Source organism: Pseudomonas neustonica (assembly GCF_003797945.1).
GTDB lineage: Bacteria > Pseudomonadota > Gammaproteobacteria > Pseudomonadales > Pseudomonadaceae > Halopseudomonas > Halopseudomonas neustonica.
In genome coordinates this window covers 1-115,343 of the sequence record NZ_RKKU01000008.1, presented here as the reverse complement: position 1 = coordinate 115,343, position 115,343 = coordinate 1, and the positions used below count along the sequence as shown (strand labels likewise).

Genomic DNA, 115,343 nt, shown 5'->3' with positions numbered 1-115,343 from the left:
GTGGTAGCCTCGGTTACTTCGTTACTGATGACGTATTGCTTAACATTGGCCTGGGTAAGTACAAAGGCCTGGAAGACGATAGCACCAACACCAACCTCGACGGCAAACTGGCTCAGGTTGAAGCGGTTTATCACTTTGGCAACAGCAATATCCGTCCTTACGTATCCGCTGGCCTGGCTCACCAAGAGCTTGAGCAAGTCGGTACCAGCCAAGACGATCGCACCACTATGGCTATGGCCGGCGTTGGTATCAAAAACTACCTGAACGAAAACTTCTTCGTGAAGGCTGGTCTTGATGCGCTGTATGGCTTTGACCATGGCAACACCGAATGGCAGGCTGGCGTAGGCTTGGGCATCAACTTCGGCTCCAAGAAAGAAGAGCCCGTCGTTGCCGCTGCTCCTGCACCAATGCCACAGCCAGAGCCAGCACCTGAAATGCAGTCAGTTCGCGTAGAACTGGACGTGCTGTTTGACTTTGACAAGGACACTATCCGTCCAGAATACCGTCAAGACATCCAGAGCCTGGCTGAGTTCATGAAGACTTATCCTTCCGTGACTACTACCGTTGAAGGTCACACTGACTCCGTCGGTAGCGATAGCTACAACCAGAACCTGTCTGAGCGTCGCGCCAATGCTGTCCGCGAAGCACTGATCGGTGAAGGCGTTGATGGTTCGCGCGTAAGCTCAGCCGGTTACGGTGAAGCTCGTCCGATTGCTGACAACTCAACTGCTGAAGGCCGTTCAATGAACCGCCGCGTTGAAGCAGAAGTTGAAGCAGAAGTTGAAGTACGTTAATAACGTACCAGACCAAAAAAACCCGGCTTAGGCCGGGTTTTTTTATGCTTATATCTTTAGGTAACCAGTTACTCTTCCAGTGAGTTTACACCGGGGAAGCGAACGCGGAAATCTTCCGGCATTGGGCGTACCTTTGAGCTCTCGAAGTGATAAAACACGAAGCCTGACTTTGCCAGCGCAACCTGCTCACCATTACCGGACTTGCTGATACGGAAGATGATGTCGCCACCGTATTTGTTGAGATCCATCAAGCCTACCTCAAAAACCAGTGCGTCTCTTGCAAAGGCCTCACGCAGATAGGTCGTAGCCAGGTCGGTGACGATAATGCCTACGCCTCTCTCGCTGACTTCCTCAATACCAAATTGGTAAAGAAAGCGGGCACGCGCCTCGGAGATCATAGAGATCATCGAATCGTTGGCCAAGTGGTTGGCCGAGTTTATGTCGGTGATACGTACCGTTAGTTGGGTCGTGAAATAAAACTGGTTTTCCGGGAATTCGAGCTGCAGACGTGCCATAACAAAAGCCTAGTTGAGTAGAGCAGAGGAGGTAGATTGGCGCGCATTCTACCTGAGCCAATCAATACGAGATAGAAAAAAGGGGCTACCCGAAGGTAGCCCCTTTTCTACACCAAGGCCTCTCGGCCGGGATACCGGTCCGCTATCAGCCGAACTGGTTCATGGTGTTGTCTTTACCACCCGCTTTCAGAGCAGCTTCACCAGCGAAGTACTCTTTATGGTTGTCGCCGATATCGGAGCCAGCCATATTCTGGTGCTTAACGCAGGCGATGCCCTGGCGAATTTCTTCGCGCTGAACGCCTTTCACGTAAGCCAGCATACCTTCCTTGTCGAAGTAACCTTTTGCCAGGTTGTCGGTAGACAGCGCAGCAGTGTGGTAAGTCGGCAGAGTGATCAGGTGGTGGAAAATACCTGCTTCACGGGCTGCATCAGCCTGGAAGGTACGGATATTCTCGTCAGCCACTTGAGCCAGTTCAGTTTCGTCATACTCAACGCTCATCAGCTTGGCGCGGTCGTAGGCAGAAACGTCCTTGCCAGCCTCAGCCATCGCATCGTATGCCTGCTGACGGAAGCTCAGGGTCCAGTTGAAGGACGGGCTGTTGTTGTAAACCAGTTTCGCGTTAGGAACCACTTCGCGGATACGGTTAACCATCTCAGCGATCTGGCCAACGTGCGGCTTCTCGGTTTCGATCCACAGCAGGTCAGCACCGTTCTGCAGGCTGGTGATGCAGTCCAGAACAACGCGGTCAATACCGGTGTCCTTGCGGAACTGGAACAGACCGGAAGCAAGACGCTTGGGCTTGAGCAGCTTGCCGTTGGACTTGATTACAACGTCGCCGTTGTTGATGTCGTCAGCGCTGGTGATGTAGTCGCCGTCAAGGAAAGCGTTGTACTGGTCGCCCAGGTCGCCCGGCTCGTTGGTAACAGCGATCTGCTTGGTCAGGCCAGCACCCAGTGAGTCGGTACGTGCAACGATAACACCGTCGTCAACGCCCAGCTCGAGGAACGCGTAACGAACAGCGTTGATCTTGGCGAGGAAGTCGGAGTGAGGAACGGTTACTTTGCCGTCCTGGTGGCCGCACTGCTTCTCATCGGAAACCTGGTTTTCGATCTGGATGCAGCAAGCACCGGCCTCGATCATCTGCTTGGCCAGCAGGTAGGTCGCTTCGGCGTTACCGAAACCAGCGTCGATATCAGCGATGATCGGCACAACGTGAGTTTCGTAGTTATCGATCTGAGCCTGGATTTCAGCAGCCTTGGCGTTGTCACCGGCTTTGCGAGCGTCGTCAAGGGCGGTGAACAGCAGATCCAGTTCACGAGCGTCAGCCTGGCGCAGGAAGGTGTAAAGCTCTTCGATCAGCGCAGACACAGAGGTTTTCTCGTGCATGGACTGGTCTGGCAGCGGGCCGAATTCGGAGCGCAGTGCAGCAACCATCCAACCAGACAGGTACAGGTAGCGCTTGTTAGTGGTTTTCAGGTGCTTCTTGATGGAGATCAGCTTCTGCTGACCGATGAAGCCGTGCCAGCAACCCAAAGACTGGGTGTAGACAGAGGAGTCGGCGTCGTATTCAGCCATATCCTTGCGCATGATAGCCGCGGTGTACTTGGCAACATCCAGACCGGTCTTGAAGCGGTTCTGCGCACGCATGCGAGCGACGGATTCTGGGTTGATAGCGCTCCAGCCACTACCTGCTTGTTCTTTCAGCTCGGCAGCTGCTTTGATGTCGTTTTGATAAGCTGACATGGTCCATCCTTCAAAGTTTGCGTTAGGTTCAGCACGATTTGTCGACCCATGCTCCGCTGGCCGCAAAACCACTTAAACAACGTTTGACTAAAAAAGGAGGAGACTGGCGAAATGCTAGAGGAGGGGGGGTGTGGCAAGGTACTTCAGGCAATAAGTCACCAAAAAGACAACGTCTCCGTTATCGCGGACTTAAGCTGCTGAACACCATTACCTACGTTAAATCGCTTCCCCGTCCCTCAGGACAACTTTCGTTCCAGTCGCCACCTCGTCAAACAGCTTTGTGAGCGGTAAAGACACGTGTCGGGCCGTTGGTTTTGGCTTCGACTCGGAGACCTATCTGAGGCCTCTGGCTAGCGGGAGCGAGGCAATAATGAGACCTCAAGGCATATAAGTCAATCAGGTGTAGTGTTTTTTTTAGCGCACTACATAGATGAGGGCACTGACAGACAGCTTAGTTAAGCCGCTCTACCATAAGGCGAATGCTGCCACTGGATTGGCGCTGCGTAGAGATACTGCGGCCTATATCGGCACCATTGCGGCTATCGGAATCATCCAGCCCGCCGACGGTGACCCACTCGCCAAGCCGCGCAGTAACCACCGTGTCGGCGCGCTGGACATCAATCACGCCCTGGTGGTTGCGGTTCAGCCGATCGTTATTGGCGCTCAAGGTAATGGTCGCCATCTCGCCGTTAAGCCGCACTGTTGCGTAAAATCCCTGGGTGACGTTCTGGTACTGGGTTTGCTCAACAATCCGTCCGTAAGCGTCGGTAGTGCGCGTGGTCAAGGGCACGCTCTGTCCGCTCTGAATCAGTACGGGATAGCCTTCGCTAGCGACTACCTGTCTCACGCCATCATCCGCAGAGCGTGTCTGGCGGTTGATTATTCTGGCTTGATTACCCTTGCTGCCATTACCGATGATGATATCCGCCGGACCAGTGCTTATACGTCCATCGACACGATATCCGCGCTCAACTCCGCTACTGCTGCCACTATTGGACACGCTGATACGCAGACGTGAAGGCTGTTGGTCAATCTGCTCAAGCAAGACTTTCAGTTCAACGATCCGCGCAGGTTCTGCACGAATCAGCAGTTGATTGCCATACGCAGAAACGCGCTCATCTGAGCGCAGCATGGGCTGCAGAGCAGGAATGACATCCTCTGCCATGTTGTATGATAGCGGGACGATTTCTGTGGTGGGTGTGGCGTTGGCATAGAGCACGACAATAGACAGGCACATCCAGCTGATCAGCTTGATAAACGCACGTGGCTTCATAGTAGAAATCTCCGGATGGCGGGATCACTTTGGCTACTGGCCCAAAGCTCATCGAACTGGCTGGACCAACGCTTGACCTGATCAGGCGTGTACTGACGCACAAAGCCTTCTCGCACACGGCAGTCAGGCAACATGAAAAAACCCTGTGAGTCCGTTGTCATCTGCACATACTTGTTCTTTGTCAGGTCGGGATGTTGGCAGCGAATTTCGCACAGACTTGGAAAGCGATGAACCAGGCTCAGCAGCGTGCGCCCCTGCAGAAACTCCTTGTCCACATACTGCAGAAGTATCTGTATCCTTGTTTTTGGATCGCGCGCTATAAGGCGCTCGCAGGCCTGGATAAAGCCTCGCTGGTTGAACAGCCAGCGGGCCTGTTCAGGGGAGTAGATTCGCAGTCTGCGCCGACACTGATCTACCAGCGTAGTAACCTGTTCGCAAGCAATAGCGCCACTCACCGAGTGCAACTCGGCGTCGCCTTCGGCTAATGGCTGGACAGTCTCGCGATTGAACTCGGGGTTGCTGATATCGAAGCGCCCCGGCGATTGAAACTCGATATCGGCCAGCTCGACCGTGGCCACAGCGCTCAGCTGATCGCTTGCCTGCCAGCACATGTCCTGATGAGCAATCCCCGCGTCTTCATACTCCTCTGAGCAACAAACAAAGCCAAGCTTGCGATAAAACGCAGCGGCGTGAACCTGGGCCGAGAGAATCAATTCGCGCATTCCGCTAGTCTGAGCGTACTCCATCACATGCCGCATGATAGCGGCGCCCAGGCCCAGACCGCGATAGTGCGCCAATACAGCAACGCGACCAATATGGCCGTCGCTTAGCAGTCGAGCCGTCGCAGCAGGTTGAGCCTGGTAGTAGAGCAGGAAATGGGTAGCACTCTCATCCTGTGTATCCCACTCCAGGTCGGCCGGCACTTGTTGCTCGTCGATAAATACCTGCTGGCGAATATCGCGGAGCGCTTTACCATTTACCCAATCTACCGTAGTGATGTGTATCTCATTCATCATCCCCCTCCAATAGGAGATACCCCTTCGCTAGCAGTTGCTCCAATAGCTCGATGGCCTCAGCATTTTCATGCCATTGCTCAAGCGCTTGCGGCGTCAAATAACTCTGATTGCAGATCTGCTGTACTAACGGCAGCAAGGCACCCGGTACGGTGCAATGTTCGCCGCTGGCAAACAGCTGAACCGAACCATCGGCTGCAACGCGATACGCCAGTTTAATACTGGGGTTATGCAGCAAGGCGATGCCAGCATTCAGCCCTTCCAGCAGATCTGCTTCATCATCAATATAGCTTTGTGCCAGTTCAGGATAGCGTGTTTCTGTCATGTGACGCCCGAACCAGGTCGCCAACGCTTCCCTGTTTTGGACCAGCTCAAGAATACTTCGTTGCAGACGATCAACGGATTCTTCATCAATGGCAGCTGGGTCTTGTGGCTGTTTGAGACCCGCGTCACTGTAGCGAGCATCTTCGCTGAGCTCGCTAGCGAGGTAGTCGGTAAAGTGCACCAGAATTTCCTGATGGCTCGGTGCGCGAAAACCGATGGAATAGGTCATGCAGTCGGTCTCGGCAATACCATCATGGGCAAAACCTGGCGGGATATAGAGCATATCGCCGGGCTCAAGCACCCATTCGTCCTGGCACTCAAAATCACGCAAAATACGCAGGTCCGGGTTGTCCTGAAGCGCGCTGGTACTGTTGCAGTGTTGGCCAATACGCCAACGCCGCTTGCCCTCAGCCTGCAGCAGAAACACATCATAATTGTCGAAATGTGGTCCAACGCCACCGCCCGGTGTGGCATAACTGATCATTACATCATCAATGCGCCAACTTGGTAGAAAATGGAAGCGTTTTAACAGCTCGGCAACATCCGGTACAAATTGATCCACTGCCTGTACCAATAGCGTCCAGTCCTGCTCGGGCAACGCCTTGTAGTCATCGTCAGCAAAGGGGCCGCGCCGCAGCTCCCAAGGGTGGCCGCCGTTTTTGATAACGATACGTGACTCTACTTCTTCCTCCAGCGACAGGCCGGCTAGCTCGTCTGGCTCAATGGGGCTGCTGTAGCCTGGAATGGCTTGGCGAATAAGCAGTGGCTTGCGCTGCCAGTACTCACGAAGAAAGCGTTCCACACCAACATCACCGAGTAACGCATCAAATTCTGAACTCATAAGTATCCAATCCTGAAATAGCAAACGCCCGGCAGACCCGGGCGTTGTGGTGCGATGCTGAAGAACGGATCGATACTTAGAGCCTAGCAGTTGATTTCTGCGTTGGCCTGCTTGCTGATCCGAGCTCAGTTGTCCGCGTTAAAAGTTAAATACGTTTGGCTTGTGCTACTGCACTGCCAATATAGTTGGCTGGCGTCAGGCTCTTCAGCTCCTGCTTGGCTGCATCGGGAATATCCAGACCCTCAACAAAGGCGAGCAGTGCCTCAGGGGTGATTCCCTTACCCCGAGTCAGGTCCTTGAGCTTCTCGTAAGCGTGCTCAACACCAAAGCGACGCATGACAGTCTGAATTGGCTCTGCCAATACCTCCCAGCAGTTATCCAGATCTTCAGCAATACGCTTGGCGTTTAGCTCCAGTTTACTGATGCCCTTGAGTGATGATTCGTAAGCAATAACGCTGTGGGCAAAGCCAACGCCCAAATTACGCAGTACGGTCGAATCTGTCAGGTCACGCTGCCAGCGCGAGATGGGAAGCTTGCTGGCCAGGTGCTGCATGATGGCGTTGGCAATGCCGAGATTGCCCTCAGAGTTTTCGAAGTCAATCGGGTTGACCTTGTGCGGCATGGTAGATGAGCCAATTTCGCCAGCGATGGTCTTCTGCTTGAAGTAGCCGAGGGAAATATAGCCCCAGATGTCACGATCAAAGTCGATCAATATAGTGTTGAAACGCGCTACCGCGTCGAACAGCTCAGCAATGTAATCGTGCGGCTCGATCTGCGTGGTGTAGGGGTTGAAATCAAGCCCTAGCGTCTCTTCGATGAAATGCTTGGCATTAGCCTCCCAGTCGACATCGGGATAGGCAGAAAAGTGAGCATTATAGTTGCCCACCGCGCCATTGATTTTACCCAGCAAAGGAATACTTTCTATCTGCTTAATCTGCCGCTCCAGGCGGTAAACCACATTCGCCAGTTCTTTGCCCAGTGTAGTGGGGGAGGCCGGCTGACCATGTGTACGTGAAAGCATAGGCACTGCTGCGTGCTCAACAGCCAGAGCACGAATGCTCTCGGCGATCTGACGCATCAGCGGCAGTAGTACGTCGTCGCGGCCGGCGCGCAGCATCAACGCATGGGACAGGTTGTTTATGTCTTCTGAAGTGCAGGCAAAGTGAATAAACTCACTGACCTTTTCCAGCTCAGGTAGCTGTTTGGCCTGCTCCTTGAGCAGATATTCCACGGCCTTAACATCGTGATTGGTGGTGCGCTCGAATTCTTTCACACGCTCGGCATGAACCTGCTCAAAGCGTTCCGCCAGCGTATCAAGAAGCTGATTGGCCTCGGCTGAAAAAGGGCCGATCTCGGTCAGGCCAGGGTGAGCTGCCAGGCACTGAAGCCAGCGAACCTCTACCTGGACGCGAAAACGGATCAAGCCGTATTCACTGAAAATTGGGCGCAAATTGGCGGTCTTGCTGCCGTAGCGGCCATCGACGGGAGATACGGCGGTCAGCGAGGAGAGTTGCATAAAAGGGTTCTCGTCAAAAAAAGCTGGCGGAAAAGGCGCAAATCATACACCAATTCACGCACTTTTGGCCTGCTTCGGCGAGCTGGAGATACTCAGCAGGCTAGCCACGAAGATAAGCCCTGCGCCAGCCCATGACGACACCCCGGGCATTTCGCCCCAGAGGAACCAGGCAAAGCCACCGGAGAAAACGATAGCCAGATAGCTCAACGGCCCTATTTTGCCGGGCGGCGCCAATGCATAGGCCTTGGACATCACCAGTTGGCTGGTAGTCGCAACCAGTCCGACTGCCAGCAACAACAGCAGTTGGTGCAGGGTCAGCACCTGCCAGGCCCACAGCATAGGTATGCCAGAAAGCAGCGTTGAGAAGGTTGCAAAGTAGAATACGATGCGGCTGGCTGGCTCACTACTGCTCATCGCTCGAATCGACACGAAGGCTGCCGCCGCCAGCAGACTTGCCGCCACTCCGGCTAACGCCTTGGGTTCAAATAGTGACCCGGTGGGCTTGGCCACCAGTAGCACGCCGACAAAACCGACCAGCACTACGCCGATAATTCGCGGCGTAAGGCTCTCGCGTAGCCACCACCAGGCGAGCAAGGGGGTGAATACCGGTGCCGCATAGGTGAACACCATGGCGTCTGCCAGCGGCAGGTGGGCAATTGCGTAAAAGAAGCAATACATTGCTCCTAGACCATAAAAAGTCCGCAGAAAGTGATTGCGAAGGCGCTGGGTACGGAAGGGCGCAAACCCCTTCAGCAACATCATTGGCAGGAAGAACAGCACGCCTACCAGGTTGCGGAAGAAGACCACCGTTTCATTATTGACCCCGACCGACACCTCTCTAATCAGCACGCCCATGATCGCAAACAGGAGCGCTGATAGTGCCAGTAGCATTGCGCCCTGGCGCGGATTGTCCTGACGGACGAGTTCAACCACGCAGTAGGGCTCGGGTAGCGTCCAGAAGCTTCTTTCGCTGAAATAGCAACTGCCAGCGATGACCGCAGACCTGACGCCACAAGGTTGCGCCGCGAATACCGGCAAGCAGTAACGCGCGTATGCGATTGGCCGTATCGGGTTGTTGCAGGTAGCGCATATCGCCCTGTACCTGAATACGCAGTCGTAACGTACTGAGGGTGTCCTGGTAAGTGGCGCCAAGCGAGGCCATCACGTTGTCATGCAAAATACCGAAATGCTCGACTTGATGTTCAGTCTGGCTGATACGTTGGCCAAGGACCTGCAGCATGTCGCTGCGTTTTGCGAGCTGCCGCTCTAGCGTCAGCAGATTCATAACATAGCGCAAGGCATCACGCTGCAAGGCAGCTGTATCGCGTTCCAACATGGCCTCCAGCGCCTGCAAGCCACTGCGAATCTGGTGTGTGCTGCCGCCATAGACACTGAGCACGTCATCGGGCGAGGTAATCAGAATACTGCTCGCCAGACACGCCGTCGGACCTTCTGCTGATTTACCGCTGCGCGCCAGCTTATCTACCTGCAGGGCAGCCTCGAAAATGGCGCCCAAGGCAATGGCCTGATCACGGATATTACTCATGCTGCACGCTCGTCAAAGGCCGGCTCAGCCGTTTCAATAACGCCGCCGCCAAGGCAAACGTCACCCTGATAGAGCACCACTGACTGACCTGGGGTAACCGCCCGTTGCGGTTCATCAAACACAATACGGTACCCGTCTGCTGTTGGCTCCAACAGGCAGTTCTGGTCAGGCTGCCGATAGCGTACTTTAGCCGTGACCCGAATCGAGCCGCGCGCAGCCGGCTCTGGGTTAACCCAGTAAATTGTCGAGCAAGTGAGGGCGCTTGCAAACAGCCAGGGATGATTGTTGCCCTGACCGACCACCAGCACGTTATTGCTCAGGTCTTTTTTCAAGACATACCATGGCTCATCACTGGCCCCTTGCAAGCCGCCGATTCCCAAACCCTGGCGCTGGCCAATGGTGTGGTACATCAAACCATGATGGCGACCAATAACCTCGCCCTCGGTGGTCTGAATGTCGCCCGGCTGAGCGGGCAGATACTGCTTGAGGAAATCACTGAAGCGGCGCTCGCCAATAAAGCAGATGCCGGTTGAGTCCTTCTTGCGCGCGGTGGCCAACTCATACTTCTCGGCAATACGCCGGACCTCAGGCTTCTGCAGCTCACCGACAGGGAAGAGTGTTCGCGCAATCTGCTCGGCGCCTACTGCGTGCAAGAAATAGCTCTGGTCTTTATTGCCATCAAGACCACGCAGCAACAGCGTTTGATTGTTTCGTTCGGCGCGTCTGACGTAGTGGCCGGTCGCGATCAGGTCGGCGCCGAGGGCGAGGGCGTAATCGAGAAAAGCCTTAAATTTGATTTCGCGATTACACAGGATGTCCGGATTGGGGGTCCGTCCCGCCTTGTACTCTTCAAGAAAATGTTCGAACACATTATCCCAGTATTCAGCAGCAAAGTTCGCCGTGTGCAGCTTGATGCCCAACTTGTCACTGACCGCCTGGGCGTCAGCCAGATCATCCATGGCGGTGCAATATTCTGTGCCGTCGTCTTCGTCCCAGTTCTTCATGAACAGGCCTTCAATCTGATAGCCCTGCTCCAGCAGCAGCGCCGCAGATACAGAGGAGTCGACCCCGCCGGACATACCGACGATGACGCGAGTTTGATCAGGTGCTTTGGCGGTATAGGTGTTCATGTCAACGAATCAAATCCAGTGAGTAGTGCGGTTTGTTCAGGTAGTCGAGGATGCAATCGAGCACCAGATGGCTACGCAGTTTATGGCGTTCCTGATTGATTTCTTCAAGGGTCATCCAGCGCGCTCTTACAATACCGTCGTCCAATGGCTGATCGGCGTCATACTTTAGTGGCCTGGCAAAGAAGCAGGTACGTTGGTAACTTGTACCATTGGCTGCGGTAAACAGGTACAGCCCTGTCACGCTAACGAGCTCGATGCTCCAGGCGGTTTCTTCCCGGGTTTCCCTCACTGCTGCCTGAAGCAGGGTTTCTCCTGACTCCAAATGACCTGCTGGCTGATTAAGCACCAACCGACCATCGCGGTGCTCTTCTACGATCAGAAAGCGGCCGTTGTCTTCAACGATACAGGCAACGGTAAGATGGGGAGTGAAACGCATGATGGGCCCTCCAACGGTGGCATAGGGTAGCGCAAAGCCGCTGTTGGGTGAACCATCACGCGAATGGATAAAGCAAGACTAGCATTGACAGCAAAAGCGACTAGGATTCTGATAGTCGAAGGCGTGTAGTGTCTTTGTAGTGTTACTACACACCTACCGTTTTTTGCTGTGAATAGGCACTTGAGAGCGTAAGCATCCGGGCCACAGCAATAGGTTTGAACAAAAATGCGTGACTTTTTGTAGGAAAACTACAACAATACGGCAGCTCAAAATCCGTATTCTTATTCAGTGCCTATGGGTTACCCGCCCGCAGGCTACTAGTTGCAACGACAACATACACGGAGTCAAAAATGGGATACCAAAAGATCCAAGTGCCGGCAAGCGGCGACAAAATTACTGTTAATGCCGACCTTTCCCTGAATGTACCCAACAACCCTGTCATTCCTTATATCGAGGGAGATGGCATCGGTGTTGATATTTCCCCGGTAATGATAAAGGTCGTCGACGCTGCAGTCGAAAAGGCCTATGGCGGCGAGCGCAAGATTTCCTGGATGGAAGTGTTTGCTGGCGAGAAAGCCACCCAGGTTTACGATCAGGATACCTGGCTGCCAAAAGAGACCCTGGAAGCGGTTAAGGATTACGTTGTCTCGATCAAAGGCCCCCTCACTACACCAGTAGGTGGTGGCATCCGTTCGCTGAACGTTGCACTGCGTCAAGAGCTGGATCTGTACGTTTGTCAGCGTCCGGTTCGCTGGTTCACCGGTGTACCTAGCCCGGTCAAGAAGCCCCAGGACGTTGACATGATTATCTTCCGTGAGAACTCCGAAGATATCTACGCGGGCGTTGAATTCAAGGCTGGTACTCCAGAAGCCGAGAAAGTCATCAAGTTCCTGACCGAAGAAATGGGCGCAACCAAGATCCGTTTTACCGACATGTGCGGTATCGGTATCAAGCCGGTTTCCGAGGAAGGCACCAAGCGTCTGTCACGCAAGGCTCTGCAGTACGCTGTAGATAACGATCGTGACTCTGTCACTATCGTGCACAAAGGCAACATCATGAAGTTCACCGAAGGTGCCTTCAAAGAGTGGAGCTATGAAATTGCCCGTGACGAGTTCGGCGCCGAGCTGCTTGATGGCGGTCCCTGGATGCAGTTCAAGAACCCCAAGACCGGCAAGAATATCGTCGTCAAGGACGTGATTGCTGACGCCATGCTGCAACAGATTCTGTTGCGTCCGTCCGAGTACGACGTGATCGCCACCCTGAACCTCAACGGTGACTACCTGTCCGACGCCCTGGCGGCTGAAGTAGGCGGCATTGGCATCGCACCTGGCGCCAACCTGTCCGACTCTATCGCCATGTTTGAAGCGACTCACGGTACGGCACCCAAGTACGCAGGTCAGGACAAGGTAAACCCCGGTTCACTGATCCTGTCTGCAGAGATGATGCTGCGTCACATGGGCTGGGTAGAAGCGGCTGACCTGATCATCAAGGGCACTGAAGGCGCTATCGCCAACAAGACAGTGACCTACGACTTTGAGCGACTGATGGAAGGCGCACAACTGCGCAAGTGCTCCGAGTTCGGCGACGATTTGATCGCGTCCATGTAAAAGCAGTAACGCAGCGAGGAAAGGGGCGAGCCTGCTCGTCCTTTTACCGTGCTGAAAGCAAAACAAAGCCGGCTAACGCCGGCTTTGTTTTGTGCACTGGAATCAGGTCAGGACGCTAGTAGTTCGTCACTGTTTCGGCTGAAACATCTTCATTTTCCAGTTGTTTCTTGCTAGCTTGTTGCTCTGGACATTGAATGTTGACCGCGTGTAGTCCTTTGGGGCCCTGGATGATGTCAAATTGTACCGGTTGCCCGGCCTTCAACGTTTTGTAACCATCCATCTGGATAGCTGAATAGTGTGCAAAAAGGTCTTCTTCCCGTCCATCGGCTACAATGAAACCGTACCCTTTGGCGTTGTTGAACCATTTGACCTTACCGTTCTCCATACTGCATCCCTCTGATAACCGTCACTTCATGTGAATGTGCGTCCTACGGTGCCTAGACTGAGAACAGGTAGGAACTTTAATTCGTGACTGATCAGTCAAGCACTATTACACTTTTTATCACCTAATCGAGGTAAGTCAAGCCAGCCTCAGACAAGCTGTGTGCCAGTACGCACTTTTGCGATGAGCGGCCTATTTACCAATGCGAACAGCCAAGCGACCTATGTTTTCAATGACGAAATTTCAACTAACCTTAATCGAAGGTTCAGGCGCGCCTGAGCACGAGGACGATCACGGCCTTGCGGTCGAGACCAGCAAGCCCGAGCTAAAGCCGCCTTCGCGCTATAAAGTGGTCATGCTGAACGATGACTACACCCCAATGGACTTTGTGGTTGAGGTGCTGGAAGGTTTTTTCTCGCACAACCGCGAAAGTGCTACGCAGATCATGCTGAAGGTGCATACTGAGGGCAGAGCGGTTTGCGGTATCTACACCCGGGATATCGCCGAGACCAAGGCGGCTGAAGTGAATGAGTACGCAAAGGAGTGCCAACACCCGCTGATGTGTCAGATTGAGCGGGAAGCGTAACAAAGCGATTATTATCGCGTGATATGAGGTGGCAACATGCTCAATAGAGATCTCGAGATCACCCTGAACCTGGCGTTCAAGGAAGCGCGCAACAAACGCCACGAATTTATGACAGTAGAGCATCTACTGTTGGCTTTATTGGATAACCAGGCCGCGATTGACGTGCTTAACGCCTGCGGCTCGGATATGGACCGGTTGCGCCGTGAGCTGACCGAATTCATTGATTCCACCACACCACTGATCCCCAAGCAGGATCATGAACGCGAAACCCAGCCTACTCTGGGTTTTCAGCGCGTACTGCAGCGTGCGGTTTTTCATGTGCAAAGCTCAGGCAAAGGCGAGGTTAGCGGCGCCAATGTGCTGGTCGCTATATTCAGCGAGCAGGAAAGCCAGGCTGTGTTCTTCCTTAAGCAGCAACAAATCGCTCGCATTGATATCGTCAATTTCATATCGCATGGCATTTCCAAGGTGCCGGGTGATGCTGAATCAATGGGTGAAGATCAGGAGCCTATGGATGATGAGGGTGGCGAAGGTGCAACCGCCAGCAACCCGCTTGAGTCCTATGCCAGCAACTTGAATGAACAGGCGCGCAAGGGGCGGATTGACCCTCTGGTTGGCCGCGCAACCGAAGTTGAGCGGGTAGCGCAGATTTTGATGCGTCGCCGCAAGAATAATCCCCTGTTGGTCGGTGAGGCGGGCGTGGGCAAAACCGCCATTGCAGAAGGGCTGGCCAAGCGTATCGTCGATGGCGAAGTACCTGACATTCTGTCTGAGGCGGTGGTTTATTCTCTAGATCTGGGTTCTTTGCTGGCCGGAACCAAATACCGTGGCGACTTCGAGAAGCGCTTTAAGGCTCTACTCAAAGCACTGCGCAAGCGTCCACATGCAATTCTCTTTATCGACGAAATTCATACTATTATCGGTGCCGGTGCCGCATCCGGCGGCGTAATGGATGCGTCGAATTTGCTCAAGCCGTTGCTGTCATCCGGCGAGATTCGCTGTATTGGCTCCACGACTTATCAAGAGTTTCGCGGCATCTTCGAGAAGGATCGTGCCTTGGCACGGCGCTTCCAGAAAGTGGATGTGATCGAGCCTTCGGTGAGCGATACCATTCAGATACTTAAAGGGCTTAAGAGCCGTTTTGAGGATCACCACAGTATTCGTTATACCGATGAAGCACTTAAGGCTGCCGCAGAACTGGCGGACCGGTATATCAATGATCGTCATATGCCCGACAAGGCCATTGACGTCATTGACGAGGCAGGCGCCTATCAGCGCCTGCAGTTGCCAGAAAACCGGCCAGAGTTTATTGATGTGGCTGAAGTTGAGTCCATCGTTGCCAAGATCGCGCGTATTCCGCCAAAGCATGTGTCGTCGAGCGACAAACAGCTGCTGCAGAATCTCGACCGCGATCTCAAGCTGGTGGTTTTTGGTCAGGATACCGCTATCGACGCGCTGTCGACGGCGATCAAGCTGTCCCGAGCGGGCCTGAAGTCGGCCGATAAGCCGGTTGGTTCTTTCCTGTTCGCCGGGCCCACTGGTGTGGGCAAGACCGAGGTAACCCGTCAACTGGCTAAAAGCCTGGGTGTCGAGCTCCTGCGTTTCGACATGTCGGAATACATGGAGCGCCACACCGTATCTCGCCTGATTGGCGCACCGCCCGGTTACGTTGGCTTTGATCAGGGCGGTCTGCTGACTGAGGCTGTGACCAAGAACCCGCACTGCGTGTTGCTGCTGGATGAGATCGAGAAGGCGCATCCCGAGGTCTTCAACCTGCTGCTGCAGGTGATGGATCACGGCACCCTGACCGATAATAACGGGCGCAAGGCGGACTTCCGCAATGTGATCATAGTGCTGACCACCAACGCCGGCGCCGAGAGCATGACGCGTGCGTCCATTGGTTTCACGCATCAGGATCACAGCGCAGACGGCACCGAAATCATCAAGAAGTCTTTCACGCCGGAGTTTCGCAATCGTCTGGATGCCATCATCCAGTTTGGCCGCCTGACCCACGACAGCATCAAGTTTGTGGTCGACAAGTTCCTAACCGAGCTTCAGGCACAACTGGAAGACAAGCATGTGTTGCTGGAGGTCGATGAGGAAGCCCGTAACTGGTTGGCTGAGCACGGCTATGATCCGTTGATGGGTGCGCGCCCGATGGCAAGGCTGATCCAGGACAAGATCAAGCGGCCACTGGCTGAGCAAATTCTGTTTGGTGACCTAGCTGAGCATGGCGGTACAGTTCACATTACCTTGCGTGATGGTGAGCTGGAGATAGAAGTGCCGGAAGCTGAGTTGGCCTGAACAGGCCGGTGATTAAAAAGCCCGGGCGGTTATATCGCCCGGGCTTTTTTTGTCTAGAGTGTGAAGTTACTCCAGATCGGCGCATGGTCAGAGGGCTTTTCCATTGCTCGGATAGCGTAATCGATATCGCTTTCTGTACAGAGGTCCAGTAGGGGACGGCTGGCCATGATCATATCGATTCTCAGCCCACGCTTGGGCGTGTCTTCAAAGCCGCGGCTGCGGTAGTCAAACCAACTGAACTTATCGTTCACCTCGGGGTGCAGATGCCGGAACGTATCGACCATGCCCCAGGCCTTCAGGCGTTGCATCCACTCGCGTTCCTCGGGCAAAAAGCTGCACTTGCCAGTACGTAACCAGCGTTTGGCATTATCGGCGCCGATACCGATATCAGCGTCAGTATCAGAAATATTCACATCCCCCATGATAATAATGCGCTGATCGGCAGTGAAATCCTGCTCAAGGTGTGCCTGCAGGTCAGCGTAGAACTTCTGCTTGGCAGGGAACTTGGTAGGGTGGTCACGGCTCTCACCTTGCGGGAAGTAGCCATTGAACACAAACAGGGGCTTACCGTCAGCGCAGGGTATAGCAGCGCTGATCATTCGTCGTTGCGCCTCGTCATTGTCTTTTGGTAGTCCCTTGCGCACCCACAGCGGCTCTTCTTTACACAGCAGCGCTACACCGTAGTGACCTTTCTGACCGTGAAAGTAAACGTGGTATCCCAGTTTCTCGACCATCTCCAGCGGAAACTGCGGATCGTCTACTTTGGTTTCCTGCAGGCCAATAACATCAGGCGCATGTTGGGTGACAATCTCGCTCAGTTGATGAGGACGCGCTCGCAGGCCGTTGATATTGAAAGAGACTATTTTCATGAGTATTTCCTGAAGGAGGCCGCACGGCGTTCTGCGATGAGACGAGTGCGAAGATGAATGTTTTCAATTAAAACAGCTATAAAGACCCTAATTGGCAATGCCGGGCATGTTAGCATTGCTCCGCTGCAAAGTTCAGGAAGGAGCGCATGGCCCGACCCAATCCACTACTGCTAGGTCTGATATTGCTTGCCCCAACCGCTTGGGCTGACTTGGTGGTTGAGGTCGAGCCCAAGAATCGAGCGGTTAAAGACAATATCGAAGCTTATATCGGCCCGGTCGAGGCGCAGAGTCCTGATGAGCTGCGACGCTTGTTTGAGCATGCTGACAAGCAGGCAACCCGTGCAGCACAGGCTCTAGGGTATTATCACAGCAGCAACTATCTGGCTGTGTCCGGCAGCGAACAAGATCCAACGCTGACCATCAAGGTTGATCTCGGCACGCCAGTACGGATCAACGCAATCGATATTGATATTCAAGGCGAAGGCAGGGGCACCGATGCATTTACGCTTACCCTGCCTGACGGTCTGGCGCCTGGAAAGCGGCTCAATCATGACAACTACGAAAGCATTAAGTCGCAGATCAGCAACCGAGCACTGCGATACGGTTATTTTTCCGGGCAGTACCTCAAGCACCAGCTGAGAGTCAATCCAGATGCCAACCAGGCAGATATCGACATCGCCTACCTGACGGGTGAACGTTATAAGCTTGGCGAGGTGAGCTATTCAGAAACACCTTTCAGCAAAGAGCTGCTGGATCGTTTTATCCCCTTCAAACCCGGCGTGCCATACGACGCCGATCTGGTAGGGCAGTTTAATCAGGACCTGCTCTCCAGTGGCTACTTTAGCGGCGTTCAAGTCATCGCTCCTCCGGATAAAGCCACCGGCGGGACTATTCCGGTAGAAGTTGAACTGACAGCAAGAGATCCCAACTCGCTGGGATTTGGTGGCGGATTTTCAACCGACGTTGGCGTGCGAACCAAAGCAACCTGGGATCAGCATTGGCTCAACGCGCAAGGACATAGCCGCGGTGCCAGTGCGGAGCTGTCCGCCCCGAGGCAGCAGATCAGTGCCTTTTATCAGGTACCACTGGATCCGCCATTGACCAGCAACCTGCGTTATTTCGTCGGTTGGCAGAACGAAGATATAGACAATGTCGAGACACGCAGCCTTGCGGTGGGGGCTGAACTGCGCAAGCGCCTTGATAATGGTTGGGAACGCACGCTTGGTTTGCGGCTGCAAAATGAGGTGTTCTCCCTGGGTGATGACTCAGGTACAAGTAACCTGCTGATCCCCAGTTTGGCGCTGCAACGCACAAGAACCTCAGGCGGTATCGATCCGGCACGCGGTTACAGCATGCTGCTTGATGTCCAGGGAGCGAAGGAAGGTGTTCTTTCTACCGTCGACTTTGCCCGGGTAATGGCTCAGGCCAAAGGGCTGTATACGGTATTTGATCGGCACCGGTTTCTGACTCGCCTGCAATTAGGCGCCGTCGCCACCAATGATTTCAGCAGCATCCCACCCTCTCTGCGTTTCTTCGCCGGTGGCGATCAGAGCGTCAGAGGTTACGCCTATCAAACGCTGTCACCGGTAGACAATACCGGCGATACCGTGGGCGGGCGCTACCTGATGGCCTCAACGCTGGAGTACCAGTATGAGTTCATTGATCGTTGGCGGGCAGCGACCTTTGTCGACTACGGTAATGCCGTGGATTCGCCGACCGATCCACTTAAAACCGCCGTAGGCTTGGGCATTCGCTGGGTGTCGCCTATTGGTCCGTTGCGGGTCGATTTGGCGCGCTCGCTATCTGATCCGCAAGAGGGCTTTCGTATTCACTTCTCCATGGGGCCAGAGCTGTAATGCGCCTTGTATTGAAAGCTTTACTGGGCACAGTACTGGCATTGGTCACTTTGCTGCTATTGGTGTTTTTGCTATTGGGCAGCGAAGGTTTCAACCGCTGGCTGTTCAACAAAGCGCAAGTGCTGGAGCCAAGGTTAGAACTCGCCTTTGTCGGCGGAGACCTCTGGCATGGCTGGCAGTTTGACAAGATCGCTTGGCACGACACCAGCCTGATGCTGGACGTTGAGCAGCTTGATTTTGCTTGGTCACCGTCATGCTTGCTGGGGATGCGACTGTGCATAGACCGCCTCCACAGTCACAGCATCACCGTTGTTAGCCAGTCCACTGAGGAGGCAAAAACCAACGAGCCGTTCAGCTTGCCTGAGTTTAGCCTGCCGCTAGCTATCGAGCTTGATGACGTTCGTATTGACCGTATTTCGCTTGATGGCGAAAAGACCTTGCTCAGTGACTTGATCCTGCAAGCCAATGCCAAAGGAGATCAACTCGCTATCAGTGAGTTCTCCGGCGTTGGACCTGATCTGAACTGGAAGCTCAGTGGCGCATTGCAAATGCAAGACGATTGGCCGCTGACCCTGGGTGGACGGATCAACTTGCCGCCGGTAGATTCACGCGAGTGGTCGCTTGATCTGCAGATCGGCGGGGCACTAAAAAAGCAGCTACAGCTGACGATAGATAGCAGTGGTTACCTATCGGGCCAACTACAAGCCGAGGCTGCAGTGCTGGATACCCAACTGCCGGCTAACCTGCATTGGCAAGGAGATGCATTTCTGGCAGCGCAGACGCTACCAGAGGGCTTGACGCTGAATGACTTGGTGCTGGACGCAGAGGGTGATCTCAAGGATGGATACGCGATAAAGGGCAGTGCCACCTTGCCAGGGCAGGGCGGCAAGGTGAAGCTGGCGCTCTCGGCGCTGGCCGAGACGACCGGCGTCCGTAATGCCGATCTGCTGTTGATTGTGGCTGATGAGCCAGCCCGCAAACTGCACCTGAAAGCCGATGCAAATTGGGAGAGCACACTGTCTGCGAGCGCGCAGCTCAGTCTGCAGCAAGCCTTTCCATGGCAGTGGTTCTATCCGCAAGACCTGGGCGATGTAACCTTGCAGCAGTTGGACATGCAAGCCAGTCTGCAGGACCAGCAGATAAACAGCGACCTCAAGGCTCGCCTGACCGGCGTCGCCGGTCAGAGTATCGATATTGACCTCAGCGCCAAAGGCGATCAGCAGGCGTTGACTATCGCCTCGCTGAAGCTCAGCACCGATGCCGGTAGTGCGTCCGGCACGGTGGATTTAACCTTGAGTCCGGCGATCGCCTGGAATGGCGAGTTTCAGCTGCAAGACCTGAACCCGGGTATCTTTGTGGCGCAACTTCCTGGCAAGCTCAATGGGCAATTAACCAGCGAAGGCAGTCTCGAGGCAGACATACTGCAGCTACAGGCCCGTTGGGATATCGATGGCAGCCTGCGTCAACAGCCATTGGCAACACAAGGCCAAGTCGACAAACGCCAATCCGTATGGCAAATCAGCGACCTGCTGCTGCGCCAGGGTGACAACCGCATTAGCGGGGAAGGGCAGTGGGGCAACCAGGTCAGCGGCTATCTGGATATCCAGCTGGACCGGCTCGCCACGCTCTGGCCAGAGCTGCGAGGCTCATTGCAAGGCCGTGCCACCTTCAGCGGAACGGAAAAAGCCCCGGGTATTGAGCTCAGCTTGGCTGGTGAAGACGCAGGTTATGCAGATACACGCGTAGACGCTCTGACCCTGGCTGGACGTGTTCGTGTTTCTGAAGATTTGCCCCTTAGCCTGCAATTGAAGGCGGCAGGGCTGCGCAGCGGTAACAGTGACTTCGGCACCCTTGAGCTTGAACTTGATGGCAACCGAGCCAACCACAGCCTGACCCTGGATTTGACTGAGGGGCTGGTCGACGCCACAGCGCGCCTGCGCGGCAGCCTTAATGCCAGACAGTGGCAAGGGCAACTGACGCAGAGCGCCATTGCTTACCAGCAATTCGATTGGACGCTACAAAATAGCGCGGACCTGCGCTATGTAATGGCTTCAGGACGCCTGCAACTGAGCGAGCACTGCTGGTCGCATGCCAAATCACAACTATGTTTCAACGGGCAGCAAACGCTGATGCCTGAGCGCAACCTCGCCATGACGCTACAGGACTTTGATCTTGCTTCGCTTAAGCCCTGGATGCCTGAGGATATAGACTGGCAGGCCTTGCTGAATGCCAGGATAGAGTTCAGCCAGGCAGTCGGCAAGGCTCCCATCGCCGATGTCAGCATCCGCAGCGCGGACGGTCTTATTCAGGTTACTGAAGAAGAGCAAAGCGTCGACTTTCCTTATCAGCTGCTCGAATTAACCACTCGTTTACAGGCGAGGACAGCCAATGCTGATTTGGTACTTAAAAGTGACAGCATTGGCCAACTCAACATCCAGGCCCAGGTGCAGGAGCCAGGCGGCAAACAAGCCCTCACTGGCGCTTATCAAATAACCGGGTTAAAGCTTGATGTTATGCGCCCCTTTATTGCTCAAGTACAACGGCTGGAAGGACAGTTGAACGGGCAGGGGGAGCTGGGTGGTGTACTGCGTGAGCCTATCGTCAACGGCCAATTACGCCTGACAAATGGACATGCGAGCGGTCCATCGCTACCCATTAGTCTGGAGCAGCTCACTGCTGATATACGCGTTCAGGGGCAGAGCGCAAGCATTGACGGTAACTGGAGCAGTGGCGAAAAAGGTACTGGAAAGCTGGTGGGTGAGGTTGGTTGGGCGCCCCTCGATGTTAACCTTGAGCTCATTGGCAGCTCGCTGCCCGTCACGGTAGAGCCCTATGCCCACTTATTGGTAAGTCCTGAGCTACAGCTGGGATTACGGCAAAATGCGTTACATGTGAGCGGCAAGGTCGCCATACCTGAAGGCGATATAACGGTGCGCGAGCTACCGGCACAGGCAGTGAGAGTTTCGGACGACACTGTGATCGTCGGCCAGCAAGTTGCAGAGAAAACCGAGTCGCCGCTGGAAGTTACCGCTCGGATTCAGTTGGTAATAGGTGACCAACTGCGGCTTTCTGCATTTGGGCTGACCGGACGCCTGAAGGGCCAGCTGGCCGTGCGCGAAAACATGACCGCCAATGGCGATCTACGCATACTCGATGGCCGTATCAAGCGGCTGGGGCAGGATCTGACCTTAAGACGGGCGATCCTGCTATTTTCTGGTCCAATCAGCCAGCCTTACATGAATATTGAAGCGATCCGCAAGGTAGATGAGGTGGTTGCCGGATTGCGCCTCACTGGCAACGCCAACAGCCCCAGCACAACCGTTTTTTCTGAGCCGCCCATGTCACAGCAGGAGGCGATGTCGTATCTGGTTCTGGGGCGTCCGCTAGGCCAGGAGGGCGACAGCAATATGGTAGGTCAGGCCGCTCTGGCGCTGGGGCTCGCAGGTACGGCGCCGATCACCCAGAAGATCGGTGACACCTTGGGATTGGAGGATTTCGCCGTTGAGTCCGAAGGTTCAGGTACCAGCACCCAAGTCGTTGCCAGTGGCAGCATCACCGACAAACTCAGTGTGCGTTATGGTGTTGGCGTGTTTGAGCCAGCAAACCAGTTGGCATTGCGTTACGACCTGACCAGACGACTCTATCTGGAAGCCATCAGCGGCTTTGCCAGCTCGCTGGATTTCTTCTATCGTATCGACTTCTGAGACAAGCTATTACCAGTCACCATGGCAGCCCTGACGGGTTGCTATTTCACCTGCGGGCTCAGCATTGTGCAAAGCCTGAGGCATCAATAAGGAGTCACCATGTCTAGCGTAACATTGCGCGGTAATCCCATTTCTGTTGGCGGTCAACTCCCGGCCAAGGGCGATAGCGCACCTGCTTTTAGTCTGGTAGCCAAGGATTTGAGCGACGTCAGCCTTTCCAGCCTCAACGGCAAGCGTAAGATTCTGAATATTTTCCCCAGTGTTGATACACCCACCTGTGCGACTTCAGTGCGTACCTTTAACAGCAAGGCCAGCGCTCTGGAAAACACGGTTGTACTCTGCATCTCCGCCGATTTGCCCTTCGCCCAGGCGCGTTTCTGCGGCGCAGAAGGTTTGGAAAATGTGGTCAACCTTTCGACTATGCGCGGCCGTGAGTTCATCCGCGACTATGGCGTTGATATTGAAAATGGCCCCATGGCAGGACTGACTGCTCGAGCAGTGGTTGTGCTGGATGAGAATGACAAAGTGCTGCACAGCGAACTGGTCAGCGAGATTGGCCACGAACCCAACTATGATGCGGCCCTGGCTGCTCTTTAAGTTTTGATTCATGGCGGAGCGCCACCGGCACTCCGCCATTTAGCTCCTGCTTGATGACATCTACATACGTTTGATCAGGCCCATCAGGAGCGGTACCACCTTGGACTCGTCGACCGGTTTATCCAGCCAGGCAATACCTTTTACGTTGCTATCCAACAGGCGCTGCCCCTCATCACAGTAGGCCGACACCACCAATACCGGTAGGTGATGCGTTTCCTTGCGTTGGCGAAGCTCTCTGATCAGGCTAAGACCATGCCCATCAGGCAAGCGTAAGTCGGTAACCAATGCACAGGGCGTTGACTCCTCCAGCAACTGTTTTGCCTGGCGCAGGTTATTGGCGATAACCGGCTCATAGCCACCGCGGCGCAAGAGCAGGTCCATGAACTGCGCGGCCGTTTCATCATCTTCCAAGACCAGAACGCTAACGTTCAAATCACTGGCAGCTATGCTGTCATCCGTGCTCGGATCAGCGGCCAATGGCAACTCAAACCAAAATGTAGCCCCTTGGCCAGGGGGCGAGTCAAAACCGACCGCACCGTCCATTTGCAACATGAGTTCACGGCAAATAGCCAACCCGAGTCCAGTACCCGGTTTCTGTCTGTTATCCGCACCGTCTGCCTGGGCAAATTTACCGAAAATACGTGCTTGAAATGCTTCTGGAATACCGCTGCCCTGGTCAGTAACGCTCACACGCAATTGATCCTTTCGGATCTGCATTTGCACCGTTACTTGCCCGGATGGAGGTGAGAACTTAATCGCATTGGATAAGAAGTTGCTTATGACCTGCTGCAATCGGTTGCCGTCGACGTTGCCCCAGTAAGGCTCCGCATCACTATGGTTCAGCTCGACTCCATGAACTTCTGCATAGGCCTGATTTGCGGTAATGGCCTCATCTACCAATGTGTCTATCCGCTGCACGCGCATATCCAGTGACATTTTTCCCGCTGCGAGCTTTTCCATATCGAGCAGGTCGTTAATCAGATGGTTAAGACGCAGGCTATTGGCGTGAGCGATCTCCAGCATTTTCTGTATTTTGTCCGGCACCGGACCAAGAGAACCACTATTGACTATGCCGAGCGCCCCGGAAATAGATGTCAGTGGTGTGCGCAGTTCGTGACTAACAGTAGAGACAAACTCGCTTTTCATTGCCTCGACGCGCTTCTGCTCAGTCAGATCCAACATGGTTCCGCTTGCTCTGACTGCCTTACCCTGAGCATCACGTTGGATAGCTCCGCGTAGTAACAGCGGCACTTCTTCACCATTTTTGTGAGTAAAACGGGTTTCCAGAGCAAAGGACACCGCATCAGACTCAATTATTTCCTTCAACTCGGTGAGCAAGGCATGGCGAGCTGTGGGAGCAATAACCGATTGCCATCGATGTAGTGCCTGGAAACCACGCTGCTGCGGATAACCCAGCATTTCCAGCGACCTGGCAGACGCGATGAAACGCCACTCTTCAACATTGACGTCCCACCAACCATCATTGCTGCCCTTAAGCACCAAGCGCTGACGTTCCTCACTTTGTTGCAAGGCTTCGTTACTGGCGCGCAGCTTTTGCGTCATGCGCGAAGCCAATGCTTCAGCCTGATCACGCCTCAGTGTCAGCAAGGACGCCAATAAGAAAACCATCAACGAGATGCAGGTACCCGCTGCCAGCATCAAGGCGTGCCCAGGCAAACTGGAATCAAACTCGGCCGTGCTGTTGAAGTCGATCTGCCATTTACGACCATAAAGATCCAACACGAGCTCACGAGTAAATAATGGCTCGCTGGCGTTTTCGTCGCCGTAGGATTGGAACAGTAACTGCGACTCATCAGCCGTGGTTATATCCGTTAGGCGGTAGTCGAGGGTCGGACGGGATTCTGGAAATATCCGCCAAAGTTGAGATAAGCTATTGATAACAAAAATATTTTCGCTATTCAGAAACCCTTGATCTTTCATTGATACCTTCCCCTACGCTCTTCACGAGGTGCGGCCGGTAATAGTGCTAAATTTAGCCGAATGTTCTGTATATCGTTGATTGCAAGTGGAAATACTGAAAACCTTGTAAGGCTCTGTAGCCCCGTTCCTTAAGTGGCTGGTTTGTCGTGTTGACGCCGCTTTTCAGCCATTAGACGCCCAATCATCTCGTTCTTAACCGATAGCTCCGCCTCCAGTTTGAGGCCGGTCGGTAAAACTGTAAAATTCAGCCACTAACTCTGCATCTCATTGATTTCAAAGGAAAATCTGGGACAGCCAATAAGTAATTCTGGATCACCTCCCGCTTACGTAGCCGGTGCGTCATATTGGCGCCGGTTTTCAGCCATTAGGCGCTCAATCATATCGTTCTTAACCGATAGCTCAGTCTCCAGTTTGGCCTGGCTGACGGTAAAATCTTGCACCTTGCTTTGCGCCGATTCAAGGCGTTGCGTCAGCTCATCAATTTGCGAGGCCTGGCGCTGAGCGCTGTCGGCGTACTGCTGCAGATCCGTCGTCTGGGTTTGCAATTGCTTATTGGCATCTTCAAGCTTCGCGTCAGTCCGATTAAGCTTCGATTCGAGGTCCTGTGTTGCTTTGCGCGCAGCGCCCAACTCGCTCACCAGGCGCGCGTTATCCTTGTTGAGCTGGGTCAGGTCGCCCTGCTTGACGGAGATTGTCTGGTTTAACGTGCGAATCTCGGCCTGAAGCTGCTGAATTTGTTGCTCATGCCGGCGCTGATCCTGATCCCTCTGCTCTTTCACCGATTCACGATAATGCTCCAGTGCCTCCCGGCTGTGACGGTGCTTTTCCTCAAGGGATTCGATATGAGCCTGCTTTTCCTTGAGCAGCGCCGTCGTGCTGGCCTCGCGCTGACCCGCCTCGTTGAGTTGTTTATCTAAGGCATCGCAGGCTGCGGATTTGGCAGCCAGTTGCGCACTCGTCTCATCAAGGCGCGATTCCAACACTTTCTGCTGATCGCCCAGCTGGCCAGCCTCTTGAGTGAGCGCGGTGCAGCGGTCAGAGAGCTCTTTGATCTGGTGTTCATAGCGGCTTTTACTCTCTTCGACGATGCCGTGGGCCTCTTCCTGAAGGCGCGATGCCAGGCGCGCAATGAGGTCCTTAATGGGCTGGCTCAATAGGGCCTCATCGTCGAGTCTGGTGGACGCCTCCTCCTCCAGCTCTTTGAGATAGCGATGAATCGTTGATTTGGAGCCGGTATTACCGAGCTCTATACGTATCGCGTCAATGGAGGGGTTTTCCCCCCTGGCTAGAACGGCCTGATGGGCCCTGGTCACCAGTGCTTTGTTGATACCGCCACGTGCCATGGAATTCCCTCCTGCTTATTTCGTACTGTATTACGCACTATGTATATACATACGATTTTAGCTCGTGCTTTAGACTTTGTATAGCTTAGATATGACACAGGATAATAATAGATTATCTTATGTTAGGGTGAATTTTCTTCAGCTCGACGCCAAAATGCGTACAGATGGAGTCTATTTAGACACGTTGCAAGAGGCCAAACTGGACGTAATTGTCGAATTGACGCTACAGCGGCTCTGTCAATTAGGACAGCTCTTTTCGATTGTACTCAAGGGAATAACTCAAAAGTGTCTTGCACCGCTCTGAATTGTGCCCACACTACGGGAACCGCGAACGAGGCCAGCGTTACACTCGCCCCGTTTTGCGGATGTTCGTTCGACAAAAACGCTGGTAACACTCCCTACGGCTTCAATTCAATGCCAAGCTGCCCAACCAGTAACGAAAATAGCCAAAAACAGGCTGCGGTCACCAAAGCACTGGCTAACAGCGTAGGCCAAAAGCCGATTCGGGGCAGCAACGTCGGAAATATTAAAAACATCGGAAGTGTCGGCACCACGTACCAGAACGTATACCAAGCGTGATTCGCCACTTTTTCTGTCGAGTGCGTTTCTACGTGCAACCAAATCAGCGCCAGAATCGTCACCAACGGTAATGCCGCAACCAAAGCGCCCAGCTTGTCGCTGCGTTTGGCGACCTCGGAAACCACTACCACGACGGCGGCGGTAATCAGATATTTGGTTATGATCCAATGCCATGTCATGTATGCTCTACTCCAAACCGTCGAATTCACCCGTAAAATTTACATCGTAAACTCCCCCGTCACTCGATAGGAGCACGTAAAGTGTTTGAGCTTCAGCCCGATTGGTGACCGATACGATGAAATAACCGCTGCCTTTCTTATGGATTTTTACGGCGTCTTCAGGAACTACCTCCCAGCTTTCGGGAAGCTTTCCGAAGCCTAAGCCTGCGTCTTTTTCGGTTAGTTGCATAGTTGCCGCTCTGCCACGCTCAAGCGCCGATTTTTCTGAAATCGACTTATGGGCATGGTCACTGTGTGCAAGCACCTGTTGAGATCCGACCAATAAAACAAGTGTGAAAATGGCAGTAAAGAGCTTCATAAGGGTTCCTCGAAGTTTAATATGATTAATGGGAGTGGGGTTCACCGTCCTCGTGGCGATGGACTTCAGGTTCACTGGCTTGTTCAGCCGGCTCTTCGCCCTCTGTGTCGGCGGATGGCCCTCGTAATTCGAGGCGTCTTGGGTAGCTCGATAGCGGTGCTTTTTTATCCGCCATGTCTTCGTGGGTATGTTGGTGATCATCCCGGTTGAGCGGAAAATCATCCGGGTACTGCGTGTGCTGAAACCCATGTAACTGCATCAGCAGCAACAGACCACCGGCAAGCATCAGCCCCACGTTGGAAGCTTTGCTGAAGCGCTCAAACGATGCGGTTTTTCGCCACACCATAAGCACGGCCAGCATGATGCTCAAAGCCACAATCTGTCCCACTTCGACGCCGACATTGAACGATAATATTTTGAACACCAGACCATCGTCGCCCAGCGGCAACTGCTGAAGCCGAGTGGACAGGCCAAACCCGTGGATCAAACCAAAGGCAAACACCATCCAGGTCAGGTTCGGGGATTTCATTTGCAAGTGTTTCTGAAAGCCGCCGAGGTTGTCGAAGGCTTTGTAACAGACGGTCAGCGCAATCACCGCATCAATCAGGTAGTAATTGGCGGTAATTCCGAACAGTGTGGCGAACACCAGGGTAATGGAATGACCGATGGTGAAGGCGGTGATGAACTTGATGATCTCGCTAAAGCGCGTCAAAAAGAACATAACACCGAACAGAAACAGCAAATGATCATAGCCGCTAAGCATATGGGTGGCGCCAAGCCGAATGTATTCCAGGTAGCCCGCATTGAGTATCCGGGCTTGGTCTTCCGCCGACATGCCATGCGCCCAGGCCGCAACACTGGCAAGGGACGTAATGATGATAATTAGGACCTGAATCCGTGACTTCACACGGTCTAATTTAATCCCCAGACCTGCAACCGCAAGGCCTGAAGCAGTATAATCGCACCTGACATCCATTCACCCAGTCAGTGCATCGGCCCATGCGTACCTTCACCCTCCAGCAATCAAAGACCGAAGTCTACACTCCCCACGGCGGGCTGGCTCTGGTGGGCCACTGCCTGAATCGGCACACGTCGCTGCCCCAAACCGCCCGCACCGTGGTCAAGCGTCACGGTATTCCGAACATCGACCTGATCCGGACCTATCTGGGCTTGATCACGCTCGGCAAGAGCGATTTCGAGGCCGTGGAGTCAGCGCGTACAGATCCCTTTTTTAAAGACGCTATGGGGATTAAACAATCGCCCTCCTCGGCCCGATTACGGCAGCGATTTGATGAAGATGCCCAGGCGCTCACGCCCTTATTGGAGGATGCCAGCTGTGAGTTTTTGAAGTCCGTCGAAGCCCCAGTTTCTCCCCTGAAAATGGGGCATGTGGCCTTGGACATGGACGTTTTCCCTATGGATAACAGTCAGACGAACAAGGAAGGCGTCAGTTACACCTACAAGGGGCACGACGGCTATGCGCCCATTGCTGCTTACCTTGGTCAGGAAGGCTGGTGTCTAGGGTGTGAACTGCGCCCCGGCAGCCAACACGCCAATAACGGTTTTTTGGAAACGTTGAAACGCGTCTTACCCCGGGCCCGGTCACTGACTGGTTCGCCCATCCTGCTGCGTCTGGACAGTGCCCACGATGCCCGCGACAACCGGGATTTTCTGAGTCAGCAAGAACAAGTGGATTTCCTGATCAAGTGGAATCCTCGTAAACAAGACCCTCTGGTCTGGGCTGACAAAGCTCAGGAGCAGCAAGTCTGGACGCTGGGCCGCTGCGGCAAAATGGAAGCGGTTCTGTCGGAAGAACTACCGGACGAACCCGGCATTCGCCGGGTCGTCAAAGTGACGGTTCGCACCAGTGATGCGCAGGGCCAGTTATATCTGGAACCGGAAGTCAGTCTGGAAGGCTGGGTGACATCACTGCCAGTGAGTGTTGCCAGCAACCAGCAGGTTATAGACTTGTATTGCGATCATGCCACCAGTGAGCAGTTCCACAGTGAGTTCAAAACCGATCTGGATCTGGAGCGCTTGCCTTCTGGCAAGTTCGCCACCAACAACTTGGTGATGGCATTTGCAACGCTGGGCTACAACGTACTGCGCTGGATGGGACTGAGGCTCACCGGCCCGGATGCACCTGTGCGCCACCCGGCCAAACGCCGCCGCCTGAGGACCGTGATGCAGGAGCTGATGTACATGGCCTGTCGCCTGATCCACAGCAGTAGGCAACGGTTCCTGCGCTTTGGCCGCCATTGCCCGGGTTTTGTCGTTTATCGTGACCTCTATCGAGGCCTTTCGTCTCCCGGGTAGACAACTCAGATCGATTCGTTGCTTGATCTCACCCCGATCATCTTGTTGGGCAGATCGCCCGTGCCTGAGAATCACAATTTGATCGATATTTAATCAAAGCAGGGCCGGTTTGCAGCCGTTACAATCGGTAGAATGACGACCGTGCTCTCAACACAACCAAACTGGCTTCAAAAATGAGTTAGGCGTGAGCCAACCAAGGCTCAGGGTGCTATATTCGAGCGGAGTCACTGATTCAGGTAGGAGTTTAAGCATAATACCTTCAATTTTTTTGGAGGTGATCGAAGTAATCACATGTGATTATGGAATTGAGTGGCGGGCGCGCCCACAGTTGTGCTGCGCCCGTCAGGGTTTCCTTGCGGAAACAGGCTCCAGGCGTGCCCGGAGCCTGCTGGTTCGCTAAATTTCCGCTTTCTTACGGTGCAACAGTGCATACAGCACCGGGAGCACGAATAGCGTCAACAACGTCGAGGAAATAATTCCCCCGATCACCACCGTCGCCAGCGGTCGCTGGACTTCCGCGCCGGTACCAGTGTTGAGCGCCATGGGAACAAAGCCGAGGCTCGCGACCAAGGCCGTCATCAGTACCGGTCGCAGGCGGATCAGGGCACCTTCGACGATCGCTTTCATCAGGTCGCCCTGCTCGTGCCACAGGTCGCGAATAAAAGCCACCATCACCAGACCATTGAGAACTGCGACGCCAGAGAGCGCGATAAAGCCCACGCCTGCGGAGATCGACAGCGGCATATCCCGCAACCACAGGGATAAAATCCCGCCAGTGAGCGCAAGCGGTACGCCAGTGAAAATAATCAAGGCGTCTTTCACCGAACCGAACGCCATGACCAATAGGCCAATGATGATCACCAGCGTGATCGGTACCACAATGGCGAGACGTGCGCTGGCCGACTGCAGTTGCTCGAAGGTGCCCCCGTAATCCAGCCAATACCCATCCGGTAAATCCACTTCCTGGGCGATGCGCGCTTGTGCTTCTTCGACAAATCCACCCAAGTCGCGGTCCCGCACGTTGGCGGTCACCACTACCCGGCGCTTGCCATTTTCCCGGCTGATTTGGGTTGGTGCCAGTGCCAGCTCCAGCTCTGCCACTTCCGACAATGGCACATAGCCGCCGTCCGGCAAGGGAACGGGCAGAAAGGCCAAACTGTCGATGTCACGCCTCACGGTTTCCGGCAGGCGTACCACTAACTCAAAGCGACGGTCACCCTCGTAGATCAGGCCCGCGTTCTCACCGCCAACACCGGTTGCCACCAGCGCTTGCACGTCTTCGACATTCAGGCCGTAGCGCGATAATGCCATGCGCTTGGGGTGCACCGATAACATCGGCTGCCCCGTGACCTGTTCGACTAGAATATCCTCCGCGCCTTCAACGGTCTCAAGCACCTCCTGAACGGCCTTTGCCGACGCCAACAGTTGATCCATATCATCACCAAACACCTTGATCCCGAGATCAGCCCGAACACCGGAAATCAGCTCGTTAAAGCGCATTTCGATGGGCTGTGTGAACTCGTATTTGTTGCCAGGCAGTTGGGTCACGGCTTCTTCGATCTCCGCCACCAGTTGATCCTTGGTTTTGTCGGGATTGGGCCACTGGTCGCGCGGTTTAATTATCACGAAGTTATCCGCCACGCTCGGAGGAACGGGATCGGTAGCCACCTCCGGAGTGCCGATTTTGGCCACTACCTTATCCACTTCCGGGAACGTTTTCAGCGTCTCCTCCAGCTGAGTCTGCATCGCGATGGATTGCTCAAGTCCGGTGCCAGGAATACGCAGCGCGTGCAGCGCGATATCCCCTTCGTCGAGCTGCGGAATAAATTCCGAACCTAAGGTAGTTGCCAACCAGATACATACCGCCACCAACGCCGTTGCCGACCCCAAAACCAGCCAGCGAAACTTCATCGCGACAAGCAACGCTGGTTTGTACACCGATTTGGCACCGCTGATTACCGGGCTTTCCTTTTCGCTGATTTTGCCTCGAAGTAACACTGCAACGGCGGCTGGCACCACAGTCAGCGACAGAACCATGGCAGATAACAGTGCCATTACTACAGTGGCCGCCATGGGGTGGAACATCTTCCCCTCAACGCCGGTGAGAGAAAAGATCGGCAAGTACACCACGGTAATGATGGCGACACCGAACAGACTGGGGCGAATGACTTCGTTGGTGGCTTCGTACACCAGCTGGAGCCGCTCCCGCAGTGGCAACTGGCCGTTATGCTGGGACTGGGACAACCGCCGAATGCAGTTTTCGACAATAATCACCGCACCATCCACGATCAGGCCGAAATCCAGCGCCCCAAGGCTCATCAGGTTGGCCGATACGCCCGATTGCACCATGCCAGTGATGGTGGCGAGCATGGACAAAGGAATTACCGCCGCCGTGATCAGAGCGGCGCGTAGATTGCCGAGCAACAGAAACAGCACGACGATCACCAGCAATGCGCCTTCGAGCAGGTTCTTTTCCACCGTGGCGATGGCCTTGTCCACCAAAGTCGTGCGATCGTACACCGCCTCCACCTTTACCCCCTCGGGGAGTGAAGGCTGAATGGCCTTCAATTTTTCAGCCACGGCCTGCGCGACTGAGCGGGAGTTCTCTCCCATCAACATCATGGCCGTGCCCAGCACCGTTTCCTTGCCGTCGCGGGTCGCCGCCCCGGTGCGCAGTTCCTTGCCAATGGCCACCTCGGCCACATCACTGACTTTTACCGGTGCGCCCTGCCGATTAGCGATAACCACCTGTTCAATCTCAGCGATGGAGGCCAACTGTCCAGGTGAACGGACCAGCAGCTGTTGCCCTTTGCGCTCGATATAGCCTGCACCGCGGTTGGTGTTGTTGGCTTGCAGTGCGTCCGCCAGTTCATCCATGGTGACGCCAAATTGCAGCAACTGTTGTGGGAAGGGCGTGACGTGGTACTGCTTGTTGTAGCCACCGATGGTGTTGATCTCAATCACCCCAGGCACCTGTGCCAGTTGGGGTTTGATAATCCAATCCTGAATTTCCCGCAGTGCCGTGGCGTCCAACGGACTGCCATCCTCTTGAGTGGCGCCGGGCCGCGCTTCGACCGTGTACATCAAGATTTCGCCAAGGCCGGTGGCGATGGGACCCATTTCCGGCTCCAGGCCCGGTGGCAGGGCATTCTTGATGGTGCCGAGGCGTTCATTGATCAGGTTTCGGGCGAAATAAATGTCCGTACCCTCTTCGAATACCACTGTGACCTGGGACAGACCGTAGCGGGATATTGAGCGGGTATAGGACAAATTAGGCAAACCATACAGAGCCGTTTCCACCGGGAAAGTGATCCGCTGCTCAGCCTCCAAGGGGGAATACCCCGGAGCCTCGGTATTGATCTGCACCTGGACGTTGGTGATGTCTGGTACCGCATCGATCGGCAGGCGCTGAAAGCTCCACAGGCCTACACCGACCAACACCAGAATAAGGGATAACGTTAAAAACCGCCGCTCTACCGAGAAGCGTAAGATGGCATTTATCATCATAGCCTCCTGGGTTAGTGGTCGTGGGATGCGCCGGATTTTTCGATATCGGCCTTGATCAGATAACTGTTGTCCACTACATAGCGGTCACCCGCTTGTAGCCCACCCAGTACCTCAGTCAAAGTGCCGTCGCTGGGGCCTAGCTCCAGTGGGCGAATTTCATAAGTATCTCCCACCTGGATAAATACCACGCTCCAATCCCGAAAAGGCTGCAGCGCCCGGTTCTCGACCGCCAGTGGCACCTCAAGGGTCTCTACCACTATATCCCCCGCCACCAACAAGCCTGGGTTCAGAGTGCCGTCCGGGTTGTCCACTTTCACTCGGGCCAGGGTATAGGGCGCATTGTTTGGGGAAGGCAGCAGATGGCTAATGTTAGCCTGCTGATTAAATCCCTCGGCTTGCAGTAGAACTTTCTGGCCGACCGCCACCTTGGTGCGCTGGCCCGGAAATACCTGAAGCTCCGCCCACAAGGTGGACAGATCGGCGATGGCAAATAGAGGCCGGTCACCGGCGATTTCGCCCACACTGATCTGGCGCTCGGTTACCACGCCATCCATGGGTGAGCGCAGATCATAGGTTTTAAGACTTTCATTGGACTCCACTTGCGCCAGCAGATCACCTTTGGCAACACGGTCTCCCAAACGAACATTGACTCTGGTAATGACGCCGGGAAAGCGGGCGCGCACCCGCGCGATTTGCTCCGACGCGGTGGTCAGTTGCCCATAAGTGGTCAAGGTTCGCTCAATCGAGCCCGGACCGGCCTCGGCTGTTCGGATTCCAGCCTTTTCAGCAATGTCGGCTGCAATGCGGGTACGACCTTCGTGGGATTCCCATTGCCACTGGTATTGTTTACCGTTCAAGGCAAGCGTGACTTCCACATCAAAGGAATGTGGCTCGGTCACCACGCCATCCCCCAGCCAATAGTCTCCCTGGAAGGCAAAATCAAAAGTATCCTCTTGTCCGCCCAAACGAGTGAGTTGAACGTTGAGGTCAACCCCATCGGTCATGGGCTTACCGTCCTTTGTCACCCAGGCACGATATTCTGGAGGAACACCTTGCTCGAAAATCTGCAGTTCGACGGTAGCGTCGTCCCGCTCAAGCAAGAGGCCACCATGAGGTCCTTTGGTTTCAGGCACGGTCTGTTGTGCTTCGTTAGAAGCATCGTCCCGATCTTGCGCCGCTAGCAGGGGGCTGGCGGCCAGACAGGTGGCCACCAGTATCCAGTAGAGTGGTTTTATCAGTTGCATGGTTCAATAATCCTGTGTTTGGTTAGCGGGCGTGGCCTTGAGTCATGGGCTGCGCCGTGAGCTGTTCGATAAGAGCTTGATTGAGCAGCGCCGTTGCGGCTGCTTCGACGAGTGCCTCGCGGGCCGAAAGCAGTTCACGCTGTGCGGCGGTCCACTCAACATAGCTGTAGCGGCCGCGCTCATAGGCTTTTTGGGTAAGCTCGAGGGCTTTCGTGAGATCGGGCAGGACAGTGGAGCGCAGCCGCTCAACCGCATCAATGTTTTGTTGACGGGTATGAAAAGCCTCGAACAAGAGGGAGTGGAGTTTCAGTAGCGCGCTCTGTTGGCGGTACTCCACCTCATTGCGTGCCGCCATGGCCGATTGCACCTCACCCCGGTTTCGAGATCCGGAAAACAGCGGCACGGATATTCCCGCCACCAGCGCAGCTTCACCCGACTCCTCGAAACGACGAGCACCAAGCTGCCAGCGAATGTCACTTTCCGATTGGCTTCGTGCCAGGCGGATCTCAGCCTCGCGCATACGCCGCTCGCTGGCATAGACTCGAATCATTGGGCTCTCCCGCGCTTGCTGGTAGAGCACCTCGAACCGCTCGCTAGGCTCAAACCGGAACAGGTCGCCCTGCAACCGCTGAAAATCCACCCGTGTTTCCCCCCACAGTGAGGCCAGTGCCACTTTCCGCTTCTCGTACTCGGTTTGCAGAGCGTCGTGGGCGAGCTGGCTTTGGGCAAGAGCCGCCTTGGCGCGTAAAACTTCGGCTTCAGGTGCAGCGCCCTGTTTGGCGCGTTGGGTAACTGTGTTCAGGGTTGTCTCGCTCAACGCCATGGCCTGAGCGGATAAATCGAGCTTTTTCTGCAGAGCCAGAGTGGCGACATAGCGTTGCGTCACCTCGCCCAAAAGTTCCAGAGTCTTGGCTTCCCGTTCGGCCTTTACGAGGTCATATCGGGAGTTCACAACGCCAGTACGAGCCTGACGCTTGCTTCCCAATTCAATGACCGAAGAAAGCGACAAGGTGTATTCGGCCCTGTCAGCCCCCCTAAGGTCACCACTACCGAGGACATTTTCCACCTCCAGCCCCGCCACATAGGCCGGTGCCTGATCGGCTGACAGTCGGCGTCCCTCGAGCCCCTGCAGTCGAAAGTCAAACACCTGCAGACTGGGGTTTTGCGCCATTGTTCGGGACAGCGCGTCGGCAAGGCTGATGGGCCTCTCTTCAGCGTGAGTAGTGGTAACGTTGAACACCAATGTGAACAGAAACAATATTTGAAAATAGCTCTGGCGCGGCTGTAAACGCCGCCCAGTTTCCATGGGCTTGCAAAAAAGCATGGAGCTTCTCCTACGAAGATCTAAATGGTAAGTGTGTCCCGAGCGGGATAGATCGTAGGATTATGCGATAGGAGGGCGGAACAAAGAGGGTGACGTGACGGAATTATGGCTGGCTTGGTAGGCGGACAGAAGCTGACCGCCTGCCGAAATGACAATATCCGTTGCCACGCTCACCAGCACTACGTGAAAGTGGGCATGGTTTTGATGGCTATGGTCCGACGAGTGGTCCGGTGAAGAGTCAGACAAGAAGGAAGACGACTCTGTACCCAGAGCGCTAAAGTCAATTACGGCCACTTCCTGAGAGTGCTCGTGATCATGATGAGGCGTCGTGGAATAATGAGGTTGGTTTGTATCGCCAATAGCCGCCAGTGACTGCAGAGCAATCACCAGTGCTAAAACGATTGTTACCCAACGATTCTTCATCAAAGCGGACAGACTCTCCAAACTAAGGCCGGGACACTACCACTAAGGAAACCCTTAGGTCAAAACCCGCATTCTGTTCGGTTTCCCCAATCTCGAGAGGTGGTGGACCTTGGGACGCAATGGTGCAAACACCTCTCGGTTGGCGAGACCATCGATAGCTCCATGCCGGAAGTCGGGCGTGTGGGTCTTTCGTAGACTCGAGTCGCCCGGCCGGAGCAGACCGCATGAACCCGATTGCTCTCCTTTTGCTTACCCTTGCGATGTCCACCGATGCCTTTGCCGCCGCGATCAGCAAAGGGGCGGGCGGAGCCCTGCGAATGGGTCTTATCTTTGGGTCAATTGAAGCAGCAACACCTTTAGTCGGCTGGTTGCTTGGTAAATCGGCATCGACTTACGTTGAGGCGTGGGATCACTGGATAGCGTTTGCGCTATTGGTTGCTCTAGGGCTGCACATGCTTTATGAAGGCCTGAAACCCAGCGCTGAAGAAGTGTCGAAGCCCTCCAGGCAGTCATTTCTCAAGGTTTCTTTGACAGCCATCGGCACGAGCATGGATGCCATGGCTGTAGGTATTGGCCTGGCATTCATCAACGTCAACATCTGAACTGCGGCGGCCCTGATTGGTCTGGCGACGACCGTTATGGTTACGCTTGGAGTGATGTTGGGACGGGCAATTGGATCGTTAATTGGCCAAAAGACCGAGATCTTAGACGGGCTGACACTAATCGGAGCCGGTGTTTGGATCCTGTCGAGCCATCTGTAAGGTCAAAAAATGCTACCGCACATGAAGAGCTTCGCCGCGCGTACGCATATTTTTAAGTTCAGCCTCTAGCGTATGCAAGGCTTCCTCGTTCAGCCAATTCGCCGCTTCGACGGACGCCGCCAGCGAAGAAGCGGTATCGCCGCCGAAGCGGCTGAGCACCTCGTTGACCAGACCGGCTACCAGCTGCTCACGGGCCATCTGTGGGGCATACCGGAATGCATGGCTAGCCTTGAAGCGCTTTAGCAGCTTTTTCCGATACAGCCGTTCCAATGTGGACTGCACAGTATTCACTGAAATGCCGCGCGCCACACCAATGGCAGCATGTACCTCTTTGGAGGACGCCTCCGGGACTCGCCACAGATGTACCAGCACCGCTACTTCGAGAGTGCCTAATGGTGGAATGGCAAGTTTATCAGGGGTGTCTTGAGTCACAGGTTTTCCGGCGACGGGTCGTGAGAAGATGAGCTAGAGTATAGAAGCACAAAAACCGATGATCAATCGGTTTTGTAGAGCGAGTGCGCCCTGTCTGAGGGTTTAGATCGAGGTCAGCGCCATTTCCTTTACTTCTTGACCTGAAGCAAAGAGGCCGGTAGTCTTTACTCTATTGATTAATGTAAAGGGTTCTAGTCATGCCAAAAGTCAGCTCAAAACGACAAATCACCTTGCCTGTGGATCAGTGTCGGCTGGCGGGCATTGAGCCTGGTGATGAATACGACAGCTACGTGGACAACGATGGCCACATTACCATCATCAAAAAGGTCTCAGGAGCCGCGCGCGGGATTCTCAAGGGCATCCGTGTGGATCGCCAGGTGAGTGAGGACGATTCCCGCCAAAACGGTATCGGTGCGTGATTGCCATTGATACCAATGTGCTGCTTCGTTACCTACTGCTGGACGATAAGGCTCAGTCGCATAAGGCCGTATCACTGATCACGGGCTCTGTACCCGCTCTGGTGACGGATGTCGTGTTGGTGGAGACAATGTGGGTTCTAACGGGTAAGCGCTACAAGCTTGACCGCGAGGCCATTGCTGGCGTGATCAGTGCGCTGTTTGCAGAGCCGAACATTGTCTTTGAGGATAGGCAGACTGTGTGGCGTGCTCTGAATGACTATAAGAAGGCGCGGCCGGTGAAGGTCGGTGGCAAGAAAAAGAGCGCTGACTTTCCCGACGCACTCGTTGTGAATAAAGCCATGCGCCAAGCACGCGAGTGGGGCCAAGCGTTTGAAGGCGTCTATACGTTCGACGTCGCGGCTCTGGAAATACTGGGGACGCTAAGTCCATAATTCGCCAAAATTAAAAGGTCGGCATGAGCAGCATTGACCACTACATACGCGCGGGCACCCGCGCCAATACTCGCAAAGCCTACCAAGGAGCAGTCCGCCACTTTGAGGACGAATGGGGCGGGTTTCTGCCGGCCACGGCCGACAGTGTTGCACGTTACCTGGTTGACCACGCGCGCGCTCATTCACTAAACACCCTGCGCCAACGACTGGCGGGTCTGGCGGCCTGGCACCTTGAGCAAGGTTTTCCCGATCCTACCAAAGCACCGCATGTTAAAAAGGTGCTCAAGGGCATTGCCGAACTGCACCCTGCCCCAGAAAAGCGGGCCAGACCCCTCCAGTTGGTGCAGCTGACGGCCATCGTATCGCACCTGGACCAGCAGATTGCTCGACAAGATACACACCGGTTGCCATTGCAACCGCTTCGCAACAAAGCACTTATGCTGATCGGTTTTTGGCGGGCCTTTCGCAGCGACGAGTTGGGGCGGCTCCATGCGGAGCATATTCAGGTGGAGCCTGGCTCGGGCATGGAGATTTACCTGCCCCGCACCAAAAGCGACCGCTCCGGGCAAGGGCGTTACTTCAAAGCGCCGGCCCTCAGGCAACTGTGTCCTGTAGAAGCCTATTTGGAATGGACTAACGCGGCACAGATCAAGCAAGGGCCGGTATTTCGGGCCATTAACCGTTGGGGCCAACTTGCGAATGAAGCTCTGCATCCGAACAGTATCATCACCATCGTCAGATCCTGTTGCCAAGCGGCAGGCATAGAGGGCTCAGACGCTTTCAGCAGCCACTCTTTGCGCCGAGGGTTTGCGAGCTGGGCCAATGGCCAGCGCTGGGACACAAAGTCTTTGATGGAGTATGTGGGATGGCGAGACGTTCATTCCGCAATGCGCTACATCGATGCACCTGACCCGTTCGCCCAGCATCGGATAGAGCAGAGCCTGGAAGGCCATCAGGCCGCTCCTTCTTTGGCGCAATCGACACTGCTGGAGGTGACCCTTCGGTTGGAGCGCTATAACAGCCAAGTGCGCAGCATAAAGAAAGTCCGTGAGCTTATCGAGCGCGTGTGCTTTGCCAACTGGGCCATGGCCAGGCTCAATGAGCAAGGAACGCAGTATCACATCACAATCACACATGACAGCCCGGAGCACCTTGATGAGGTTCTGGATGAGCTGCTCGCGCAAATGCACGCCTTAGCCAATGACCACCAGTGCATGCTCGAGGCGACAATCATGAATCCTGCCACTGGGACGACGTGGGACTAACTGGAGCGAGCGTGAGCCATGAGCAGCCTGCACGAAACAGCCTACCCGCGGCTGAAATCCGAAATCACCGAAAAAGAGCTGCAAGAATCCTATACGCCGTCCGACACTGAGCAGCTCTGGGGTCGACTGGCCAAAACACCGGTGGCCCGATTGGGTCTGTTGCTTCATCTTAAGCTCTTTCAGCGCCTGGGCTATTTTCAGTCCCTCGCGGCGGTGCCACGGGAAATCATTGAGCATGTCGGTCTCCAGTGTCAGTTTAGAAAGCTTCCGACCCAAACGCAGCTCCTACAGTACGACCGATCCGGGGCCAAGCACCGACACCTGAGGCAGATCCGGACCTACCTGGATGTTAAGCCCTTGGCGGGCACCGACAATAAGTGGCTTTACGAGATTGCTCTGGATGCGGCGGAAACCAAGGAAATGCTTGCGGACATCGTGAACGTCATGCTCGAAGAGTTGGTGCGCCATCGTTTTGAGTTGCCGGGTTTCACCGTTCTGAAACGTACGGCACGGCGTGCACGGAACCACGTGAACGAGCGCTGCTTTAGCGCCATCACCTCCCAGCTTACTGACGAGGCGAAGCAGAAGATTAATGAGCTGCTCTCACCGAACGGCCAGACCTACAGTGCCTGGCATATTCTCAAACGCGAACCGAAGCGCCCCGGCAACAAGGAGGTGCGTAGCTATCTTCAGCATGTGCACTGGCTGCAGACGCTTGGCGAAGAGATGCCTGCGATCAAGTTACCTATCGTCAAACACCGGCAGCTGGCGTTGGAGGCGCGTGCGCTGAACGCGACCGAGATGGCCGACCTGAAATTCAATAAACGTTATGCATTGGCGGTCATCCTGACGCGCAATCAACACAGCAAGGCGCTTGATGATGTGGCCGAACTGCTCATCCGTATGGTTCGCGCCATGGAAAGTCACGCCCAGGCGGCGTTACAGCAATACCTCCTGGACCACCAAAAACACGTTGATCGGTTGATAGAGACCTTTAAGGATGTGCTGACAGCCTACGAACAAGACACCTCTCAGCAACAGCGCTTGTCCTCGATTGAGGACATCATTGGCGAAAACAGCGGTACGCTGATCGACCGCTGCAACGAGCACATGGCTTATTCCGGCAACAATTACTTTCCCTTTATGCTCGCACCCTATCGCCAGAAGCGGGCACTCTTGTTCAATTGCCTTACCATTTTGGAACTCAAATCCACTTCCAACGATACCAGCTCAAACGCGTTGCTTACGCTCTTTCGCTCTCTGCAGCCGAGCCGTGCAGAGTACATTAAAATCGCGGCTGCCAGCGACACCATGGGCGAAACCTTTGACCCCGGCTGGATGCCGGAGAAGTGGCGAAAGTTGGTGCTCATTAAGTCCGAACAGTCGGGTGACTATGATCTATTGCACCGCAAGTACCTGGAGTTGTGGATACTGATCCATATCAAACAGGAGCTGTCATCGGGCGATCTTCACATACCACACAGTGCCCAATTTGATGATTATCGGGAGCAACTGATTGATGATGAGACACTCGATGCGGAGCTTGAGGAGTACGCCCAGCAGGTGGAGTTACCGCTGAGCGAGCCCAAGGCATTTTGCGTCCATCTGAAAGACCTGCTTACAGAGGCCTCCCGGAGGGTAGATGAACGGTTCCCGAAAAACCTGCACGCGGACATCCAAAATGGGCGACTGGTGTTACGCCGACACAAGGCTGAACTACCCACCAGTGAATTGAAAAAGCTCGACGAGCTCATCACCCAAACTCTTCCGCAGACCAGCATCATCGATGTATTAACCGATACCGAAAAGTGGCTCAATTTACACGGCAACTTCACGCCCTTGTCGGGCAACGAGTCTCGCCTGAACGAAGCCCAGAAGCGATTCATCACAACCCTGTTCTGCTATGGATGCAACCTGGGGCCCACACAGACAGCGCGTTCCATCAAAGGCATCAGCTCGCGGCAAGTAGCCTGGCTCAACCTCAAACACGCAACCGAGGAACGACTGGATAAAGCCATCGTTCAGGTGGTGAACGCCTACAACAAGTTCGACTTGCCAAAATACTGGGGTACCGGCCGCCACGTCTCGGCAGACGGTACCAAGTGGGATCTTTATGAGCAGAATCTGCTCTCCGAATACCACATCCGCTATGGGGGCTACGGCGGCATTGGTTACTATCACGTATCCGACACCTACATTGCGCTGTTTAGCCATTTTATTCCCTGCGGGGTGTACGAAGCCGTTTACATCCTCGACGGGCTGATGAGTAATAAGTCCGACATCCAGCCCGATACACTGCACGGTGATACTCAGGCGCAGAGCTACCCTGTGTTCGGGTTGGCCTATCTGCTGGGCATTAATCTGATGCCGCGCATCCGCAACATCCAAGACCTGACGCTGTGCCGACCCGATAAGCGATACCGTTACCAAAATATCGATTCACTGTTTACAGGGCACGTGAATTTCAAGTTGATCGAAACCCATTTGCGCGACATGCTCCGAGTCGCCGTCTCTATCAAGAAAGGGCAGATTACCGCTTCCACAATCCTTCGCCGTCTCGGAACTTACAGCCGTAAAAACAAGCTGTATTTCGCTTTCCGAGAGCTCGGGAAAGTGGTTCGAACGCTGTTCTTACTGCGGTACATTGATGAAATTGAACTGCGCGAGACCATCCATTCAGCTACTAACAAGAGTGAAGAATTTAACAACTTTACCAAGTGGTTGTTTTTCGGTGGGCAGGGGATCATTGCGGAGAATATCCGGCACGAGCAGCGCAAGGTCGTCAAATACAATCAGCTGGTAGCCAACATGGTCATACTGCACAACGTCGAACAGATGACGCAGGCATTAAAAACATTTGCCGACGACGGGCAAGGCCTCACCAAGGAGGTTTTGGGCGGGCTATCGCCGTACCGCACGGCCCATATCAACCGCTTTGGCGACTACACCCTGGATTTGAGACGCAAGGTCCAACCCCTGAATTTTAACGCCAAGATCATAAGTTAGCCCGATAATGGTGGTGCTTAATGCCAGATAACGAACACCCCCGGATATTCCCTTTAAATTCAGACACTTAGGGTTGATTTGGCGGATTTTTCCAGGATACCGTCGGACCCTCTAGTCAATCCGAACGTTTTCCTCCCCGAGTATGCCATCGAGCAAATCCCCCATGCGATAGGGGCTGTAAACGAAGCCCTTAAGCGCCGAGTTGCGCAATGAATCCGTGGCCAAGGAGCGCTCTGACGTATAGACAGGCACGTACATAAGAATGCCTGCCTGAACCTCACCATGGGTCTCTTGCAGCAGTTTGACGGCACCTGTTACTCGAGTTTGGCCGCTACTTGCAGCCGCTTGCATTGCTTGGCGTCGGGTTGGCTCCGAGTACATATCAAAGCCGAAAGCGGCAAGGTTTCGGCCAGAAAAGGGCTCAAGAAACAGGATTGAAGTGTAAAGAGCGCGTTCTCCCTCAGGGTGAACGCGGAAACCGGGGAAGCCTTCAGCCTGCACATCAGCTTCAAATGCAGCGAGATTTTCGGGCGCAATGACGGCGGAATAACCCACTCCCATAATACCGGGGTAATGCTCAGCCAAACGCAGGCGCTCTATTTGTCGCTTCCACTCTTGCCGGGTGACCACTTCGCTGGCGTCAATAAGTCCGGTGGCACCAAGCAGAATCTGCTCGTGATCGACCATCCGCTTGCGTATTGATGAGGCAATATCGCTTGTGACTATCTCAAATTGACGCTGGGCCGATGCCTGTTCCCGCGTGTGTAGATATTGCCAGGCCAGCAACGTAGTCAAAAGGGCAACTGCGAGCACGAACCACGCCAAGGTATTCTTTTTGCTGAATATGGCGTGGCCCAAATTGAACGGCGACTCGCTTGGGCGGTTGAGCATAGTCTGACTACTTATAATGGCAATATGGAATGTCCCCTGTTGCCTATGATAGTTCGCTAATACGGTTGTTGCAGCGCTATATTGCAGATGAGCTGACTTCTGCTGTGGTGTGAGTAACGTGAAGCAATGCCGACTGTGCCTGGCCCGCCTGCATGCCGCACGAATAATCTTACTGGGACTGAGCCACGTGTTCCAGGTAGTCAGTTGTGAGCGTCGTCATCGCCTTGATACCCGTCACCAACGCTTGGTCATCCACCAAAAAACCAGGTGAATGGTTTGGTGCTGCCTTGCCTAGATTATCGGTGGGGGTGACACCGAGGAAAAAGAACATCCCTGGTACTTCCTTGGCGTAGTAGGAGAAATCTTCAGACCCGGTCACCAGGGGCGTTTCGGCAATATTCCAAGCCGCACGCCGCAGGGTAGGCAGCATTTGCGCAGTCAGCTCTGGGTCGTTCACCGTTGTCGCGTAGTTTTGCACGATATTGACCTCAGCAGTCGCGCCTGAGGCGGCAGCAACATGCTCGGCCGTGTTTTTGATGCGCTCATTGACCTGCGCCTGCACTGCGTCATTGAACGTGCGCACGGTGCCGCTCATGGTCACCTCATCAGGGATGATGTTGTGCCGAGTACCGCCATTGATTGTACCTATGCTGACCACAGCGGGCGCCTGCATGATATCCGTCTGACGGCTTACCACGCCCTGTAGCGCCGTGACTATCTGCGCGCTGGCGAGTACAGGATCAACCCCGTCCCATGGCTGGGCGCCATGGGTTTGTTTGCCCCTGACCCTGATATGCAAGTCGCCGGAGCTGGCCATAGTCGGACCGCTGCGGTACGCGATCATGCCGGTCGGAAGGGCGGCGGTCACATGCAAGCCAAAAATGACATCCACAGCGGGATCGTGCAAAACGCCTTCAGCAACCAGCTGCCGCGCGCCAAAGTAACGCTCACCATCGTAAACATAATCGCTGGGGCCTTCTTCAGCTGGCTGGAAGATAAACTTCACGCTCCCAGGCAGACTTTCACGCATCCCTGCAAGCGCTTCTGCAGTAGCCATTAGAATCGCCACATGCGCATCATGCCCGCAGGCATGCATTACATCCTGCTCATTCCCGAGATACATTTGCCGTGTATTCGATGCATAGGGCAGGGCGGTTGCCTCTTTAACTGGCAGCGCATCCATATCTGCACGCAAGGCTACCACCGGTCCGGGCTTGCCGCCCTTTAGCCATGCGACTACTCCAGTTGTACCTACGTTAGTCTCGACTTCCATACCCAGGGAGCTCAAATGCGCGGCAACCAGTGCCGCGGTGCGCGTCTCTTGATTACCCAGCTCTGGATGCTGATGAATGTCATGGCGCCAGGCAATGGCTTTGTCGCTGAGCTGCTCGGCTGCCGCCAAGGCGCGATCATTCAAAGAGAGCGCTTCTGCGGAAGCTGAAAAAGCCGGCAATAAGCTTAGTGATATAAATAGCGCCAATCGGGACCGTAATCTGTACATTCTTGATTCTCTTATTCTTGTATTTATTCGACGTTGAACCGGTGTCTTCGCGCGTAGTTGAACCGGTGTCTTCGCGCGTAACGTAGCCCTAATCTTCCGCAGCTTTGTGCAAATCCGCAACCGGTAAAAGCAAATCTGCTAACCAGCCACTGCTAACGAATGGTTTGCTAGCAAACCATTTAACTTTATTTTGACGCCCATTATTTGGCACAAAGCCGCATTCTATATAGGTTTGCTCTGCATAGACCATTTGCCGCCCAAGAAAGGGGCTTGCGCACTTTATATGCTATTGGTTAGCGTTCGCGGTTTGGATGTACTTCGATCCACCAAGCGTCGTCATCAAGGAAGCCTTCGCTGTATGCCTGAGGTGCAATTAGAAAAGGATTTGGAGTCACTGCTAGCCAGCAAGATACAATCGCAAAAAGCTGAGCGATTACGGTTCATTGCAAATATGCAGGCAGTCATTCTGGTCGTCATCGCTTTGCGTACAATCAGCATTGGCCAGTGGTTTGACACGGCTTTAGTGCTAACAGCCATCGCTGTCATCATGCTCGCGCCACGGCTGACGAGATTCGGCTTGGTTGATTTGCCGGTAGCCATGGTGCTGTTGTCCATTACTGCTGTCGTTAGCCTGTCGATGTGGCACAGTCAGGGGCTCTATAGCGGCGCGTTGCTGGCGTTCCCTGTAATACTGGCCGTTGCAGGGTCAGTTGCTTCTCAACGCTTGTTCCTGTTGCTCACCGGCATAATGCTGAGCGTTGTAGCGATTATCACTTACGCATCAATGACAGAGCTTAAAGTCTATGAGCCAGTCGCGATAGGCGTCGGCCGACTTGTGGTGGTCAGCAGCATTCTAATAGGTGCTGCTGTTGCAATTGCTTTACTCCTGCGTGATTTACGTTGCACCCGTACCCAGCTGCATCAGGAGATGGTGCGCTACCGCAGTTCACAAGCACGTATCTCGCACATGACTGACCATGATCCGTTGACCGACCTGCCTAACCGGCAGGCAATCGAGATACAGGTACAGCAAGCCATTGATCGCGCCAAGGGGCAGGGTGGTCAGCTTGCTCTGCTGTTTGTCGACATCGACAACTTCAAGACGATCAATGATTCACTTGGCTATGCCGCCGGTAACGAGCTGATCAGAGAGGTGGCCAGCAGGCTCGAGCTTACCGTTCGCGGTATTGACTCAGTTAGCCGCCAGGGCGGTGACGAATTTCTTATAATCCTCTCCGACCTGGATTGCGAAGAAACGGCGATAGCGGTTGCGCGGCGCATACAGCATGCTGCTAGCCAGCCTATTTTCTTGAGCGATATGCAGCTGTGCACGTCGCTGTCCATTGGCATCGCGTTCTATCCAGGCGACGGTGATGACTTTGCTGTCTTACTGCAAAAGGCAGAGCTGGCCACCCAGCAGGCTAAGTTAATGGGCCGAGATACATTCTGCTTGTACGACGAGCGCATGAACACCAATACCCACGAACGTCTCGGCCTTGAGCAGGATCTGCGACAAGCGTTAGCGCGTGGTGAATTCGTTTTATACTTTCAACCGATAGTGCAATTGCAGAACAACGCACTGATTGGCGCAGAAGCATTACTGCGATGGCAGCATCCGCAACGAGGCCTGCTGGGGCCAGATGTTTTTATTACAGTTGCTGAACAGTCAGGGTTGATTGCCGGGATTGGCGAGTGGGTTCTGGATGAGGCGTGCCAGGAAGCAGCCAAGTGGCATAACAGCGGCTGCGATGCCTTGGTGGTGTCGGTCAACCTTTCCGCAGTGCAATTTCAGCGTGGCAGCCTCGAGAGCATTATCCATAAAGCGCTTGAGAGTACCGGTTTAGCGCCATCGATGCTGGAGCTCGAATTAACTGAATCCATGCTTCTGGAGCAGTCCGACAGTTTTCAGCAAAGGCTGAAAAGCCTAAAGCGGTTAGGGGTGAAACTCGCAATTGATGATTTTGGTACCGGGTACTCGAACCTGTCTTATCTGCAGCGCTTTCAGGTCGACAAGTTGAAGATCGACAAATCCTTTGTCCTCAACCTCAACGAGAACGAACAAAACCTCGCTATCGTCAAAGCAGTGATTCAAATGGCGCACAGCTTGAACCTGGAAACCATAGCTGAAGGCATTGAGGACCAACAGACCCAGGACATACTCAGATCGCTGGGCAGCGACTATGGGCAGGGTTACTATTTTGCCAAGCCAATGCCAGCAGCCGAGTTCTTGCGTTATGCACAAGTCGCTTCCTGATCTCTGGATAGCAGCCAATCCTGCAAGGAGATTGGCCACTATGGCATCGCCAGACTAAACGCATTACTTCGCATAATATATATTATGTTAAATAGGGTATCAAAGGACGTCAGTCAAGGTAACTCTGTTTATGCTCCATCTCATGGCTGGCCTCTTGCCTCTTGCTTCAAGACCATAATACCCCCAGCCACATCGCCAGCGTGAGCAACACCTGACCTGGGATCACGTACATCGCAAACTGGCGTCCGCCGCTTATCCAGGCAACTACGCATTTGCTTACTGAGTTGCTGCTCACAGCGATAAGCGCTGGCGCTACGATGGCAGTAATCGGTAATTGACCTGACTTGGCGAGCGCTGCAATGGAGGCAGTCGATGAATGAGCATCGGCAAAGCCAGTCAATGTTGCGGTTATCATCACTCCGGCCTGGCCGAACTGGTCGAGCATGACGGCGGAAAGAAACGTAATGCCGGTCATGGTAAGCGTCACGATCAAGGCCAATTTGAGACTGAAGGCGCCTTCAGCCTTGACGGGCTCATCATTAACCTCGCCATCGCGCGGCGAACGCATCAGACACAGGCCGTAGATCGCGGTAGCTACAGCCCCGCATAGCAGCGGAATCCAGATTGGTCGCAACAGGCTGATATCGACGGCGCCAAGGATCAGGGCGACCTGCGCCATGGTGGCCAGATTGGAAAAAATGCCCGCCGCCGCTAACGTTCTGATGTTGCCTGGCTGGCTGGCTACAAAGTTACCCATCGCCGCTATGGTCGCTGTGCTGGAGGCAAACCCTGAGGCAATTGCGCTGATGACATAACCGTAACGGGTGCCCAGAATGCGTACGGCAATATGCCCAACTGCGCCGAGCGTTAATAGCAGAACAGTCAGGGTCCATATTGTGTGGGGATTGATCGAGGTGTATGGATCGATATAGCGGTCAGGAGCCAGGGGCAACAATACAAGCGCAGCGATTAGCAAGATCAGCCCGTCGCGAATCTCTCCGTCGGTCAACTGGCCAAGCGCAATATCGTGCAGCTTTTGTCGATAAGCCAGCAACCCGGCAACTATTACCCCCAGTGCGATGGCTAGCCGCGGCTCGGTACTGCATAGAGCCCCCAGCACCAGCACGGTTATTAGCGCAACTTCACTAGTCAGGCCTGGATCTTTGCTCTGACTACGCCAGTAAGCGACGGCAACCAGCAACGCCAGGCCGCCTGCTGCGATGGCCAAAAGTAAAGCGCCACCAACCTTGATCGCCACATAACCTAGTAATGCGCTTATGGTGAAAGTGCGCAATCCTGCGCTGGCGCGGCTCTCACCCTGCCCTTTGCGCCGCTCCCGTTCGAAGCCTACCAGCATGCCTATGCCAAGCGCCGCTGCAACGCCGGTCATACTATTGAAGCTCTCACTCATGATTTACCTAGTCTGCCTTTGTAAGACATTGGCCGGAATACGCAGATTGCTAGAGTATACGCCCAGACCAGAGAAATCACCGCGCCGTGCGCCCGTCCATAACCAGATCCGGGCGCGTTCGAGCAGTTGTAGCACGAGTAGACTTAGTGCGCGGCAGCTTGCTGCGTCCAATCACCAAAAGGATCAGCATGCGTTAGCCAGTATTCACGGCTACGTTGTTCTTCTTCATCTGTCAGCAAACAGGCATCCAGGTCCGCATTTAACCTGGCAACGTCCAGGCCCTGCCCAATAAAGACCAGCTCCTGCCGACAGTCACCGGTCTCCGGGCGCCAGTGCTTCATGATCTCCTGCAGGGTGTCGGCATCTTGCGGCCAGTGCTTGCGATCGACAAAGCGCCACCAGCGACCCGCTAAGCCATAGCGCATGAGGCTTCCAGCCTGAGACCAGCTCCCCGCTTCGTGCCACTTGCTCGCCAGCCAGAAAAAACCTTTGGAGCGCAGCAAGCGCCCGTTCTTCCATTCACTGCTGATAAAGTCGTAAAAGCGTTGCGGGTGGAAGGGTTTGTGCGCGCGGTAAACGGTCGAAGCGATGCCGTACTCCTCGGTTTCCGGTACGTGCTCCCCGCGCAGCTCCTGCAGCCAGCCGGGTGCTTGTGCGGCGCGATCAAAGTCAAAACGGCCGGTGTTGAGTATCTCCTTCAGGGGCACTTGGCCCATGACCATGGGAATGATTTTCGCGTGACGATTGAGCCCGCGCAGGATGGCGGCTAGCTCTTCACGCGCGGCCTGGGAAATCAGGTCTGCTTTGCTGATCAGTAGCACATCGGCAAACTCGACCTGCTCTACCAGCAGGTCAGTAATCGAGCGCTCGTCATCCTCGCCCAGCGTCTCTCCCCTGCTCTGCAGGCTCTCGGATTGTTGGTAATCCGCAAGAAAGCTCAGCCCATCTACCACGGTCACCATGGTATCGAGCCGCGCGATATCCGCCAGTGCGGTGTCGTTTTCGTCGCGGAAGGTAAAGGTCTCGGCAACCGGGAGCGGCTCAGAAATGCCGGTTGACTCAATCAGCAGATAATCAAAGCGTCCCTCTTTTGCCAGGCGCCCTACTTCCTCCAGCAGGTCTTCGCGCAGCGTGCAGCAGATACAACCGTTGCTCATCTCCACCAGCTTTTCTTCAGCGCGATTGAGACTGACGTCGCGCTGTACTTCGCCGCCATCGATGTTGATCTCGCTCATATCATTAACGATAACCGCGACCTTGAGCCCTTCGCGATTCTTCAATATCTGGTTCAGCAGTGTGCTCTTACCGGCACCTAGAAAGCCGGAGAGCACGGTTACGGGGAGTCGATCAGGCATTAGGGAATAGTCCAGTCAGGTAGTTGAAGTCAGAAAGACGAGCGCAATTATAGTTATAACATAACATTTAACAAGCCCCACCCTGACCTCAGTGATTTCCATAACGCGATATTCAACAAGGATGTAGGTCTTGACCCAGCCGCGAGCGCTGCGGTACTCAGATACCTTCGCCAATCGGCAGCTGAAAATAAGGAAGCCTGATGTACAGCGTCAATGACATCGCTCTGGAAACCTGGCAGATCACAGGTCTGCAAACGCGCGTGGCGACACTTGGCGAAGGCCCGGCTGCCCTCTTTATTCATGGTTGGCCGGAGTGCTGGTACTGCTGGCGTGAGCAGATGGTTGCCTTGGCTAACGCCGGTTATCGGGCCGTAGCACCGGATATGCCGGGCTTTGGCGAGACCGCGTCTTTGCCCGAGATCAGTGACTACAACGTGGTGCGCATCTGCGCCTTTATGCAGGAGCTGGTAGAGCAAGCCAACGCGGGTGAGCCGGTGTTGCTGATCGGTCACGACTGGGGCGCGATCAACTGCTGGCAGTTCGTCCAGCGTCATCCAGAGATGGTGTCGCGACTGATCAATATGAGTGTGCCGCTGCGGCCGGTGGCCGACGTTCCGCCGATTGAGTTTTTGCGTGGGTATTTTGGCGAGAACTTTTTCTACCAGATTTACTTTCAGCAGCCTGGGGTCGCGGAAGCCGAGTTCGATGCCGATCCTGAGGGCATTCTGCGTGCGCTTTACTGCTCACCGGATACACCGCGCGACCCTCCCCTGTTGGGCCGTTCTACCAAGGAAGGAGGCGGCTGGATTGGTCGCCTGGGCAAGCCCACCGAGCAGCCGGACTGGGTGACCGATGAGGCGTTGAATTACTACATTGATGCTTACCGCCACAGCGGCTTCGCCGGCGGCATCAATTACTACCGCAATTTTGATGAAAACTGGCGACTGATGCTGCCTTGGCGCGATAGCCCGATCACCTGCCCGGTATTGTTCATTGTTGGCAGCGCCGATATGACCATTCAGGGCGCAAGTGAAAACAAGCTACGGGAGATGATGAGTGATCGCTTACCCCATGTGCAGATTAAAATGCTGCAGGGCAAGGGGCACTGGATTCAAAGCGAGGCGACCGCCGATGTTAATGCGGCCATGCTGGCGTTTCTAGCGGTCTGACTGGAGAGCTAAAAACAACAACCCCCGCACGTGGCGAGGGTTGTTGTAATGCCAGACACAGAATCAGAGCGCAGCGAACAGTGCCTGCGTGGGCAACACCCGAAAGTCGATCGACATCATCAGACTCAGCGCGGTAATGGCGATAATCGAGAAGCCGAACAACTTGCGCGCCCACACCTTATCGTCCACTTCCTGCTTGTAGCCCGACAGCGCGATAACCAGCCACCAGATGCTCACCAGCAGCGCAATCACCAGATAGCCGTAACCGGCAAAGCCGGAGAGCGACAGCATCAGTGCTGCGCCAGCAAACGCCACTATGTACCAGACGATATGCTGTTTGGCGACCTTGATGCCTTCTTTTACCGGCAACACCGGTATCCCCGCGGCGCTGTAATCGTCAAAGCGGAAAATCGCGATCGCGTAGGAATGCGGCATTTGCCACAGGCAAAAGATCAGCAGCAACAAGGCGGCGCCGGTATCAAACTGACCGGTGACGGCGCAGTAGCCTACTACCGGTGGCATCGCGCCGGAGAGACTGCCCACCAGCGTGCCGTAGACCGAGGTGCGCTTTAGCCAAAGGCTGTAGAAGCCCACATAGATAATGTAACCAAAGGCCGCCAGCAAGGTAGCGATGGGGGTAGTGAACCACCACAGCAGGCCAAAGCCGGCCACGCCCAGCACTAGGCCATGGGTCATGGCCGCGAGCAAGGAAATCTGCCCGGTGACCAGAACCCGCTCGCGGGTGCGCTGCATGTGGCCGTCGATATCGCGGTCGATGCAGTTGTTCATCACGCAGCCACTGGCAACCACCAACGACAAACCAACCACGGTGGCCAGCAGCAGGGTCAGATCAATCTGCCCCTGCGCTGCGAGGAAGTATCCCCCGGCCACCGCGATCAGGTTGCCGAAGATGATCCCCGGCTTGGTGATCAACAGATAGCGTTTTAGCTTCACTTGAACATCCAGGGCATCATCAACATGTCGGCGTTGACCATGATCCAGATGGCCAAGCCCACCAGCATGACGATAATCAGTACGGTGAACAGGAAGGCCAACAGATTCCACCGGCCTTCCGAGGAGGTGTTCATGTGCAGGAAGCACACCAGATGCACCACAATCTGTACAACGCCCATGACCAGCATGCTGATCAGTGCCGTCTCGCGGCTGAAATTACCACTCATGACCATGCCGAACGGGATCACTGTGAGGATCACCGACAGCACAAAACCAATCGCGTAAGACCCGTAACTGCCGTGCCCTGCGCCGGTCTCAGTAGATGCGTGACTCATGCGGCAACTCCCATCAGATAGACAATGGTAAACACGCAGATCCAGACGATATCCAGGAAGTGCCAGAACAGACTCAGGCACATCAGGCGCGTGTTGTTTTGACTGGTCAGGCCACGGGTCTTGATCTGCGCCATCAGTACCAGCATCCAGACCAGACCCGCGGTGACGTGCAGACCATGCATGCCGACCAGGGTAAAGAACGACGATAGAAAGGCGCTGCGATCAGGGCCAAAACCTTCAACGATCAAATGATGAAACTCGTTGATCTCCATGCCGATGAATCCGGCGCCAAGCAGGAAGGTCGCACCCAGCCAGGCCAGCGCCTGGCTCTTGGCGCCACGATGGGCTGCCAGCATGGAGAAGCCGTAGGTGCAGCTACTGATCAACAGCAGGAAGGTTTCGCCCAGCACATAGGGCAATTCAAAAATGTCCTTGCCGCTGGGGCCACCGGCGGTGTGGTTGACCAACACCGCGTAGGTAGCAAATACACTGGCAAAGAGCACGCAGTCGGTCATCAGGTACAACCAGAAACCGAATACCGTGTTGCCGCCGCTGTCGTGGTCATGCTCGTGGTCATGGCCTGCGGCGTGATGGGAACTCATTACATCCGTCGACATGGTTTAAACCTGCTCTGCAAATGAGGTGGTGTTCAGCGTTTGACCGTGCGCTTCAAAGCGCGCGTGATGCTGGCTTTCAATGCGCTCGATTTCATCGGGCTGCACGTAGTAATCAACGTCCTGGTTGTAGCTGCGAGCGATGAAGGTGGCGACCATGCCAATAAAGCTCAAACCAGCCAGCCACCAGATATGCCAAACCATGGCAAAGCCGAAGACCGCACCCAACAGGCCAATAACCACGCCAGCGGCGGTGTTTTTGGGCATGTGGATCGGGCTATAGCTGGCTGGGCGCTGGTAGGCAGTGCCCTTCTCTTTCATGTCCTGGAAGGCATCTAGCTTATGCACAGTAGGTAGCTCCGCAAAGTTGTAGAACGGCGGTGGTGAACTGGTTGACCATTCCAATGTGCGGCCGCCCCATGGATCGCCCGTCAGGTCGCGCAATTGCTCGCGATTCTTGAAGCTGACGATTAGCTGCGCGATCTGGAACAGAATGCCGCACAGAATCAGGCCAGCACCGCAGAAAGCCACGATCAGGTAGGGCTGCCACATAGCATTGTCGTAGTGGTTCAAACGGCGTGTCATACCCATGAAGCCCAATACGTAAAGCGGCATGAAGGCGACGAAGAACCCACTGATCCAGCACCAGAAAGCACCCTTGCCCAGACGCTCGTCGAGCTTGAAGCCGAAGGCTTTCGGGAACCAGAAGGTGAAACCAGCCAGATAGCCGAACACCGCACCACCGATGATGGTGTTGTGGAAGTGAGCGATCAAAAACAGGCTGTTGTGCAGTACATAGTCGGCACCCGGTACGGCCAGCAGTACGCCGGTCATGCCGCCGATGGTGAAGGTCACCATGAAGCCGAGCGTCCAGAGTACCGGCGTGGTGAAACGGATCCGGCCGCGGAACATGGTGAACAGCCAACTGAAGAGTTTTACACCGGTGGGCACCGAGATAATCATGGTCGCCACACCGAAGAAAGCGTTGACGTTGGCACCCGAGCCCATGGTGAAGAAGTGGTGCAACCAAACCACAAAGCCCAGCAAGGTAATGGCACCACTCGCCCAGACCATGGAGGTGTAGCCGAACAACTTCTTACCGGAGAAGGTGGAAATCACCTCAGAGAAAATACCGAACGCTGGCAGGATCAGGATGTACACCTCGGGATGACCCCAGGCCCAGAACAGGTTGATGTACATCATGGCGTTGCCGCCAAGCTCGTTGGTGAAGAAGTGCATATCCAGATAGCGATCCAGCGTCAGCAGACCCAGGGTCGCGGTGAGGATCGGGAACGAGGCGACAATCAGGATATTGGTAAAGGTACAGGCCCAGGTAAAGATCGGCATCTTCATCAGGGTCATGCCTGGGGTACGCATCTTGAACACGGTAACCAGGAAGTTGACCCCCGTCAGTAGCGTCCCCAGCCCCGATAACTGCAGTGCCCAGATATAGTAATCGACCCCTACCCCCGGACTGTAGCCAAGCTCGGCCAATGGCGGATAAGCCACCCAACCGGTGCGGGCGAACTCCCCTACCCCCAGCGAAATATTGACCAGAATCGCACCGGCAACAAACAGCCAGAAGCTCAGCGAGTTGAGGAACGGAAAGGCTACGTCGCGGGCACCAATCTGCAGCGGCACGGCGATGTTCATCAAGCCGACCATGAACGGCATGGCCATGAAGATGATCATGATCACACCGTGGGCGGTGAAGATCTGGTCGTAGTGCTCAGGTGGCAGGAAGCCCTCGGCGCCACCTTGGGCGACGGCCAACTGGGCACGCATCATGATCGCATCGGCAAAGCCGCGCAGCAGCATGACCAGTGCCACCAGGATGTACATCACACCAATTTTCTTATGGTCGACCGAGGTCAGCCATTCGGACCAGAGGTAGCCCCACTTGCGGTAATAGGTTAGTGCTGCGAATACGCCGAAACCAAGCAGCGCCACCACAGCCAGCGTGACCATGATGATGGGCTCGTGAAACGGCACGGCCTCAAGGGTAAGTTTGCCGAACATCTTAGTTAGACTCCTCGGTACGGGCGTTCATGTGCATGCCGACCATGTCGGCATCTGCGTGCTCAGCGCTGTTCATCGCGTGGTGACCACCGTGGGCGTACTGCATAAGAATGTGCTGATAGAGCGTGGGGCTGACGGCGCCGAAGTAGCGCACCGGATCGGCCTTACTGGGCTCGACCAGCGCAGGATAGCTATTCAGATCGAGGGTTTCCGGATTGGCCTTGACCTTGGCGACCCAGTCCTTGAAGCCGTCTTGTGAAGTCGAGATGGCCTGGAATTTCATGTCCGAGAAGCCTTCACCACTAAGGTTCGCAGAGATACCTTCAAAGCTACCTTCATGGTTGGCAATCAGGTGCAGCTTGGTCTGCATGCCCGCCATGGAATAGATCTGACTGCCCAGCTGCGGGATGAAGAACGAGTTCATCGCTGATTGGGAGGTGATCTTGAAGTTCACTGGCGTATCTTTCGGAAAGGCAATTTCGTTTACCGTGGCAATCCCCTGCTCCGGATAGATAAACAGCCATTTCCAGTCGAGCGATACCACCTGAATCTCGATCGGTTTAACGTCGGAATCCAGCGGACGGTAAGGGTCCAGCTCATGGGTGCTGGTCCAGGTGATGGTGCCCAGAATGGCAACGATCACACAGGGCACCAGCCACACAACCAGCTCAATGCGATTGGAGTGTGACCAATTGGGCCGATAGGTGGCTTTGGTGTTGCTGGCGCGGTATTTCCAGGCGAATGCAAGGGTCATCACGATGACCGGCACCACCACAATCAGCATCAACAGCGTCGCGGTAATGATCAGCGACTTTTCGTCCATACCGACCTGACCCTTGGGATCAAGCAGCGCCATATTGCAACCGCCCAGCATCAGCAGGGGCAGCCAGACCAGGTGTTTCAAATATCCAGAGAACTGCTCTATTTTCATGTTGCGGCCTTGTTGGATGAACTGGCTCCACGCCACGAGCCGGACGACGGCGCCGATATATCTCCCGCGTGTGTCGGGCGATGCTTGAACGGATCGAGCCTCAGAACAGCCGCGCGAGAACGTGCGACTATCGCTATGGCGAAATCGATTCATCTGCTGTTGGAGTATTTTTTAGTCAGCATGGGTAGCGCTAGGCGCCGTCCTGCCGGGCGCTTGCCGGTGATGGTTGCTGAAGCGAAGAAGAGATCGCCGAGCAGCGGACCTATCGGCCTGCAGCCAAGTGCTGATGACTTGGCAAGGTCAGTAATCCATGTGGCTGAAAACCAGCCTCACTGACTCAGGAGGCAAATATTACAAGATATTTCAAAGAAGACTGCAAACCCGCAGGTTGGCTGGGACAGGGGTTTATACTCGCTCGCAGCGTAAATCTGCGAGCTAAGCTGGTTTTTTTATCAACCTGGTAACTCAGGCGGAATGCCCATTTTTACTGGGGCTGTAGCCTGTTTTTTCCGCCGATGGCGCGACTATTTTTAACCTGCGCAGCGCTGCGACCATGTGTCGCGTCAGCTTTATGGCAAAACCGGACAAATCCTTGATCTGTGTCATGCCTTTTCATCCGTGAAGCTGCTAGTGCTGCGCTGACAACCGTTTGGCGGCACCCTCTGTGACCTCGTTGACTAATTCACCGGCGCAACGCAGAATCGTGCTTCACCGCCAAGACAGAACCATGCTTACAGCAATCCCCCCTCTCAGCCTGCAACAGCGCGCGTTATCAGCGATGAAGCTCTCATTGCTGGTGCTCATGCTGCTGTTTCTGTCTGCCATGGCCCAACAGAAGTCAGTCGCGCCCTTCTCTGCCGAGCGCGGCTTTGTTGGTCAGCTAGAGCAACTGGTTGTTGCTGCCCACAGCGGATCGTTAAAGCTTCAGAAGGACAGCTCCTCCAGGAGCGGTGCCCCTGAGCCAGGCCCAAGCCTGCACTGGGCCACAACCAGTAACTTCGATCTTGTATTGGCAAGGTTCGATAATGCCTCCACGCGAAACAGCCGCCAGCGCGATAGCTCGCCGCTAGCCCCTGCCTATCTTTTACCTCCGCTCCGCGCGCCTCCTGTGGCGTAATTCTCAACGCTATCACCGGTTGTTATCGCAACAACTACTCTCATTTATAGTTTGAGTATTACCCATGAAATCGCTACGTTCACGAGCCCTGACTTACGGCTTGGTGATTGCGCTCGGACTGCTGAGCGCGTTACCCAGCCTGTTACCTAACTCTGTGTCTAACAGACTGCCGGCCTGGTATACCCAGCACACCATTACCCTTGGCCTCGACCTGCAAGGCGGCTCGCATTTATTGCTGGAGGCCGATACCCAGACGCTGTTTACCGATCAGCTTGAAGCATTTTCCCGTGAGTTGACTGTCGCCATGCGCAAGTCAGCTATCGCCTACCAAAGCCCCTCCTTCAGCGGTGTGCACGCGGCATTGAAAGTTCATAACCCCGCGCAATTGACCCAGGCCCTGAAGCTCGCCAGAGAACTCGCGCATAACCAGGTTGACGGACATCAGCGCTTCGATATTCAGGCCGAGGACGGACAATTACTGATCCGCCTGAACAAGCAATGGCAGCAGGCGTTATCAAAGGATGCGGTAGAGCGCAGCCTGGAAGTCGTGCGGCGTCGTCTGAATGAAACCGGCCTGGTTGAGCCAAGTATTACGCGTCAGGGTGACGACGGCATTCTGGTGCAAATGCCAGGCGTGGCCGATCCCCACGAGATTCGCACGCTGCTGGGCACAACGGCCAAGATGCTGTTTCACTGGCAGGCTCTGCCTGACGCGGGTAATAACGCAGATACCCAAATAGTTGCCGGTGCCAATGGCGAGCAGAGCTACCGACTCGAACGCCGCGTAGCCATGGCAGGTGAGCGTATCAGTGATGCGCAGATGGCCTTCAGCCCCGACACTGGCCAGCCGGTGGTCACCTTCAAGCTCGATAGCCAGGGAGCCAAGCTGTTTGGTGAGATAACCCGGGACAACATCGGCCGGCCCCTGGCCATCGTTCTCGACAATAAGGTGATTACCGCGCCAGTGATTCGCAGCGTCATTGCCGGCGGCAGCGGCGAAATCAGCGGCAGTTTTTCTACTCAAGAGGCCAGCAACCTGGCGCTGCTGTTGCGCGCCGGCGCCTTGCCGGTGCCGCTGCATGTGATTGAGGAGCGCACGGTCGGCCCGGATCTGGGCAGCGATGCGATTGCCATGGGGCTAACCACGGGGCTCATCGGCGCAGCCATGGTGATCGCCTTTATGCTGGGTATCTACGGTACCTGGGGCCTGATCGCCTGCATTGGTCTATCGGTCAACATCGGGCTGGTATTCGGTGTGCTTGGCGCTTTGGGTGCCACCCTCACGCTACCGGGCATTGCCGGTATCATACTGACCGTGGGTATGGCGGTGGACGCCAATATCCTGATCAACGAGCGGATTCGCGAAGAGGCGCGCCGCGGAAAGTCGGCTGCCATGGCTCTTAAAGAAGGCTTTGATCGCGCCTACAGCACCATTTTGGACTCCAACCTGACCACCCTGATTGCCATTAGCTTGCTGTTTCTGTTTGGCAGCGGGCCGGTAAAGGGGTTTGCCGTCACCATCGGCATTGGCTTGCTAACCTCAATGTTTACCGCCATTGCGGTGACGCGCCTGATGATGGAAAAAAGCATCAAGGGGAAAGAACGCCAGCCGCTGAAAATATCCGGTATCACCTGGCTGGATAAAACCAGTGGGCGTGGGATTGATTTTCTGCGCGGACGATTTATTGGACTGGCTGCCTCTGCGCTTCTGTCGATTGCATCGATCGCCCTGTTTGTGCAGCCGGGGCTGCACTATGGCGTCGATTTTACCGGCGGTACCGTGATCGAAGTGCAAGCTCAGTCGGTCACGGTTGATCAACTGAGACAGTCGCTGGAAACACAAAGCCTGGGGGCGGCCAGCATTCAGGAATTTGGCGATGATGGTCACTTTTTGATTCGATTGGCAGCGCCAGCCGGTCAGTCAGGCCAGACAGCCACGCAGGTCGACGAGATCAAATCAGCGGTAACCCAGCTGCAGGCCACAGCGGAATTTCCGCGTGTCGATATGGTGGGCCCCAAGGTCAGCGGTGACTTCAGTGATCTCACCATACTGGCGATTCTTGCAGCCGGGGCCGGCATGCTGCTTTACCTCTGGGTGCGCTTCGAGTCGCATTTTGCCCTGGCTGCTACCTTGACGATTGCACTGGACCTGACCAAGACCATTGGTTTTTTTGCGCTCACCGGCGTCGAGTTCAACCTCACCGCTGTGGCTGCCCTGCTCGCCTTGATTGGCTACTCTGTCAACGACAAGGTGGTGGTATTTGACCGTATTCGCGAGAACCTGCGGCTCACCCCGGACAAACCCATGTTGCAGCTATTGAACGAGAGCATCTCGTCTACCTTAACGCGGACCATCTTTACCTCGGTGACCAGTTTTCTCGCCTTGCTACCGATGGGCATCGCCGGTGGCGCTGCGGTGGCCAGTTTCGCTCTGCCTATGCTGTTTGGCATCGTGATCGGCACCAGTTCGTCAATCTTCATCGCTTCCCCGATTCTGTACTACCTTAGCCAACGACGGAAACGTAAGGGGTTAGCGCAATTACGGCCCACGGCTGAAGAAATACAAAAACAACTGAACGCTATTCCCTGAGGAATTCGATATGTCCTGGATAATGCTTATTGTCGGCCTGGTGCTGTTGATTTTTGGTGCCGACCTACTGGTGAAAGGTGCGGCCAGACTGGCCGCGAGTTTCGGCGTGCCAGCACTGGTAGTTGGCTTAACGGTAGTGGCCTTTGGTACCAGCGCGCCTGAGTTGGCGGTCAGCGTCAAGTCTGCCTGGTCAGGGCAGGCCGAATTGGCTGTGGCCAATGTGGTCGGCAGTAACATATTCAATATCCTGTGCATTCTCGGGCTAGCGGCGCTCATTTCTCCGCTGGTTGTGTCGGCCCAACTCATCCGGCAGGACGTTCCCATCATGATCCTGGTGTCCGCGGCGGCCACGGCCATGGCCTGGGACGGCAGTATCGTGAAATGGGAGGCGGCGTTGCTGTTTATCGGATTGCTCGCCTATACCGGATTTCTGTTCCTGCAGGGCCGCAAGCAGGGTCTGGAGACGGCTGACGCAGACACCGCCGGGCTTTTGCAGCAGAAGGCGCCACTCTGGCAAAACCTCGCGTTACTGGTTGTTGGCTTGGTCCTGCTGGTGTTGGGCGCGCGTTTTCTGGTGCAGAGCGCAGTGCAGATAGCCTCGTCCTTTGGTGTCAGCGATGCGGTGATAGGTCTCACGATAGTAGCTATCGGCACCTCGCTGCCGGAGGTCATGACGTCTGTAGTGGCTACCCTGAAGGGCCAGCGCGACATCGCTATCGGCAACGTAGTTGGCAGCAATATATTCAATATTCTCTGCGTACTCGGGTTGTCAGGTCTGGTCTCGCCGGAGCCTTTGCTGGCCAATATGCAAATGGCATCGCTGGATATGCCGGTGATGTTGGCTGTAGCGCTGCTGTGTTTGCCCCTGTTCTTCGTGGGTGCAAGTTTATCGCGGTTGGAAGGCGGGCTATTTCTCGTGCTTTACGCCGCGTATGTCTGGTACCTGATCGCACTCACACTCAACCTGGGGTATCTGAGCGACCTGCGAACAGGCATTATTTTCGTGCTGGTTCCCCTGGTGGCGGTCTACGTCACTACGCTATTAGGTGTCGACCTAAGGCGGCGCCTCAGATAACGCATGCGCGACGCTGTGCCACCTTGCTCAGCAGGCCGCCAGGCACGATGATGTCTTTGGTCCAGCCACAGTCGGCTTTCCCTGCAGGTAGCGATGAAGGAGTTAAAGCGTAGATGAACGACACTACAAAGCCGCTGTTTGGCACAGCAGACGCCTCTTATCAGGCGGCCGGCGAACTGGCGGGAATTCAACAGTTAGTGACTGATTTCTATCAGATTATGGACACCTGGAGCGGTGCAACCAAGATCCGGGCCATGCACAAATCCGATCTTAGTCAGTCTGCTGACAAGTTGACCTGTTTTCTGTCTGGCTGGCTGGGCGGGCCGCGGTTGTATCAGGAGCGCTATGGCTCGATCAGCATTCCCGGCTTTCATGCTCAGTGGCCGATAGATGCTCAGGCTCGAGATGCCTGGCTAGGCTGCATGCAGCAGGCCATCGAACGCCAGCCGTTCAGTGCGGACTTCAAAGGGTATCTATTGGCTCAGCTTAGCGTTCCGGCCAATCGCGTCGTACAGGCCAGTCAGGCCCGCCTGCAAGCCAGTCAGTAAGCCCGCTGCAGCTCGCAGACGCAGCATTTACATCAACTAGCTCCGCTGGCTCGAATCAAGAGCCAGCTTTACCAGCAGCACGCGCTCATTGCCAGCCGATGGCAGGCCCCACACGTCGGTAGAGGGTAGCCCCTGAAACGGAATACCCACCCATTTTTGCTTTGTACTCAAACAACTTTAAATCACCTTCCATATCGGGATTTCAACAAAAAACGCCGTAGTTACTAAGCGCTCAGATTAGCCGCAGCCTTCCAAGCCATGTATGGTAGTTACATATATAAGCGATCTGGCCCGGCTTGGTAATGTCCAATGACGTAGCCAGATCTTCTCTTCAAACGCTCTCAGGAGGCTACATATGAAGAAGGATCCCACTAAAGGTTTCATTGCACTACTCGGTTGGGCACCCAATGCCGTCGAAGCAGCAGCTACCTTCGACCGCCGCTATGTTGTTGTGGCACCTGAATGGGCGGAAGAGTATTGCAAAACCCATAACATCCCCTATCTACCCTGGAACTTCGAGCGTTTAAATGATCGCTCAGTGGAAATTGCACAAACCCTGAAAGACATGGGTGTCGATGTTGCTATTCCGCTATTCGAAGAAACCGTAGAGTGGGCTGGTGCGATCAACTCGGTGCTGCTCGACAACCCTCGTTTGTTTGGTCAAGCCATGCTGATGCGTGACAAATCGCTGATGAAGCGTCGAGCGCAGCTGGGCGGCATCCGCGTAGGTATCTTTGAAGAAGCCCATGACCGCGAGGACGTTATCCGCTTCCTCAAGCGCGTCAACCAGACCCTGCTAAAGCTGGACGGTGACCCGAACGATCCAATCCACTTCAAGGCCTTCGATAAGGCTGGCTGCCTTGGGCACCGCGTTATTCGTACGCCTGATGATGTTGATGCCATTCCGGATGATGAGTTTCCGTCACTGATGGAGTCGCACCTGGACGGCTGGGAGTTCGCGGTAGAGGCATGGATTCACAACGGCAAGATTCGCTTCCTGAACATTTCCGAGTACGTGCGCCTGGGTTATTCAGTGCATGTGCCTGCGTCACCTAGCCTGGAAGCCTACCGCCCGCAAATCGTCCAGCAGATCGAAAAGCTGATCAAGACCTTTGATATCGAGTTCGGCATGATTCACCCCGAGTACTTTGTTACCAGCGATGGTGAAATGTACTTCGGCGAGGTCGCTTACAGACCGCCAGGCTTCAAGGTTTTCGAGCTTCTTGAGCGCGTTTACAAGGGCTTCAATGCGTATCACGCAACCATGCTGGTATTTGATCCCAAAACGACTGAAGAAGAGGTCAAGGCTTACTTCCCGCGCGAAGTTGAAGACGCGACTGGCTACGCCGGCTGCTTTGGTGTTTACCCACGCCGCCGCGTTGTGAGCAAGCTGGAGATGCCTGAAGAGACAGAAGATCACCCTTACTTCGAGTCCCATGAGTTAACCACTCCGCTGGAAGAAATGGTAACCAAGCGCACGGCGTTCGGCACGCATTGGGGTCTGCTCTACTTTGTCGGTGAGGACTCTCAGGTGATGCACGACCTGCTAAAGCGTCAGGAAGAACTCGACTTCTACGTGTAGCACTTCAACGACTGGCCCCCTATTATGGGTCGCAACAGTTTGAGCAAGGGGAAGTGTGTGGTGAACAGCGATACCATGAATCAGGTTGATGACAGCAAGCTGCAAATGTTGTTGTCGCGATTCGATGACGCCGTTCAGGCGATGGCAAGTGCACCTGCGTTTGCCAAGATCGGCAAACTCGACCGGGTATTTGATACCGGGCGTCGTGCTCTGCTACAAGAAGGTGGCTGTGCCGCCGTCGCTGCTCGCGCCCAAATAATAGAGGCCGCAGGCGTCTTTATGGGCTCAGACTGGGATAGCCCACAAACCTTGGTTCCGGCACTGACCGGCCTCACCTTGCGCAGCCCGGATGCCAGCACGCTGGTGATCGAAGCATTCAGCCAGCTGCGACTGCTGGCTGTCTCGCGCGGGGACTACGCCCACCCGACCATTAGTGCCGAACAGGCGCATCATTTCCTCACCCAGGTTTTGGCCAGCAACCTTGTGCTGTTATTCAGCCCGCCCAGCGAAGCTGAGCGCGAGACGCAGGGCAAGCTGGTAGCGCTACCGCGCAACCTTCTCGAACATTTAGCAAGTTGTATTGGCTATGAATACATCATTGATCAACTGATTGATGAGATTTGGCGTATTCAACAGCAGCGGCCCATTCAAGTCAGCTCTGTGCGACGTATGATTACGCAGATAGCCATCTGCCAAGCCAATCCTGATATCGATCTTGGCACCAGCGGCCAAGGGGCGGATCGTCTAGTCAGCAGCCTTTTTGGCCCGACCCATGCGTGCCGTGAAGACCCCGGCGTAGCGGTCTATCAAGAACGGCTTGAGTATATGGACAACACCGCATTGCAGAGTGAGGCCACCGGCTTCGCTCGGGCAATGCACGACACCGGCCTGGTGTCTGCCTACCACACGGTCCTGGTCAGACACCTGCTCAACGAAGGTGAGCATCTGCTTTCAGAGGCTTTAGGGTTGTCATCCACCGGCCGCGATTGCCTGATGTGCTATCGCGAGTTGGCGCTCAGTCTGATTGATGCCTGCGTGTTTCCGGCAACGCCACAGGCCATTTACGGTTTATCGTTGATGCTGGAGCGCGGCATTCTGTATCAACCTCCCGTGGCTCCGGCGATGTGGCGACAGCTAGGGTTGCCGCTGAGCACCTACGCTCGTGATCGTCTAGCGATGGCGTTTGGCGATCAGGCTACGCCTGAGGCCTTCTTGCTTGAAGGCGTACTTTGCATGCTCGGCCTGCCGCTGGGCGTGGGTCAAGGCAACAATCCGACCTGTCAGTCGGCGCGCGCCCTGTCCATGTGGGCCTACAACGACCCGGACTACATGCTGCAAATGGTCACTTGGGCCGCGCGTGATAACGAAATCATCATGCACTTCGAAGGTCAGCCGGTCTCCTCCCAGGAAAGCCTGTCGGGTGTCGCAACCAGCCTGCCAATCGATCTCGATCCGGTGTCACTGATTGTCGTACCGCACCTCGACCGTATTTATGCCGAGATGGGGCGGCGTTGCATTGGCCGCGAAGGCGATCCGCACCGCTGGGTCAATCCGGAGTTTCATGGCTGGTGGTCTGGCCGAGGGTTTCGGCTGAATGTTGATGTGCCGACGGGCAAGTTAGTTGATCTTGAGAATTTTTTACGCCACTTTTATGCGGCTTATCACCCTTTTCACAATGGCAACCAGCCCCTGATCCATCCACAGCCCGCAGGTATCGCGGTGACTGATAGCGCTGCGCGCTTTATTGGCTGGCATGCGATTACCATTTTGCGCGTGACGCTAGACCCAAAGGATGTGATGCGCGTTTACTTCTTCAATCCCAACAACGATAGCGGCCAGAACTGGGGCGACGGTTTAACCGTGAGCACTGCCGGTAATGGCGAACGCTTCGGGGAAGCCTCACTACCCTTCGAGCAGTTTCTCTCACGTCTGTATATCTTCCATTATGATCCTCTTGAGCACGGTGAGATGGCGAGCGTCACCCGTGGCGAGCTGGATGAGATTATTGGCTATATACAGCGAAGCTGGGGCGCCGATCGGCTGCCTGCTGGCGAACTGCAAGGTGATAGCGGACCAGCGGCCTGATCAGCTTTCTGGCTGATCTTCTGCTGCTGATAGCTAATTCTCCCCTTCCTGAAGCAGCTGTAATTTCAGGGTGCCCAGTTGCTGGTTACCGGGCGTCAACGCAAGGCCGACATCAACAACGTCAAGCGCTTCCTTGCGACGCCCAATAGAGTTAAGCGCTACCGCGTAACCATAGCGGTAGCGTACGGTCGTTGGCGAAAACTCAAGTGCATCGGCTAAAGGTTCAAGCGCCTGCGCTAGGCGCTTCTGTCGGACCTGCAATAACCCCAAACTGAAATGCAAAGACGCTGCCTTCGGCAAGCGCTGCAACCCATCCTTTAACAAGCGCTCACCATCAGGGTCGCGCAACGAGCCGCGGTAAAGATCCGCAAGATTCACGTAGGCAGCTTCAAAGTATGGGTCTAGCAGCAGAGCACGCTCGTAAGACTGCTCTGCCAGCGCCAGTTGGTTGCGTGCCTGATAATACAGGGCGAGATTCACCTGTGCTGAGGGGCTATCTGCATTAGCTTGTTGTGCCGCAACGTACTCATCCAGCGCATTTTGTAGATCGCTTCGCTGCTCTGCTGGCACCTGCTCTGGCGTAATATCCAGCAGCTGCTCAACCACCCCAAGACGAACCGTGCGAATGGGGTCCGTTAGTAGTGGCGCCGCCAACTGCCAGCGTATGAAGGGTGCGCGCCCCGCCAGCGCACGCAATGCACCAAGCCTCAACTGTGGATCAGGATCGCCCAGAGCCAGGCGGACATCGTCCAGCACCTCTGGCTCAGGCCAGTCTTGCAATAAGCTGGCGGCGGTCGCTCGGGCAATCATCGGTTGTGTTTGGTTACTCAGCAGCGCTAACAGTGCCTCGGGTGACTGCTGCTTACCGTTGCGCGCCTCATGCAGGGTTTGCGCATAGTCTTGATAGCCTTGTGGTATACGGCCATACCATTGCTCGACCTGATCCGCAGCCCATTGTGCACTCTGCTCCTGGTGGCAACCGTTGCAGGCATTAGGCACGCCAAGACTCAGGGTCTCGTCAGGGCGCGGAATGCGCAAACTGTGGTCACGGCGTGGATCGACGCCCATATAAGTGGTCGCTGGCATATGACAATCAACACACTGTGAACCGGCAACGTCTTGATGAAAATGATGCTTGGGTGTTTGGTATTCAGCGGATAGGTGGCATTGCAGGCATACGCCATTGCCGGGCGCGCGCAGTTCCAGGCTGTGAGGATCGTGACAGTCGCTGCAGGTCACGCCAGCGTCATACATTTTGCTTTGCACAAAAGAGCCGTGTACGAATACCTCATCCTGAATCTGGCCGTCAGCGTGATAAAGCCCTTCATCCAGGTTGGCCAACAGAAAGCTCTCGACCAGTTGCTGCGCGGGGGTATTGTCATCAAAGAGTTGGGCGCGGCGAGAGTGGCAAGCGGCGCAGACTTGAATCTCGGTTTCAGTCGTTTTGACCAGGCTGCGTTCTGGCCGGCCGCTTTCTGGGTTGTGCTGCCAGATGGCGTTGTGGCGTTCATCAAAGTTCAACGTCAGCCCTTTCTGGCTGACTTGCTGAGCGCTCAGTTGTTGCGGCGCCGCTGCCCACTGCAGATGTAGCGAGCCTGGGCCGTGGCAGGATTCACAGGCTACATCAATATCGGACCAACTAGTCTTGTAAGCATTACGGACTGGGTCATAGTTACGTTGCAGGTTGGTGGAATGGCATTCAGCACAGGTCAGATTCCAATTGAAGTTGCGCCCGGTCCAGTGGAAGGCCTTGTCCGAATCATCGCCATTAAACTCAGGATTGAGCTGGAACCAGCGCTGACCGCCCTGCTCTTTTAACCGCGCATCCCAGGCTACGCTGAACGCCTGATAGCGACCGCCGGGTAGTTCCAGCAAGTATTGCTGCAAGGGATAAATACCGAAGGTGTAACGAGCCAGGTAATCCTGATACTCACCCTGTTCATTAGCGGTGTTAATGACGAATTCAGCGCCCCGGCGAGAAAAGCGCGTCGTTATGCCGCCGAACTCAAACACCGCATCATTGAAGTCACCCAATACGCTTGTGTCAGTGCTTTTTTGCATCGCCAGATCATGGTGCGAATTAGTAAAGCGCTCAGCCTGCTCCGCATGACAACCCACACAGGTTTCCATCCCAACAAACTCTGCGACCAATGCAGACTGGCCAGCAGGTTGAATGTCTATGATGGCAGGATGCACACTGGGCTTTTGTACCTGTGTCTGCTGAGCCCACCAGGCCGCTGCAGCCAATAGCAAGACTAATATCGCCAACAGCAGAATCAGACTCTTTTTGCGGTTGCCAGAGGAGATAGTAGGTGCAGTGCTGCTGTCTTCTTTGCTTACCGGCGCCTTCTTTTTATTTTGCGTGCTGCGCATCGTTTTGGCCTTGTTCGCTCCTGAGCCGAGCCTTCGTAGCCTCGCCGCCTTCGCTAGTCTGCGTGTTGAATACGCGTACCCAAGGTATGCTGCTCACCGGGCTGCAACACGCGAGCATCAGGCCCGGCGTTAGCTGCCTCGATACAAAGCATGCGCAGATAGCCTTCGGCAGGAAACTCACTTAACCGCAGGCTTTTATCCACCCACGGGTTCCACACCACGACTGACTCACTGCCTTGACGCTCAACCACGACCGAGTTGTCGCCTGCATGCAAGTACAGGTTATCGCCATTACCGTAATAGATGCGATCCAGCTCTGCGTTGAACTGCACATCGCCTGCTTGGGTTTTGTGTGTCCAGCCATCCAGCGCATCGATATAACACGAGGCATCCAGCCCGCTGATGCGCGCCTGGTGAATACTGCCAACGGGCAAATAGGTATGTAATGCCTGACTCAACTTCATGGGTTCCGCGCCCACATTGGTGGTGGTGAGCTGCCCATCAATGCCTGCGCCCAGACGAAACTCGACATACACCTGCCAGGGCTCGCCCGGCAACTGTTCACTGATACAGGCGGCGGGCAGGTCAAAGCGCAGATATACACCCTGGCTATCTTCCGTGGCGGTGCTAAGCACCCACTTGGCACGCCGCGCTATGCCGTGTGCCGCCGCTGGGCGATCACCACCAAACCAGGGCCAGCATAGCGGGATACCGCCGCGCAGTGATTTTCCCGGCAGCTGCGGATCATCGGGGCTGACCCACAGCAATGGCAGCTGTCCCTTTGGCGTGCATTGCAGAAGATGAGCCCCTTCCAGCGCGATCCTGGCTGACACTTGCGGGTGATCTATAACAACAAAGGTCTTGCCGGCGGGGTTATCTATAAGTTGAATGCAGTCTGGCAGCATCAGCGAAAATCCATCGTGAAAATTCAAGGTTATCACGCAGGAAGCGTAAGTACCGCGACACAATTACGCTGACGAGCTTTTGCTATATAGGTCGCTTTATCGGCAAAATGCATAAGCTGCTCAAGGCTGGCATTACCGTCGCTCGATGCCGTCACACCAAAACTGCAGGTCAGCTTAATCAGCTTGCCTGCATAGTCAACGGTCATCGCCTCAACTGCCTTACGCAGTCGTTCCGCCATATCGCAGGCCACTGCAATATCGGTGCCGGGGAGCAGCAGAGCGAACTCTTCACCGCCGACACGGGCCAGCACATCGCCAGCGCGTATCTGACTACGTACCGTGTCGGCGAGCGACTTTAGTACCTGATCGCCAGCAGCATGCCCATAGCAATCGTTGACCTGTTTGAAATGGTCCGCATCAAATCCGATCAACGCTAATGGCTGGCCCGAGCGTCTGGCTTGATCAATAGTCGGTTGGCTCAAGGCAGCAAAAGCTCGGCGATTGTTCAGTCCAGTAAGCTCATCCTGATAAGCCAGTTCTTCAGCGCGCAACTTGGCTGCACCAAGCTCAGCCTGCATGTCCTTCAGCTCGGTTATATCCGTGGCAATCTCGATGCGCACCAAGCGTCCGTCAGGCCACAAAATCGCTTGATCACGACACTGATACCAACGCTGGGTAACCGTGTTGCGAAACTCCCATATATGAACCTCTCTGGGTTCACCATTGCTATCAAGCAGGCGGCCATTAGTGCAAAAGCTGCAAGGCCCCGATTGCCCCTGCTGCAGCACCTGCCAGCATTTGCGATTATTGGCTTCACCCCAACGTTTTCTGCTGTAGGCGTTTAAAAAGAGCAGATCGTAGCTTTGCATATCAGCTACATAGATCGCCGCATCAATACTATCGAGAACGGTCTCAAAGGCACGCTGGCTTACGGTTTTTGACTGCTGATCCTGCGCTTTAGTGTCTGGCATATAGCTACCTGCTTACGTGCTGTGCTGCTGAAAGCCGTTATTCAGTTGTTGCTACCGAGCCTCGGCACATAAGGCCATTATCGGCGAAAGACCACGCCAACCCCAAGGAAATATTAAATAGCCATCAACCTACGCTGACAAGTCGATGTATGACATCATATTGCCGCTGTAAGCCCCATAACAATTCAACTCGTCGCCAGGGGAGTTCAAGCAGAGCCACGGCCTGCTTTAGCTGAGAACCCGTTGGTCAACTGACCAACCAAACCCTGGAACCTGATCCGGATAATACCGGCGGAGGAAGCGCGACATGTCGTATCTGAGTCTGGCTGCCGTAACGGCTGCCTTGTTGTTATTTATATGGATTGGCCTCAGGGCCCGCCAACCCGACACCGGGCTGGACGACTACATTACCGCACGTAACAGTCAGGGCGCTCAAGCACTGGGGCTGTCATTTCTGGCATCTGGCATGGGCGGCTGGATTCTGTTTGCCCCGCCAGAAGTGGGCGCACTGGTCGGCCCGGTGGCATTGGCAGGCTACGCTGTCGGCGCCGCCCTGCCCTTTATCGTACTTGCCTTTTGTGGACCCGCTATCCGCCGTGCACTGCCTGAAGGTAGAAGCATAGGCGAGTTCGCTCAGGCCTGCTTCGGCGGCGGCGTGCGTCGCTGGGTCGCTTTAATCTCGCTGTTGTATATGAGCTGCTTTCTAATTGCCGAACTAACTGCAATCGGCGCCATCACCGGCATGCTCTCCGATATCAACCCGGCGCTGGTGATTGTCGGCGTTGCCCTGGCGACCCTGGTTTATACCGTTTGGGGCGGACTGCGCGCGAGCCTGATGACGGACCGCTGGCAGGCGTGGATGCTGCTTGGCCTGCTGCTGGTTGTAGGCTATGTCGCGCTACAGCGTTTACCGCACATTGATACCAGCGCGCCTATGCCGGGCATTCCAGCAGACGCAGCACTGGGTGTGGCACTAACACTGGTGATCGCGGTGACCGCAGCCAATCTGTTTCATCAGGGCTATTGGCAACGCGTCTGGGCGGCAGAAGATGCGAGCGCTCTGGGTAAGGGCGCACTGCTGGGCGGTATCACCACGGTTCTGGTGGTGGCGCTGGTCGGCGGCATGGCCATACTGACGGTTATGAGTGGCGCTGATATCGGCTCACCCCCAATCCCCTTCTTCGCTATGCTCAGCGACGCACCGGCTTGGCTAAGCCTGCTGGCGCTACTGCTGGCGTTAAGCCTGGTTGCCTCGTCGGTCGATACCTTGCAGAACGCCATCGCTTCGTTAGCCGTGACCGAAAAGAAAGGACTTTCTATCGTCGCTGCACGCTGGTTTACCGTGGTGCTGATGGTGCCGGTTGTGCTGATTGCCCTGCAGGGCATCTCGGTATTGCGATTGTTTCTGATAGCTGACCTGTTGTGCGCGACTGCGGTAGTCCCTGTCCTGCTGGGACTGTGGTCGCGGATGACACCCCTGGCTGCCATAGCCGGCTCTGTTGCAGGTTTGATCGGTGCAGTTCTGCCCGGCTGGGTCGCCAGCGCAAGCCTGAGTCAAGGCATTCTCATTGCCAGCTTTCCCGGCGGTGTACCTAGCTTAGGCCCCTTCGTTGGCGCGCTACTCGCCTCCACCCTGGTCAGTCTGCTGGTTGCTACTCTTGCGCCTCGCCGGGCTTCGGTAGAGCTGCATCGATAGACAGGACCGGCGTCATGGTGTCGGGATTGCGCTAATCATGGACTGCTATGCGGTAACGGCTAAACACACCGTTGTTTATTCAATAGCCGTGAACGTCTGTACGCAGCAAAACCTACGGGCAGCATCTATAGTCATCTAAGCCAAAAAACAAAAACAGAAGGCTGCGATGACTATGGAACATCATGATGTGATCATCATCGGTGCTGGCCTGTCCGGCATCGGTACTGCTTGCCACCTCTCCCGCGAATGCCCTGAGCACAGTTATCTGATACTTGAGCGCCGAGACGCTATCGGCGGCACCTGGGACCTGTTCCGCTACCCCGGCATTCGCTCAGACTCCGATATGTTCAGCTTTGGCTACGCTTTCCGTCCCTGGAATGCACTGCGCACACTGGCTGACGGCCCAGCCATCCGCCAGTACATTACCGATACCGCCAAGGAGCATGGCGTCCTGCCGCACATCAGCTTTGGTCAGGAGACGCAGCACGCCAACTGGGATTCCAAGACACAGAGCTGGACTGTCAGCACGCTCGATAGCAAGGGTGCAAGACACCTGTTCAGTTGCGACTTTCTGATCAGTTGCACCGGTTATTACGATCACAAACAGGGCTACCTGCCCCAGTTTCCGGGGGTTGATACATTTAAGGGACGCTGTATTCACCCACAGCACTGGCCAGAAGATCTTGATTATCGCGGCAAGCGGGTGGTGGTCATTGGCAGTGGCGCAACGGCGGTAACCCTGGTCCCAGCTATGGCTCAAGAGGTTGCTCATATCACCATGCTGCAACGCTCGCCCTCCTACATCATGTCCGTTCCCGCGCAAGATACCTTGACCGCGGTACTCAGCCACCTAATGCCAAAAAGCTGGGCCTACCGATTAGCTAGACGTCGCAACATTGCCATTCAACGCTGGATTTACAAAGCTGCTAAACGTTGGCCAGATAAGACCCGCCGGTTTTTACTCAAGGGCGTGAGTGACAAGCTCCATGATCAAAGTCTGATGCGCGACTTTACCCCTGACTATATGCCCTGGGATCAGCGGCTGTGTGCAGTGCCCGATGCAGACTTGTTTGCCGCTATCAACAGCGGCAAGGCATCGGTTGTCACCGATCAAATCAGCACATTTACCGAGGATGGAATACGTCTGGCCTCGGGGCAGGAGCTTAAGGCGGATATCGTCATAACGGCAACCGGCCTGCAACTACAAGTGCTCGGTGGTACCCAGCTGACAATAGACCGTAAGCCATGCGACATCAGCCAACGTATGACCTACAAAGGAGTACTGCTTGAAAACGTACCCAATATGGCGTGGGTATTCGGCTACACCAACGCGCCCTGGACATTGAAAGCCGATCTGGCGGCAGCTTATATCTGTCGCCTGCTGAATCACTTAAAGGCCAGCGGACTGGCCGTAGCCCAGGCCGCTGATCGTGGTAATAACCGGCAAACTGATTCAATGATGGGCGCCCTGCAATCAGGCTATGTGGCGCGCGCCAACGGAATATTGCCACGCCAGGGCGCTGCACTGCCCTGGCAACTGCTGAACGCCTACGAGCTGGACTCAGTCATGCTGCTGGACGACCCCATAGAGGACGCGATTCTAGAGTTGATACCGCACGAGCGCGGGAAAAAGGTGCCAGATCCAGGGGCAAGCAAAGCTACCGCCTGACTGTAACAACCGCAGGCAGTTAATCAGCCGACGCCGACAGCGACTCAGCCGCATCGTTTTTTGGCTCGACAAAAAAGAGCGTCAGCAACGCCAATGCAGGCATGCCGCCACCCAGTATGGCTGCCATCGGCCAGCCGCCGTGGGCATATCCCCAAACGCCAATCGCACTGCCCACGGCCCCGCCAACAAAAAACGTGGCCATATAGAGCCCATTCAAGCGGCTGCGCAGATCGGCGCTGAGGCCATAGATAGCGCGCTGCCCCAGAACTACGTTGCCTGAAACGCCAAAATCCAGGAGGACGGCAGCCATCACCAACAGCGCCAAAGAGCTGGCTGAGCCCAATGGCAGCAGCAGCGTGATCGCAAACGATATTATGGCAAACAGCATAGCCGCGATAGTGGCTTGCCTGGTGAGGCCTGCATCCGCGACACGGCCAGCCAATGGCGCAGACACCGCACCGGCTACACCTGCTAATGCGAATAGCGCGATACCGGACTGCGACATATTGAATGCGGGACCGGCCAACAGCAGCGGCGTGGTCGTCCAGAACAAACTGAAAGCACCGAACATCATGGCCTGATAGAAGGCGCGACGTTGCAGAATCGGGGTTTTAAGAGCCAAGCCACCCATGGAAGCCAATAACCCGCCATAGCTGATAGCCGCCTTGGGTAAGCGCGGTGGCAACACCAGCCGAATAGTGATCCCCAGCACCAACATCACCAGCGCAGAAAACACGAAAACCGCATGCCAGCCATACAGATCGGTAATAAAACTGGCTACCGGGCGAGCCAACATGATGCCGAACATCAAGCCGCTCATCACATTGCCAACCACCTGACCACGACGCTCTTCGCTCGCCAGATGCGCAGCTAGCGGTACGATCACCTGAACCGCCACCGCACCCACACCAATCAGTAACGAGGCGATGAGAAATAGCGCTGCGTTATCGGCAAAGCCGGCGCCGATAACGGCCAGCATCGACAAGCCAACCATAGCCAAAATCAACTTGCGATTTTCTACCAGGTCAGCCAGCGGCACGACCAGCAACAAGCCGATCACATAACCAATCTGGGTCAGGGTGACGATCAAACCAGCAGATTCCGGCGACATGCTCAACGCACGACTAATAGGTCCGGCCAGCGGTTGCGAGTAGTACAGGTTGGCGACAATCAAGCCACAACATAGAGCCAGGAAAAACGTCATTCGGGCTGAGATGTGACGATCAGAATGCGACGGCGCGGTCATGCAAACTCCGGTGCGGGATAGTGAAGCGGAGCATTAACGCACACTTGTTCGAGTTTTGTCGAAGTAAACTGTGTCAAATAAAACAAAAGACTGTTTCACTCTAGGATACCTGCCTGTGCTACCAGCTATTGATCATCTCTTGCCGGGCTGCGCGGCGAACTTTTTCAGGGTAATCGTCGGACAGATACCAGATGCCCTCCAGCTCGGAGAAGTCCAGACCACGTCGCTCTGGTCGTGAGCCCGTGAGTCCGTGAGCTCGTGAGCTCGTGAGCTCGTGAGCGACAGAAAAAATTATGTCGCCACTTATCCAGGTATGGCACTACCAGTAGTGGTGAACGCTTTTATATAAGCTACGCGCTTGCTCACCCTAACGGGGAAACGCTAGCCGCTCCCTGACGTCAAGCCATACTGAGGCTCATCGCTTGCTGCTTCTGCTCATCGCTCAGAGAGTCACCGTCCATTGCCTGGGCCAGGCTCGCGTAAGCAGTGGTCAAGGCTGAATTAAGGCTGCTCAGCTGTTGCTGTGCCGCTTTAATCTGTTCCGGATCAGCACCGGCGCGCTGCAGTTCAGACAACTGCGCCTGTTGTTCGGCGATCTGCGCTTTCAGCTCGCGGATTCGCTTGAGTAAACTCTTGATAGTGTCTGGAAGATTGCTCTCTTCGACTGCCTGATCGGCTTTGCTCGCCGAGGCCTTGGCCTGCGCACGTTCCGACAGCGTCACTTTGATCCCTTGGCCCAACTCACGCACCGAGGTTGAAGGTGCTTCAGCGTCCTGATTAGTTACCTCTGGAGTACGAGCCGGCGAAGCCGAGGCAGCTGCAGCTGCAGCTGGAATGGAGTCAATACGCATGGTCACCTCTAAATTATCATGCAGCTGTATCGGCCGCCATTGGCAAAGCTTTATCTCTGACTTGCATTTTGACGCCTTTGGCCAGAAGCCTTATATTGCTGCCCGCTGTGTAAAACAGCGTCGTTCTCGGGGCGGGGTGCAATTCCCCACCGGCGGTAATGGAGTTAACTCCTCAGCCCGCGAGCGCTCTACCCGTGTTATCGGTCGAGGTCAGCAGATCTGGTGTAATTCCAGAGCCGACGGTGATAGTCCGGATAAGAGAGAACGCGTCAGTCGCCTGCGCCGCCGCTTTCCAGCGCCCGGCCTTGCCCTGCCCGTTCGCCCTGATTCACCTTGGTCCAGGAAGTAACTGATGAATCAGAGCTCAACGAATTTCACTTTTGATCGCCGCAGCCAGCGCGTTGCTTTCATTCACGCCTCATGGCATGCCGACATTGTTTTGCGTTGCTTGGAAGGGTTTAAAAGCCAATGGCAGGAACGCGGTTATGATCCTGAACTGATCGACGTAATCGCCGTTCCAGGTGCCTACGAGATTCCACTGCAGGCCAAACTGCTAGCCAAAACCGGACGTTACGCCGCAATTGCCTGTAGTGGTTTGGTAGTAGATGGCGGGATTTACCGCCATGATTTTGTTGCCAACGCAGTCATTTCTGGCCTGATGCAGGTCCAGCTTGAAACTGAAGTACCGGTGTTGACCGCTGTACTCACCCCGCACCATTTCCATGAGCATGATGAGCACAAGCAGTACTTCAGTCGTCATTTCGTTAGCAAGGGGGAAGAGCTGGCCAGCGCAGCAGATGGCGCGATAACGCTAACGTTCGCAGCGAAGGCCAGCCAGTAAAAAATCCATACCGAATTAATTGGTATCGAGACGGAAGCCCACTTTAATCACAACCTGATAGTGGGCGACCTTGCCATCGGTCACGTGGCCACGGGTTTCCATGACTTCAAACCACTCGACATTCTTGATGGTTTTGCTGCACTCAGCGATCGCGCTTTCAATGGCTTCTTCAATGCTTTTGGTAGAGGAACCTGCGACTTCTACTTTCTTGTAAACGTGGCTAGACATCGTTTTCTCCATCTATGGATTGAATATTCTCACTGTAAGATGACAGCCAGATCCACTCAGGGTTCAGGTTGATTTGCCGATGCAAGGCACTCATGCGTTGCAATATGTCATCCCCTCCTTATAATTAGTAATGCAAATCACTATCATTATTTAGTTAATAGCTATAAGACAGGGAGTACTCCATGGCTGTGCGTTTTCCTCTACAGGCGCTTGCGCTGGCAATATCCACCTCTTTTTTACTGACCGCGTGCAGTGATGAGAACAAGACTGCACAGCCTGATGCTCCAGAGCAGGCCGCTACAGCGCCCAGCGAGTCCGCTGAAAAGCCAACGACCGATAGCACCGTTAGCCCGGAAGCGGTCGTTAGTCATTATGCCGACCTCGCGCACGCCACCTTTGAAGACGCTCTAATCACCGCCAAGGCGTTGGATGCTGCAACTGATGCGCTTATCGAAAATCCCACCGCCGAAAACCTCGCTGCGGCCAAGCAAGCATGGTTAGCCGCCAGGGTCCCCTACCAGCAATCCGAGGTTTTCCGCTTCGGCAACGCTGTGATTGACGACTGGGAAGGCCAACTGAATGCCTGGCCGCTGGACGAAGGTCTGATCGACTACGTCAAGGCTGAAGGCTATCAGCACGCACTGGGCAACGACGGTGCCAACGCGAACATCATCGCCAATACCGAACTGAATATTGGTGGCGAGACTATGGACCTGTCCACCCTGACACCTGACCTGCTCGCCAGCCTGAACGAAGTGGGCGGTTCTGAGGCGAATGTTGCAACCGGCTATCACGCTATCGAGTTCCTGCTCTGGGGCCAGGACATGCATGGCTTTGCAGCAGGTGCTGGCGAACGTCCTGCCAGCGACTATGCCAAAGGCGATGATTGCACCAATGGTCACTGTGATCGCCGGGCAGCTTACCTCGATGCGGTAACCGACCTACTGGTGACCGATCTGCAGTGGATGGTGGGTCAGTGGTCTGCCGATACCGAGGGCAACTACCGCGCAGAGTTTGTTGCCATCGAGCCGCAAGTTGCTTACCAGAAAATGCTCTTCGGCATGGGCTCGTTGTCGCTCGGTGAACTGGCCGGCGAACGCATGAAGGTGGCACTGGAAGCTAACTCATACGAAGACGAGCACGACTGCTTCAGCGACAACACGCACAACTCGCACTATTACAACGGCAAAGGCATTCAAAACGTCTATACCGGGACTTATCTGCGCGTTGACGGCACCGAGTTAACCGGCGCTTCGCTGTCTGACCTGGTTGCCAATAACGATGCCCAGTTGGACCAGAAACTGACTGCAGAACTGGACTCCACCATGGCTGCTTTGGGTGAAATGAAAACACGTGCCGAGGCATCAGAGAATCCGGTCAAGTTCGACATGATGATTGCGCCCGACAACGCTGAAGGCGCCAAAGTTATAAACGACGCAATCGCGGCGCTGGTTGAGCAAACCGGATCAATCGAGAAAGTTGCCGCCATTGTAGGTGTTGATTCACTCCAGCCCGACGATGCAGGCCATAGCTTCTAATACCCAACGTTGTAACAGTAAAACCGGTGATGCAGCTACTTACGCTACCACCGGTTTTTTTGATTGCGTATCATCAGCAATCGCAACTACTTCTGATAAACGGTAGGTACGTTTTATGACTCGCCCTCATTACCGACTTAATAGACTCCTGGCTCCCTTAGTACTTGTGTCCAGCGCAGCACTTGGGTCGCAGTCCACCTACCCTATTCAAGACACGCCTTTGACCGGTGGCGAAGGCAGTGTAGAGCAGCACGATCACAACGCTTTTTCTTTACCGCAAAGCAACCTGTCGATCACCAAGCGTCTTGATTTCAGTGTTGGTAACAGCTTTTTCCGTAACCCCTGGGTCGTCGCCCCTGCCAGCACCGACGCACGTGACGGGCTTGGTCCCCTGTTCAACACGAACTCATGCCAGGGCTGCCATATCAAAGACGGTCGCGGCCATGCACCGGCATCCATTGATGAGCCGTCGGTATCACTTTTTTTACGGCTGGCAGTGCCGGCCGATCCTGAACGCGATGCAGAAATACTCAAGCGCCACGGATTTTTGCCTGCGCCAGTTTACGGCAGCCAGTTACAAACATCGGCTATCCCTGGCATGAAGCCAGAGGCCAACATGGTCGTGGAGTGGCAAGCAATTGAGCAAAAACTGGCGGATGGTACTGTAGTCACGCTGCGTCAACCGATTTACCACATTGAGTCACCCAACTACGGCCCGATGCCAGATAACCTGCTGATTTCGCCGCGGGCTGCGCCACCCATGACCGGTTTGGGCTTGCTCGAATCTATTGCCGAAGCTGACATTCTGAGCCGAGAAGATCCTGAAGATGAGAATGGCGACGGCATTTCCGGACGCGCCAACCGCGTCTGGGACAAGGCAAGTGAAACCACGGTGCTCGGTCGTTTCGGCTGGAAGGCAGCAGAGCCCAATATTCTGCAACAGTCGATGGGCGCTTTTGCCGGAGACATGGGACTGACCTCCACTCTAAGCCCGCAAACCGACTGTACGCCGGAGCAACAATGCGGTGCCTTCCCTAATGGTGGAGACAAGGAAGTCAGTGACAAAGTCGCCAACTTCATTGCCTTCTATTCCGCCAGTCTGGCCGTGCCGACCCGTCGCGAGATGGATGATCCTGAAGTTCAACAGGGTGCCGAACTATTCAACCAGCTCAATTGCGCGGGCTGCCACACGCCGACCTACACCACGGCTAAGGTGGAGCGCGAAGATTTGAGCGGACAGGTCATCTGGCCCTACACCGATATGCTACTGCACGATATGGGGCCTGGCTTGGCTGACGGCCGTGATGAATTCCTGGCTGATGGCAATGAGTGGCGCACGCCGCCACTCTGGGGCTTGGGCCTGGCACAGCAAGTCAACGCCAACGCAGGCTTTCTGCACGACGGCCGTGCACGCACGCCGGAAGAGGCCATTCTTTGGCATGCAGGCGAAGCCACAGCCTCAGCGGATCAGTATCGGCTACTGCCCGCGGCTGAGCGCAGGGCTTTACAGCGTTTTCTTAACTCCCTCTGAGCGAGATACTTTCCATGAAGCTTCTTTATCGTATTGGCTGCGCCTCGTTGCTGTCTCTGGGCTTGATCAGCAGCGCACAGGCAGAAACACCCCGCGCAGCCTGGCACGCGCAGATTGGTCACGGCTACAGCCAGTTGGCAGCCGCGACCAGCGAACTGGAAAAAACCGCTGACAGCTATTGCGCAGCCCCCTCTCCCGCCAGCATGCAAGCACTTAAAGAGCAATGGCTGTCCGCGTTCAGCGCCTGGCAGGCAGTACGTTTTGTTGGCTTTGGCCCGATTGAAGAGAATACCCGTGCCTGGAAGTTTCAGTTCTGGCCAGACCCCAAGAACCTGACAGCCAGCAAGGTGGATTATTGGTTGAACGGTGACAAAGACATCACTGCCGATGCCATTAGCCGTGACAGCGTTGCCATTCAGGGCTTTCCTGCGGTCGAATACCTGCTGTACGACGAGCGTATCATCGATACAGACAAGGCTCTGCCAGCAGAACGCAGCTGCAACCTGCTGACTGCAATCAGCAGTAATCTGGACGCCAACGCCAACGCCTTGAACACTGACTGGACCGCGCTTGAAGAGCGTTACCTGAGCGTTGAGGATTACGACAACGGCACCTTGCAATCGGCCATGCAGTCCCTTGAACTATTAGCAGACTGGCGTCTGGCTGCACCTATCGGTGAACGCGGCAATGGCAAACCCAATCCCTACGTTGCCGATGCCTGGCGCAGTGGACAGTCGCTCAACACAGTGCATGCATCCCTGCAGGGCCTGTCTGATTATTTCGTACCTGGTCTCACGCTCTTACTGGCAGAGAACGATCAAATGACGCTGGCCGAGCAGTTCAATCAACAGTTGAACAAGACTCTGGATCACTTTGAGCAGTTGCCCGCGGATATCGCCCCCCTAATGGAGACAGAAGAAGGACGGAAAAGCCTCAAGGCACTGCTGGAGGATGTGAATACCACTAAAACCATGCTGACTGGCCCTGTTTCCGCAGCCCTGAGTGTGGTGCGTGGCTTCAACTCCAGCGATGGCGACTGATCCATGTTAAGTCGTCGTCAAGTCTTGCGTGCTGGCTTGGCTAGCGCAACCTTGCTTAGCCTCAGCGGCTGCGCGGCATCACACCTGGGTCGCCGTAATGCATCTCTGCAGCTTCTCAGCGCGGTCGATGATGATAAGGGGCAACACTTCATCACCGCGGTAAGCCAAACCGGTGAACAAGCCTTTATGGTGCCTGTGAGCGAGCGCTGTCACGGCGGCTGCCCGCAACCTTTTGGTGATCACGTGGTGATCTTTGCACGCCGCCCGGGACGGCAGATGCATGTTATCAATACACGCAGCGGTGCCCTGCAACAGAGCATTCATGCCGGCGATGGCTATCACTACTACGGCCACGGCGTGTATAGCCCGGATGCACGTTATTTGTATGTAACCATGAATAACTATACCAACGCCGAGGGCCTGATTCGGGTCTACGATGCTATGGATGGTTATCGTGCTGTAACCGATTATCCGTTGGACGGCATAGGTCCGCACGAGCTGCGTTTGCACCCCGACGGTGAAACGCTGATTATTGCGCTAGGCGGTATTGAAACCCATCCGGACTACGACCGTATGAAACTCAATATCGCCAGCATGCGTCCGGCGTTGCTGCTGATGGATCGTCGTAATGGACAGATCACGCAGCGTTTTGCGCCGTCGCACCACCAGCTCAGCTGTCGCCACCTTGATGTCAGTCCGCAAGGCGTGGTCATCGCAGGCTATCAGTACGAAGGCCCAGACATGGATACCCCGCCGCTGATCGCCAGACTAGACACCAACAGCATGCGCTTTAGCGAGTTGGAACTGCCGTACGAAGAGGTAAAGGGGCTAAAAAACTATACCGCCAGCATCGCTATCAGCCCATCCAGTCCTTTTACGGTCATTACCGCACCGCGTGGTCACCGTGCAATCATCATTAATCATCACAGTGGTGAGCTTGTGCAACGTGTACCCGTCCCGGATGTGGCAGGCGCCCTACCCTATGGCGAAGATGGTTTTCTGGTTTCCTCGGGCTTGGGAGGCCTGTTCCTGCTATCTCCCGAGAGTAATCAAGCGCAACCGCATGGCGACTACGCGGTGCATTGGGACAATCACCTGACACCGGGCGTCTTTTCCTAGGTCGGCAAAGACAGAACAACTGCAACGCGCATAAAAAAGGCAGCCAACGCTGCCTTTTTCTGTTTTGTTTGTTACTTGGCTATGGCAATCAGCGACTAGCGACCATTCGCTCTATGCATTGGCGCGACTCATCCGGCAGGTGGGTAAAATGCAGCCCGGTCCAGTACTGCTGGCCACTGATGCTCTCACGATTCCACAGGCTCTCCGCATCAAGCAGAAACTCGGTCATACCGTTCAGGGTCATGGGCAGGTTTATCTGCAACGCAAAAGAACGAAACAGATCCAGTGGACGCTCACTCAGCAACATAAAACCTTCTGAATGCAAATCAACGACGCGACCAAGATGATCGCCAGTGTCCAGATCAAAAACCTCAAGGCTTGTACTCACTGAATGCCGCTCCAATCTTCTTCGCTCTGCTAATTTTATCTCATCTACCACGGCAGGCTTCCTCGTCCACCAGACTGACATCATCTAAACCTGAGTGTGGCTCAATTATATGATAGCTAATAGCCATCTTTGGTTTTATTTTGTATAGCAATCGACATTTTTGGCTTTTTTAACATGCCAGTTGTCCGGCAAACGCTGTGATCGATATTATCTAACTCGGCCTATTAAGGTTAGGCTTGTTTCACTCAGAACCACAAGGACCTGCCATGTCATTTAACAAAGTAGTATCTGCGCTCTTTTTTTGCTGCCTTGCGCCATTAACGCTCGCCCACGAGTTTGATGCAGGCTCGCTGCATATTGATCATCCGTGGTCTCGTGCCCTGCCCCCGGTCGCGCCAACGGGCGCTGCCTATCTGTCTATCGCCAATCACGGGGAGCAGGCAGATGAACTGCTTGGTGCAGACACACCGGCAGCTGACAAGGTAGAGATCCACGAACATAAACACGTTGATGGGCTGATGAAAATGCAACAAGTGCAGACACTGCCCGTTGCTCCCGGTGAAACACTGGTGTTCCAGCCAGGTGGCTATCATCTGATGCTGTTCAACCTTAAGCAGCCGCTGGTGGCTGGAGAGCATTTTCCGCTAACCTTGCACTTCAGCAAGGCGGGAGACGTTGAGGTCGTCGTGAATGTGCAAGCTGAGGCACCACCGGCACATACCGATGACGCCCACAGCCATCACTGATCTGAATCCTTGGGCTCACGATCCAACAGATGAAAGCGTGGCAGTTCGAGATGCCAGCGAATGGCAGCAAGGCGAATACTCAGCACGGCGAGCATCGCCATGACCGACGCCAGGTCGTCAGACCACTTGAACTGCTGCAGCACAATGTAAATTAACGCGCCCGCAATACAGGCAGTCGCATAGATTTCCTTGTGGAATATCAGCGGTATTTCGTTACAGATGATATCGCGCATGACGCCACCAGCAACGCCGGTCATCACGCCCATGATGACCGCGGCACTAATCGGAACTTGCTGTTCCAGGGCAACCTGGGTACCCACGACGGTAAAGACAGCCAAGCCAAAAGCATCGGCTATCAACAGACCACGCTCGTTAATTGGCCGGGTAAAGCGCACCCAGAGTACGGTACCTAGTGCCGCCAGCGTTGCCACCAGAATATAGAGATCGTTGCGGATCCAACTGACCGGATAGTGACTCAATATGACGTCGCGCAAGGTACCGCCGCCCAGCGAGGTAACGATAGCAATCACCAGCACACCGAACAGGTCCATTGATTTTCGGCCAGCCATCAGCGCACCGGTAATGGCAAATACCGCTACGCCAAACAAATCACAGGCATAAAACCAGCTCATTCACACACTCCACTGGCAGGTAATCAACGATAACCTGCGTTGTAATCCGCGCTTTGAAAGTGCCTGGTAGCTCATAGCTTAGACAGCTACGACAACGCCCCGATGGAACCCGGAGCGAAAAATCCAGTGCACGTTTACAACATTGCAGGCATCCGCGCTCAGTCCTCGCGGGTTGGGGTGCGCATGGTAACAAACTCTTCTGCCGCCGTGGGATGAATGCCCAGGGTGGCATCAAACACCGCCTTGGTAGCGCCAGCTTTTACCGCTACAGCCAGTCCCTGCAGCATCTCTCCGGCGTCCGGCCCTATCATGTGTATGCCGAGTATGCGGTCATCATGCTTATCAACCACCAGCTTCATAAGGCTCTGATCACTGCGCCCTGCCAGCGTATTGCGCATGGCGCGGAATCGACTTTCAAACACCCGCAGTTTATGACCTTTTGCGCGGGCGTCCTCTTCGCTTAGGCCCAGCGTGGCAATATTGGGAATGCAGAACACGGCCGTCGGAATATCCTTGTAATCGACCGGAACGTATTCCTCCGGCTGGTATAACCGTCGGGCAAGCGCCATGCCCTCAGCCAACGCTACCGGGGTTAACTGCAAGGTGTCGGTAACATCGCCGATAGCATAAATGGAAGGTTCCGTGGTTTGGTAATGCTCATCAACTGCAACAAACCCCTTCTTGTCCAGCGTGACCCTGGTGTTTTCCAGTCCCAGACCTTCCAGGTGGGGGCGACGCCCGGTGGCGTAGAGCACCAGATCAGTTTCAATGGTGTCGCCATTGTTCAGGCTCACCAGTAAACTGCCATCGCTTTGCTTGTCGATACGCTCAACATCGGCGTTAAAAGTCAGCTCCAGCCCTTTGCTGTTAAGCGTCTGCGCCATGTGTTCGCGCACGCTCATATCAAAGCCCCGCAGGAACAAGTCACCTCGGTACAAGAGCCGCGACTCGCAGCCAAGGCCTTCAAATATACAGGCGAATTCGACAGCAATATAACCACCGCCTACTACCAGCGTTCGCTTGGGCAGTTTTTCAATGAAGAAAGCTTCGTTGGAACTGATCACATGCTCACGCCCGGGAAACTCGGGAATAAACGGCCACCCACCAGTGGCAATCACAATCCGCTCGGCGCTGTAAGTAGTATCGCCAACAACGACGTGATGCGCATCCTTGAGGCGCGCGCGCCCGTTTATCAGGGTGACGCCCGCGGATGTCAGCAGGTTGTGGTAAATGCCATTGAGGCGGGTAATTTCCTGGTTTTTATTTTCCAGCAACCGCGACCAGGTGAACTCAGGTTTGGTGATATCCCAACCAAAACCTGCGGCATCGACAATATCTTCGGCAAAATGCGCGGCGTAGGCAAAGAGCTTCTTTGGTACGCAACCGACATTGACGCAGGTGCCTCCCAGGTAACGATCTTCAGCGACCGCTACCCGCGCACCAAAGCCAGCAGCCATACGACTTGCGCGCACGCCGCCGGAACCTGCACCAATGACAAAGAGATCAAAATCGTAGTCAGACATACGGGCCTTTTCTTGCGTCGAGGGGGGCTTGATATCATACCGCAAAGCCCCTCTCTTATGGCACCCGTGCGTGTACTCAGACTACTGCGCGCAAAGCAGCGGCAACTGGCTGTGTTGATGGTCGCCCAACCCCCACATAGACAAAGCCTTCACGCTCGACCAGCGCCGGCTCGTACTGATTACGCCCGTCCAGCAATAAAGGATTACGCATCAAACTGCGCATCAGGGAAAAGTTGGGTTGCCGAAATTGCTTCCACTCGGTCACCAACACCAGGGCGTCGGCACCCTGCAGGGCGTCGTAGGGCTCATCCACTAGTTGCAACTGCCCGGTCTTCACTGCGTGCGGATAACAACGCTTGATGTTGTCTGCGGCTATCGGATCGAAGGCCTTGATCTGCGCACCCGCTATCAGCAGTGACTCAATCAATGTCCGGCTTGGGGCATCGCGGATATCGTCAGTTCCGGGTTTGAAAGACAACCCCCAGATAGTCACCGTGAGACCACTGAGATCTTCACCCAGCTGGTCTTGCAGAGCGCGAAAAGGCCAGGTTTTCTGCTCCTGATTGCGTGCCTCTACTGCCTCAAGAATAGGCATACGCCTATTGTGCTCGCCTGCCATATGCAGAATGGCGCGAATATCCTTGGGGAAACAGGAGCCACCGTAGCCGCAACCAGCGTAAATGAAGTGATGGCCAATACGTTGGTCTGCACCTATACCCTTGCGTACCTGCTCGACATCAACCGCAAACTCATCACAGAAAGCCGCCATTTCATTGATGAACGAGATCTTGGTGGCAAGAAAAGCGTTGGCGGCATATTTGGTCATTTCTGCAGCGCGCCGCGACATGAACAAGATGCGATCATGGTTACGCACGAAAGGCTCATACAACTGATGCATGACTTGCTGTGCCTGATTATCGTCGGTCCCTATAACAATGCGATCCGGTCGCATAAAATCGTTCAAGGCAGCACCTTCCTTCAGAAACTCCGGGTTGCTCACGACCCGGTGCAGGCCAATCCGCTGAAGACTAGCGCAATGCTGATCAAGGATATTCTGAACGCGGCAAGCGGTACCCACCGGGGCGGTTGATTTGCACACCACAATAGCGGGCTGAGTCAGCTTATGTGCCAGCTCGTTCGCCACCGAGAGTATTTGCGATATGTCTGCTGAGCCATCTTCCGCTGACGGCGTACCAACAGCGATAAAGACAACCTCGGCCCCGCGCAGAGCACCGTCATCCAGCGTGGCGCTGAAACACAGCCTGCCCCCTCTGATATTGCTACTCAACAACACTTCAATACCGGGCTCAAATATGGGAGAGCGACCCTCTTGCAGCATACTTATGCGCTCTACATTGCTGTCGATACAGGTGACACTGTTACCCATTTCGGCAAAACAGACGGCCGTGACCAATCCAACGTACCCACAGCCTATGACGCATATCTGCATATTGTGCTCTCCTTTGACTATCAACCCGATTTCGCCATCATCGCATGACAGTTCCATTAATCAGAGATGAAAGCTTGATGAATGCCATTGCAAATAGGAATTACTTGCATCTGATTCGATATCAGGTATGGTGCTGGCTACGTGGAATGTATGAGCGGTCACGCCTTGGAAACCTCGCCTGAGCATCACTTGACCCGCATTGAGCGGGCTCTCAGCTATATTCATTGCCATCTTGATGACCCGTTATCCGTGCAGCTTCTAGCTGCCCAGAGTTGCTGGTCGCGATGGCAATTCCAGCGTGTATTTACTGCAGCCACCGGCTTTACCGTCGCTCAGTACATACGCGAGCTTCGCCTCAGCCATGCCGCCGAGTTATTGATCAGCACCCAGAAACGACAGCTGGACATCGCGCTAAGTTGCGGTTTTGATTCTGAAATCAGCTTTAGCCGCAGCTTTCGGCACATGTTTGGCTGCGCGCCCGGCGCCTATCGCCGGCGCGGCCAGCGCACCCGCATGCTCGCCGCCATCAACCTGCAGGAAATGCCCCGTCTGCCGTCGGCTATGCACAAATCCATGCTGTCTATCCGTGTAGAGCACCAGGAGGCCATCACGGTAAGCGGTATCAGTGCACCGATCAAAGGCCTGTTTTCACAAACACCAGACTTCACTACCAGCGTACCGGACGTCTGGAAGCGCTTGATGAGAACCATACAAGATCACGCCCTGGAACCAGCCCCGTCTAACTTGATTGGCGTACTGGACCTGACCCAGACAGACAATAGCCAAGAGAGCTTCCCCTACTGGGCATGTTTCCAGACTGACCTGAGCCCATCTTGCGTCGGACTGAAAACACTGACCATACCCGCTCAGGATTACGCGGTTATCCCCCACCATGGGGACATCAGCAGTCTGCAGAAGGTACTGGAATGCTTCATCGTGCACTGGCTGCCGGAATCCGGCTATTGCGGCGTCAACGGCTTTGACCTGGAGATGTATGACCAGCGCTTCCGCCCCGGCAGTGCTGATTGTTATATGGAATATTGGGTCCCCGTCAAACCACGTTGAGTCAGACGCGAAGCCACAGCAGACCTCATCTGGCCAGCGTGTCATGCACCAAATGGTTAAGTGACAGCCCCCGAACAGATATAAAATAGAATCATTACCATTTGATAATGAATCCACTACCTGTCTGGAGTCGTCATTACCGTGCGCCCCTTCTTTCGCTTAAGTCTTATCGCCGCCGCCGTTGCGGCCGCCCACCCTGGCCTCCACCTGCACGCACAAGAGCAGGACGAATATGTGCTGGACAGTCTCACGGTGTACAGCAGCACCTACCGCAATACCGCGACCAAGACTCAGTTGAGTCCGCAGGAAACGCCACAAGGTATCTCGGTGATCGACGAGTACACGCTGGACTCGCGCAACGCCGATACCGTGGCGCAGGCGCTACGCTACGTACCCGGCGTTAATACCGAACTGCGCGGCGGCGCAGTCACCCGATCAGATCTATTCAATATTCGTGGCTTCATCAATTACCAGAACTTCTATGACGGACTGCAGCTGCTGTACAACGATTGGAACCTGCAGCCACAGATAGACATGCAGGCAGTGCAGCAAGTCGAGGTATTCAAGGGCCCTACTTCGACTCTCTACGGCTCTATGCCACCTGGAGGCATGGTCAACCTCATCAGCAAGAAGCCCCTGCGCGACGCCTATAACAGCGTGGAGTTGAGCGTTGGCAGTAACAATCTGAAAGAAATCACGTTCGACTCTGCCGGGCAGTTGGGCGACTCAGACTTGACCTACCGCCTCAACGGCCTGGCCAACAGCAGTGACGGCCAAGCCGACACCTCTGAAAACGAACGCATCATGCTCGCGCCCTCAGTGGACTGGCAGATCAGCGACGCGACGCTGATCAATCTCAACGCCTACTATCAGAAAGATCCCGATATGGGCATCTATACTACCCTGCCCGCTCAGGGGCTGTTTCAGCACAACGCCAACGGGGATCTGGACGTCAACACCTACAGCGGTGACGCCAACTGGAATAAATACGAACGGGAAATGCTGCTGATCGGCTACAAGATTGACCATCAGCTCAGCGAAAACTGGAATTTCCTGCAGAGCTTTCGCTACCAGCATGGCGATGCCTATCAGGAAAACACTTACTCATCAGGTCTCGCAGCTGATCAGCGCACCTTGTCGCGCCGAGCGTATCTGACGGACGAAACCGGCAAGGGCGTTACCATCGACAACCAGCTATCAGGCATTGTTATAACTGGCGCGATCGAGCATAACTTGCTACTGGGCATCGACTATTTCAAATTCAAAAGCGACATCGGCTATGAAGATGCCGCTGCACCGGCGATCGACTTATTCGATCCTCACCATCATCTGATTGACGGTAGCCAACTGGATTTCGCGGCGTCCGGTTTGAGTAGTCAGTTTTCTATCGATACCGAACAAACCGGGGTTTATTTCCAGGACCAAATGCGCATTGGTCGCTGGGTGCTGCTCGCGGGTGGGCGTTATGACACCTTTGAATCACGAGAAAAGGGTATCCAGTACGGCCAACCGGTCGATGGCAAGGTCAAGCAGCACAACACCTCCTGGCGGGCGGGCGCGCTCTATGAGTTCGACAGTGGCTTTGCCCCCTTTATCAGCTACGCCGAAAGCTTCGAGCCCGTAGGTGGCCTGGATAGGCTAGGTTCGACTTACGAGCCTTCTACTGCAACGCAGTGGGAAACCGGTATCAAATACAGCACCGCTGACAAACAGACAACGGGCTCGCTAGCGCTATACCGTATCGAGAAAGAGAACGTACTGACACGCGATCCTAACGGCACTGCCTACGACAAGATTCAGGCCGGTGAAGTACGTTCACAGGGCATTGAGCTGGAGGCCCGCACTCAGGTCAATCGCAACCTGAATCTGATGGGCAGCTACACTTATCAAGACGTAGAGGTAACCAAGGACAACAGTGGCCTGCAAGGCAAAACGCCGGTATGGGTCCCAGATCAGTCGGCCACGGCCTGGGCCAGTTATGATGTGTTCAACGGCCCGCTGGCGGGTATCACCCTGGGCGGTGGCGTGCGCTATATCGGTGAGGCCGAAGTAGATGCCACCAACTCCGATACAGTGCCCTCCGCCACCCTGGTTGATCTAAGTTTGGGGTATGACCTGGGCAGCGTCGACCGAGCAATGGATGGCGCAAGCGTTACGTTATCGGCCAACAACCTGTTCAACGAGCGCTATTACAGTTGCTTTGACACTCTGAACTGCTGGTTTGGCGCCGAACGCAGCCTGGAGGCCAGCGTTCGCTACGATTTCTAATAAACATCCCACTGTGTGGCTCAGAGGTGACTTTGCCCGCCTCTGAGCCGGTTACCGACAGCACCCGCCAACCTCAGGTCAGATGCAGCATTTTGGGGATGTGGTAGAACACCAAGCCGAGCATACAGGCAGCCCCCAGCCACAGCAGCGCGATACCCCAGCCGCTGTCCCGGCGAGAAAATCCCGCACTTATCAATAAAACCCCGACAGAAAAAATGGCCAGACTGGCCCAAAAAAGCTCCTTCCCCATACGCTAATTCCCCCACATCACGAGATCCTGCCAAATTTGCGGCTATACCTAAGTATAGAGTTAAATCCGGCGATGGAATCAAATGTTCAAAACAGGCAAGTGTAAAACACCCGTGGCAGAGCAAGCGGCCAAGTGTTATTTGAGATTCTTAAAGGGGGGATGGATCTAAAACAGGCTTCGCTTATCAGCTCAAACCCGCATGAAAATTGGTGCCCGGAGCCGGGGTCGAACCGGCACGATCTTACGATCGAGGGATTTTAAGTCCCTTGCGTCTACCAATTTCGCCATCCGGGCTAGCGAAAGAAAACATAAAGATGGAGGCCGAGGTCGGAATCGAACCGGCGTACACGGATTTGCAATCCGCTGCATGACCACTCTGCCACCCGGCCTCAAAAGGGGGCTACCACGCTGAAAGCAGTACATCAGCGCAATATAAAACTGGAGCGGGAAACGAGACTCGAACTCGCGACCCCGACCTTGGCAAGGTCGTGCTCTACCAACTGAGCTATTCCCGCGTTACATCTACTACATTTGACCCTAAGGTCCCGAGAACTCGCGAGGCTATGCGCCCCACCCCGACCTCGTAAGGTCGTGCTCTACCAACTGAGCTATTCCCGCGTTACATCTACTACATTTGACCCTAAGGTCTCGAGAACTCGCGAGGCTATGCGCCCCACCCCGACCTCGTAAGGTCGTGCTCTAGCAACTGAGCTATTCCCGCGTACATCTAATGCTATTAGACCTTGATCTGCGAAACCTTGCAAAGCAATGCTGCTTGGCAAACCTCGCTGAGGCCCTGTTCACTTGCGTGAACTGTTCCTGTGTTGGAACGGCGCTAATTCTATCTTTCTACGCCATTGTGTCAAGTCATTGATTCAAAAAAAGTTATTTGTTGCTATTTTGATCAGTGTCGGGACGCAAATGTGGCCAGGCCGCCTTTAGGTAAACCACCATTGACCACAAGGTCAACACCGCTGACATGGCCAGCAAAACGTAGCCAAACACGACCCAGCCAGTCGGCTGTGGTGGATTAGCCAGCAAAACGACCAAAGCAACCATCTGCAAGGTCGCCTTGTATTTACCCAGGTTGGATACAGCGACATGCGCCCGCGCGCCCAGCTCTGCCATCCATTCGCGTAACGCTGAGATAACCAGCTCGCGGCCAATAATAATGGCTGCCGGTGCGGTAACCCAAAAATTAGCGTGATGCTGCACCAGCAACACCAGGGCGATAACCACCATGAGCTTGTCGGCGACCGGATCAAGAAAAGCACCAAAAGGCGTGCTCTGCTGCAGCTTGCGCGCCAAGTAGCCATCCAGCCAGTCAGTGACTGCCGCCAGGGTAAACACCAACGCAGCAGCAACATAGCTCCAATGGTACGGCATGTAAAACAGCAGGATAAAAATGGGGATCAGCCCGACCCGCATCAGGGTCAGGATATTCGGAATATTCATATTTTACAGCCTCGGTTGAGCCAGCATTCTAATCGCTATGCACGGCGGCATAAATCTGTTCCGCAAGTTTTTTGCTGACACCCGGGACTTTTGCCATTTCTGCCGCACTGGCGCGCTTCAATTCCTGCAAGCCACCAAAGTGCTTCAGTAGCTCGCGACGCCGCTTTGGACCCACACCAGCGATACCCTCGAGTGATGAGGTCGTACGTGCTTTACCGCGACGCTGGCGGTGACCGGTAATGGCAAATCGATGCGCCTCATCGCGAATGTGCTGAATCAGATGCAATGCCGGCGAGTGGCCTGGCAGCACCAGCTCATTGTGCGGATCATTCAAATACAGACTCTCCATACCGGCTTTGCGTGTGACGCCTTTGGCCACACCCAGCAAGGTCAGATCATGGATAGCCAGCTCTTGCATGACCTCCATCGCCATTTTCATCTGCCCTTTGCCGCCATCGACCAGCAATATGTCCGGCATTTTGCCCTCGCCGTCCTGAATACGGCTGAAGCGGCGAATCAACGCCTGACGCATGGCGGCGTAATCGTCCCCTGCGGTGACGCCTTCAATATTAAAGCGTCGATAATCGCTCTTCAGCGGCCCCTCCGGGCCAAAGACTACGCAAGAGGCAACCGTGGCCTCACCGCTGGAATGACTGATGTCGTAGCACTCAAGGCGCGTTGGCAACTCATCCAGGTTCAAGACCTTCTGTAATGCCTCAAAGCGCGCCTGAATGTGCTGTTTGTTGGCCAACAGGCTCGCCAGCGATTGCGTGGCGTTACTCTGGGCCAGATCGAGCCAGCGTTTACGGTTACCGCGTACGTTATGCGTGATACTCAGATTGCAGCCACGCGCCTGACTGAGCGCCTGGGCAATGATCGGCAAGTCTTCATGGTCCGCATTGACGATAATTTCCGGCGGCACTTCGCGTTCGGCCGTGCCCAGGTAATATTGCGGTAGAAACGCCGACAACACCTCACCTGCGCTCTGTTCGATCGGAACCCTGGGGAAGTGGTTTTTGCTCCCCAGCACCCTACCCTGGCGCACCATGACCACATGAACACAGGCGCCACCAGGGGTAACATCAGCGGCGACAATATCAACATCGCCCTGCTCAGTGTCCATGCTTTGCTGGTCTTGTACGCGGCGCAGCAGCGCAATCTGATCACGCAGCTCAGCAGCCCGCTCAAAATTGAGTTCCACCGAGGCTTGTTCCATGGCCTCATGCAGCTCGTTGGACAGCGAGTTGCTGCGACCTTCAAGAAACATCACTGAGTGGCGCACGTCCTGCGCATACTCGGCCTTATCAACCAGGCCCACACAGGGCGCCTTGCAACGCTTGATCTGATACTGCAGACAAGGCCGCGTGCGATTGCGGTAATAGCTGTCTTCGCATTGGCGCACCAAAAAGGTCTTCTGCAACAGGTTGAGACTTTCACGAATCGCGCCGGCGCTGGGATACGGCCCAAAATAACGCCCTTTGGCGCGCTTGGTGCCGCGGTGCAAACCAAGACGCGGAAACTCGTCATTACTCGACAGGAATACGTAGGGATAAGACTTATCGTCGCGCAACAGTATGTTATACGGCGGGCGACTGGCCTTGATCAGGCTCTGTTCCAGCAGCAGCGCTTCGGTTTCGTTGGCCGTGATGGTGGTATCAATCTGCGCTATGCGCGCGACCAGTGCTTCGGTTTTGGGACTCAAACCGGTCTTGCGGAAGTAGCTGGCAAGGCGCTTCTTCAAGCTCTTTGCTTTACCTACATAAAGCAAAGCGCCCTGGGCATCGAACATGCGATAGACACCGGGCTTATTGCTAGCGCTGGCCAGAAAGGCCTGAGGGTCAAAAACGATGTCGGTCATACTCACTGGTGGGATGTATCAACCATGCCGTTGCGCACGGCCAGTAATGTGAGTTCAACGTCACTGGTCACGCCCAACTTTTCAAAAATACGGTAACGATAAGTATTAACCGTTTTGGGGCTAAGGCAGAGTTTGTCAGAGATGCTGTTCACCTTTTCACAGCCGACAATCATCAGCGCGATTTGGATCTCACGGTCAGACAGGCAGTCAAAGGGCGATTCGCCACCCGGATTCAAGTGCTTGAGCACCAGCAACTGGGCAATATTTGGACTGATGTAACGTTGGCCCGCATGCACCTGCTTGATAGCGGCGACCATCTCCTCCAGTGCAGCGCCCTTGGTCACATAACCAGCGGCACCGGCCTGCATCAGACGCGAAGGAAAAGGCTCTTCATTACAGACAGTAACGGCAATAACCTTCATATGTTTGTCGAGCTGCGCCAGTTTGCGGGTAGCTTCCAGGCCGCCGATACCAGGCATGCGTACATCCATCAAGACGACGTCGGGGCGCAGAGCTCGAGCTTGGGTGACCGCGGTTTCGCCACTGTCAGCTTCGCCAACAACCGTCAGGCCAGCAACATCTTCCAACATACGACTGATACCCATGCGAACCAGGTCATGGTCATCAACCACCAGCACCTTGATCAAATACCACCCCTTACGCAGAAGACCGTACGTTAGTTATTATTCCATCACTTGATCGCGATGGCGGCATCCTAGCTCATTGCCTTTTCTATACTCAGTCGGCGTCCAAAATGGGTACTTTTCGTAGAGTAAATCTAAAAAGCTGTCCGAACGCTGCTGCAGCCGCCACAATAGCAAAATGAGCACGCAGATGAAACGCCTAGTCAGTGCAATAATGCGGCATAGCGCTGCTGCAGATTGGCTTTTTTCCAGCACGGCTGCGAGACCCATACTTAGGTAGAATGGGAGCGCGTGCTCACTGTCGGCACACTGCTGCAAGACAACAAGGTTAGCCAAAATGACACGAGAAGACCGCTACGAACAGGCGGGCAAAACCGCCGTCATGCAGAACGTACACGGCACCATCAGTTTTCTGTTGGCTTATCCGCCATTCAACCAGATGGAGCATGCCCACCTGGCCTGGCTGGTAGAGCACGCTCAGCTGCGTTTCTATGCCGCAGGTGAGCATATACTTGACCCACAAGATGGCCCCGTAGAGCAGTTTTTCATCGTTAAACAGGGCCTTATTCGCGGCGAGCGTCTACTTGCCGGACAGCAAGAAACCGATACCACCTTTGAAATCAGCACCGGGGAATGCTTTCCGTTAGCCGCGCTATTGGGCGAGCGTGAAACCCGCACCCTCCACCTCGCGGGTGAAGATACCTTCTGCTTTACCATCAGCCGCGCCGACTTCGTCAGCCTGTTTCGACGCTCTCTACCCTTCCGCGACTTTGCGCTACGCGGCGTCAGCAGCCTGCTTGACCAGGTAAACCTGCAGGCTCAACAGCAGGCCAGCGAAAGCCTGGGATCACATTACTCGCTGGATACCGGCTTGGCCGAGCTAACCGACCGCAAACCCGTGACCTGCGAACTCGACACGCCAATAAGAGCCGCCGTGAGGCTGATGCATGAGGCCAGTGTCGGCAGTATTGTTATTACCGATGCAGCGCAGCGGCCGCTAGGCATTTTCACTCTGCGCGACCTGCGTGGGTTGATTGCCGATGCGGCAACCGATCTGGAGCAGCCGATTAGCCAGGTGATGACTGCCAACCCAAGCCATCTACCCTCTTGCGCCACCGCATTCGATGCGGCGATCGCGATGACCAGCAAGCACATAGCGCATATCTGCCTGGTCGATAACGGGCGCCTTACCGGCGTTGTATCCGAGCGAGATCTCTTTTCACTGCAGCGCGTTGATCTGGTGCACATTGCGCGCACCCTGCGCGAGGCGCCTAACCTGGAAACCCTGATCGCGCTGCGTAGCGGTATTCGTCGGCTGGTAGACAGTATGCTGGCCCATGGTGCCTCCTCAACCCAGGTTACGCGAATCATCACACTGCTTAATGACCACAGCGTATGCCGGGTCATAGAGCTCTGCCTGCAGCAGGAAGGTGATCCGGGTATCGAGTTCAGCTGGCTCTGTTTTGGCAGTGAGGGCCGGCAGGAGCAGACCCTGCATACCGATCAGGACAACGGCATTCTATTTACCTGCCATGATAACTCGGCGACCGAGCAAACCCGGCAACGCCTGCTGCCGCTGGCCAAGCGCATCAATCAGGCACTGGCGGACTGCGGCTTCACCCTGTGCAAGGGTAATATTATGGCCGGCAATCCCGAGCTGTGTCTTTCGGCACCTGAATGGGCTGAGCGCTTTGGCCGCATCATTAACAGCACCACACCAAAGAATTTACTGGCGTCATCCATCTACTTTGACTTCCGCGTAGTGTGGGGCGACGCGGGTGCGGCGGAGCGGATGTTCCAGTCTGTGCTCAAACGTATTGCCGGCAACAGCCTGTTTCAACATCAGATGGCGCAAAACGCGCTGATGCATCGCCCGCCTATCGGTCGTCTGCGCGAGTTCATTCTGGCCCGCAGTGGTAGCGAAAAAGACACTCTGGATCTCAAGGTGCAAGGCTTGGGGCCCTTTGTTGATGGCGCCCGCTTATTGGCGCTGGCCAACGGCATCGCCAACAGCAACACCTTGGTGCGCTTGCAGGCACTGCGTGAAGCAGGCGTGATAGAGCCATTGGATGCGGATGCTTATGTGGAGGCGTATCACTTTATCCAGCTAACACGCATGCAGCAGCACCAACAGCAGGATCGTGACGGGCGTGCACTAAGTAATCGTATAGACCCAGACAGCCTCAACCATCTGGACCGCCGCATACTGCGCGAGTCTTTCCGCCAGGCCAAACGTCTGCAAGCCAGTATCGCACTCAGGTATAACCTGTGAACCCGCTGCAATGGCTCAACAAACGCAGGCATGACTCACTCACCCAGGAGCAACGCCAGCGCTGCGAACAACTGCCCAACTCACAGGCACTGGATGGCACTGAGCTAAAAGATACCCGCCTCGTCGTCGTTGACCTGGAAACCAGCGGTCTAAACGTGCACCGCGACCTTATATTGTCTGTTGGCGCGGTGGTTATCGAGGATCAGTGCGTCGATCTCGGCAGCCAGTACGAATGTACCCTGTATCGAGAAAACCACCAGGTGACCGAATCCATCCTCATTCACGGCATAGCGCCTAGCGCCATCGCCCAGGGCGTGGATGCAGCCGATGCGTTGCTGGATTTCATGACGTTTTCTGGCGAGTGTGTTTTCGTTGCTTTCCATGCAGCATTCGATCAACGCATGCTACTGCGCGGTTTGCGCCTGGATCTGGGCTACAAGCTACGCCACAAATTTCTCGATGTCGCCGAGATAGCGCCTATGCTCTACCCGGAAGCCAACCTGCCCAAGGGCAGCCTGGACGAGTGGCAGGCTTATTTTGGCTTGCTTAACAGCCAGCGACACAATGCCGCGGCGGACGCGTTAGCTACCGCGGAGATCATGCTGATATTGTTATCCCGTGCCCGTACCAGCGGCATCAGAACGCTGGGAGAACTGAATGGTAAACTGCGCCACTGGCGGCGCTTACGCCAAGCCCGCATCGGCAGCATCTAACAATCCATATCTGCAGCAAGTTGCTGCACATTCCCGGCCTTTCGAGTCACTGTCCGACCAAATGCAGCAATTTCGTCGCACGAACTCTGGCCAGCCCGATTGAATCCTGATAGTTTGCGCCCCCTTCATCATCGATCAATCTGGAGTTTACCCATGATCAGACACGCTTGGCTAAAATCGTCCTTGGCGTTAGCCATTACCGTAGCCGCCACGTCTGCCAGCGCCAATGGCATCGCTATCAACGAACAGAGCGCCAGTGGCATGGGCACAGGCTTTGCGGGCCGTTCTTCTTCAGCTGAAGATGCCAGCACCCTGTTTGGTAACCCAGCAGGCATGTCGCGCCTGGATCGTACCGAAGTGAGCGGTGGTGCTGCACTTATCATGGCCAAGACCGACATCGACAATGCCAGCGGCTCAGCGACCGGTACCAACGATGGCGACATGGTGCCTACCTCCGTCATCCCCTTTGGCTACCTGGTAACGCCGCTGAATGATCGCTGGCACGCGGGCATCGGTGTTTACGCCCCTTTCGGTGTCATCAGTGATTACGAAGATAGCTTCCAGGGCGGAGGCCACGGCAGGTACAGCAAGGTACAGGTAGTGACGCTGCAGCCCACCCTGAGCTTTCAAGTCAACGATCGGATCTCTGTCGGCTTTGGCCCGACCATCAACCATATCAGCGGCAAGCTAACCAGTGCTTTTGGTAACGGCGAAGTAAACATCAAAGGTGATGACGTGGGCTACGGCTTCAACGCCGGTGTACTGGTAGATGTAACCGATCAGTTGGCATGGGGCCTGACCTACCACTCCAAGGTCGATTACACGCTGGACGGCCGCACGCGCCTAAACAATCTGCCTGGACCCGCAGCAGGCGCCAATGGTGAGTACGATGCCAACCTGGACTTCACTACACCTGAGTCGGTTGATACCTCATTGACCTTTGAGCTTGATCCGCAATGGACGCTGTACGCCGGGGCCACCTGGACCCGCTGGAGTCGACTAGACAAGATCGTGGTTGAAAACGACGGCGTTGCGGCACCATTTCAACCAAATTTCAGCGAGATTGAAGAACCGCTGAACTGGGAAGATACCTGGGCCTTTGCCGTTGGCGCGGCTTACCAGATTGCTCCACAGTGGACGCTGCGCACCGGTTTCACCGTCGATCAGTCTCCCGTGGGCGACAGCGACCGTACCGTGCGTATCCCCGTATCCAACCGCAAGGTGTTTTCTCTGGGTGCTGGTTGGGATGTCAGCCAGGATATGACTATCGATGTGGCCTACTCCTACCTGCATGAGAGCAAAGGTAAGATTGAGCAAGCGGCAAAGTCTAGCACCGGATCTTACAACGCCGATTACCGCAACAGCGCGCACGGCCTGTCGTCCCAGGTAACATACCGCTTCTAATCAGCGGTAAAAGCACAACGCAATAAAAAAGCCCCGATATGATCGGGGCTTTTTTTACCTCTCAACTGACATTAGTGATCAACTGCCGAGCCTGCACCACGGGGTACGCGAATATCTTCAATCATGTGCTGGATATGCTCCGGCGGTGCCTTGGTAAAGGACGCCACAGCCACCGAGGCAATGAAGTTAAAGATCATACCCAGGGTACCAATCCCTTCAGGCGACACACCAAACCACCAATGCTCCGCCGTGTTCAATTCAGGACTGATGAACTTGAAGAACACGATGTAGCTGAAGGTGAAGGTCAAACCTACTGCCATACCAGCGATGGCGCCTTCCTTGTTCATCTTCTTGGAGAAGATACCCATCACGATAACCGGGAAGAAGGATGCCGCCGCCAGACCAAAGGCGAAGGCCACCACCTGCGCTACGAAGCCCGGTGGGTAGATGCCGAACAGGCCAGCAATCGCAATGGCCACACCTGCCGCTACTCGCGCAGCCAAGAGCTCATGCTTTTCGCTGATATTTGGCGCCATGTTGCTCTTGAGCAGGTCATGCGAGACCGAGGTTGAGATGACCAACAGCAAGCCTGCCGCAGTAGACAACGCAGCAGCCAGACCACCGGCCGCAATCAACGCAATTACCCAGCCCGGCAGACCGGCAATTTCCGGGTTTGCCAGCACCATGATGTCGCGGTCGACGTACAGCTCGGTAGCCGCATCAGTAGGTGCATTGCTGAGCAGACGCTCACCACTGGCACCGCGCTCACCGGTAAAGCTTGGGCTGCCAGCAAACGGCGCGCCAGGGCCATACTGAATCACGCCATCGTTGTTCTTGTCCTGCCAGGCGATCAAGCCTGCGTTCTCCCAGGTTTGCAGCCACGCAGGGACCTGCTCGTACTGCGCATCAACCACGGTATTGAGCAGGTTGGTGCGAGCAAAAGCCGCAACAGCTGGTGCAGTAGTGTAGAGAATCGCAATGAAGAACAGCGCGTAACCTGCTGATTTACGTGCATCTCGTACTGTTGGCGTAGTAAAAAAGCGAACGATTACATGCGGCAGGCCAGCGGTACCTACCATCAACGCCATGGTGATAAAGAACACATCAATGGTCGACTTGGAGCCGTCGGTATACGCACCAAAGCCAAGCTCAGTACCTATCCCATCAAGCCGCTCGATTACCGACTGGCCAGTGCCTATCACCTCGCTACCAAAACCCATCTGGGGAATGGGGTTACCGGTAATCATCATCGAAATATAGATGGCCGGAACCATGTAAGCGAACATCATTACGCAGTACTGCGCCACTTGCGTGTAGGTGATGCCTTTCATGCCGCCCAATACCGCGTAGAAGAACACGATCGCCATGCCGATGATAACGCCGGTTGCGATGTCGACTTCCAGGTAACGCGAGAACACGATACCCACGCCGCGCATCTGGCCGGCCACATAGGTAAAGGAGATAAAGATTACGCAGATAACCGCCACTACACGGGCAGTCTGTGAGTAGTAACGCTCACCAACGAAATCCGGCACGGTGAACTTGCCGAACTTGCGCAGATAAGGTGCCAGGCACATTGCCAGCAGCACGTAGCCCCCGGTCCAGCCCATCAGATAGACGCTGCCGTCGTACCCGGCGAAGGCGATAATCCCGGCCATGGAGATAAAGGATGCGGCAGACATCCAGTCAGCGCCAGTGGCCATACCGTTGGCGATGGGGTGTACACCTTTACTCGCGACATAGTACTCGCTGGTACTGCCAGCGCGAGACCAGAGCGCGATCCCGATGTAGAGCGCGAAGGTCGCCCCTACAAAGAGGTAAATCAACGTTTGCGTATCCATTGCAGGACTCCTGTTCTTATTCTTCGTGGAAGTCGTATTTGCGATCGAGCTTGTTCATCTTCCAGACGTACACAAAGATGAGGATCACAAAGGTATAGATGGAGCCCTGCTGGGCAAACCAGAACCCGAGCGGGAAGCCGAAGAACTGGATATTATTGAGTAGATCGACGAACAGGATGCCGGCACCGAAGGATACCGCGAACCAGATGACCAACAGGATCATCATGAACCGCAGGTTTTCCCGCCAGTAGCCGCGCGCCGCGTCTTCTTTTGACAAGGACATTAGCGTCTCCAATTTTTGTTGTTATTACCCTCAACAAGGTAGCACCCGACTAGGCACCAGGAGACTAAGACTTTGGTCGCGTGCGCGATACAGGGCTGCGATATGCAATATAAAGCGCATTAAAAAACCCGTACAACTGATTGATTAAAATCACTTATACGGGCTTAGACTAGAAACAGAAGCAGGCACTTAGACTAAAGCCTCATGCCTGTCATCAACGTCAATCCATCAAGGTAGATCCGCTGGCATTGATCACCTGTTGGTGTGAATAGTCAGCGCGCAACGGCGGGCTTACCATGCCGGTTTTAAGCAGATAGTCGACCAGGCTTTGGGTGTACAACAGGAAGGTATTGGTTGTGCGTCCATCGTCGGTTACCTCTCCCAGGGTGGTATAACCATCGCGGCCTTCGGCAATAAAATCATTGGTTACCATGACGTAGGTTGTGGCTGGTTCAATGGCGACCCAGCTTCCGCTGCCGTTTTTCACCTCTACATTACTGAAGCGCGTGCCTTTTGGCTGAGATAAATCCAGGTCCCAGCGCAGGCCGGCAGCGTATGGCTGAGAGCCGGTAGACTGAGCAGCATCCAGGTGATTGCTGACGGCGTCTTCTAGCGCGTCAACGACCTCCTGCCCGGTGATATCCAGCTCCACCAGTACATTGGTAAAGGGCAGCAGGGTAAATGCGGTGTTATAGGTTATATCACCGGCTGACATCGGAACCCTTACACCACCCGCGTTCTGCAGTGCAAAGTCGGCACGCAGGCTCGCGTCCAGAAACGCCTCCGCAACCAACTGCGCAGCATCGCTGCCTTTGGCCAGCAGGTTCGCGTTCTCGCAACCTGCCACCCCGGCACTGCGATTGGTCGATTCGCCAGGCACCCGTACCAGGCAGAAAGCCTCATTGGCAAAGCCAATCACTTCGGCCTTTTTCTCATCAATACGACTGCGGTAGTTATCCAGCGTGGATTCAGCATTTGCGTCCGGCGCTACTACGGTGACTTCGGGCACATTCTCCAGCAGTGCGATCAGATCGGCTTTTTCGCCTTCATCTACCGCGATAAAACCACCATTGCCGTCGGACTTCTCAAAGCTATCGCCAATCACCAAAGATGCCTGGCCGGTACAGCTTTCAACTTTGCCTGCAGCATCAAACTCGACCTGCATCAGACCAAAGGCCTTGGCATATTCCCACGCCTGACCGATACACACGGTATCACCATCCAGATTTGTCACCTGCGTCGGATAAGGCCCTGACGCGCTGTAACCCACCGAGTTGAAATCGCCCAGTAAGCTGTGCGAGTCGCCACCGATGATCACATCCACCCCCGACAGTTTGGCTGCTATAGTCTTGTCGTTTTCGTAGCCCTGGTGAGTCAGCAGCACGATATGCTCGACGCCCTGCTCTTTCAGGTCATCGATGGCATCTTGCGCGGCCTGGGTTTCATCCAGAAACACGGTGCTGTTTAGCGGGCGTGAGGAGTTCTGCGTCTTGCCTTTGATGTCGATACCGATGATGCCCACCTTCTGCCCGTCCACTTCCTTGATGGTATAAGGCTTGATGTAGTCATCTTCAGCCGCTGGAGCCAAAGGCGTGCCAACTGCGGGCTTCACATTGGCTGCCAATACGGGCGTATTGCACTCATCGCTGGCCAGTGATTCGAGAAAGGTCTTCAGGCCTTCGTCACTGTCATCAAATTCGTGGTTGCCCAGAGCAAAGGCATCAAAACAGACGGTGTTCATCATCTGCGCATCAGCTTCACCCTGATAAAAGGTGTAATACAGCGTACCGGTGATAGCGTCACCGGCGTGCAGTTTGATCAGATTGGGGAATTGCTCCTCGGCTTCAGCGAAGAGTGTAGTGAGCCGTGAAAAACCGCCCAGCTCAACCTGCATGTCCTTGCCATCCAGGCGCATGCTGGTGCCAGCAAAGGGCTCGAGCTGAGAGTGATGGTCGTTTACATGGGCAATAGAGAGGGTAAGCCTGGAATCGGCAGAGGTGTCTTCTTCCTTTTTGTCACTGTCGCTGTTACAGCCGACCAACGACAACGACAACATTGCTCCCAGCAAACTCTTGCGCGGTAGATCCAGCATGACTGACTTCCTGTGTTTTGACTAAAAGTCAGAACACCCTATTCAGTCTTGGTTACCTCACCGTGGCTGTTTCATGACGGAGCCATGAAACAGCCATCAGCAGTAAAGCCAAAGGTTTACTCTTTTGGCAACGCGTAGGCGATTACCGCGTCGCCCGCTTTGGTGCCGGTTGAACCATGCCCACCGGCTACCACCACCAGGTATTGACGACCGTCCGCCCCCAGATAAGTGGAAGGCGTAGCCTGGCCGCCAGCTGGCAAGCGTGACTTCCAGCGCTCTTCACCCGTGCGCAGGTCATAACCGCGAACGTAGTAGTCCAGGGTGCCGCTCAGGAAGGCGACGCCGCCACGGGTAACAATAGGGCCACCGATGCCGGGCACACCCATCTCAAAGGGCAAGGGAACCGGCGCCAGATCGCGCACAGTGCCGTTCACTCGCTGATAGCGGGTTTCACCTGTAGTCAGGTCTACTCCTGCCACATAGCCCCAGGCTGGTGCCTGACAAGGCAAGCCAACGGGTGAAGTGAATGGCCCCATGGTGGTTGCGTAAGGCGCACCAAAGTTTTCATTGATGATCGGCTCACCCTCTTTGGTCACGATGCGACTGGTGCCATCATCGCGTGGCGTCAGCTTGGACGTGAACGCCAGGTAAACCGGCATGGCGAACATGATCTGACGATCAGGATCGATCGCTACCGCACCCCAGTTGAAGGTCCCAAAGTTGCCTGGGTAGACCAGCGTGCCCTGCTCCGACGGCGGCGTGTAGCGGCCTTCATAGCGCAGTTGCTGAAACTGGATGCGGCACGCCAGTTGGTCAAACATGGTCGCGCCCCACATGTCCTTGCCGGTCAGGGTTGGCGGATTGAACGAAATCGCCGATACCGGCTGCGTCGGTGCAGTAAAGTCGCCTTCGGCTGCACCCTGGGGCACAGGTACTTCGGTTACCGGCAGCACAGGCTCACCCGTCACCCGGTTCAATACATAGATTTCACCCTGTTTGGTCGGTGCTACCAGCGCCGGAATGCGCTGCCCCTGAATATTCAGGTCGACCAGACTCGGCTGTGCCGGTACGTCGTAGTCCCACAGGTCGTGATGTACGGTCTGGAATACCCACTCGACTTTGCCGGTGCTGGCATTCAGCGCCAGGATCGAGGACGAGTACTTTTCTACCGCGTCATTGCGATTGCCACCAAACTGGTCAGGCGACTGATTACCCATCGGCAGATAGACGATATCCAGCTCAGGGTCGTAGCTCGATACGCTCCAGGAGTTAGGCGCATTTTCCGAATAGGTATCACCCTCGGCGATAGGCGCGGTGGAGTCCGGTTTTTTGCTATCGAAGTTCCATACAAGGTCACCGGTATAGATGTCGAAGGCCCGAATAACGCCGGATGGCGAAGTAGTCGACGCATTATCATTAACCGCGCCGCCGACAATGATGACCTTATCAGTCACGACCGGCGGTGACGTGGAGTAGTAGGAACCGGGCGTCACATTAGGCATGTTAGCCCACAGGTTCACGGTGCCATCATCGCCACCAAAACCAGGGCAGATGCTGCCGTCTTCGGCGCTTATTGCAATCAGGCGACCATCGGATGTCGGCACAAACAAGCGTTTGCGGCAGATACCGACCGCGCCACCCGCGTAGCCAACGTCACGCTTGACCTGTGGATTGGCATCGCCAGACATAGCCTGACCGGCCGCCACGTTCTGGGCAACGCCAGCTGCTTTGTCCGTCACCTCAGAGGCGCTCATCTGCAAGCGTGCAGCGTTGTCCATACCATTGTTATTAACGGCTTGCGCCTGCTCTGCCGCAGGGCCTGCATCATGATAGGACACACCACGGCACGTCATGTGCTGCGTGGTCACCGTCGGTGGTTGCTTGAGCTGTGGATCAAAGCGCCACAACTCTTCACCGGTGGTCGGATCCAGCGTAATCACCGTACCAAAAGGCGTGCACAGGTACATGCGGTCATCCACCACCAAGGGAGTTACCTCATAGGTAGTCTCACCCGGGTCCGCGCCATCGCGAATTTGCCCGGTGTGATAACGCCACACTTCCTGCAACTCGCCCAGATTGTTGGGGGTAATTTGCGCCAAGGGAGAAAATCGCTGGCCGGCGGCCGTGCGACCATAGGCATGCCACTCACCTTCGGGCACAGTATCAGCCGCCACCTGCTCGCTGACGGGTGCAGTCATGCGCTCTTCGCTGAAGGCGCCCGGAATTCCCTGGGTTTGAGTCAAGGCATACCCGGCAACCCCCGCCGACACCAGCAGCGACAGACTCAGCATGCCGGTATAAGCGATCTGACTGGTCTTGTAGCGCATACTGCGGCGCACAGCCGGTATCAGCAAAAGTACGCCCAAGCCAAAAAGCAGGCCACCACGCGGCGTCAACGCCCACCAGTCAAAGCCCACTTCCCATACTGACCAGGCCAGCGTCGCCAGGAGTGCAACGGCATAGACCATCAGCCCCACTGCGCGCTTGGCCAGCAGCAACAAACCCGCAGCGGCCAACAGTAGGCCCAACACCAAATAGAACCAGCTGCCTCCCAGCACACCTAGCCAAGTGCCACCCACAACACAGGCAAGAGCACACAGTAATATCAGCAGTGCGATTAGAACGCGCAGCATAATTCCTCCAGTATTTCAGAATGTTTCAATGCCGTCATTGTAGCTGATGCGCTAAGCTTTGACTTTAACCTGACCTATTCAGAGGGCTGCTCATGCCGCGTTTATCGCTATTTGCTATTTTGTTTACCTCACTGATTTCGACATCCGTCAGCGCCCTTTCACTGTCTGACCTCAGTCAACAGGATGCTGGTGCGGGCCTCAAGGACGCGCTGATTCAGGGTGCCGACATGGCGGTGAAAGAGTTGAGTGCCCCTGGCGGCTTCAGCGACAACCCGGATGTGCGTATCGAATTACCGGGCAATCTTGGCAAAGCGTCCCGTACCCTGAAGATGATGGGCATGGGCGGACAGATCAGCCAACTGGAAGATAAGATGAATCAGGCAGCAGAGGCAGCTGTGCCCCAGGCCCAGAGCCTGCTGGTAGAAGCTATTCGCAACATGAGCGTGCAAGATGCCAAAGCTATTCTGACCGGCCCCAATGATTCCGCCACCAACTACCTGGAAAGCAGCAGCCGTGATCAGATTCGCGCCCTGTTCTTGCCGGTCGTCAAAAATGCCACTGACCAGGTGGGCCTGGCGCAGCAATACAATACCTTTGCCTCGCAAGCCGCCAACTTTGGCGTTGTCGACAGCAAGGACGCCAGCGTCGAAGGCTACGTGACAGAACGCACACTGGATGGCTTATTCGAAATCATGGCCGCGCAAGAGGCAGACATCCGCAGTAACCCGGCGCAGGCAGCAACCAACATCGCGAAACGCGTGTTCGGTAGTTTGCAATAGGCGTTAACGCTCGCTTGATCACTAAACAACGCCGCACTTGGAGTGCGGCGTTGTCGTTCAGCCCCTCAGCAAATCAGCTAATGCCGTGGTAACGCGTCGCGTCATATCGTAGGTGTAGTCGTTGGTCGCGATCGGATGCGAGCCTAGGCGCACCAGACTCAGCTCCGCGCCCGGATTCACATGCACCAATTGCCCATGCACGCCCATAGCCTCAAATACCCCGTCCGGATTGTGCGCTACCCACCACTGATTGTGATAGGAATAGCCGTCCATGCCCGCACGACCAAAGCGCGCAAAAGCCTCACGATCAGCACCACGCTGAATCTCCTCGATCAGTTCTGCCGGTACCACCTGCTGGCTGTTGTAGCGGCCATTCTGGCGCAGCATTTCGGCAAACCGGCCAAGGTCACGCAGGCTGGCATTCAACCCTGCCCCAGCCCACTCGGTACCTTTGCCATCCAGCAGAATGTAGGCATCCTGCTCGGCGCCCAGCTTGCTCCAGATACGCTCTGCAATCTGTTGCGCCAGCTCCTTGCCGCTGACGCGACGAATAATCCAGCCCAGCACCTCGCTGTGCACGGTGCGATAGACAAAGTGCTCGCCATGCGCGCGAGCGGCGCCAATCGAGGGCAGGTACTGGTACAGACTGGCGGGCCCGGTCCAGTCAGGGTGCTGAGTGATACCAGCAGACAGGCCGTAGTTGATCACATCAGAGGTGCCGTCGGCGTAAACCTCCGAGTACTTCACATCGGCTGTCATATCGAGCACTTGCTGAACGGTTGCGCCCGCCCAGCCGGACTCCGCCAGTTCTGGAATATGCTCAGTCACCAGCGACTCTGCGTTCAATTCACCTTCCATAATCAGCATATTGGCAACCAGCCCGGTAAAGGACTTGGTTACCGACCACAGCATATGCGGGCTCTGCTCCGCCGCCATATTCGGGTAGGTCTGGTACACCACCTGCCCCTTATGGATGATCAGGAGCGCATCGGCGTAGGACAGGTTCAGAAAGTCAGCGAAGGTAATGTGCGAGCCATCACTCAGTTCAATTGAGAGTGCGTCGATGGCCTTCTGCTGCTCGTTGCTGACCGGTAGCTGAGTTACCGGCGCCCGACCGCAGGCTATCTGGCGGGAGGGGATCAGCTCGCGCATATGCTGAAAGGCCCAGCGCGTTTTGGGAAATTGCGCCAGGTACTCAGCGCGCGTTATCTGCTTATCCGCTGGCGGCGGGAAGCCTTGCATATAATGCAGCTTACTCAGGGCGACGCTGGCGGAATCCGGAAAGCTGGGCGTATCTGACTTTGCAGGCGCACAAAAAATGCGCGACTGTTGCGCGGCGAAACCAACGGCGTTAAGCATGGCTGATCCAATCCTGTCTTGTTGTTGTGTGGTTGCTTGCCTCTGCATTGAAGCTAATCAGCCCGCACCTGCAATGCAAGCGACTGAAAACGCAACCGCCAACGGGATTGGTCAGCCATAAGCGCAGTGAATGCGCAGACGCTTATTCGTCGTCCTTCAGTCGCTTGGCAAGTTCACCGGCATCTACCTCATTCAGATCTTCGCTGGTGACCTCACCTTCCCACTTGCTGTGGGGGGATTCCTCCTCAGGCGTAGGTTTATGCGGCAGATTATTTTCACCGGGGTGTTTTTGATCAGTCGTCATACTTACCTCCTGGTGGGCCGAAAGTGAGCGGCCCTGTAACTGTGATAGCGGATTGGCCCATAGGTTCGTAAAAGGTTACCGCCAGTAATCATACCGAGTGTGGCTCATGACCTCAGACTTACAACCGCCCCGCTCCTGCCGTCGCGTTCTGCACGCTGGGGCAGGCCTAGCCAAGCGAGCTAACAAGCATCCAAATAGCCATACCTACCATCATCAGATTCTCCGTCAGTGAGATAAAGCCGAGCGGCACATTGCTATCGCCGCCCACGCAGGCGCACTTCAGCTCACGCTTATCCACGTACACCGCCTTGAACACCGACACAGCCCCCACGCTACCAATAACCAGCGCGACCGGAATAGCCAGCCACAGCAACGCCCCGGCGATCATCAAAATGCCAGCTAGCGCCTCACCGAAGGGGTACAGATAGGCGTACCGCACCCAGCGCTGGGCCAGCAGGTCGTAGCCAAGAAACATGTTGGAGAAACTCTCAAGATCGCGCAGCTTGAGGATGGCCAGGATGCACATGGAGATAGCGACAAACCATTCCAGCGCCCGGATGGAAAACAGGGTACCTAGCGACGCCCAACTGACGCCCAGCGCCATCAAAAACGCCACCGCAAACACTGCGATAACCGGTTGGTAGGTCACCTCGTCAGGGTCTTTCACTGACTTGCCCAGATACCGGCGCAACTCGTCATAACCACCAATATGTTCGCCGCCAATAAAGGTTTGCGGGGTGGTCTCTACCTCATGCGTTGCCTTGAAGCTCTCAGTCTCATCGCGGGTTGTGAGCCAGTGATCATCTACCTCATAGCCCTCACGCTTGAGTAGATCGAGCGATTTGAGCCCGAACGGGCAGATGTGATCTTTCATTACCATGCGATAGAGTTTTGCGTCGCGTGAATGCTCCGTCATGTCGTCACCTCGCGTTTGGGCTGCACGTTGGCGCGCAGCTTTTATAACTGTTGCAACGAATGTCGACAGGCTATCCGGCGGGAATGTTCAATGAGTCTTCGGGCCCAGGCCTGCGGGGCCAAGGATGGCCGCCCCAGACTGGACTGTGTTTAATCCGGCATCAGCCGATGCGGGTGGAGAGCTTATGCACCGCGGCGATCTCGCCGCTCCAGATCATCTCGTAATGCGCGGTTTGCACTACCGACACCACCTGCCGAGGGGTAAATAGCCCCCAACAAACACCTTCTGGCTGGCGCACCGAGTGGAAGCGCAGCCCGGTTGCCTGCGTTTTCAGGGCGCTGCTCCCCAACTGGCGGGCAGCCGTGTAATCGGTGGGTGAATAAATCGGATCTTCAGGGGATACGGTCAGCGCATCCAGCGTGCCGACCTCATCAAAACGCGCCGTCAGGCCACGAAATACAAAACGCTCGTAGCGCAGGTCGGGTACCTGAGACCAGTAAGCCTGTTGGTGATAACGCACCTCAGCGATAGCAGCCTCCATGGTGTCTGCCAAGTACAACACCCCAAAAGAGCCATCACTAAAGCGCGAGCCGTCGGGGCTCACATGGGTAAAGGGGGCAGTCGCGTAGGAGCAACCGGGAATACCGAAGGGAATATCGTTACGTGGCAGCTTGTCCAGGCTACCGGCCTGGCTCAGCATGCGTGGATTGGTCAGCGCCTGCAGCGCATACAGCTCCTCAAACTCATCCACACTGGCCACATCATCAAAGATCGCAATCGGCGGATATTTCGAGTGCACCAGACGATACGCGCGAATACTCGCTGCCGGTAATACGGGCAGCTCGCTTGCCGTTACCACTGGCCACCACGCAAGGCATCGATGCGCCGAAAGGTCTCATACACGGCGATGATATCGCCCTCACCCATCACCTCAAGCGGTGACCGACCAAAGAAAAACGCGTTGTCATTCGGCATGCGCATGAAGCCATAGAGGTTTTCCGGATTATCAAAAATCATCCGCAACGCCGCATGAATGTTGAGCACAAAACTCACGCGGGACAATTGATCACGGTCCAGACTGATCGACTTGATGCCGTCCTTGCGCTTGGCGCGCGCATAGGTGCTGTGTGATACCCGCAGTATCGCCTGGCCCTGCTCACCGCTGGCGCCCCATTTATCGAGAATGGCGACGGCAGCACGCAGGCCGGTGGCCGCGGTATTTTTGCCCGTGTCGGTAGCGGTTGCAGGTAGCATATTCAAGCCCAGCAAAGAATGTATCTATAGACACTAATCCACATAAAACCTATTTGCAAACACATTATTGAGCTTACCAGACTCAGCGCTTTTCGCGCCGCCAAACGCTAGCCAACCAAGGCTGGTGCTCGCGTGGCAAACCCGCTGGCCGGTAAAAGTGCTCCAACTCGGAAAAACCCGCGGCGTGCATCAGCGCTTGCCAGGTTTCCAAGCGGTAATAGGCCGCGTAACGGTCGCCGGTCCAGCCTTCCTGATCGTCACCCCGTGGATTGGAGCAGAACAACACGCCGCCTGGCTTGAGACTCTGATGTAACTGCCGCAGCGCAGTGGGCAGTTTGCGGCTGGGGACATGAAAGAGCGCGGCATTGGCAAAAATGCCATCAAAGCGCTGCGCAGGCAGATCCAGTGCCAAAAAGTCCTGTAGCCACACCTCGCACCCACTGTCTTCGCGGGCCATGGCCACAAAGCGCTCGCAGCCATCCAGTCCCGTCGCGTGATGGCCCAGCGCGGTAAAACGCTGCAAGTCACGCCCCGGCCCGCAACCCACATCCAGAATCTGCAAGGGTGCTGGCGCCTGAATATGCCGCAGCAAAGCATCCATATTCTGGCTCACATCGTGATCGCGCGTCCCTTCGCGAAAGCTTTCTGCGTTGAGCTGATAATGCTGCAGGGTAAGTTGGGCCAGCCGCGTCAGTTCATCCTGCGCCCCAGGCGCGTACCCTGCCCCGGCCAGCTGTAGCGTTTGCTCATCGTGCTCACCGGCAAAGAACGCTGTCAGCACCTCGGCAAACAACGGATTTTGCGGCGCAGCCAGCGCGAACAGCGTCATGCTGGAGCGCAGCTTCAGATCATCCGGCGTACCCAGAATCTGCCGGGCCGAGCGCTCACGCCAGCCAAGCAACGTCTGCGCACACTCCTCCAGCCGTTGGCCCAACACCGGGTGATCAAGATAGGCACGCGCCTCATCAATACCCGTAATGGCGTAGCGCTGAGCCATATCACTGCGCCCCAGCCCCGTCATCTGCGGAAATACAAACCACATCCAGTGCGTTTGCTTGTGGCCAGCCTTCAGCTCGGCCAACGCGTTTTGGTAGGTATCAGCTTGCGCGTCGAGAAAACGCTGCAAGTAGTAAGGATCAGACATAGTTTTTGCGGCTCCGGTCGGCAGTCATGTGGGGCGGCGGTCGGCCACGGGCGCGTGCTCTGCCATCAGCTCGGCGACCCAATCGATAAAGACCCTTAGCTTCAGGCTGATATGCCGGTTGGGCCGGTACGCAACGTACAGCGGCATAGGCTCCAGCGTCCAGTTCTCGAATAGCGCTACCAGCCGGCCGTCTGCCTCGTGAGTGCGCGACATATACCTGGGTAACCAGAGCACACCGAGCCCGGCCAGGCCCGCCGCAAGATAGGCAACGCCGTCGTCCACGGCCAGTGCGTGCTGGCCATTGATGTGCAGCTGCTCGGTCTTGTTGCGCAAGGCATAGGGTAGCGCCCGGCCAGTGCGAGCCCATAAAAAGCCTACGGTACGGTGGTGCGTGCCTTCAAGCTCCCGGGGGTGTGCGGGCGTCCCGGAGCGCTCGAGGTAACTCGGGGCGGCAAAGATCCCCATTTCTAGATCGCCTACCTTGCGCGCCATTAACGATAGATCGGTCAATTCGCCACCGCGCACCACGCAATCGACGTTCTCATCAATCATATCCACCACCCGATCGCTCACACCCATATCGATCTGAATATCCGGGTAACGTGTATAGAAAGAGGGCAACGCCGGCACCAGAATCAAGCTCGCCAGCGGACTCGGCACATCCACTCGAAGCCGCCCCGAGGGCAATGCGGAAGCGCCAGGGAGGCTGGTCTCGGCCTCTTCCAGCTCAGCCAACAGCTTGATCACCCGCTCGTAGTAAACCGCGCCATCGGCAGTCACGTTGACCTTGCGGGTTGTGCGGTTCAGCAACTTGACGCGCAGCCGCGCTTCCAGCTGCTGCACCAGCTGCGTAACGGTCGTCTTGCTCATGTGCAGGGTTTCAGCCGCCTTGGTAAAGCTACCCGCCTCCACCACTCTGGCAAAGGCCTGCATCGCATCAAAACGGTCCATTTTTGCCTCGGTTAGCCAGCGGATTGTTTGGGATTCACAAACAGTGAAGGCTACTTTTGCTCGTTTATCGCCCAGGCGCAAGCGCCTAGAGTCTGCTCATCGGGCTTTAACAGCCAGCCACAATCCATTGAAGAGGTAGTTATGAGCAAACGTGACGTAGTCTTTCCCGCGGGGCGCCATGCGCTATACGAGCAACACCACTACTCACCGGCCATTCGTTCCAACGGGTTTCTATTCGTCTCTGGGCAGGTGGGCAGCAAGGCAGACGGCACACCCGAGCCAGACCTGCTGGATCAGGTAGCGCTGGCGTTCAAGAACCTGAATGCCATCCTGGAAGCGGCCGGCAGCAGCTTTGACGATGTAGTAGACGTGACCGTGTTTATCGTCGACCCGCAATCACGCTTCGAGACTATCTGGCCTACGGTAGTGAAAAAGCATTGGGGCGCAGCGCCCTACCCCAATATTACCTGCGTGGGTGTAACTTGGCTGGCCGGGTTCGACTTTGAGATCAAAGTCATTGCCAAGCTGCCTGAGGCGTAACGCTGCCCTCGCGCGCAGCACCAACAGCTATCTGCCAGCGCTCCTCGTGCACTGTTCAGCGCTTTGCTGGCAGATAGCATCAACTACCCCGCCTTCTCACTGCTAAGCCCTGCATTTGTATCCGAGCAACGACCCACCTCATGGCGCATTAGGTGCGCAGTGGGAGCGCGATACCAATGGCGATAAACGCTGCGCCGCAGCCCTGATTGAATCGACGCCCGACCCGCGTCAACCAGATGCTGATTCGGCTCGCCAAGCTGGCTACCAGCAACTCGATACTGAACTCGACGACGGCAAAGGTGCTCGCCAGCACGGCAAACTGGATCAACAGGCTGCGCGTTGGATCAATGAATTGGGGCAGGAAGGCGACGAAGAACAGAATCACCTTGGGATTGCTGATGGCAGCCAGCAGGCCCTGCCTAAACAGCACCCTACCGGACTTGGCTACCACAGCTGAGCGAGCGGGTAACCCGATGGGTGGCGAGCGCCAGATTTGTATGCCAAGCCAGACCAGATAAGCACCGCCCACCCATTTCAGGACGCTCAACCAGAACAGCGATGATTTAAGTAAGGCCCCAATGCCAAACATCGACACCGCGATCACCATGACGAAGCCAACGCAACCACCGATGATGGTGTAGAGCGCCATGCGGCGACCGTACAAGGCGCCATGGGAAAGCGCCAACAGGCCGTTAGGCCCCGGAGAGAGAGACAAACCAATCACCGCCAGAACGTAGATCAACCAGGTTTCAAATTGCATGTATTGGTTCCATGGCAGCCTTACTACTCTGATATTTTCGTTCTGCCGTTCAAGGCTTGGGCAACGCCCATAGCCCCCAGCCAACGGCATTGCCTGAACGAATCCACGTAAAGTTACATTTAAAACGCAGTTTTTACGTTCACTTTGTTGTCATATGAATAATTCCCGCGCTGCAGGATGCATCCGACGCCGGTATGAATGCGGTCAGCCTAAGCGAGACAGTCAAATGAACATACTTCGTAGTGTCGCCCTTTTTGGCATTTCAAGCCTGTTGCTCAGTGGCTGTGCCAATAACCTCTATGCCAGCCCCTACAACTCTGCGCCTCAACAGCATGCTCAGGTATACCAGTCGCAGCCGCGGGTAATCATCGTACAGCCAAACCGGCAGACGTATGGCCAATCCACGCGCATCTACGGCCAGCAGGGCCAAGTGCAGCAATACAACTATTACCCCGGCCTACAACATCAGCAGCCGAGGCAGCATCAGTTGCCGCAACAATATCAACAGCCCAGTTATGGCCAGCAACCCGGGTACAACAGGCACAATCAATACAATCAGCCTCGCGATCGTTGGCCGCAGCACCAGCGCCCCAGTCAACAGCAAAATAACCAATATCAACGGCCGGATTACCGCGCACAACAACAGCGGTACAAAGAGCAGCGTGCCTACGAGCGTGAAATTCAGATTCGGAACCGCGACAGCATGCTGCGCAATTCCCGGCCACTGCCGTATCAACAGAGCCCACCAAGTAATCAGCATCGCAACTACGGCAGCGATATTCGCCAGCAAGGTTCAGGGCGCCATTAATAAGCAGCTCGGAAAACCGACCTTAGATGACTTCTATATAGAGAGAATGGCCGAGCCGATCAGCCTTAATAAGCAAAACAAAGAGGGTGCAATGCGCCCTCTAGTTAGCCGATTGTGAATTGATCGGTTTTTAAACTTCCATATCCTTGCCCAGCTGGCGCCAGGTCAACAGCCAAGAGAGTGGCAAGCGCAGCAGCGTTTCACCGGCTGTTTTCTTGTCGTCATTTTAGCCCCGCCAACACCCTCTCTACTGCAGCCAGCGCGCCTTCCATATAGCCGCCCTGCTCAACCGCTGCCTCGCTCCCGATCAATTGCACGCGGCCTGTCCATGGCGGTGCGAACGTAAACCTGGAATCCAGTGAACCATGCTCGCCCGATGAGACACGGTCCTGCGCGGTTGCCGTATAGGGATCAGCCGCCCAGTCGTAAACGGAATCGTCAATCGGCTCTGCCGCCTGCTCACCAAACAAACGCACCATCTGAACACGGCAAGCAGCTTTAAGCTCAAGCGCACTCAGACCTGCCCGCTGCGCGGCATTAACCCCGAAAAAGCCAAATAACGCAGCGCCCTGTTCATTGCACGCGTCGTGAATTTCAGCCAAGGGGCCAATACGACTGAAGGCATCACCCGATAACCCCGCCTCACGCCAAAACGGCGTGGCATAGCGGGCGACATATTTAGCGTGCGCAGCCATCCACGTAGGTACCGCCGTCAGCTGCTGCACATTTTGCTCAGGCAGCGATGGGCTGAATTGAATGCCGGCTGCCAACCGAGGCGGTAACGCCAGCCAACTATGCGAGTAGACCGGCAGTTGGGCTAGCGTGCCAGCAAACACTAGGCGCAATCCCTGCTCTTCCAGATGCACGGCCTGCAGCTCAGCGTTCAGGTGCATATGCTCTCGCGGCAACAAGCCCGCGAGTGCCCGCACCAATTGACTGGTTCCGCCCTCAACGCGCATCGACGTATTACCCGGTAGATACCCCGCGCCACGCACAGCACCCGTAGCCCGGTCCTCCATCATGGTCGCTCCGGTGGTGTATTGCTCAAACACCGGCAAACCCAATTCAGACACCAGATTATGCATACGCAACTGAAAGTCCGGCCAGAACCACGAAGGCCCAAGATCAAATCCACCGGATTCGGTAGAGAGAATACGGCCGCCTAGCCGATTGCGCGCCTCAAAAAGATCAAACGCGATGCCCTGCTTACCCAGCCGGTAGGCGGCATACAGCCCTGCCAAGCCACCACCGATAATGGCAATTCTTGTTTCAGACATGGGTTACCTCGGAAGGGGGAAAGGCAATTTTTCAAGATGACACATTAACTACGTCATTTGAGCCGAAGCAATCTTATGGAAATGTTCATCTGTCCTTGGTTTGTTCCAATTTGATCCGGTCACTTAGCCTTCTTCGCAGGGCTAGAAGCAAGCTTACAGAAAAATGGAATTCGCAACGGCTGAAAAGCTTCAGACCAACCTACCACCCTTTTCCTATATGGCTGGCATCGAGAGGCAAGGATCTGACCGGTAACGGCCCAGAGTGTGTAAAAACACTTTCCGTATGTTGGAGGCCTACGCACAGCGCTCTTGGGCGAGGCGATTTCCCGAACATTTGCCAAGGTCAGCCCCGGTAGCGCGTCAGATCGTGTATGAAGCGCTTTTGCACCTCTTTGGGGCAGTAAAAGCTGGGTTTTTACGCCGCCATCGCCTTCAACAAGCCTTCGGTGCCGATGATTTTCATCACCCGCTTCAAGTTATAGGCGAGCACATTCAAGCTCATTTCTGCGCTCACCCCGTTCAGTTTTCGAGTCAGGAAGTGCGTTGCCCCCATCCATTGTTTGAGCGTCCCGAAGGGATGCTCAACAGTCCGTTTTCGAACCTTCATCATCTCCGGTGCTTGATTCAGCTGGCGTTGCACTTCCTCCAGCACAGCTTCATGTTCCCAGCGCCTTACCCGACGATTTGTGCTTGGCGTGCACTGGGTTTTCAGGGTGCAACTCTGGCATTT

The 115,343-nt window shown here is 55.3% G+C and carries 95 protein-coding genes, 3 tRNA genes, 2 pseudogenes and 1 riboswitch (1 of these 101 running past the window's edge); of the genes and pseudogenes, 37 read left to right on the top strand and 63 right to left on the bottom strand.

The genetic code is table 11. The features are described from left to right. A protein-coding gene (locus tag EF096_RS08965; RefSeq protein ID WP_123889286.1) for an OmpA family protein crosses the window boundary here: on the top strand, nucleotides 1-794 show its 3' portion. The gene continues 163 nt to the left of window position 1, outside the view; 794 of the gene's 957 nt are visible here — the last part of the coding sequence; the start codon falls outside the window, past its left edge; it ends in the stop codon at nucleotides 792-794. A 68-nt stretch (nucleotides 795-862) separates the two neighbouring features. Here EF096_RS08965 and EF096_RS08960 read toward each other — a convergent pair whose 3' ends face one another. From EF096_RS08960 to EF096_RS08915, 10 genes are all read right to left on the bottom strand, one after another. Then, nucleotides 863-1,309 carry a thioesterase family protein gene (locus EF096_RS08960; RefSeq protein WP_123889285.1) on the bottom strand — a complete coding sequence of 149 codons (447 nt, stop codon included), beginning with the start codon at nucleotides 1,307-1,309 and terminating at the stop codon, nucleotides 863-865. A 145-nt stretch (nucleotides 1,310-1,454) separates the two neighbouring features. Continuing rightward, on the bottom strand, nucleotides 1,455-3,053 hold the full coding sequence (locus EF096_RS08955) for an isocitrate lyase (protein WP_123889284.1): 1,599 nt from the start codon (nucleotides 3,051-3,053) through the stop codon (nucleotides 1,455-1,457). A 451-nt stretch (nucleotides 3,054-3,504) separates the two neighbouring features. Next, nucleotides 3,505-4,326 (bottom strand): secretin N-terminal domain-containing protein, encoded by an 822-nt coding sequence (locus tag EF096_RS08950; protein WP_123889283.1) that lies wholly within the window; start codon nucleotides 4,324-4,326, stop codon nucleotides 3,505-3,507. Next, the gene (locus EF096_RS20795) at nucleotides 4,323-5,339 is read right to left on the bottom strand and encodes a GNAT family N-acetyltransferase (protein ID WP_123889282.1); all 1,017 of its coding nucleotides are present in this window, start codon (nucleotides 5,337-5,339) and stop codon (nucleotides 4,323-4,325) included. The genes EF096_RS08950 and EF096_RS20795 overlap by 4 nt, the downstream gene beginning before the upstream one ends. Beyond that, entirely contained in the window at nucleotides 5,332-6,504 is a 1,173-nt protein-coding gene (locus tag EF096_RS08940; protein WP_123889281.1) for a cupin domain-containing protein, read from the bottom strand. Before EF096_RS08940 ends, EF096_RS20795 begins: the two co-directional genes overlap by 8 nt. 145 nt (nucleotides 6,505-6,649) lie before the next feature. Beyond that, the gene (gene purB / locus EF096_RS08935) at nucleotides 6,650-8,020 is read right to left on the bottom strand and encodes an adenylosuccinate lyase (protein ID WP_123889280.1); all 1,371 of its coding nucleotides are present in this window, start codon (nucleotides 8,018-8,020) and stop codon (nucleotides 6,650-6,652) included. 54 nt (nucleotides 8,021-8,074) lie between these two features. After that, nucleotides 8,075-8,911 carry a DMT family transporter gene (locus tag EF096_RS08930; RefSeq protein ID WP_123889324.1) on the bottom strand — a complete coding sequence of 279 codons (837 nt, stop codon included), beginning with the start codon at nucleotides 8,909-8,911 and terminating at the stop codon, nucleotides 8,075-8,077. Nucleotides 8,912-8,945: 34 nt separating this feature from the next. Beyond that, nucleotides 8,946-9,566 carry a high frequency lysogenization protein HflD gene (gene hflD, locus EF096_RS08925; protein ID WP_123889279.1) on the bottom strand — a complete coding sequence of 207 codons (621 nt, stop codon included), beginning with the start codon at nucleotides 9,564-9,566 and terminating at the stop codon, nucleotides 8,946-8,948. Further along, nucleotides 9,563-10,696, bottom strand: a complete 1,134-nt coding sequence (gene mnmA, locus EF096_RS08920) for a tRNA 2-thiouridine(34) synthase MnmA (RefSeq protein ID WP_123889278.1) — start codon at nucleotides 10,694-10,696, stop codon at nucleotides 9,563-9,565. Before mnmA ends, hflD begins: the two co-directional genes overlap by 4 nt. A gap of 1 nt (nucleotide 10,697) precedes the next feature. After that, nucleotides 10,698-11,132, bottom strand: a complete 435-nt coding sequence (locus EF096_RS08915) for an NUDIX hydrolase (protein ID WP_123889277.1) — start codon at nucleotides 11,130-11,132, stop codon at nucleotides 10,698-10,700. A 350-nt stretch (nucleotides 11,133-11,482) separates the two neighbouring features. Here EF096_RS08915 and icd point away from each other — a divergent pair, with 350 nt between their 5' ends. Further along, a complete protein-coding gene (gene icd, locus EF096_RS08910; RefSeq protein ID WP_123889276.1) occupies nucleotides 11,483-12,739 on the top strand; it encodes an NADP-dependent isocitrate dehydrogenase in 1,257 nt (418 codons plus the stop codon). 115 nt (nucleotides 12,740-12,854) lie between these two features. On the opposite strand, the gene cspD is transcribed toward icd, so the two are convergent. Next, nucleotides 12,855-13,124, bottom strand: coding sequence for a cold shock domain-containing protein CspD (gene cspD / locus EF096_RS08905; protein ID WP_123889275.1), 270 nt, complete (start codon nucleotides 13,122-13,124; stop codon nucleotides 12,855-12,857). Nucleotides 13,125-13,353: 229 nt separating this feature from the next. Here cspD and clpS point away from each other — a divergent pair, with 229 nt between their 5' ends. Together clpS and clpA are read left to right on the top strand one after the other, a co-directional pair. Beyond that, nucleotides 13,354-13,707: an ATP-dependent Clp protease adapter ClpS gene (gene clpS / locus EF096_RS08900; protein ID WP_372237872.1), complete on the top strand. Its 354-nt coding sequence runs from the start codon at nucleotides 13,354-13,356 to the stop codon at nucleotides 13,705-13,707. 36 nt (nucleotides 13,708-13,743) lie between these two features. Continuing rightward, nucleotides 13,744-16,011, top strand: a complete 2,268-nt coding sequence (gene clpA, locus EF096_RS08895; protein ID WP_123889273.1) for an ATP-dependent Clp protease ATP-binding subunit ClpA — start codon at nucleotides 13,744-13,746, stop codon at nucleotides 16,009-16,011. A gap of 53 nt (nucleotides 16,012-16,064) precedes the next feature. Here the strand turns inward: clpA and xthA are convergent, their stop codons facing one another. Beyond that, the gene (xthA, locus tag EF096_RS08890; RefSeq protein WP_123889272.1) at nucleotides 16,065-16,880 is read right to left on the bottom strand and encodes an exodeoxyribonuclease III; all 816 of its coding nucleotides are present in this window, start codon (nucleotides 16,878-16,880) and stop codon (nucleotides 16,065-16,067) included. Between the two features lie 146 nt (nucleotides 16,881-17,026). On the opposite strand from xthA, the gene EF096_RS08885 reads away from it, so the two are divergent. The 3 genes from EF096_RS08885 to tpx all read left to right on the top strand — a co-directional run bounded on the left by EF096_RS08885 (nucleotide 17,027) and on the right by tpx (nucleotide 23,037). Next, a complete protein-coding gene (locus EF096_RS08885; protein WP_218565744.1) occupies nucleotides 17,027-18,736 on the top strand; it encodes an autotransporter assembly complex protein TamA in 1,710 nt (569 codons plus the stop codon). Next, nucleotides 18,736-22,440: a translocation/assembly module TamB domain-containing protein gene (locus EF096_RS08880; protein ID WP_123889271.1), complete on the top strand. Its 3,705-nt coding sequence runs from the start codon at nucleotides 18,736-18,738 to the stop codon at nucleotides 22,438-22,440. Before EF096_RS08885 ends, EF096_RS08880 begins: the two co-directional genes overlap by 1 nt. 99 nt (nucleotides 22,441-22,539) lie before the next feature. Then, nucleotides 22,540-23,037, top strand: coding sequence for a thiol peroxidase (tpx, locus tag EF096_RS08875; RefSeq protein WP_123889270.1), 498 nt, complete (start codon nucleotides 22,540-22,542; stop codon nucleotides 23,035-23,037). Nucleotides 23,038-23,097: 60 nt separating this feature from the next. On the opposite strand, the gene EF096_RS08870 is transcribed toward tpx, so the two are convergent. The 5 genes from EF096_RS08870 to EF096_RS08850 all read right to left on the bottom strand — a co-directional run bounded on the left by EF096_RS08870 (nucleotide 23,098) and on the right by EF096_RS08850 (nucleotide 28,413). After that, nucleotides 23,098-24,978 carry a hybrid sensor histidine kinase/response regulator gene (locus EF096_RS08870; RefSeq protein WP_123889269.1) on the bottom strand — a complete coding sequence of 627 codons (1,881 nt, stop codon included), beginning with the start codon at nucleotides 24,976-24,978 and terminating at the stop codon, nucleotides 23,098-23,100. Between the two features lie 323 nt (nucleotides 24,979-25,301). Beyond that, nucleotides 25,302-26,321 (bottom strand): DNA-binding protein, encoded by a 1,020-nt coding sequence (locus EF096_RS08865; RefSeq protein ID WP_123889268.1) that lies wholly within the window; start codon nucleotides 26,319-26,321, stop codon nucleotides 25,302-25,304. Nucleotides 26,322-26,719: 398 nt separating this feature from the next. Next, the gene (locus tag EF096_RS08860) at nucleotides 26,720-27,079 is read right to left on the bottom strand and encodes a DUF3147 family protein (protein WP_123889267.1); all 360 of its coding nucleotides are present in this window, start codon (nucleotides 27,077-27,079) and stop codon (nucleotides 26,720-26,722) included. Between the two features lie 7 nt (nucleotides 27,080-27,086). Beyond that, nucleotides 27,087-27,437: a DUF6488 family protein gene (locus EF096_RS08855; RefSeq protein WP_008169744.1), complete on the bottom strand. Its 351-nt coding sequence runs from the start codon at nucleotides 27,435-27,437 to the stop codon at nucleotides 27,087-27,089. A 25-nt stretch (nucleotides 27,438-27,462) separates the two neighbouring features. Continuing rightward, nucleotides 27,463-28,413 (bottom strand): HupE/UreJ family protein, encoded by a 951-nt coding sequence (locus tag EF096_RS08850; RefSeq protein ID WP_218565745.1) that lies wholly within the window; start codon nucleotides 28,411-28,413, stop codon nucleotides 27,463-27,465. 23 nt (nucleotides 28,414-28,436) lie between these two features. On the opposite strand from EF096_RS08850, the gene EF096_RS08845 reads away from it, so the two are divergent. Next, a complete protein-coding gene (locus tag EF096_RS08845; protein ID WP_123889266.1) occupies nucleotides 28,437-29,753 on the top strand; it encodes an IS1380 family transposase in 1,317 nt (438 codons plus the stop codon). 396 nt (nucleotides 29,754-30,149) lie between these two features. Here the strand turns inward: EF096_RS08845 and EF096_RS08840 are convergent, their stop codons facing one another. The 3 genes from EF096_RS08840 to EF096_RS08830 are packed head-to-tail and all read right to left on the bottom strand — an operon-like array spanning nucleotide 30,150 to nucleotide 35,828. Further along, complete coding sequence (locus tag EF096_RS08840) at nucleotides 30,150-33,257, bottom strand: efflux RND transporter permease subunit (RefSeq protein ID WP_123889265.1); 3,108 nt, start codon at nucleotides 33,255-33,257, stop codon at nucleotides 30,150-30,152. Between the two features lie 14 nt (nucleotides 33,258-33,271). Then, the gene (locus EF096_RS08835; protein WP_123889264.1) at nucleotides 33,272-34,504 is read right to left on the bottom strand and encodes an efflux RND transporter periplasmic adaptor subunit; all 1,233 of its coding nucleotides are present in this window, start codon (nucleotides 34,502-34,504) and stop codon (nucleotides 33,272-33,274) included. Between the two features lie 22 nt (nucleotides 34,505-34,526). After that, nucleotides 34,527-35,828, bottom strand: a complete 1,302-nt coding sequence (locus tag EF096_RS08830) for a TolC family protein (protein ID WP_123889263.1) — start codon at nucleotides 35,826-35,828, stop codon at nucleotides 34,527-34,529. A 647-nt stretch (nucleotides 35,829-36,475) separates the two neighbouring features. Here EF096_RS08830 and EF096_RS08825 point away from each other — a divergent pair. After that, nucleotides 36,476-37,012 (top strand): annotated as a pseudogene (locus EF096_RS08825) (manganese efflux pump MntP). 12 nt (nucleotides 37,013-37,024) lie between these two features. Here the strand turns inward: EF096_RS08825 and EF096_RS08820 are convergent. Further along, nucleotides 37,025-37,444 carry a BlaI/MecI/CopY family transcriptional regulator gene (locus EF096_RS08820; protein ID WP_218565746.1) on the bottom strand — a complete coding sequence of 140 codons (420 nt, stop codon included), beginning with the start codon at nucleotides 37,442-37,444 and terminating at the stop codon, nucleotides 37,025-37,027. Between the two features lie 197 nt (nucleotides 37,445-37,641). Here EF096_RS08820 and EF096_RS08815 point away from each other — a divergent pair, with 197 nt between their 5' ends. From EF096_RS08815 to EF096_RS08800, 4 genes are read left to right on the top strand one after another with little or no spacing between them, the layout of a single operon-like run. Next, nucleotides 37,642-37,863, top strand: a complete 222-nt coding sequence (locus EF096_RS08815; protein WP_008169731.1) for an AbrB/MazE/SpoVT family DNA-binding domain-containing protein — start codon at nucleotides 37,642-37,644, stop codon at nucleotides 37,861-37,863. Continuing rightward, entirely contained in the window at nucleotides 37,860-38,294 is a 435-nt protein-coding gene (locus tag EF096_RS08810; RefSeq protein WP_123889262.1) for a PIN domain-containing protein, read from the top strand. Before EF096_RS08815 ends, EF096_RS08810 begins: the two co-directional genes overlap by 4 nt. A gap of 23 nt (nucleotides 38,295-38,317) precedes the next feature. After that, a complete protein-coding gene (locus EF096_RS08805; RefSeq protein ID WP_008169727.1) occupies nucleotides 38,318-39,559 on the top strand; it encodes a site-specific integrase in 1,242 nt (413 codons plus the stop codon). 18 nt (nucleotides 39,560-39,577) lie between these two features. Then, complete coding sequence (locus tag EF096_RS08800) at nucleotides 39,578-42,565, top strand: Tn3 family transposase (protein WP_123889261.1); 2,988 nt, start codon at nucleotides 39,578-39,580, stop codon at nucleotides 42,563-42,565. Between the two features lie 111 nt (nucleotides 42,566-42,676). Here EF096_RS08800 and EF096_RS08795 read toward each other — a convergent pair whose 3' ends face one another. Beyond that, a complete protein-coding gene (locus EF096_RS08795) occupies nucleotides 42,677-43,456 on the bottom strand; it encodes a CHASE domain-containing protein (protein ID WP_123889260.1) in 780 nt (259 codons plus the stop codon). Between the two features lie 169 nt (nucleotides 43,457-43,625). Next, on the bottom strand, nucleotides 43,626-44,873 hold the full coding sequence (locus EF096_RS08790; RefSeq protein ID WP_235869681.1) for an amidohydrolase: 1,248 nt from the start codon (nucleotides 44,871-44,873) through the stop codon (nucleotides 43,626-43,628). 535 nt (nucleotides 44,874-45,408) lie between these two features. Here EF096_RS08790 and EF096_RS08785 point away from each other — a divergent pair. After that, nucleotides 45,409-47,211 carry a putative bifunctional diguanylate cyclase/phosphodiesterase gene (locus EF096_RS08785; RefSeq protein WP_158611254.1) on the top strand — a complete coding sequence of 601 codons (1,803 nt, stop codon included), beginning with the start codon at nucleotides 45,409-45,411 and terminating at the stop codon, nucleotides 47,209-47,211. A 166-nt stretch (nucleotides 47,212-47,377) separates the two neighbouring features. Here EF096_RS08785 and EF096_RS08780 read toward each other — a convergent pair whose 3' ends face one another. Both EF096_RS08780 and zigA read right to left on the bottom strand, forming a co-directional pair. Next, complete coding sequence (locus EF096_RS08780) at nucleotides 47,378-48,622, bottom strand: MgtC/SapB family protein (protein ID WP_123889257.1); 1,245 nt, start codon at nucleotides 48,620-48,622, stop codon at nucleotides 47,378-47,380. Between the two features lie 143 nt (nucleotides 48,623-48,765). Further along, the gene (gene zigA, locus EF096_RS08775; protein WP_123889256.1) at nucleotides 48,766-49,977 is read right to left on the bottom strand and encodes a zinc metallochaperone GTPase ZigA; all 1,212 of its coding nucleotides are present in this window, start codon (nucleotides 49,975-49,977) and stop codon (nucleotides 48,766-48,768) included. A gap of 200 nt (nucleotides 49,978-50,177) precedes the next feature. Here zigA and EF096_RS08770 point away from each other — a divergent pair, with 200 nt between their 5' ends. Further along, nucleotides 50,178-51,146, top strand: a complete 969-nt coding sequence (locus tag EF096_RS08770; RefSeq protein WP_123889255.1) for an alpha/beta fold hydrolase — start codon at nucleotides 50,178-50,180, stop codon at nucleotides 51,144-51,146. A 63-nt stretch (nucleotides 51,147-51,209) separates the two neighbouring features. On the opposite strand, the gene cyoE is transcribed toward EF096_RS08770, so the two are convergent. From cyoE to EF096_RS20275, 6 genes are all read right to left on the bottom strand, one after another. After that, nucleotides 51,210-52,100 (bottom strand): heme o synthase, encoded by an 891-nt coding sequence (gene cyoE / locus EF096_RS08765; RefSeq protein ID WP_123889254.1) that lies wholly within the window; start codon nucleotides 52,098-52,100, stop codon nucleotides 51,210-51,212. Further along, entirely contained in the window at nucleotides 52,097-52,435 is a 339-nt protein-coding gene (gene cyoD, locus EF096_RS08760) for a cytochrome o ubiquinol oxidase subunit IV (protein WP_123889253.1), read from the bottom strand. The genes cyoE and cyoD overlap by 4 nt, the downstream gene beginning before the upstream one ends. Beyond that, entirely contained in the window at nucleotides 52,432-53,052 is a 621-nt protein-coding gene (locus tag EF096_RS08755) for a cytochrome o ubiquinol oxidase subunit III (RefSeq protein WP_123889252.1), read from the bottom strand. Before EF096_RS08755 ends, cyoD begins: the two co-directional genes overlap by 4 nt. Before the next feature lie 3 nt (nucleotides 53,053-53,055). Next, entirely contained in the window at nucleotides 53,056-55,068 is a 2,013-nt protein-coding gene (gene cyoB, locus EF096_RS08750; RefSeq protein ID WP_123889251.1) for a cytochrome o ubiquinol oxidase subunit I, read from the bottom strand. Nucleotide 55,069: 1 nt separating this feature from the next. After that, on the bottom strand, nucleotides 55,070-55,999 hold the full coding sequence (gene cyoA, locus EF096_RS08745) for a ubiquinol oxidase subunit II (protein WP_123889250.1): 930 nt from the start codon (nucleotides 55,997-55,999) through the stop codon (nucleotides 55,070-55,072). Nucleotides 56,000-56,464: 465 nt separating this feature from the next. After that, the gene (locus EF096_RS20275) at nucleotides 56,465-56,605 is read right to left on the bottom strand and encodes a hypothetical protein (protein WP_158611253.1); all 141 of its coding nucleotides are present in this window, start codon (nucleotides 56,603-56,605) and stop codon (nucleotides 56,465-56,467) included. Nucleotides 56,606-56,726: 121 nt separating this feature from the next. Between EF096_RS20275 and EF096_RS08740 the strand changes: the two genes are divergently transcribed. The 6 genes from EF096_RS08740 (at nucleotide 56,727) to EF096_RS08715 (ending at nucleotide 64,996) form a co-directional block, all read left to right on the top strand. After that, nucleotides 56,727-57,116 (top strand): hypothetical protein, encoded by a 390-nt coding sequence (locus EF096_RS08740; RefSeq protein ID WP_123889249.1) that lies wholly within the window; start codon nucleotides 56,727-56,729, stop codon nucleotides 57,114-57,116. Between the two features lie 64 nt (nucleotides 57,117-57,180). Further along, entirely contained in the window at nucleotides 57,181-59,706 is a 2,526-nt protein-coding gene (secD, locus tag EF096_RS08735) for a protein translocase subunit SecD (RefSeq protein WP_123889248.1), read from the top strand. 10 nt (nucleotides 59,707-59,716) lie between these two features. Then, nucleotides 59,717-60,781: a calcium/sodium antiporter gene (locus EF096_RS08730; RefSeq protein WP_123889247.1), complete on the top strand. Its 1,065-nt coding sequence runs from the start codon at nucleotides 59,717-59,719 to the stop codon at nucleotides 60,779-60,781. Between the two features lie 113 nt (nucleotides 60,782-60,894). Further along, the gene (locus EF096_RS08725) at nucleotides 60,895-61,329 is read left to right on the top strand and encodes a group II truncated hemoglobin (RefSeq protein WP_123889246.1); all 435 of its coding nucleotides are present in this window, start codon (nucleotides 60,895-60,897) and stop codon (nucleotides 61,327-61,329) included. Between the two features lie 355 nt (nucleotides 61,330-61,684). After that, nucleotides 61,685-62,911, top strand: coding sequence for an ATP-grasp domain-containing protein (locus EF096_RS08720; RefSeq protein WP_123889245.1), 1,227 nt, complete (start codon nucleotides 61,685-61,687; stop codon nucleotides 62,909-62,911). Between the two features lie 75 nt (nucleotides 62,912-62,986). Then, on the top strand, nucleotides 62,987-64,996 hold the full coding sequence (locus EF096_RS08715) for a hypothetical protein (RefSeq protein WP_123889320.1): 2,010 nt from the start codon (nucleotides 62,987-62,989) through the stop codon (nucleotides 64,994-64,996). Between the two features lie 33 nt (nucleotides 64,997-65,029). Here EF096_RS08715 and EF096_RS08710 read toward each other — a convergent pair whose 3' ends face one another. The 3 genes from EF096_RS08710 to EF096_RS08700 are packed head-to-tail and all read right to left on the bottom strand — an operon-like array spanning nucleotide 65,030 to nucleotide 69,245. Further along, a complete protein-coding gene (locus EF096_RS08710; protein WP_123889244.1) occupies nucleotides 65,030-67,369 on the bottom strand; it encodes an ammonia-forming cytochrome c nitrite reductase subunit c552 in 2,340 nt (779 codons plus the stop codon). A gap of 53 nt (nucleotides 67,370-67,422) precedes the next feature. After that, a complete protein-coding gene (locus EF096_RS08705) occupies nucleotides 67,423-68,274 on the bottom strand; it encodes a D-hexose-6-phosphate mutarotase (protein WP_123889243.1) in 852 nt (283 codons plus the stop codon). 32 nt (nucleotides 68,275-68,306) lie between these two features. Beyond that, entirely contained in the window at nucleotides 68,307-69,245 is a 939-nt protein-coding gene (locus EF096_RS08700) for a GGDEF domain-containing protein (protein WP_123889242.1), read from the bottom strand. Nucleotides 69,246-69,552: 307 nt separating this feature from the next. On the opposite strand from EF096_RS08700, the gene EF096_RS08695 reads away from it, so the two are divergent. Together EF096_RS08695 and EF096_RS08690 are read left to right on the top strand one after the other, a co-directional pair. Further along, the gene (locus tag EF096_RS08695) at nucleotides 69,553-70,941 is read left to right on the top strand and encodes a sodium:solute symporter family transporter (protein WP_123889241.1); all 1,389 of its coding nucleotides are present in this window, start codon (nucleotides 69,553-69,555) and stop codon (nucleotides 70,939-70,941) included. 166 nt (nucleotides 70,942-71,107) lie between these two features. Then, complete coding sequence (locus EF096_RS08690) at nucleotides 71,108-72,610, top strand: flavin-containing monooxygenase (protein WP_123889240.1); 1,503 nt, start codon at nucleotides 71,108-71,110, stop codon at nucleotides 72,608-72,610. 19 nt (nucleotides 72,611-72,629) lie between these two features. On the opposite strand, the gene EF096_RS08685 is transcribed toward EF096_RS08690, so the two are convergent. Both EF096_RS08685 and EF096_RS08680 read right to left on the bottom strand, forming a co-directional pair. Continuing rightward, nucleotides 72,630-73,856 (bottom strand): MFS transporter, encoded by a 1,227-nt coding sequence (locus tag EF096_RS08685; protein ID WP_123889239.1) that lies wholly within the window; start codon nucleotides 73,854-73,856, stop codon nucleotides 72,630-72,632. Between the two features lie 398 nt (nucleotides 73,857-74,254). After that, on the bottom strand, nucleotides 74,255-74,707 hold the full coding sequence (locus EF096_RS08680) for a hypothetical protein (protein ID WP_123889238.1): 453 nt from the start codon (nucleotides 74,705-74,707) through the stop codon (nucleotides 74,255-74,257). A 118-nt stretch (nucleotides 74,708-74,825) separates the two neighbouring features. Further along, nucleotides 74,826-74,977, top strand: a riboswitch (FMN riboswitch). A gap of 82 nt (nucleotides 74,978-75,059) precedes the next feature. Between EF096_RS08680 and EF096_RS08675 the strand changes: the two genes are divergently transcribed. Then, entirely contained in the window at nucleotides 75,060-75,548 is a 489-nt protein-coding gene (locus EF096_RS08675) for a 6,7-dimethyl-8-ribityllumazine synthase (protein WP_123889237.1), read from the top strand. 15 nt (nucleotides 75,549-75,563) lie between these two features. Here EF096_RS08675 and EF096_RS08670 read toward each other — a convergent pair whose 3' ends face one another. After that, entirely contained in the window at nucleotides 75,564-75,776 is a 213-nt protein-coding gene (locus EF096_RS08670; RefSeq protein ID WP_123889236.1) for a dodecin, read from the bottom strand. A 182-nt stretch (nucleotides 75,777-75,958) separates the two neighbouring features. Here EF096_RS08670 and EF096_RS08665 point away from each other — a divergent pair, with 182 nt between their 5' ends. The 4 genes from EF096_RS08665 to EF096_RS08650 all read left to right on the top strand — a co-directional run bounded on the left by EF096_RS08665 (nucleotide 75,959) and on the right by EF096_RS08650 (nucleotide 81,004). Then, nucleotides 75,959-77,314, top strand: a complete 1,356-nt coding sequence (locus tag EF096_RS08665; protein WP_123889235.1) for an imelysin family protein — start codon at nucleotides 75,959-75,961, stop codon at nucleotides 77,312-77,314. Nucleotides 77,315-77,429: 115 nt separating this feature from the next. Then, a complete protein-coding gene (locus tag EF096_RS08660) occupies nucleotides 77,430-78,845 on the top strand; it encodes a di-heme oxidoreductase family protein (RefSeq protein WP_123889234.1) in 1,416 nt (471 codons plus the stop codon). 14 nt (nucleotides 78,846-78,859) lie between these two features. Beyond that, a complete protein-coding gene (locus tag EF096_RS08655) occupies nucleotides 78,860-79,885 on the top strand; it encodes an imelysin family protein (protein WP_123889233.1) in 1,026 nt (341 codons plus the stop codon). Nucleotides 79,886-79,888: 3 nt separating this feature from the next. Then, complete coding sequence (locus tag EF096_RS08650) at nucleotides 79,889-81,004, top strand: DUF1513 domain-containing protein (protein ID WP_123889232.1); 1,116 nt, start codon at nucleotides 79,889-79,891, stop codon at nucleotides 81,002-81,004. An 88-nt stretch (nucleotides 81,005-81,092) separates the two neighbouring features. On the opposite strand, the gene EF096_RS08645 is transcribed toward EF096_RS08650, so the two are convergent. After that, nucleotides 81,093-81,473 (bottom strand): PilZ domain-containing protein, encoded by a 381-nt coding sequence (locus EF096_RS08645; protein ID WP_256671274.1) that lies wholly within the window; start codon nucleotides 81,471-81,473, stop codon nucleotides 81,093-81,095. A gap of 185 nt (nucleotides 81,474-81,658) precedes the next feature. Between EF096_RS08645 and EF096_RS08640 the strand changes: the two genes are divergently transcribed. Continuing rightward, the gene (locus tag EF096_RS08640) at nucleotides 81,659-82,138 is read left to right on the top strand and encodes a copper chaperone PCu(A)C (protein WP_123889230.1); all 480 of its coding nucleotides are present in this window, start codon (nucleotides 81,659-81,661) and stop codon (nucleotides 82,136-82,138) included. Here the strand turns inward: EF096_RS08640 and EF096_RS08635 are convergent. The 3 genes from EF096_RS08635 to EF096_RS08625 all read right to left on the bottom strand — a co-directional run bounded on the left by EF096_RS08635 (nucleotide 82,132) and on the right by EF096_RS08625 (nucleotide 85,743). Further along, complete coding sequence (locus EF096_RS08635) at nucleotides 82,132-82,770, bottom strand: trimeric intracellular cation channel family protein (RefSeq protein WP_123889229.1); 639 nt, start codon at nucleotides 82,768-82,770, stop codon at nucleotides 82,132-82,134. The genes EF096_RS08640 and EF096_RS08635 overlap by 7 nt on opposite strands. Before the next feature lie 158 nt (nucleotides 82,771-82,928). Next, nucleotides 82,929-84,293 (bottom strand): glutathione-disulfide reductase, encoded by a 1,365-nt coding sequence (gene gorA, locus EF096_RS08630; protein ID WP_123889228.1) that lies wholly within the window; start codon nucleotides 84,291-84,293, stop codon nucleotides 82,929-82,931. A 76-nt stretch (nucleotides 84,294-84,369) separates the two neighbouring features. Further along, entirely contained in the window at nucleotides 84,370-85,743 is a 1,374-nt protein-coding gene (locus tag EF096_RS08625) for a UDP-glucose dehydrogenase family protein (RefSeq protein ID WP_123889227.1), read from the bottom strand. A gap of 150 nt (nucleotides 85,744-85,893) precedes the next feature. On the opposite strand from EF096_RS08625, the gene EF096_RS08620 reads away from it, so the two are divergent. Beyond that, nucleotides 85,894-86,808, top strand: a complete 915-nt coding sequence (locus EF096_RS08620; protein WP_123889226.1) for an AraC family transcriptional regulator — start codon at nucleotides 85,894-85,896, stop codon at nucleotides 86,806-86,808. Between the two features lie 141 nt (nucleotides 86,809-86,949). Next, the gene (locus EF096_RS08615) at nucleotides 86,950-89,076 is read left to right on the top strand and encodes a TonB-dependent siderophore receptor (protein ID WP_218565748.1); all 2,127 of its coding nucleotides are present in this window, start codon (nucleotides 86,950-86,952) and stop codon (nucleotides 89,074-89,076) included. Nucleotides 89,077-89,149: 73 nt separating this feature from the next. Here the strand turns inward: EF096_RS08615 and EF096_RS20380 are convergent, their stop codons facing one another. The 7 genes from EF096_RS20380 to uvrY all read right to left on the bottom strand — a co-directional run bounded on the left by EF096_RS20380 (nucleotide 89,150) and on the right by uvrY (nucleotide 93,286). Further along, the gene (locus tag EF096_RS20380) at nucleotides 89,150-89,326 is read right to left on the bottom strand and encodes a hypothetical protein (RefSeq protein WP_177412318.1); all 177 of its coding nucleotides are present in this window, start codon (nucleotides 89,324-89,326) and stop codon (nucleotides 89,150-89,152) included. 207 nt (nucleotides 89,327-89,533) lie between these two features. Continuing rightward, nucleotides 89,534-89,620 (bottom strand) — tRNA-Leu (locus EF096_RS08610). A gap of 21 nt (nucleotides 89,621-89,641) precedes the next feature. Beyond that, nucleotides 89,642-89,715, bottom strand: a tRNA-Cys gene (locus EF096_RS08605). 50 nt (nucleotides 89,716-89,765) lie between these two features. Then, nucleotides 89,766-89,841: transfer RNA gene (locus EF096_RS08600), tRNA-Gly, on the bottom strand. A 370-nt stretch (nucleotides 89,842-90,211) separates the two neighbouring features. Further along, nucleotides 90,212-90,781, bottom strand: a complete 570-nt coding sequence (gene pgsA / locus EF096_RS08595; protein WP_123889224.1) for a CDP-diacylglycerol--glycerol-3-phosphate 3-phosphatidyltransferase — start codon at nucleotides 90,779-90,781, stop codon at nucleotides 90,212-90,214. Between the two features lie 28 nt (nucleotides 90,782-90,809). Continuing rightward, nucleotides 90,810-92,639, bottom strand: coding sequence for an excinuclease ABC subunit UvrC (gene uvrC, locus EF096_RS08590; RefSeq protein WP_123889223.1), 1,830 nt, complete (start codon nucleotides 92,637-92,639; stop codon nucleotides 90,810-90,812). A 2-nt stretch (nucleotides 92,640-92,641) separates the two neighbouring features. Beyond that, a complete protein-coding gene (gene uvrY, locus EF096_RS08585; protein WP_123889222.1) occupies nucleotides 92,642-93,286 on the bottom strand; it encodes a UvrY/SirA/GacA family response regulator transcription factor in 645 nt (214 codons plus the stop codon). A 334-nt stretch (nucleotides 93,287-93,620) separates the two neighbouring features. On the opposite strand from uvrY, the gene EF096_RS08580 reads away from it, so the two are divergent. The 3 genes from EF096_RS08580 (at nucleotide 93,621) to EF096_RS08570 (ending at nucleotide 97,672) form a co-directional block, all read left to right on the top strand. Continuing rightward, nucleotides 93,621-95,555 (top strand): putative nucleotidyltransferase substrate binding domain-containing protein, encoded by a 1,935-nt coding sequence (locus tag EF096_RS08580; protein ID WP_123889221.1) that lies wholly within the window; start codon nucleotides 93,621-93,623, stop codon nucleotides 95,553-95,555. Further along, nucleotides 95,552-96,268, top strand: coding sequence for a 3'-5' exonuclease (locus EF096_RS08575; protein ID WP_123889220.1), 717 nt, complete (start codon nucleotides 95,552-95,554; stop codon nucleotides 96,266-96,268). Before EF096_RS08580 ends, EF096_RS08575 begins: the two co-directional genes overlap by 4 nt. A 156-nt stretch (nucleotides 96,269-96,424) precedes the next feature. Then, nucleotides 96,425-97,672: an OmpP1/FadL family transporter gene (locus EF096_RS08570; protein WP_123889319.1), complete on the top strand. Its 1,248-nt coding sequence runs from the start codon at nucleotides 96,425-96,427 to the stop codon at nucleotides 97,670-97,672. Between the two features lie 71 nt (nucleotides 97,673-97,743). Here the strand turns inward: EF096_RS08570 and EF096_RS08565 are convergent, their stop codons facing one another. From EF096_RS08565 to EF096_RS08550, 4 genes are all read right to left on the bottom strand, one after another. Then, on the bottom strand, nucleotides 97,744-99,513 hold the full coding sequence (locus EF096_RS08565; protein ID WP_123889219.1) for a sodium:solute symporter family protein: 1,770 nt from the start codon (nucleotides 99,511-99,513) through the stop codon (nucleotides 97,744-97,746). Nucleotides 99,514-99,529: 16 nt separating this feature from the next. Then, entirely contained in the window at nucleotides 99,530-99,796 is a 267-nt protein-coding gene (locus EF096_RS08560) for a DUF4212 domain-containing protein (RefSeq protein ID WP_123889218.1), read from the bottom strand. Nucleotides 99,797-100,016: 220 nt separating this feature from the next. Continuing rightward, a complete protein-coding gene (locus EF096_RS08555; protein ID WP_123889217.1) occupies nucleotides 100,017-101,888 on the bottom strand; it encodes a bifunctional metallophosphatase/5'-nucleotidase in 1,872 nt (623 codons plus the stop codon). Nucleotides 101,889-102,004: 116 nt separating this feature from the next. Beyond that, nucleotides 102,005-104,521 (bottom strand): membrane-bound PQQ-dependent dehydrogenase, glucose/quinate/shikimate family, encoded by a 2,517-nt coding sequence (locus EF096_RS08550; RefSeq protein WP_123889216.1) that lies wholly within the window; start codon nucleotides 104,519-104,521, stop codon nucleotides 102,005-102,007. A 92-nt stretch (nucleotides 104,522-104,613) separates the two neighbouring features. Here EF096_RS08550 and EF096_RS08545 point away from each other — a divergent pair, with 92 nt between their 5' ends. Continuing rightward, the gene (locus EF096_RS08545; protein ID WP_123889215.1) at nucleotides 104,614-105,300 is read left to right on the top strand and encodes a DUF4197 domain-containing protein; all 687 of its coding nucleotides are present in this window, start codon (nucleotides 104,614-104,616) and stop codon (nucleotides 105,298-105,300) included. Between the two features lie 57 nt (nucleotides 105,301-105,357). Here EF096_RS08545 and EF096_RS08540 read toward each other — a convergent pair whose 3' ends face one another. The 8 genes and pseudogenes from EF096_RS08540 to EF096_RS08515 all read right to left on the bottom strand — a co-directional run bounded on the left by EF096_RS08540 (nucleotide 105,358) and on the right by EF096_RS08515 (nucleotide 111,228). Beyond that, nucleotides 105,358-106,659: a serine hydrolase domain-containing protein gene (locus tag EF096_RS08540; protein ID WP_158611251.1), complete on the bottom strand. Its 1,302-nt coding sequence runs from the start codon at nucleotides 106,657-106,659 to the stop codon at nucleotides 105,358-105,360. A 142-nt stretch (nucleotides 106,660-106,801) separates the two neighbouring features. Next, the gene (locus EF096_RS20270; RefSeq protein ID WP_158611250.1) at nucleotides 106,802-106,963 is read right to left on the bottom strand and encodes a hypothetical protein; all 162 of its coding nucleotides are present in this window, start codon (nucleotides 106,961-106,963) and stop codon (nucleotides 106,802-106,804) included. 166 nt (nucleotides 106,964-107,129) lie between these two features. Then, complete coding sequence (locus tag EF096_RS08535) at nucleotides 107,130-107,879, bottom strand: MauE/DoxX family redox-associated membrane protein (protein ID WP_123889213.1); 750 nt, start codon at nucleotides 107,877-107,879, stop codon at nucleotides 107,130-107,132. Between the two features lie 160 nt (nucleotides 107,880-108,039). After that, nucleotides 108,040-108,738 carry an RES family NAD+ phosphorylase gene (locus EF096_RS08530; protein ID WP_123889212.1) on the bottom strand — a complete coding sequence of 233 codons (699 nt, stop codon included), beginning with the start codon at nucleotides 108,736-108,738 and terminating at the stop codon, nucleotides 108,040-108,042. Continuing rightward, the gene (locus tag EF096_RS08525; RefSeq protein WP_123889211.1) at nucleotides 108,732-109,133 is read right to left on the bottom strand and encodes an MbcA/ParS/Xre antitoxin family protein; all 402 of its coding nucleotides are present in this window, start codon (nucleotides 109,131-109,133) and stop codon (nucleotides 108,732-108,734) included. Before EF096_RS08525 ends, EF096_RS08530 begins: the two co-directional genes overlap by 7 nt. Before the next feature lie 82 nt (nucleotides 109,134-109,215). Further along, nucleotides 109,216-109,827 (bottom strand): class I SAM-dependent methyltransferase, encoded by a 612-nt coding sequence (locus EF096_RS08520; protein WP_372237874.1) that lies wholly within the window; start codon nucleotides 109,825-109,827, stop codon nucleotides 109,216-109,218. 48 nt (nucleotides 109,828-109,875) lie between these two features. Continuing rightward, nucleotides 109,876-110,277, bottom strand: a pseudogene (locus EF096_RS20565) (DUF1810 domain-containing protein); the annotation flags it as partial. Between the two features lie 24 nt (nucleotides 110,278-110,301). Further along, nucleotides 110,302-111,228, bottom strand: a complete 927-nt coding sequence (locus tag EF096_RS08515; protein ID WP_123889209.1) for a LysR family transcriptional regulator — start codon at nucleotides 111,226-111,228, stop codon at nucleotides 110,302-110,304. 141 nt (nucleotides 111,229-111,369) lie between these two features. On the opposite strand from EF096_RS08515, the gene EF096_RS08510 reads away from it, so the two are divergent. Then, nucleotides 111,370-111,768 carry a RidA family protein gene (locus EF096_RS08510; protein WP_123889208.1) on the top strand — a complete coding sequence of 133 codons (399 nt, stop codon included), beginning with the start codon at nucleotides 111,370-111,372 and terminating at the stop codon, nucleotides 111,766-111,768. Between the two features lie 148 nt (nucleotides 111,769-111,916). Here EF096_RS08510 and EF096_RS08505 read toward each other — a convergent pair whose 3' ends face one another. Continuing rightward, nucleotides 111,917-112,528 (bottom strand): LysE family translocator, encoded by a 612-nt coding sequence (locus EF096_RS08505; protein WP_123889207.1) that lies wholly within the window; start codon nucleotides 112,526-112,528, stop codon nucleotides 111,917-111,919. A gap of 226 nt (nucleotides 112,529-112,754) precedes the next feature. Between EF096_RS08505 and EF096_RS08500 the strand changes: the two genes are divergently transcribed. After that, complete coding sequence (locus EF096_RS08500; protein WP_123889206.1) at nucleotides 112,755-113,336, top strand: hypothetical protein; 582 nt, start codon at nucleotides 112,755-112,757, stop codon at nucleotides 113,334-113,336. A gap of 221 nt (nucleotides 113,337-113,557) precedes the next feature. On the opposite strand, the gene EF096_RS08495 is transcribed toward EF096_RS08500, so the two are convergent. Together EF096_RS08495 and EF096_RS08490 are read right to left on the bottom strand one after the other, a co-directional pair. Beyond that, complete coding sequence (locus tag EF096_RS08495; protein ID WP_123889205.1) at nucleotides 113,558-114,613, bottom strand: flavin monoamine oxidase family protein; 1,056 nt, start codon at nucleotides 114,611-114,613, stop codon at nucleotides 113,558-113,560. A 415-nt stretch (nucleotides 114,614-115,028) separates the two neighbouring features. Then, nucleotides 115,029-115,343: transposase (locus EF096_RS08490; protein ID WP_148079644.1), on the bottom strand; the 315-nt coding region annotated here is incomplete at its 5' end.

Bases quoted from the DNA above. Each gene is read 5' to 3' on its own strand.
- EF096_RS08960 (WP_123889285.1), bottom strand. From the start codon at position 1,309: ATGGCACGTCTGCAGCTCGAATTCCCGGAAAACCAGTTTTATTTCACG.
- EF096_RS08955 (WP_123889284.1), bottom strand. From the start codon at position 3,053: ATGTCAGCTTATCAAAACGACATCAAAGCAGCTGCCGAGCTGAAAGAA.
- EF096_RS08950 (WP_123889283.1), bottom strand. From the start codon at position 4,326: ATGAAGCCACGTGCGTTTATCAAGCTGATCAGCTGGATGTGCCTGTCT.
- EF096_RS20795 (WP_123889282.1), bottom strand. From the start codon at position 5,339: ATGAATGAGATACACATCACTACGGTAGATTGGGTAAATGGTAAAGCG.
- EF096_RS08940 (WP_123889281.1), bottom strand. From the start codon at position 6,504: ATGAGTTCAGAATTTGATGCGTTACTCGGTGATGTTGGTGTGGAACGC.
- purB (WP_123889280.1), bottom strand. From the start codon at position 8,020: ATGCAACTCTCCTCGCTGACCGCCGTATCTCCCGTCGATGGCCGCTAC.
- EF096_RS08930 (WP_123889324.1), bottom strand. From the start codon at position 8,911: ATGCTACTGGCACTATCAGCGCTCCTGTTTGCGATCATGGGCGTGCTG.
- hflD (WP_123889279.1), bottom strand. From the start codon at position 9,566: ATGAGTAATATCCGTGATCAGGCCATTGCCTTGGGCGCCATTTTCGAG.
- mnmA (WP_123889278.1), bottom strand. From the start codon at position 10,696: ATGAACACCTATACCGCCAAAGCACCTGATCAAACTCGCGTCATCGTC.
- EF096_RS08915 (WP_123889277.1), bottom strand. From the start codon at position 11,132: ATGCGTTTCACTCCCCATCTTACCGTTGCCTGTATCGTTGAAGACAAC.
- icd (WP_123889276.1), top strand. From the start codon at position 11,483: ATGGGATACCAAAAGATCCAAGTGCCGGCAAGCGGCGACAAAATTACT.
- cspD (WP_123889275.1), bottom strand. From the start codon at position 13,124: ATGGAGAACGGTAAGGTCAAATGGTTCAACAACGCCAAAGGGTACGGT.
- clpS (WP_372237872.1), top strand. From the start codon at position 13,354: ATGACGAAATTTCAACTAACCTTAATCGAAGGTTCAGGCGCGCCTGAG.
- clpA (WP_123889273.1), top strand. From the start codon at position 13,744: ATGCTCAATAGAGATCTCGAGATCACCCTGAACCTGGCGTTCAAGGAA.
- xthA (WP_123889272.1), bottom strand. From the start codon at position 16,880: ATGAAAATAGTCTCTTTCAATATCAACGGCCTGCGAGCGCGTCCTCAT.
- EF096_RS08885 (WP_218565744.1), top strand. From the start codon at position 17,027: ATGGCCCGACCCAATCCACTACTGCTAGGTCTGATATTGCTTGCCCCA.
- EF096_RS08880 (WP_123889271.1), top strand. From the start codon at position 18,736: ATGCGCCTTGTATTGAAAGCTTTACTGGGCACAGTACTGGCATTGGTC.
- tpx (WP_123889270.1), top strand. From the start codon at position 22,540: ATGTCTAGCGTAACATTGCGCGGTAATCCCATTTCTGTTGGCGGTCAA.
- EF096_RS08870 (WP_123889269.1), bottom strand. From the start codon at position 24,978: ATGAAAGATCAAGGGTTTCTGAATAGCGAAAATATTTTTGTTATCAAT.
- EF096_RS08865 (WP_123889268.1), bottom strand. From the start codon at position 26,321: ATGGCACGTGGCGGTATCAACAAAGCACTGGTGACCAGGGCCCATCAG.
- EF096_RS08860 (WP_123889267.1), bottom strand. From the start codon at position 27,079: ATGACATGGCATTGGATCATAACCAAATATCTGATTACCGCCGCCGTC.
- EF096_RS08855 (WP_008169744.1), bottom strand. From the start codon at position 27,437: ATGAAGCTCTTTACTGCCATTTTCACACTTGTTTTATTGGTCGGATCT.
- EF096_RS08850 (WP_218565745.1), bottom strand. From the start codon at position 28,413: ATGGATGTCAGGTGCGATTATACTGCTTCAGGCCTTGCGGTTGCAGGT.
- EF096_RS08845 (WP_123889266.1), top strand. From the start codon at position 28,437: ATGCGTACCTTCACCCTCCAGCAATCAAAGACCGAAGTCTACACTCCC.
- EF096_RS08840 (WP_123889265.1), bottom strand. From the start codon at position 33,257: ATGATAAATGCCATCTTACGCTTCTCGGTAGAGCGGCGGTTTTTAACG.
- EF096_RS08835 (WP_123889264.1), bottom strand. From the start codon at position 34,504: ATGCAACTGATAAAACCACTCTACTGGATACTGGTGGCCACCTGTCTG.
- EF096_RS08830 (WP_123889263.1), bottom strand. From the start codon at position 35,828: ATGCTTTTTTGCAAGCCCATGGAAACTGGGCGGCGTTTACAGCCGCGC.
- EF096_RS08815 (WP_008169731.1), top strand. From the start codon at position 37,642: ATGCCAAAAGTCAGCTCAAAACGACAAATCACCTTGCCTGTGGATCAG.
- EF096_RS08805 (WP_008169727.1), top strand. From the start codon at position 38,318: ATGAGCAGCATTGACCACTACATACGCGCGGGCACCCGCGCCAATACT.
- EF096_RS08800 (WP_123889261.1), top strand. From the start codon at position 39,578: ATGAGCAGCCTGCACGAAACAGCCTACCCGCGGCTGAAATCCGAAATC.
- EF096_RS08795 (WP_123889260.1), bottom strand. From the start codon at position 43,456: ATGCTCAACCGCCCAAGCGAGTCGCCGTTCAATTTGGGCCACGCCATA.
- EF096_RS08785 (WP_158611254.1), top strand. From the start codon at position 45,409: ATGCAGGCAGTCATTCTGGTCGTCATCGCTTTGCGTACAATCAGCATT.
- EF096_RS08780 (WP_123889257.1), bottom strand. From the start codon at position 48,622: ATGAGTGAGAGCTTCAATAGTATGACCGGCGTTGCAGCGGCGCTTGGC.
- zigA (WP_123889256.1), bottom strand. From the start codon at position 49,977: ATGCCTGATCGACTCCCCGTAACCGTGCTCTCCGGCTTTCTAGGTGCC.
- EF096_RS08770 (WP_123889255.1), top strand. From the start codon at position 50,178: ATGTACAGCGTCAATGACATCGCTCTGGAAACCTGGCAGATCACAGGT.
- cyoD (WP_123889253.1), bottom strand. From the start codon at position 52,435: ATGAGTCACGCATCTACTGAGACCGGCGCAGGGCACGGCAGTTACGGG.
- EF096_RS08755 (WP_123889252.1), bottom strand. From the start codon at position 53,052: ATGTCGACGGATGTAATGAGTTCCCATCACGCCGCAGGCCATGACCAC.
- cyoB (WP_123889251.1), bottom strand. From the start codon at position 55,068: ATGTTCGGCAAACTTACCCTTGAGGCCGTGCCGTTTCACGAGCCCATC.
- cyoA (WP_123889250.1), bottom strand. From the start codon at position 55,999: ATGAAAATAGAGCAGTTCTCTGGATATTTGAAACACCTGGTCTGGCTG.
- EF096_RS20275 (WP_158611253.1), bottom strand. From the start codon at position 56,605: ATGACACAGATCAAGGATTTGTCCGGTTTTGCCATAAAGCTGACGCGA.
- EF096_RS08740 (WP_123889249.1), top strand. From the start codon at position 56,727: ATGCTTACAGCAATCCCCCCTCTCAGCCTGCAACAGCGCGCGTTATCA.
- secD (WP_123889248.1), top strand. From the start codon at position 57,181: ATGAAATCGCTACGTTCACGAGCCCTGACTTACGGCTTGGTGATTGCG.
- EF096_RS08730 (WP_123889247.1), top strand. From the start codon at position 59,717: ATGTCCTGGATAATGCTTATTGTCGGCCTGGTGCTGTTGATTTTTGGT.
- EF096_RS08725 (WP_123889246.1), top strand. From the start codon at position 60,895: ATGAACGACACTACAAAGCCGCTGTTTGGCACAGCAGACGCCTCTTAT.
- EF096_RS08720 (WP_123889245.1), top strand. From the start codon at position 61,685: ATGAAGAAGGATCCCACTAAAGGTTTCATTGCACTACTCGGTTGGGCA.
- EF096_RS08715 (WP_123889320.1), top strand. From the start codon at position 62,987: ATGAATCAGGTTGATGACAGCAAGCTGCAAATGTTGTTGTCGCGATTC.
- EF096_RS08710 (WP_123889244.1), bottom strand. From the start codon at position 67,369: ATGCGCAGCACGCAAAATAAAAAGAAGGCGCCGGTAAGCAAAGAAGAC.
- EF096_RS08705 (WP_123889243.1), bottom strand. From the start codon at position 68,274: ATGCTGCCAGACTGCATTCAACTTATAGATAACCCCGCCGGCAAGACC.
- EF096_RS08700 (WP_123889242.1), bottom strand. From the start codon at position 69,245: ATGCCAGACACTAAAGCGCAGGATCAGCAGTCAAAAACCGTAAGCCAG.
- EF096_RS08695 (WP_123889241.1), top strand. From the start codon at position 69,553: ATGTCGTATCTGAGTCTGGCTGCCGTAACGGCTGCCTTGTTGTTATTT.
- EF096_RS08690 (WP_123889240.1), top strand. From the start codon at position 71,108: ATGACTATGGAACATCATGATGTGATCATCATCGGTGCTGGCCTGTCC.
- EF096_RS08685 (WP_123889239.1), bottom strand. From the start codon at position 73,856: ATGACCGCGCCGTCGCATTCTGATCGTCACATCTCAGCCCGAATGACG.
- EF096_RS08680 (WP_123889238.1), bottom strand. From the start codon at position 74,707: ATGCGTATTGACTCCATTCCAGCTGCAGCTGCAGCTGCCTCGGCTTCG.
- EF096_RS08675 (WP_123889237.1), top strand. From the start codon at position 75,060: ATGAATCAGAGCTCAACGAATTTCACTTTTGATCGCCGCAGCCAGCGC.
- EF096_RS08670 (WP_123889236.1), bottom strand. From the start codon at position 75,776: ATGTCTAGCCACGTTTACAAGAAAGTAGAAGTCGCAGGTTCCTCTACC.
- EF096_RS08665 (WP_123889235.1), top strand. From the start codon at position 75,959: ATGGCTGTGCGTTTTCCTCTACAGGCGCTTGCGCTGGCAATATCCACC.
- EF096_RS08660 (WP_123889234.1), top strand. From the start codon at position 77,430: ATGACTCGCCCTCATTACCGACTTAATAGACTCCTGGCTCCCTTAGTA.
- EF096_RS08655 (WP_123889233.1), top strand. From the start codon at position 78,860: ATGAAGCTTCTTTATCGTATTGGCTGCGCCTCGTTGCTGTCTCTGGGC.
- EF096_RS08650 (WP_123889232.1), top strand. From the start codon at position 79,889: ATGTTAAGTCGTCGTCAAGTCTTGCGTGCTGGCTTGGCTAGCGCAACC.
- EF096_RS08645 (WP_256671274.1), bottom strand. From the start codon at position 81,473: ATGTCAGTCTGGTGGACGAGGAAGCCTGCCGTGGTAGATGAGATAAAA.
- EF096_RS08640 (WP_123889230.1), top strand. From the start codon at position 81,659: ATGTCATTTAACAAAGTAGTATCTGCGCTCTTTTTTTGCTGCCTTGCG.
- EF096_RS08635 (WP_123889229.1), bottom strand. From the start codon at position 82,770: ATGAGCTGGTTTTATGCCTGTGATTTGTTTGGCGTAGCGGTATTTGCC.
- gorA (WP_123889228.1), bottom strand. From the start codon at position 84,293: ATGTCTGACTACGATTTTGATCTCTTTGTCATTGGTGCAGGTTCCGGC.
- EF096_RS08625 (WP_123889227.1), bottom strand. From the start codon at position 85,743: ATGCAGATATGCGTCATAGGCTGTGGGTACGTTGGATTGGTCACGGCC.
- EF096_RS08620 (WP_123889226.1), top strand. From the start codon at position 85,894: ATGAGCGGTCACGCCTTGGAAACCTCGCCTGAGCATCACTTGACCCGC.
- EF096_RS20380 (WP_177412318.1), bottom strand. From the start codon at position 89,326: ATGGGGAAGGAGCTTTTTTGGGCCAGTCTGGCCATTTTTTCTGTCGGG.
- pgsA (WP_123889224.1), bottom strand. From the start codon at position 90,781: ATGAATATTCCGAATATCCTGACCCTGATGCGGGTCGGGCTGATCCCC.
- uvrC (WP_123889223.1), bottom strand. From the start codon at position 92,639: ATGACCGACATCGTTTTTGACCCTCAGGCCTTTCTGGCCAGCGCTAGC.
- EF096_RS08580 (WP_123889221.1), top strand. From the start codon at position 93,621: ATGACACGAGAAGACCGCTACGAACAGGCGGGCAAAACCGCCGTCATG.
- EF096_RS08565 (WP_123889219.1), bottom strand. From the start codon at position 99,513: ATGGATACGCAAACGTTGATTTACCTCTTTGTAGGGGCGACCTTCGCG.
- EF096_RS08560 (WP_123889218.1), bottom strand. From the start codon at position 99,796: ATGTCCTTGTCAAAAGAAGACGCGGCGCGCGGCTACTGGCGGGAAAAC.
- EF096_RS08555 (WP_123889217.1), bottom strand. From the start codon at position 101,888: ATGCTGGATCTACCGCGCAAGAGTTTGCTGGGAGCAATGTTGTCGTTG.
- EF096_RS08550 (WP_123889216.1), bottom strand. From the start codon at position 104,521: ATGCTGCGCGTTCTAATCGCACTGCTGATATTACTGTGTGCTCTTGCC.
- EF096_RS08545 (WP_123889215.1), top strand. From the start codon at position 104,614: ATGCCGCGTTTATCGCTATTTGCTATTTTGTTTACCTCACTGATTTCG.
- EF096_RS08540 (WP_158611251.1), bottom strand. From the start codon at position 106,659: ATGCTTAACGCCGTTGGTTTCGCCGCGCAACAGTCGCGCATTTTTTGT.
- EF096_RS20270 (WP_158611250.1), bottom strand. From the start codon at position 106,963: ATGACGACTGATCAAAAACACCCCGGTGAAAATAATCTGCCGCATAAA.
- EF096_RS08535 (WP_123889213.1), bottom strand. From the start codon at position 107,879: ATGACGGAGCATTCACGCGACGCAAAACTCTATCGCATGGTAATGAAA.
- EF096_RS08525 (WP_123889211.1), bottom strand. From the start codon at position 109,133: ATGCTACCTGCAACCGCTACCGACACGGGCAAAAATACCGCGGCCACC.
- EF096_RS08515 (WP_123889209.1), bottom strand. From the start codon at position 111,228: ATGGACCGTTTTGATGCGATGCAGGCCTTTGCCAGAGTGGTGGAGGCG.
- EF096_RS08510 (WP_123889208.1), top strand. From the start codon at position 111,370: ATGAGCAAACGTGACGTAGTCTTTCCCGCGGGGCGCCATGCGCTATAC.
- EF096_RS08505 (WP_123889207.1), bottom strand. From the start codon at position 112,528: ATGCAATTTGAAACCTGGTTGATCTACGTTCTGGCGGTGATTGGTTTG.
- EF096_RS08500 (WP_123889206.1), top strand. From the start codon at position 112,755: ATGAACATACTTCGTAGTGTCGCCCTTTTTGGCATTTCAAGCCTGTTG.
- EF096_RS08495 (WP_123889205.1), bottom strand. From the start codon at position 114,613: ATGTCTGAAACAAGAATTGCCATTATCGGTGGTGGCTTGGCAGGGCTG.